This window comes from Microbispora sp. CSR-4 (genome assembly GCF_008033685.1).
Lineage (GTDB): Bacteria > Actinomycetota > Actinomycetes > Streptosporangiales > Streptosporangiaceae > Microbispora.
The window spans coordinates 57,672-144,795 of sequence record NZ_VJVX01000011.1 but is presented as its reverse complement, the minus strand read 5'-3'; the positions used below and the strand labels follow the sequence as shown (position 1 = coordinate 144,795).

Genomic DNA, 87,124 nt, shown 5'->3' with positions numbered 1-87,124 from the left:
GTCGGGGCCATTCGAATGACGAAGGCGCTCAGGATCGATGTCGAACAGATCCATCACACCTCCATCAAGCGATTCGAAAACTTGTATTAATTCTCTCCTGCCTCCGGAGCTTGTGCAAGATCAACTAAGAATCTCTTGGGATCACAGATTGAGGGAATCGCCCAGGTCACGGGATAGTTCGCCGCCGTGCAAGCCCTGCCAGGAGCCGTTGCCGGTCACGCCATGGCAGGAACTGTGGCTCGACAAACCCTGCCAGGGGCAGACAAGGCGTCGCCCAGAGGGCGCGGAGGCACTACCCGGCAAGCGCCGAAAACCCGGGAAACGACGAGACTCGGGGCATGACCGGCATTCCTGGCCACCTCAGCGCAGGGCGTCCCGTTCCTCGGGTTGAGGACGAGACGGAGCGGCGCGTCGTGATGATGTGCGGCATCGCCGGTTCGGGCAAGACGACGTACGCGCAGGAGCTGGAGCGACGCGGCTACGTCCGGCTGTCCATCGACGAGGCCGTCTGGGCACGGCTCGGGCGCGACGGCGGCGAGCTCGACCCGGAGGAGTACGCGGACCATCAGGCCCGTGCCGAGGATGACTTGTGGCAGGAGCTTGTGCGCCTGATGCGGGCAGGCCGGAGCGTGGTCCTCGACTACAGCTTCTGGAGGCGCGCGACGCGCGACCGGTACAAGGCACTGATCGAGAGTCACGGATATCGGTGGGAGCTCCTCTACCTGAAGGCTCGCCCGGAGACCCTGCGCCGGCGGCTCGCGGCGCGCAACACCCTGAGCGGCCCGAACAGTGTCACGGTGTCCGACGAGCTTCTCCGGTCATACGTGGCGGGCTTCGAGGAGCCCGTGGGCGAAGGAGAGCGGGTCATCCCGCAGGAATGAGCCGCCGGTCGCACAGGATCTCGGCGGAGCCATGGAGCCGACGTTCCGGGGGCCGACTCGGGAATGGGCCCCCGGTCGCGCGGAGGATCTCGGCGGAGCCATGGAGCCGACGTTCCGGGGGCCGACTCGGGAATGGGCCCCCGGTCGCGCGGAGGATCTCGGCGGAGCCATGGAGCCGACGTTCCGGGGGCCGACTCGGGAATGAGCCGCCGGTCGCGCGGAGGATGTCGGCGGAGCCATGGAGCCGGCATTCCAGGCCGACTCGGCCGCAGCGACGCCGAGACGCCCACGTACGGCAGGGCGAGCGCTCGCGCCAGGGGACGGAGCTGTGCGACCTGCTGATGGTGCGGTGGGCCGATCAGCGGTGATCAGCGGCCCGATCGGCGGGCGGTCAGTGGGTGATCAGGGCAGTTCGGCGAGGTGGGCGCCGTTGGCCGCGGCGATCACCCGGGTCAGCGCCTGGTGCAGGCTCTGCAGCTCGGTCAGCTCCATCCCCAGCCGCTCGACGATCGCCACCGGGACCTTCTCGGCCTGCCGGCGCAGCGCGCGTCCCTCGTCGGTCAGCACGATCGCCAGGGAACGCTCGTCGTCACTGGCACGGCGGCGCTCGACGTAGCCTGCCGCCTCAAGGCGCTTGAGCAGCGGCGACAGCGTCGCCGGCTCCAGGGCCAGCATCCGGCTGAGGTCCTTCACCGACAACGGCGCGTGCTGCCAGAGGGCCAGCATCACCAGATATTGCGGGTGGGTCAGGCCCATCGGTTCGAGCAGGGGCCGATAGAGACCGATGACCGACCGCGAGGCGACCGCCAGGGCGAAGCAGACCTGGTTCTCCAGGGCCAACGGGTCGACGATGTCGCCAATGTCACTCATGTGCACCTCCATGGCCATGCTAGGCGATTAGTACACTAACTGTTAGTGCACTAAGCAGCGCCGAGAACACAGGAAGTGTCATGGCCCGTAGGAAGAGTCTGGAAGAGCGCATCGCCGACCGCGTCGCCAAGCGGCCGCCCATGAAGGACAGCAAGCACTTCGAGCACGGCCCCGCCAAGTGGATATTCGCCAGCGTCCTGGTGCTCGCGGTGCTCATCCATTTCGTCATCGTCGGCGTCGTCATGCTCCTCGGACACTGATCCTCGGACACTGATCCTCGGGCAGTGATCTTCGGGTAGTGATCTTCGGGCGCTGATGACACTGGCGGAGACCGAGCCCCGGCCCGTACACACAGGAGGGCCCGCGGCGTGGTCGCCGCGGGCCCTGATCGTCAGCGTCCGGCCGAGTGTCCTGCCGTACGTCGGATCACCCGTGGATCACGGGCTGGTGCAGGTGGCCGTCGGGGTCGCCGCGGTCCCGCTGCCGAGGAAGCCGAAGGTCGTGCTCCCGTTGGCCGCGACCGAGCCGTTCCACGACTCGTTGCGCACCGCCACGGTCGAGCCGGAGCCCGAGCGTACGCCTCCCCAGATCTGGGTGATGGTCTGCCCGCCGGGCCAGGTCCAGTTCACGGTCCAGCCGTTGATCGGGGAGTTCCCCGCGCGCACCGTGACCTCGCCCTGCCAGCCGCCGGACCAGGAGTTGACCACCTGGATCGTCGCCGAGCACGCGCCGCTCACTCCGCCGGACGGCGAAGGGCTCGGGCTGGGAGACGGGCTCGGGCTGGTGTTCCCGCTGGGGGACGGGCTGGGGCTGGGCGAGCGGGTCGGGCTGGGACTCGGAGACGGGGACGGGGACGGACTCGGGGACGGGCTCGGGGACGGGTTGGAATCCGACAGGGTCGGGGTCGTCCAGTCCTTCCACTGCGAGAGGTTGCCGGACTTCCTGGAGGAGATCCGGAACACGCCGGGGGCGTTGCCCGTCTTCAGCAGGAACTTCTGGATGTTCTGCTGCAGCGGGGTGCGCCACTCGGACCGGCTGGCGCAGTGCGTGCCGTCCTGGACGTCCGACCAGTAGCTGATGTTGTCACCCGCGCCGAGCGCCTTGTAGATCTCGGCTCCGGCCAGCGCGGCCACGCTGCCCGACTGGGCGCCCAGCCAGTCGACGTGCGGGTTCTCCATGATGAACAGACCACGCGGAGCGATCATGCCCACCATCTCGTGCGTGTCGACCGGGAGCCCGTTCGGGTTGCCGGTGAAGGAGCCGAACGCGTCACCCAGCCACGGCTGCTCGGAGTAGGCGCTGCTCAGCGGCTGCGCACCGCTCTCCTGGGCGATGCCGCGCAGGATGGGAACACCGGCGCTGCCCGACTCGATCGGCATCGTCAGGGCGATGCGCTGGTCGAACACGCCGGCCACGAAGGCGCCCTTGCCGTAGCGCGAGCAGCCGGTGACGCCGGTCGCGTCCGCCTTGAGGATGCTCCCGCCCGACTGCTCGATGACGTCGATGATGCGGCTGACGCCCCACGCCCAGGCGGCGAGCAGGCCGGTGCTGCTGGAGGAGCCGTAGATGCTGTAGAAGGCGCCCTGCTTGTTGTTGCGCGGAGTGCCTTCCCTGCCGACCGAGAACGGGTCGTAGCTGATCACCGCGGCGCCGCTCGCCTTGATGGTGGCGGTGTCCGCGCCGAAGCCGCCGTACACGATGACGGCCGGGAACGGCCCGTTGCCGCTCGGCGCGTCCACCGACGCGGAGAAGCTGGAGCTCCTGCCGTTGGCGGACACGTTCACGGTGATGCTGGTCCGCGAAACCGTGCCCGTGACGCCGGCCGGCTTGCCGGGCTTCTCACCGTAGATGTAGCGCTCGGCCTGCTTCTTGATCTCCTCGCGGCGGCATCGCCAGTCCGACTTGGACGTGATGCGCTGCCCGTTGATCTTCTTGAAGGGATCGGGAAGCCTGGAGTTGGACACCGGCTGTCCCAGGTCGGGCACCGGGCAGTCGGCACCCTCGTCCTCGACGCCGGCGGCGGCATTGGCCGCCTGCGCCGACCAGGGCGCGAGCGCGCCTGCACCGGCGTCGCCACCGGGGATCTCGACCACCGCGAGACCCAGCGAAAGCGCGGCGACGGCGGCCACGACGAGCCCGCGACGCACGCCCGTGCCGCCGGAAAACAGGCCGCGGCGCACGCCGCTCGAAAAGATGTCGCCGATCATCGGCAGCCCCCGCGGGAGGGCCGGCCGGCATCGATGGGGACTGCGGCAGCCTGTGCCACTGCTGCTGCCGAGACCTTGAGGCGTTTCACGACAGTGCGTCCTTCCTTCTGAGGATCCCGGACCTGTCACCGGCCCGGCAAGGACCGCTGACACGAGCGTGAGCTGAATTTTTTCGAAGAAACACCGAAATGTTGCAGCGCTGCAAGGCCCAAATCGGATGGGGCGACAGCCGCTTCGTGGCGGATAAGAACGGTGCTGTTCGCGGCGTGATTACCGTTACTCTCGGGAGGACTTTTCCGAAATAGACACGAAAGTTTCATCACTCCGGGCCCGGAAAGCAACTGCCGACGCCGGGAATCGCCGCATGCGGCGCCGAGGCGCGGGACGCCCTCGCTCTCCGCCCCGCTCCCCCTGTGCGTCGGCCGGCAGTCCGGCCCGCAGGTGGTGGGCCGCCGGACGACCGGACGACGTCCGGACGGCCTGACGACGCCGGCACCCCGCCCTTCGGCCGGCCGCCGTCTCGCCGGCAGCCCGCGCGGCCGGCCTCTCGTCCGATGGCATAGCCTGTGAGCAGGCAAAACGACGACCAGAGGAGAGCCATGGGTTCGCTGAGCCCTGTTCACTGGATGATCGTGTTGGTGGTGCTCGTGCTGCTCTTCGGTGCGAAGAAGCTGCCGGACACCGCCAAGGCCCTCGGGCAGTCGCTGCGGATCTTCAAGAACGAGACCAGCAGGCTCGGCGACGAGGCCGACACCGCCGTCACCCAGGCCCGTACGGCACCCGCCGTCCCGGACGCCGAAGCGCGGCTGCGCGCGCTCGAAGAGGAGAACGCCCGGCTCAGGGCCACCGCGGAAGCCGCGCGGCCGGACGAGCCCGGGGCCCGCTGAGGCGTCGCCCGCACTCCACACCCGCCAGACGGCCGACGGGCGACCGATGAACGGCCGTCGCGGGGCCTGCGCATGGGCGCGTACGGAAATCCGGCCGATCGGACGAACCTTTCCGCCGGATCCGGACTCCAACAGGACATGCAGCACGCCCTCTCGCTCCGCTTTGTCCTCCCCGCCGCCGCGGCGGCGGCCGCGTTGACCTGCGCCGCGGCGCTCCCGGCCGACGCCGCCGCCGTGCCCAAGTCCGCCGCGCCCAAGTCCGCCGCGCCCAAGTCCGCCGCGCCGAAGTTCGCCGCGCCCAAGTCCGCCGCGCCGAAGTTCGCCGCGCCCAAGCCGTACGGCACGTCGTTCCAGACCGACCCGCACCATGACTTCACGAAGCACATCTCGCCCCGGCACGACGGCATCCTGCGGGGCTGGGTCACGTATTACCGGTCCGGGGTGGCGGAGTACGAGCCGATCAGGTGGGTGAAGGACAAGACCGGCCACACGGAGGGGCGGTTCGAGGGCCCGCCCGAGGGTGATGTGACGGCTTACGCCTCTCGTGTGGCCAAGAACGTGGTGTTCTACAGCGCCACCGGGTGCAAGGGCACCACGGTGACGGTGAAGCACGGCGGCCTGGGGTCGAAGAGGTGCTCCCAGAGCGAGCTGATCTCCCGGATGAAGCACGCGCATCGTCCGGCGCTCATCACCGTCTATCGCGGCGTGATCGTCAAGGTGCAGGAGATCTACACCCCCTGACCGCTGGAACGGCCGGGTCAGCCGGCACGGATCCGCGTTGGGCCGGACTTCCTCTTCCCCGGGAGTCCGGCCCTTTTTCACGTACGGGACATTTTTCGCGTACGGGACATCCGGCGATGAGCCGGGAGGCGCTGATGAGAGGTACTCACCATAATGAGGGGATGTCAACGCCGCGGCAGCGCTACCGGGAGCAGGTCCGTTCGGAGATCAAGCAGATCGCTCTCGTGCAGATCGGCGAGGGCGGGACGGCGGCGCTGAGCCTGAACGCGGTGGCGAAAAAGCTCGGCGTGACGGGACCGGCGCTGTACAAGTACTTCCGCAGCCGCGACGAGCTGCTCACCGAGCTGATCCTGATGGGCTTCGACGACGTCGCCGCGGCCGTACGGGCCGCTGTCGGGCAGGGCGCGCCCCGGGAGCGGCTGCACGCGCTGGCCCGGGCCTTCCGCGAATGGGCCGTGGCCAATCCACGCCTGTTCCAGTTGCTGGCGGGGACGCCCTCGCCCGGCCACGAGGCACCCCCGGAAAGCGTGCTGCGGGCCCGGAACGTGCTCGGGCCCTTCCTGCCGGTGTTCGCCGAGGGGCGCTGCCGGCCGGGGGCGGAACCGCTGCGGGAGCAGATGGGGAAATGGATGCAGGGGACCCCGGCGGTCGCCGAGTGGGTGCGCGCGTTCGCCCCCGAGGGGGACGCGGCGACCGCACTCACCGGCACCGTGATGGCCTGGGCCCAGCTCCAGGGCGTGGTGAGCCTGGAGGTCCAGGGGCAGTTCGCCGGCGTGGGGCACGGCGGCGCCGCCCTCCTCGACGCGGTCATGGACGCCCTCGCCGACGGCATGGGCCTTTAACGGGCATCCTTGAACGATGAACACAACCACGATCAGCGCGTCGGACGCGGGGACCTGGCGGCTCGGCGACCTCACGGTCAACCGGATGGGGTTCGGGGCGATGCGCCTGACGGGCAGCGCCGCCTTCGACCTCGGCACGCCGAGCGACCGCGAACGGTCGATCGCGGTGCTGCGGCGCGCCGTCGAGCTCGGTGTGAACCACATCGACACGGCGGCGTTCTACTTCTCGCGGCTGCGCTCGGCCAACGAGCTGATCAACCGGGCGCTCGCGCCGTACCCGGACGACCTGGTCATCGCCACGAAGGTGGGCCCGGGGCGGGACCCGTCCGGCGAGTGGCTGCCGCTCGCCCGGCCCGACCAGCTGCGCGGCCAGGTCGAGGAGAACCTGCGCCAGCTCGGCCGTGACCACCTCGACCTGGTCTATTTGCGCCAGGCGGGGCTCGACTCGATCGCCGAACACTTCGGGGCACTCGCCGAGCTGCGCGAGGCCGGTCTCATCCGGCACCTGGGGATCTCCAACGTCCGGCCCGAGCACCTCGCGCAGGCCCAGGCGATCGCACCGGTGGTGAGCGTGCAGAACCGGTACGGCATCGGCTTCACCCGCAGCCGAGGGCAACTGCGCACCTGCGGCGAGCAGGGCGTCGCCTTCGTGCCGTTCTTCGCGATCGCGGGCGACGGCCGGGAGAAGGGGACGAGCGGCACGGACCTGGAGGAGGTGCTGGCCGTCGCCCGCGCGCACGGCGCGACCCCCGCGCAGGTGCGGCTGGCCTGGACGCTCCAGCAGGGGCCGCACGTGCTGGCCATCCCGGGCACCGGCAACCCCGATCACCTGGCCGAGAACGTCGCCGCCGCCGCGCTGCGTCTCACGGACGAGGAGATGGCCCGCCTGGACGCGCTCGCCGACGCCACCTGACCGAAGGACTCGCGTTTCCGCTCCTCCGCCGCCTCGCGTACGGCGCGGCGCCTCAGGCCGCTTCGCGTACGGTGCTCACGCCACCTCGCGTACGGTGCCTCACCCCGCCTCGCGCACGGTGCCTCACGCCGCTTCGCGTACAAGGTGGACAGGGGTGAGAAGATGCCCGACCAAGCTTCCCCTAGATCATCGGCAATGTGCGCGGTTCCGTCCGGTGACATCGGAAGGGAGACGCAGTGGCTTCGGCAGGTCGCGGCGGCGTACAGGCAGGTCGCCCGGGAGAGAGTCGTCAGGGAGAGACTCGACAGGGAGAGAACCGTCTCGCCCGCGGACTGACCGAGGTGTTCGCGCCCGCGCACATCGTCATAGGACTACCGCTGGTGATGGGTGCGATCAGCGATGGCTGGACCGGTGTCGCCTGGGGCGCGCTGACCGCGGCAGTGTGCCGGAGGGATTCCTCTCGGGGTGCTTCTCCTGGGCGTTCGATCGGGCCGGTTCGGCGACAAGCACGTCAGGGACCGCGCCCAACGCCCGAAGCTGCTCGCGCTGATCGTCGCCCTGGTCGCCGCCTTCCTCTGAGCGCGAGTCACGCACCACCCGGCTGAGTGCGAGTCACGCACCACCCGGCTGAGCGCGAGTCACGCACCACCCGGCGAGTGCGCGTGCTCGCCCCTCACGGCTTCGGGCCCGGCGGCGCGGATCTTCCTGTTCAGGCGGCGGCCGAGGCCCTGGCCCGGGGCCTCCACGAACCGGTACGCCACCTGGCCGAGCACCAGCAGGACGAGGAAGAACACCGGGAGGTTCGGGACGACGCGCAGCAGGAGCGGGTGCAGCAGATAGAGAGAAAAGCTGATCACGCCGAGGTGGGCGAGCCACCGGGGGAACGGCCGGTGCCGCAACCGGAACGCGAGCACGAAGACGGCCGCCGCCAGCAGCACCGCCGCGGCCCAGGCGCGCTCACGCGCCACCAGGACGCCGCTCACGATGACCATCAGCAGGGCGGCGACGGCCCAGAGCGGCCGGAGCGCGCCCTGCTCGGCGCGCCACACGGCGGTCCCGGCGAACATCGTCGCCGCGATGACCAGGCCCTGCCCTGCCCCGATCCGGCTGCCGAGGATCACCAGCGCCAGGCCGAGCAGGCCGCCGATCACCGCGGCCGCCGTCCTGAGGCGGCCGTTCGCGGTCACGGTCACGACGATGACCAGGATCACCGCGACGCCCATGAGCGCGGCGACCAGGTCCGCGCCGCCGTTGATCGTGGCGCGGGGCATGAGCAGGCCGAGCGGCACGGCCGCCACCGCCAGGACCATGGCGATCGGCGCCGACCTGTGCGCCTGCCGTACGGCGAACAGCCCGGCCGTCATCAGGTAGAACGCCATCTCGTAGGAGAGCGTCCACATCACGTTGATCACCGAGGGGACGCCGAGAAGCTCCTGCAGCATCGTGAGGTTCGCCAGCGCGACGAGCGGCGGCGGCCGGCTGTCGAGGCCGGGCGAGGACTCGAACAGCCCGGCGTACGCGAGGAGCAGCGCGAGGGCGAGGGCGGCGAGCAGCAGCGGGACGAGCCGGAACGCCCGCCCGGTCCAGAAGGCCCGCAGGTCGCCCCGCCGTTCCAGCGAGGCAGGGATGATGTAGCCGCTGACCAGGAAGAACACGAAGACGCCCCAGGTGCCGACGTCGACCCGGCGGTCCACCTCCGCCCACACGGCCGGGATGAAGGTCCAGGCCGAGTGGTGCAGCGCCACGGCCGGAGCGGCGATCCCGCGTAAGGCGTCCAGCCACGCCAGCCGAGAGGGGTTTGCTGCCATTCAGGTGACTTTAGGCGAAATACGCCGTCGGCAGCACACCACCTGGCGCACGAACTCCGTCGGGCGCACGTCACCGGGGTTGGGCCCCGCATGGTGCTCACCGGTCCCGGCCTGACCGACCCCGCCACCGCCGACGACCGCGCCGGCCCCAATTACACAACGAACGAGCCGAGCGATCTGGACTGAGGAACGCGCGAGAGCGAAGCGACCAGGCGCGACCAGGGAAGCGTTCATCGCGCGCCTTCGGCACGACCCCGGCGGGAGTGAGCGCCCCGACGGTGAAGTGGGGAACACGACCAGGCGGCGGTGGACTCCTACTACGCGGTCGGCCGATCGCGGAAGGACAGACCGTGCTCCTCCAGGGCCCGGCGGAGCACGGACATCGCCTTCGGTCCCATGCCGTGCAGCGCGAGGAGCTCGGCCTCGGTCGCCCGCGCGAGCTTCTCCAGAGCCGGCCGGGTGATCGGTGTAGCCGGCGTTCGCGAGCGCTCGCGTGGCCGGCGCGCTGATCTTGGGCAGGTCCGTCATCGGGTCCCTTCCTCGAGTGTCCGGTCGCCGTCCGGCCGGGGGCGTACGTCGCAGTCTGGCAAACGCGCGAGCACGGCGGCGAGCTGGCGGGCGTTGGTCTGCGCGTAGTCGCGGTAGCAGTTGTTCATCAGCACGTGGGTCGTGGACGTCTGGCCGCCGAGCTCGCGCAGCCGCAGCGCCCACTGTTCGAGCTCGTCGAGGGAGTAGCGGTAGCCGAAGCGCTCGTGGACGTCATGACTGGTCCACTTGTCGCTGTGCCCGTGGAACCGCACGACCCCCAGGTCGGACGTGGCCGCGACGACCGGCGGGATCGAGTCCGGATAACCCTGCGGCATGTCCACGCACACGTACGGGATGGCGTACGAACGGAGGAAGTCGAGGGTCTCGGCCTGGTTGTCCTCGCTCATCCACGTGTGGTTGCGGAACTCGACCGAGATGCGCAGCGGCTCGCAGCGCCGTTTGCACTCCAGGATGTAGTGCTTGTTGGCCCGGCCGATCGGGAACCACCGGGGAAACTGGAAGAGCACCGCCCCGAGCTTGCCCGCCTCGCGCAGCGGCAGCAGAGCGCTGACGAACCGCTCCCAGACCTGGTCCACCACCTTCGGGTCGAGGTCGCGGGCGTACAGGTTCTTGCCGCCTTCGCTCGGACGCAGGTCCTTCGGCAGCGCGGCCGGCCGGGTCGGATGCCGCGTGAGCAGCGAGAACGCCTTGACGTCGAAGACGAACTCCGGGGGCGTGCGCTCGGCCCACAGCCGTACGGTGGCCTCGGCGGGCGGCGCGTAATAGGTGGAGTCGACCTCCACCAGCGGGAACATGCGCGCGTAGTAGCGCAGGCGCTCCTCCGGCGTCGTGACGTCGGGCGGATACCAGCCCGACTCCAGCAGCGTCTTGTCGGTCCAGGACGCCGTGCCGACCAGGATCTCCCCCATACCTCACCATAAGGAGCGGTGCTCAGGTCCCGGGCGGCAGGGTTCGGGCCTTGGGGCGGCGGAAGAGGACGAAGGCGACGAACAGCAGCAGCAGCCCGGCCGCTCCCGCGCCTCCGCCGATGACCAGATACTCGCTGTCGATGGGCGGGTGGGTCATGGGCGCGTCGGTGGGGCCGTTCCCGAAGTATTTCTTCCCCTTGTACGGCACGGCCTTGATCGCGGACTTCCCCGGAGAGCCGGCCGCCGCGACCACGGCGGCCGCGTCGACCTGGCCGAAGCCCACGAACGTGTCGTACCCGCCCGCCGGATGCCGGGCGGTCCTGGTGAGGATGGAACGGATCTGCCCCGGTGTGAGCTTCGGATTGCGCGACAGCGCCAGCGCGACCACTCCGGCGGTGAGGGCGCAGGCCGGGGAGGTGCCGTCGACCGACTGATAGCCGCCGGTGTTCCTGGCGCTGTAGATGTCGATGCCCGGGGCCGCGACCGTGGTGTAGGTGTGCACCTGGGAGAAGTCCGTCCGGCGGCCGTCGGGCCCCAGCGCCCCCACCCCGATGACCCCGGGATAGGCGGCCGGGTAGGACACCTTGTTGTTGGCGTCCTTCTCCAGCGGGTTGGTCGAGCCGCCGTTGCCGGAGCTGGCCAGGATCGTGACGCCCTTGCTCACCGCGTAGTCCACCGCGGCGGCCGTGTCCTCCTCGTAACCGTTGAAGATGTCCCACTCGTCGGTGCCGAGCGACATCGAGATGACCTTCGCCCCCTTGCCGACGGCATATCTGATGCCGTTGGCCAGGGCATGCGCGGCCTTCTCGCTCTGTGCGTCCCTCGTCATCTTCAGCGCCCGCTTCCGCGCGGGGTCCTCCCAGTCCCACAGGACTCGTACGGACAGGATGCGGGCCTTCGGCGCCACCTTGAGCACGTCGGACGCCATCGCGGTGCCGTGCTCGCCCCAGTAGGACTGGCCCGGCCGGGCGCCGCCCCCGATGAGGTCGGGGCCGGTCGTCACCCGGCCGCCCAGCGCGGGATGCCTGGCCACCACACCGGTGTCGAGCACGGCGACCAGAACGCCGTCCCCCTGGGCCGTACGCTGCGCCTCGGGGAGCCGCAGGGCCGCGACCTCCCAGTCCCTCGGCGCGTCCGCCCGCGCCGGAACCGCCGTACCCGCCACCGCCACGACCGCCGCCACGACCGCCGCGACGACGGCGGGCAGAACGGCGGGCAGGGCGGCGCGGAGCCCGCGCCCGGTCATGCTCCCCCCCTGTTGGTCAGGTCCGCCAGCCGCCAGGCGAGGGACTTGGCCAGCCCTTCGGCCGTCGCGCTCCACGGCTCACGGTCCATGCGCTGGTCGTAGCTCTGCCTGCCCCAGGGCTGCGGGAGCCGGCCCGCCTTCCTGCCGTCCACCGGTCCCGCAGAGGCGACCACCGCGCACGGCGTGTAGATGTCCAGCACGTTGTAGCCCCCACTGCCCGCCCGTACGGCGTCGTTCCAGGTGATCCCCGGGGCGGCGAGGGCGTGCACGGCATGGTCGGGCCGGTCGGCGTCCGCCTTGTCGTGCACGAGATCGCCCAGATCGAGGGCGACCTTCGGGTCGCCGAACATGACGATGGCGATGGTCGCGGCGGTGCCGCCCGTGTCGTCCACGTACGTGGCGCGCAGGGCCGCGACGCAGCCGCGCTGGGCGGCCTCCTTCGCCACGGCCCCGGACAGCGCCTTCGCGCAGGAGGTGTCCGGGGAGATCGCGACCCTGGTCCAGCCGCGCTCGATCTTCGGGTCGTTCTCTTTCTTCTTCGGATCCTGCCGGCCGAGCGCCGCGGGGAACAGCGTCTCGGCGGGCTCGTTGCGCCACAGGTTGTGCGCGTATTCCTTGTTGCGGATCTCCTGGTGGCTGTTCGACACGGCCTGCGCCACGACGGCGCCCCCGCCGAGCAGGAGCATCAGGCCGAACCCCCCGGCCACGCCCCCGCCGAAGACCCGCCCGGCTCGCCGCCGCGGCCTGCCGTCGTCTTCCGGCTCGTACGGCCCGCCCTGCTCGTACGGACCACCGGGTGCGGGCCATTGACCCGGCTGGGCCGGTTGCTGGGCCGGCTGCTGGGGGGATTGCTGCGGGGATTGCTGCGGCCACGGCTGCCCGGCGGGCTGGGGGTACGCGCCCGGTGGCCACCCTTGCGGTGATTGACCGGGCGACGGTTGGTTCGGCTGCGGCTGGTTGAAGGGCGGTTGGTTCTGCAGCGGTGGGTGCTGCGGCGGCGGGTTCTGCGGCGGATAGCCCGGCCACGGCTGGTGCGGCCCTGCGGGCGGCTGCCCCGGGCCTTGCTGCCCCGGACCATACGGCCCCAGACCATGCTGCCCCGGACCTTGCTGCCCCGGACCATACGGCCCGGCGCCGTAGGGATCGACGGGAGACCGGCCCGGATATGGACCGGAAGGTGGGGGGTGTGCCATTGCTCTCCCGTTGTGCGTGCCGTACGCGGACACGCTCCCGGCGGCCCGCCGTACGGCAGGGGAGCACGGCGGGCGCATTCGCCGGCCACGCTCCCCTCCCCGATCACGACATTTGGCACTATAGCCATCTCTCCGGCCGCGCCCGGGGTGCTTTCTCGGCCAGAAGAGCTGTGACCTGGGTGACTCATGAAGCGTTCGCGGGACTATGATGTTGGAAAATAAAGTGTCCCCGGCGTATGGCGGTCACTGAAAAAAGCAGCACGTGCGGAGCACACCGGAGGTGGCGATGCTGTCGACCTGGGCTGTGGAGACGTTCGGCCCGCGCGCCGAGCAGATCCGCCAGGGGGTGACCGAGGCGCTGGCGATCGCGCTGGAGAACGCCCAGGACGCCCAGAAGACGGCGCGGACCGAGCTCCTCCACCCGTTCGGCTTCACGCTCATGTCCCGCAAGTTCGAGGCCCTGGCCGACGCGTTCGCGGACATGCCCGGCGTCGTCACCGTCAAGCCGCCGGGCTCCCAGCACGAGCTCGTCGTGCTCGGCGGCAACCTGCTGTTCCCCTTCCGCTACGCCAAGGACCGTTCGGTCAGCGTGGTCAACGCCAGGATCGGCGACGGCAGGCCGTCCGGGCTGGTGCAGGCGCTGTTCACCCGGTTCGGCCCGCGGCCCTGGGCCGAGCAGCTCACGCTCGGCGGCGTCGAGGCCGCCCTGCCGGAGCCCGTGACTCCGGCAGCCCGCGCGCTCACCCGGCTGCCCGAGGGCACCCGCCTCGTGCTCATCGCGTACGCCTGCAACGCCAGGGCCGGTCTGCTCGATGTGTGGTGGGGCGAGGCCGAGCTGCTCGACCGCACCGGCAACCTGCGCTGGCACTACTGCGAGCCGATTCCGCTCCCCGGCCAGGCGCCCGCGGCCGAGCTGCCCGGGGCGGCCTCCGTCGGCGAGGCGTCCGCGTTCGCCCGGGGCGCGATGCCGGCTCCGGCCCTGAACCCGCGCCCGCTCCGCGAGCGCGCGACCGCCGTGCCTCCGATGAGCGAGGCGCCGTACGCACCGGACGCCGCCGCCGATGAAGGACGATGACCGGCTGCGCCTGGTCGAGGACACCGCTCCCCCCGCTGCGCCCAGCCCGCAGGCCGTGGCGGACGCCTTCGACGGCACCCGCCTCACCCAGGCGCGACGCCTGGCGGCGCTGACGAAGAAGGAGGTGGCCGAGCGCATCGGGGTGTCCCCCGCCGCGGTCGGCCAGTATGAGGCAGGGGTCACCCGGCCGCGTCCCGATCTGGTCCCGCTCCTCGCCGAGGTGCTCGCCGTGCCCGCGGCCTTCTTCCTGCCGGGCCGCCCGCACGGCAAGCTGGACGGCTCGATGGCGCACTTCCGCAGCCTGCGTTCCACCCGGGCCTACCAGCGTGCGAAGGCCGTGGCCTTCGTCGAACAGGTCTGGGAGCTGACGTACGCGCTGGAGAAACGGGTGCGGCTCCCCTACGTCGACCTGCCGGGCTTCGCCGGGGGCGAGGTGCATTCGGGCAGCGCCCTGCCTCGCGATCCCATGGGCGCGGCCCGCGCGCTGCGGGCCCACTGGGGGCTCGGCACCGGGCCGATCAGCCACCTGGTGCGGCACATGGAGTCACGGGGGATCGTCGTCGTCTTTCCCCAGGCCGACGAGGACGCGGTCACGGTGGACGCCTTCTCCACCTCCAGCCTGCCCCGGCCCATCGTCGTCCTGACGCCCAACCGCTTCGACGACGTCTATCGGCACCGCTTCACCGCCGCGCACGAGCTGGGGCACCTGGTGCTGCACGGGGACGCGGCGGCCGGGGACAGCCAGCAGGAGCGCGAGGCCGACTCCTTCGCCGCGGAGTTCCTCACGCCGCGCGACAGCATCCTGCCCAGCCTGCCCGCCCGCGCCGACCTGCGGCGGCTGGCGGAGCTGCGCCGCGTCTGGGGCGTGTCGGTCGACTCTCTGCTGTATCGGTGCCGGGAGGTCGGCCTGCTGTCCGACTCCGCGGCCGGACGCGCCTACCAGCGGCTCGCGGCGCTGCGCGACCAGCCGGGCTTCGCCACCGAGCCGGTGTCGGGCTACCCCGGCGAGCAGCCGGTCCTGCTCAGCAGGGCGTTCGAGATGGCGGCGGCCGAGACCAGGCTGACCGTGCCCGCGCTGGCCCGGGAGCTCGCCTGGCCCGTGGCACGCGTACGCGAACTGATCGGCATGCCCGCCAATCGCCCCCAGCTCAGACTCGTCCCCTGACACGACGCGCCCGCGGCTCGGCTCAGACGAGCGGCGTGGGGTCGGCGGGGGTGAGCAGGCGGCGGGTGGTCTCCAGCCCCCACTCGTCCAGGCCGCGCAGCCGGTCGCTGGAGGCCCGCAGGCCGCCGTACCGCTCGACGGTGCGCGCCCAGTCCTCCCGCCGTTCGACCTCGGGCCGGAGCATGAGGCAGTCGGGGTCGTTGATCCAGAACCTGCCGTGCTGCCACGCCCGGGCGACGGTGTTCCTGGTGGCGTTGGCCTGGCTGGGCTCGGAGGGGTGTGCGCTCGGGTTCTGCCAGTACGCCGCGATGTCCGGGCCCACCCGCATCGCGTCCACCATGCCGACCGAGGGGAGGATCGGCGCGCCGCACCCCAGCAGGTACGCCTCGGGACCGATGGCCTCGCGGATGAGCCGCAGGCCGTGGCGGTAGGCCGCCACGCCGGTCACGTCCTCGTGACGGCGGCCCTCCAGCGCCCCCGCGTACACGAAGTCGATTTTGAAGTAGTCGACGCCCCAGCCGCGCATGGTGCGCAGCACGTCCGCCAGGTATTCGGCCGCGCCGGGGTGGGTGAGGTCGAGCGCGACGCAGGAGTCCCCGAGGACGTCACCGGCGAACACCGGGTCGCCGCCGGCGGGATCGGTCACGAGCCACTCCGGGTGCGCGGCGAAGAGGGTGCTCTTGCACGCCACGATCATGGGGGCGATCCAGATCCCGGCCCGCCGCCCGTGCTCGCGGATGCGCCGGATCAGCCCGGGCAGGTCGTCGAAGCGGCCGGAGGACGTGAGCCAGTCGCCCGGCGCGGCCTGATATCCGTCGTCGATCTGCACGACGTCGACGGGAAGCGCCAGCTCGTCCATGGCCGTGAGGTTCTCGGCGACGTCCTCCTGGGTGACCTGGGAGAAGTACTGGTACCAGGAGCACCAGACCGTGGGCGACGGACGCAGGCGTACGCCGGCCTGCTCGGCGAAGCCGGTGCCCCAGTGGGCCAGCGCCGCCTCCAGCCCGCCCTGATGCTCCGTGTGCTCCACGGGGGCATCCGACGCGATCACGACCCGGCCGCCGTACGGCCGTGCCTCGATGACCGGCACACGGGAGGCGGCCGTCTCGGCACTCGCGGCGCCGAAGACGTGGACGGAGCCGCCGTCCCCGGGATCGACGGCCAGCAGCCCCTCGCCCCGGAACACGCCCTCGTCCGGGGCCGAGCCGTAGTGGCAGTCGATGACCAGCGAGTTGGGGAGGGTCACCCGATAGGGGGTCTCGGCCAGGGGAAGGGCACCGGTGACGCTCCACGACTGCCAGCCCTCCGCGTAGATCCGGGCACTTGCCGGGTCCACGTCCAGGGCGGCGACGTCCTCGAATCGCGGTTCCATCACGGCCCAGTTCACCCATGAACCGGTTAAGCGTCAAGGGCCGTCTCACCCGGCGGACGGCCTTCGGGCCTGTTCAGGCCGCGACGGCGCTCTGCACGACCTGCTCCTTCAGCGGTGCGAGGGCCCCGGCGATCGAGCCGATCGTCTCGGCGTCCACACCGCACGACTCCAGCGCTCCGGCCAGGTGGACGACCACCTGGTCGAACTCCTCGGCCGTGATGGCGAGCCCGGCGTGTGCCTCGTCCATGGACTTGCCCCGGTATTCCTGCGGGCCGCCGAGCGCGGCGGCGACGAAGCTGCGCTGGTGCGCCTTGAGCTTGGCCATGTCGACGTCCGCGAAGTAGCCCTGCAGCATCGGGTCGGCGACGACCCGCGTGTAGAACTCCTCGACCACGGCCGCGACCGCGTCCGAACCGCCGATCCGATCGAAGATGGACGCCATAGCGCTCTCCTCCCGCGTTGACCTCGTCACCCACGACGATCGCCACGCTTCGTTACGGCACGATGACCGGACGGGAATACGTACGTGGCCGGGCGCTCACGCGGTCGACACGCCAGAAAAGATCACAGTCAGGGCGCGGGTTGCTGCTCCAAGCAGTCGGTCGTCCCCACTGGCGACGTGCGGCGGGGCAGAGATACGGTCCACTCGGGAGGATGTTTTTCGCCTTCACGACGGGAAAGCGTCAGCGAATTCACTCTCGATATACACGGCTATTTCGGGGTTGCCGACGCTTGAGGGCGATGTCTACCTTTGACATCAAATGCGGTTCAGGGGCGAGCAGCGGGCGGCAACAGGGGGCTGACGTGGCGGAAGAGATGGTGCCCAACCCTCGCCACGCACAATTGGTGGAACTCCTCAAACAGGTACACAACCGATCTCAGGAGGTCGGGCAGGCCTACCAGCGCGTCTACGCGTCGATGCAGTCGGGCAAGGTCTGGACAGGACCCACCGCCGCGAAATGGACGACCGAGGTCGCCGACCGACATCACCGCCTGGCGCAGCTCGTACGGCAGATGACCAACGCGATCGAGGAGGAACTGCACCGGCATCCGGCGATGGTCACCCGTTCCCAGGCCGAGCTCATCCGGCGCCAGCTGACCGGACGCCCCTGACTCCCGGTAGCCATGACGACCTTAGGCGGCGACTTCTGCGGCATCGACCCGGCGGCGATGAACGCCATGGCGGCCGACCTGCGCCAGGCGGCCGACCGGCTCACCTCCTTCGCCACCGACTTCGAGGGGCTCTTCCGTGCGAACGGCGTGAGCACCATGCCACTCGCGCAGATCGCCGCCATCGCCGACTGGGGCAGGAAGCAGGCCCCCACGCTCTCGGAGCGAGCCACGTTGATCACGGCGCTGAACGGCACCGGCGACCACACCTTCGCCCGGCTGCCCGATGCGCTGGACAGTTTCGCGACCGGCCGCGACCTGGGGCTCATGTACGGCACCGGCATCCTCACCAATGCCGCCACCGATGTAGAGACCAAGGGCGAACTCGCCCACGAGCACATCAAGGAAATCGCGGCGCTGGCCAAGGATCCCGCCGCCGCCGCGGCGTTCTTCGCCACGCTGCCGGCGAAAGTGCGCGACACGCTGCCCAACCTGCTCATGAACACCGGCAGCCCGACTGCCAAACAGGACCTCGCCGCCTTCGGCGCCGCCTTGGGCGCCGCGCTGCGTGCCCCCGGCATCCCGGCGATGGAGAAGGTGAAGGCCGAGCTGGTGAGCAAACCGGCGGACCGCGGTGTGGCGTGGAACCGGCTGGCGCTGCTGGCCGGGGCGAAAGCCCCCACGGACGTCCGTGTGGCAGCCGCCCGCACCCTCGCACTGGACGACTTCCTGAAGAACCCGCGGCAGGAGTGGCGTGGCGGCAGCCCGAACCTGTCCCAGACGTACGGCTACTCCTCCGACACGGTCGCACTCGCGCTGGAGGTCCTGGCCGGGGACGGCAAGGCCGCCCGCGCCGCCTTCGCCCAGATGGGCGGCGACGAGGTCAAGCTCACCCAGGTCGAGAAGATGAAGCGGTTCCTTGACTACGCCAATTCTTATGCGACAGGTGCCGAGGTCGCCGACGCGTTCGGCCGGGTCATGGAGACGGGCAGCGAGGCCACGACAGAGAAGCCGGGCAAGCACTCGGCGGAGGCCGCCGCGTTCGCTCTGGACGCCATGCTCGCGACCGGTTCCTTCGGCAAGGACCTGCCGGACACCGCCAGAGACTCCATGGCCTCAATCGCCAAGTCGTACATCCACGAACTCGCCTCCGGCGCCCGATTCGACAAAGCCGTCTACCGCACCTCGGGCATGACACTGCCCGACAAGTGGGTCCCGATTCCTGGCGTCACGCCCGCCTTCTACCTGAGCCCCGGCGACACCTACCGTTTCCTCCAGACATTCGCCGGCGAAGAACGACTCACCGACGACTTCGACAAGACCGCCGCCCTCTTCCGCTATGACATCCTGACTCATGCCGCCCGTCTTGATGCCGCAGGAGATGACGCCCTATTTCAATCAGCTTCGAAAATGTTCGGCGATCTCGCCGGACTCGAATTCAAGGCCGCACTAGAGGTTCGCGGCGAGAAGGACGCCACAGACAGCCTGATTCGGGATATTGTCAAAAACACGATGGCCCTGGGAATCGATAAGGTTCCCGTTCCGTTTGCGGAGACCGCTTGGACCTTGGCCAAGACCTATGTTGTGAGCAGATGGCTGGATGGCTGGGCCGCTAGCTTCGAAACCCGTGTGCAGGAACTCACCGGGGCCCGAGCGGACTTCGCTCTGCGCCAGAAGTACGACATGGCGTACCTTCTGCATCATGCGGGATACCCCGCCAGCAAGCCACCGGCCGAGTTGATCAGCGCGAAAACAGGACACCTCAAGACCTTCGATGAGTTAGTGGCCGAGGCCAAGCAGGAGGGGGTCCGGACGGGGAACAGCTGGGAGAGCGTCCTGCGGGTGAAACTGACTCCCTACGAACAATGGATGGACAAAAGCACGGCACTCGACCAGAAGGCCGAGGATGCCGCAGACCGAATCACGAGCGAACAGGCTAAGGAAGCCATTCGGATCTGGAGATGAGGATCCTATGAGGGAGGTAGGCAATCAGTTTTCGCCACCAGCCGGAAGGTAGGCGATTCCGGCACCACGACGACCTTTATAGTGATTCCAGGGCCGTCTTTCCGGCCCTCGACCAGCCGAGCATCCTTCCAGTCCGCCTGGCTCAGATCGAAGGCGATCGTATAATGGAGAGCCTGGGACAGTACGTTTTCCATCAATGACTGTGCGAGATCGAGCTGGCGGTCGGCATCCGAAATCTCCGGCCCATATTCAGCAGTCGCACGAAAGACACGCTCGAACTTGCCCTTGTCGCAGGGCAGATCCCTGTCCGGACGCTCAACGATCCTCAACTTGGTCAACGGGTTCTTGAAAAATCCGTCGCTTTGCAGGCGGTGCAGGTCTTTCTGTAGCTCGGCGGTTGCGGCCTGGAGTGTCGGACCGTTGCCGCAGCTCGAAACGAATCCGCCGACCAGCAAGAACGTCACCGCCACCCGCGCAACGCGCACGCCCCTACCTCCACCCGTCGGTATACAGACGGATCAATATTGACTCAACGCCTCGCCTTCCGTCACCCCGTCAAATAATCCGGTTACTCCGTCCGCCCCGGACTTCATGAGGTTTGGGACGGCACCGAGGCGTGCGCCTCGGACATCGGGCCGGCCCGTAGCGTGCCTGCCGTCACAGCAGTTTCCGACCGACTCATGCGCTTTCGGCGGATTCGGCCGGTTTTCCTCGCGCAGCGCTGTCCTGCCGAGAGACGCTGAACTGCGGGCAAGGGACGCTCCCGGGACGCCCACAGGCGCCCGGCATCGCTGCGCATGATCCTTAACCCATCGCACCCTGGAGCAGGGACGACGGCTCTGTGGTGTGTCACAGGTCAGGACCGACCCGGACCTGTACGAGCGCATCACGAAGGCCATCGAACGTCCGCAGCGCGTGGACGCCCCCACGATCGAGTGGCTCGAACGCTGCCTGAGCGAGCATCGCCGCGTCGAGGACACCTTGGGGAGCGGCCCGCTGCTACCGGTCGTACGCGCCCAGCTCGACGCGATCACCGTGCTCGCGCAGGGGGCTCCGGGGCCGCTCGCCGACCGCGTGGTCTCGATGCTCGGGCAGTACGCCCAGTTCATCGCCTGGATGTGCCAGGACTCCGGCGACCATGCCGCCGCGCTCGCCTGGTATGACCGCTCGCACGGCTGGGCGTTGGAGGCGGGGGACGCGGCTCTGGCCGCCACCACGCTCAGCATGCGCGCCCACCTCGCGTGGAGCATCGGCGACCAACTCCGGTGCGTACGGCTGGCGGAGGCCGCGCGCTGGGACGACGGGCGCACGACCCTCGGCGTGCAGGGCATGGCGGCCCAGATGGCGGCCCGAGGTCATGCCGAGATGGGCGAGGCGGGTCCCGCGCGGCGGCTGCTCGGAGAGGCCGAGGAACTGATCCGGGCGGCGGGCGAACACCCGGAGAACGAGCCGCCCTGGATGTACTTCTACGACGACGGCTGGTTCGACATGCAACGGGGAATGGCCGAGCTGGCTCTAGGCGACGGCACGCGCGCGGTGCGGTTCCTCGACCGCGGGCTGGCGACCCTGCCCGAGGCCTACCGGCGTGACCGTGCGTGGTTCGGGACCTGCCTGGCCCGCGCCCATGCCCTCGCGGGTGACGTGGAGGCCGCCGAGCGAGTCGCGCTCGACGCGGTGCCCGATGCCCTGGCCGTCAACCGTCACGCCGTCAAGGACCTGCGTGAACTGTCCGCCGGCCTGCTCCCCATCCACTCGCGGAGCGGGAGGCGCATCGAGGAGGCGTTGAGGGCGGAAGGGCGATGACACCGCACGATGCCGAGCGGACGTGGCCGCCGAAGAACGGTTCCGAAGGACCGGTCGCGGCACGCGGCAGTGACCGGTCGCTCGGGGCGGCGGGTTTTGTCGTACGCGGGAAGCATCATGGGCGGCGTGAAGGACTGGATGATCGACTTCGCGGAGCTCGCGCGTGAGGAGTTGCCGCCAGGGAGCGCGGAGCGGCTGATCGGACTGTTACGGCCCGCCATCCGGCTCTCCGCCGCCGAGGACGGGGAGACCATGGTCGGGCGGCTCGGAGGGCTCCCGAGGTTGCCGGACGACATGGCATGGCCGTCCGTCTCCGACGGCGACCGGCCGCTGTCGTTCCTCGCCGAGCTCGACTGCGGGGCGCTGGCACGTTACGAGGTGGACATCGCCCTGCCCGATGCCGGCACGCTGCTGTTCTTCGCCACGACCGACGCGGACGAGCACCAGGTGATCTACGTGCCGGACGGAACGACCGTCGCCGAGCGGCCCGCGCCCGACGACCGCGTCGAGGTGTACCCCGAGCTGCCGCTCACCGGGGCCACCGAGCCGACCTGGCCCTCACGTGATCACCCCGTCCTCGTAGACGTCTTCGGCAGTCTTCAGGAGGCCGAGGAGAAGGTGTGGGAACACGTGCTGGACGAGGACACCTGTGAGCTCTTCGAATATCAGCTCCAGCTGTTCGAGGACGGAGGAAGGGACGGGCCGCCGCACCAGGTGGGCGGATACTCCGACGCGCTTCAAGGCCCGATCGAGGTCGTCGCGGCACACGCCGCCGGCACCGGCTCCTACGGCGATCCGGCCTTCCAGGAGGAGGCGCGCCAGTGGGTCACGCTGCTGCAACTGGCCGAGGACAGCAGGACCGGGATGCGGTGGGGCGACGGCGCGTGGCTGATCTGGGGCATCCGCAAGGACCATCTGGCCGCCTGCGACTTCTCCAAGGTCCACCTCCACGTCGCAGGGCACTGACCCCGCGTCGGGCTTCTTCACGAGAGGAGGGCCGGGGGTGGCCCGGCCCTCGTGGTGTCATGGTTCGAGGCTCTCCGGGATGGAGTCGGAGTGCCCCCTCGGGCGTTCGGTGCGGCCGTCGGCGTCGTAGATCTTCACCCAGCGGATGCCGGGAAGCCGCTTGAGCGTGGGCGTGATCTCGTCGGCCACGGTGAACGTCGACCCGCCGCCGCGGAGCGAGCCGGTGAGCCGCACGTGGGCGACCCGGTCGCGGATGACGACCGAACGGACGCCGGTGGCTCCCGAGGCGACGAACCGCAGCCCCTTGGCGTACTCCGCCTGCGTCGGCCCGGCGAACAGCCGTTGGAGGGCGCCGCGCGCGGTGGACGGCGGCACCACCGGCCGCGACACCGCCGCCGTGTACGTCCGCCGCCCCGCCGCGTACGCCCGGGAGTCGAGGAAGTAGGTGCGCACCGGCACCGTCCGGTAGGGCGTCTTGATGTCCACGACCACGCGGTTCGGACGCGTGAGGGTGTAGACGCGGTAGGACGACTTCCGCGACAGGCCGATGCCGAACGTGAGCTCCGCCTCGAAGTCGCCCGCGTTGACGACCTGGATCACGGCGGGCAGCGCGAAGGTCTCACGCGAGGGCCCGTAGGTGGAGTGTCCATGGGTGTCGTGGCCGGTCGCGCCGCCGAAGTGCAGCTCCAGGATCGCGTCGCCGGCCACCGGGACCGTACGGCCCGAGCCGTCGGCGATCAGCCGCGGCACGTAGCGTGCGCTCCGCCGTGCCGGGAGCGGTCCGCGGAACTCGAAGACGACCCGGTCGAGCCCTGGCTGGTGCGCGGCGCGCACGTCGACCAGGGTCGCCAGGCGCGGGGCCGCATAAGCGGCCGCGGGAACGGCCGCGGGAACGGCCGCGGGAACGGCCGCGTGCACGGCCTCTTGAACGGCAGCGGTCTGCGGTACGGCTGTCGCGGCGGCGGGGGCCGCCGACAGGCTCACCAGCGGCACGGCCAACACCGCGAGCGAGCGCTTGGGGGGCAGAAACATGAGGGCTCCTCTGCCGGGTTCCTTTCGCGAGTTGGGGGACCCGCGGGAGGGCGCCAGGACCGGCTACGGACCGGCGTCCACTTGAAGTATCCCCAGGTAGGCCCTGCTCGGGGACGGCACAGACCTGTCACCTTCCGTCCGGCTTTTCCGACCCATTGACTGCATCGTGGGGTCTATGTAACATCTGGGCAACCAAATGTAAGAAATTTGCAACTCTGAATCGAGACTTTGCGGTCCTCCGCAAGTTCCGGCAGGAAGCACTGCGTCCGTGCGCCCCGCCACCGTCACCTTTCGCGCGAAAGGACACGAGGTGATGTCGGCCACGGCAGTGGGCAACCGGTCGCCGCCGCGACCATAGCGAGCCCCGACTTCCAAATCCCCCCACGACCGCGCGGATCGGACAGCCCGCCGGTCGGTTCCTGCCCGGACAGAGGAACGCAAATGTCGAAAACGCATGTCCCGTTATTGCGCTTGATCGCTGTGGTGGCAGCGGCCTGCCTGCTCGCCGTGGCCGCGCCCCTCTCCCCCGCCTCCGCCGCCGGCGGCCCCAACCTCGCCGCCGGTCGCACCGTGACCGCGAGCAGCAGCAACAGCCCGTACGTCCCGGGCAACGTCAACGACGGCGACCAGGGCACCTACTGGGAAAGCTCCAACAACGCCTTCCCCCAATGGGCGCAGGTCGACCTCGGCAGCGCGACGAGCGTCGACCAGGTCGTGCTCAAGCTGCCCGCGTCGTGGGAGGCCCGCACCCAGACGCTGTCGGTGCAGGGCAGCACCGACGGCACGAACTTCTCCACCCTCTCCGCCTCCGCGGGCCGCGCGTTCAGCCCGGCGAGCGGCAACGCGGTGACGATCGGCTTCACCGCGACCTCGACCCGGTATGTCCGGATCAACGTCACCGCCAACACCGGCTGGCCCGCGGCGCAGCTCTCCGAGATCGAGGTGTACGGCGCGGCCACCGCCTCCGGCAACCTCGCCCTCGGCAAGACCATGAAGGAGAGCGCGCACGCCGACGTGTACGGCGCGGGCAACGCCAACGACGGCAACCAGGCCACCTACTGGGAGAGCGCAAACAACGCCTTCCCTCAATGGCTGCAGGTGGACCTCGGCGCCTCGGCCGCGGTCAACCGGGTGGTGCTGAGGCTCCCGTCCACGTGGGAGGCCCGCACCCAGACGCTCGCCGTGCAGGGCGGCACCGACGGGACGAACTTCTCCACCCTCTCCGCCTCCGCGGGCCGCGCCTTCGATCCCGCGAGCGGCAACACGGTCGCCATCACCTTCTCCACGGCCAGCGTCCGCTACGTCCGGATCAACGTCACCGCCAACACCGCCTGGCCGGCCGCGCAGATCTCGGAGTTCGAGGTGTACGGCCCGGCGCCCACCGGTGACACCCAGGCCCCGACCGCGCCCTCGAACCTCGCCTACACCGAGCCGGCGACCGGCCAGATCCGGCTCACCTGGTCGGCCTCGACCGACAACGTCGGCGTCACCGGCTACGACATTTACGCCAACGGCGTGCTGCGCACCAGCGTCGCCGGAAACGTCACGACCTACACCGACACCCAGCCGGCCGACGTCACCGTGTCCTACTACGTGCGCGCCAGGGACGCCGCGGGCAACGAGTCGGCCGACAGCAACACCGTCACCCGCACGGGCGCGACCGGCGACACCCAGGCGCCCACCGCTCCCGGCGACCTCGCCTTCACCGAGACCACCCCGGGGCAGGTCAAGCTCACCTGGACCGCCTCCACCGACAACGTCGGCGTCACCGGCTACGACATTTACGCGAACAACGTGCTGCGCGGCAGCGTCGCCGGAAATGTCACGACCTACACCGACACCCAGCCCACCACCGCCACGGTGACCTACTACGTGCGGGCCAAGGACGCCGCGGGCAACGAGTCGATCGACAGCAACACCGTCACCCGCAACGGCTCGGGCGGCGGCGGCTCCAACATGGCCGTCGGCAAGCCGATCACCGCCTCCTCCTACACGTTCACGTACGTCGCGGCGAACGCGAACGACAACGACCTGACGACCTACTGGGAGGGCGCGGGCGGCTCCTACCCGCAGACGCTGACCGTGCAGCTCGGGGCCAACGCGGTCGTGAGCTCGGTCGTGCTGAAGCTCAACCCCGACGCCGCCTGGTCCACCCGTACGCAGACCATCCAGGTGCTGGGCCGCGAGCAGAGCGCGTCGGGATTCACCAACCTGACCGGCGCCGCGACCTACACCTTCAACCCGGCCACGGGCAACACGGTCACGATCCCGGTCTCCGGCACGGTCGCCGACGTGCAGCTCAGGTTCACCGCCAACTCCGGGGCCCCGGCCGGGCAGATGGCCGAGTTCCAGGTGATCGGCACCCCGGCGCCCAACCCCGACCTGACCATCACCTCCCTGTCCGCCTCCCCCGCGTCCCCGGTCGAGACCGACGCCGTCACGCTGTCGGCGACGGTGCGCAACGCGGGCACCCTCGGCTCCGGCGCCACGAACGTGAACTTCTACCTGGGCGGCGCCAAGGTGGGCACCGCCTCGGTCGGCGCGCTCGCGGCCGGCGCCTCGGCCACCGTGACGGCGAACATCGGCCAGCGTGACGCGGGCAGCTACCCGCTGAGCGCCAAGGTCGACGAGTCGAACGCGGTGATCGAGCAGAACGAGACCAACAACTCCTTCTCCGCCTCCGCCCCGCTGGTCGTGAAGCCGGTGGACAGCTCCGACCTGGTGGCCTCGCCGGTGAGCTGGACGCCGGGCAATCCGGCGGGCGGCAGCACGGTGACGTTCACCGTGGCGATCAAGAACCAGGGCACGGTCGCCTCGGCGGGCGGCGCCCACGGCATCACGCTCACGATCGCCAACGACTCGGGCACCGTGGTCAAGACGCTGACCGGCTCCTACAGCGGCGCGATCGCGGCCGGTGCCACGACGAGCCCGGTGAACCTGGGCACGTGGACCGCCGCCAACGGCAAGTACACGGTGAAGACCGTGCTCGCCGCCGACGCCAACGAGCTGCCGGTCAAGCAGGCCAACAACACCTCCAGCCTGCCGTTCTTCGTCGGCCGCGGCGCGAACATGCCGTACGACATGTACGAGGCCGAGGACGGCGTGACCGGCGGCGGGGCGACGGTCGTCGGCCCGAACCGGACCATCGGCGACCTGGCCGGCGAGGCGTCCGGGCGCAAGGCCGTGCGGCTCACCACCACCGGCAGCTACGTGGAGTGGACGACGAGGGCCGACACGAACACCCTGGTCACCCGCTTCTCGATCCCCGACGCGGCGGGCGGCGGCGGCACCGACGCCACGCTGAACGTCTACGTCAACGGCAGCTTCCTCAAGGCGATCAACCTGACCTCGAAGTACGCCTGGCTGTACGGTCCCGAGGCGAGCCCGGGCAACTCGCCGGGCGCGGGCGGCCCCCGGCACATCTACGACGAGGCCAACATCCTGCTCGGGACGACGGTCCCGAAGGGCAGCAAGATCCGGCTGCAGAAGGACGCCGCCAACACCTCCTCGTACGCGATCGACTTCGTGAACCTGGAGCAGGTCTCGGCGATCCCCAACCCCGATCCCGCGACGTACGCCGTGCCGGCCGGGTTCACCCACCAGGACGTGCAGAACGCGCTCGACAGGGTGCGGATGGACACCACGGGCACGCTCGTGGGCGTCTACCTGCCGGCCGGTGACTACCAGACGTCGGGCAAGTTCCAGGTGTACGGCAAGCCGATCAAGGTGGTCGGCGCCGGGCCGTGGTTCACCCGGTTCTACGCGCCGTCCACGCAGGAGAACACCGACGTCGGCTTCCGGGCGGAGGCGTCGGCCAACGGCTCGACGTTCTCCGGGTTCGCCTACTTCGGCAACTACACCAGCCGCATCGACGGGCCGGGCAAGGTGTTCGACTGGTCGAACGTCGCCAACATGACGATCGACAACATCTGGGTCGAGCACCAGGTCTGCATGTACTGGGGCGCGAACACCGACAACATCACGATCAGGAACTCGCGGATCCGGGACACGTTCGCCGACGGCGTCAACATGACCAACGGCAGCACCGACAACCTGGTCTCGAACAACGAGGCGAGGTCGACCGGCGACGACAGCTTCGCGCTGTTCTCGGCCATCGACGCGGGAGGCGCCGACGAGAAGAACAACGTCTACGAGAACCTGACCGCGATCCTGCCGTGGCGTGCGGCCGCCGTCGCGGTGTACGGCGGGTACGCGAACACGTTCAGGAACATCTACATCGCGGACACGCTGACCTACTCCGGCATCACGATCAGCTCGCTCGACTTCGGCTATCCGATGAACGGCTTCGGCGCGAGCCCGCCCACGGTGTTCGACAACATCTCGATCGTCCGTGCGGGCGGCCACTTCTGGGGCCAGCAGACCTTCCCGGCGATCTGGCTGTTCTCCGCCTCGAAGGTGTTCCAGGGCATCCGGGTCAGCAATGTGGACATCGTGGACCCGACCTACTCGGGGATCATGTTCCAGACCCAGTACGTCGGCGGCCGGCCGGTCAACCCGATCAAGGACACCGTCTTCACCAACATCTCGATCTCCGGAGCGCACAGGAGCGGTGACGAGTTCGACGCCAAGTCGGGCTTCGGCCTGTGGGCGAACGAGCTGCCCGAGCCCGACCAGGGCCCGGCGGTCGGGTCGGTGACCTTCGACAACCTCAGGCTCAGCGACAACTACCAGGACATCAAGAACACGACCTCCACCTTCACGATCAACGTCAACCCCTGACGTGACGGCGCCGCCGGAGAGGCTTCTCTCCGGCGGCGCCTGCTTTTCAGGGACGTGCTTTTCGACGACGCGTCACGAGCAGCGGGTGCCGTTCAACGTGAAGTTCGTCGGGTTGCCGTTCGAGCCGTTCCAGGTGCCCTGGAAGCCGAACGAGGTGGTCCCGCCCGGCGGGATCGACCCGTTGTACGACAGGTTCCTCGCGGTCACCGACGACCCGCTCTGGGAGATGTCGGCGTTCCAGTAGCCGGTGATCTGCTGGTTGTTCGGGAAGGAGAAGCCGAGGTTCCAGCCGTTCACCGCGCTGGAGGAGGTGTTGGTGACGGTCACTTCGGCGGTGAAGCCGCCCTGCCACTCGTTCTTGCTGTAGCTGACCCGGCAGGCGCCGCCGCCGCCGTTGTTGCCGCCCTGCGTCGGGCTGGGCGAGGGGCTCTGGACCACGCCGCCGATGCTGTAGGAGAAGTTGTTCACCGCGAGGCCGGCGCCGCCCACCCAGGGCTCGAATCCGGCCTGGACGCTGGTCAGATACCACGACCGCTGGGCGTATCCCCTGTTCACCATGTCGTTGTAGAAGTCCCGCACGGCGAAGCTGATGGAGTTGGTCGGGGAGGTGCGGACGTAGGAGACGACGTTCCAGCCGGTGTTGCCGAACCAGACGTCCCAGGTGCCGCCCGCGATGTTGACCGTCCCGACCCTGGAGCCGACGGGCTGGACCGAGCCGGTGTGGTTCAGCCAGACCATCAGCTCGGCGCCGGTGTTCTGACCGTCCGTACGCGGCGTCGGGTCGAACCAGATGTCGTACGCGGCGTCGTAGACCCCGGAGCCCGGGTAGCTCATGCTGACGCTGGTCTGCACCGAGTTGAACTGGCTGTTGCTCACCGACAGGGGCAGGCCGCTGCCGCTGGAGCAGTTGGCGTAGTGGCAGCCCGCGTACACCGCGGGGTAGGCCGCCGGCGCGCCGTTCTGCGCCTTGTTGTGCCCCGCCTGCGTCACCGTGAAGCCGTTGTTCGTCACGTTGATGCACTGCTGGGCGTCGCTGCCCCAGACGTTGTTGATGACGACGTACTTGCCGCCCTGGATGGTGGTCGCACCATACTTCTCGCAGATCGTGGTGTCCGCGTGCGCCGCCTGACCGACGACGAGCGACGCGGCGACGGAGCCGAGCAAGGCGAGGCCCGCCGTGATCATTCGCATCTTCATGCCCCGGACCATAGGCACCGGGCCGAGGCGGGCGACATGGGCCGATTTGGTCGACAATCTGGACGAAATCCCGACCAGCGACAACGCCCTTACGGAAAGTGAAACTTTCAGTCACATGAACTGTCCGGCCCGCGGAACACCGGCGTGCGCCGCCCCTCTCCGGGGAGTATGGCGGCAGGAGTCGCAGGAGGAGGTGGGAGCGGTGTCCGTCACGGTCCGCCGCGTGTACGAGGACCCCGCGCCCGGGGACGGCACCCGGGTGCTGGTCGACCGGGTGTGGCCGCGCGGCCTCACCAAGGAGGCCGCTCATCTGGACGAATGGATCAAGGACGTGGCGCCGTCCGGCACCCTGCGCACCTGGTACGGCCACGTCCCCGAGAGGTTCGGCGAGTTCCGCAGCCGCTACCTCGCCGAGCTGGACGCTCCCGAGCGCCAGGCCGCCCTCGACCGGCTGCGCCGGCTCATGGAGAACGGCCCGCTGACCCTGCTCACCGCGACCAGGGACGTCGAGCACAGCCAGGCCGCCGTCCTCGCCGAGGTCCTGTCCGAGCCCCGCCGCTGAATCGGGAACGGCTCGTAGTCGGCAGGGGAAGGCCGCACTACGGGAGACCGGACATGGTCGGCGTCGACGCCACGCGTCGAAGTCTGCGCAACAGGGAGAGCCACCACAATGAGAAGCCACCACGCAGCAGACACCGCAGGCGAAGTTTCACCCACCAGCGAGAAGAAAGCACAGAAGATTGCCAGCGCCAGACGCAAGCGGGTGATTCCGGCGAAGAGTCGGTTGGAAGTACGTATCACCCCAGATGACAAAGACCTCATCGAGCAGGCCGCGTTCATCTCGCGGGAGACGACCACCGCTTTCGTTCTTCAAGCCGCTCGATCCGCGGCGGAGGAGGTCCTACGCCGGGAGCGACTCACCGTGGTTCCACCGGATTTCTACGACGAGATCCTCGCGTCGCTCGATGCTCCACCGGCGCGGAATCGTGCGTTGACCGAGGCGGCACGGAAGAACCGCGACATCATGGATCGGTAGGTAAGTAAGTCGTGTACATCACGCAGCCTCTCGGCCAGGAACACAGCCTGGAAGACTTCGATTGCGGAAAGGATGAGCTCAGCGCCTGGCTGAAGCAGTTCGCCTCGCACGCGCAGGCGATGAAGACCGCTCGAACGTTCGCCTGGACTCGCGAACACGACACGAACGTTCTGGCCTATTACTCCATCGCCGGGCACGCGATCGAAAGGGCGCAGGTGCCACCCAAAATCGGGCGCGACAGCCCCGAGCAGGTGCCTGCGGTGATCCTGGCACGACTGGCGCTCGACCGGCGACTGCAAGGGCAGGGACTCGGCAGCAGGCTGCTTGTCGACGCCCTTGACCGGATGGTCCGGGCCTCCAAGGAGGTGGCGTTCCGTCTGGTCGTCGTCGACGCTGTCGACGACGAGGCTGCGCACTTCTACGAGAAGTACGGATTCAGACGGTTTCCGGGCGAGACGAAGTTATTCCGAAAGCTGAGCGACATCGAGCGCGACCTGACCGATCTCTAGATCGGCCTGGGAGCGGCTGACGCAGCGAGGCGCCGTCTGGGCCACGCGCAGCAGAGCCATCCGGCTCCGGCTCCGGCGGGCGTACGAACAGGGCTCGGTCTCGATCAGTGGACCGCGCTTCAGTGGACCGCGCTTCAGTGGACCGCGCGGGTCCGGCGGCCGCCGGTCAGGTTGAGCCGGACCATGGCCGGGAGACGGCGCAGGCCGAGCGTGGTGCGCAGGTCGGGGACGGCCTCGTCGTGCAACCGGGTGACCAGTGCCCCGAGGTCGGCCGGTTCCTCGGCGGAGACGCCGATGTCGAGGTGCGGGTCGTCGGACGGGCCGCGCAGCACGGCGTGCGCCCGGCGGACCTCCGGATAAGTGCTGACCTGCTCGGCCAGGGCCTCGCTCGCGGGATGCGCGTCGACCTCGGTGACGCCGGTCGTGCCCGACTCCAGGCGCAGCCGCCGCGGCCGGTCGACCCGCAGCAGCGCCAGCAGCCAGGCCAGCCCGATGAGCCCGATCACGAATGCGACGGCGGCCACGACGGGCCAGAACCACGGCGTGGTCGCCGCGAAGCTCCTGGCCCCGGCGTCCACCACCGGCTCCCGCGCCGCGGCGTCGCCGAAAGCGCCCAGCGCCCGCGCGATCGCGAGGCCGCCCACCGCCAGCAGGACCAGGCCGAACACCGCCAGGCCGGTCCGGTTGCCCTTGCCCGATCTCGTCTTCACGTCCTGTCTCCTTCGCCTACGACTTCGCCTACGACGGGCCGCGGACGCGCACGTTCAGGGATATGTGATGGGCTGGGGCGAGCCGGGCGAGCTCGTCCTCGACGGCCGCGCGCACGCGCTCCGCGAGCGCCTTCGTGTCGCGCAGGTCGGTCCTGACCGACACGTCCGCGTGCCAGCCGCGCATCCTGGTGCCGGCCGCGCGCACGCCGTCCACCTTTCCGGCCCTGGCACCGAGCGCCCGCGCCAGCGCGCGGCGCGGCAGGCCGACCACCAGGTCGGGGTCTCCGGTGCGCAGCGCGATCATCCGCCCCCGGCCGGGGACCACCGCGATCAGGATCAGCACCAGGCCGATCAGGGCGAGCGCGGATGCCACCGCGAGGGTGCGGCCGTCGTTCCAGGCCGTCGTGCTCGCCCAGCGGGCCCACTGTTCGTACGGCACGAGCCTGACGGGCCGCCCCAGCAGCGCGGAGACCACATGGACTGTGGTGAGACCCCCGATCGCCAGCAGCGCCAGCGCGGCGACCGCGGCAGGCAGCCCGCGACTGGGCCGGAAGGCCCCGCCGGCTCCCCCGGCCCCGAACCCCCGCATCGGGACGAAGCGCGGCACCTTCTCAGGCGCCTGTCGGCCTTCGGTCATCGCCATCCTCCCGCTCGGCCCTTCACGCGAGCCTGTGTCCCCGCCTCTGCTCGGGCACGAGCTCCACGACCTCGATGTCCACGTTCTCCACGGCGACGCCGGTCAGCTCGCGCAGCCGCCGCCGTACGTGCTCGCGGATCTTCGCGGCCAGCCGCGGCACCGGCGCCGGATATCGCAGGGCCAGGTCGCAGTGCACCGCCGCGACCGCCCCGCACACCGACGCCGTCACGTGGGGCGGGCCGGCGACGTGCTCGTCCTCGCTCGCCAGTTTCTCGGCGATCCGCGTGAAGGCACGGTCGGAGATCGTCGTCGTCCCGTGCTCCGTGGGCACGCTCATTGCCGTCTCGGGTGCATCTGCGGCAGGTGTACGCCGCCTTCGAGCACCAGGCCGACGACGAACCCGACGACGCCGAGGACCAGCACGATGATGAACGCGGCGAGGCCGCCGAAGGCCCCGACCACCCCGAGCACCGTGCCGAACAGCAGCCCCACGAGGCCCCAGACCGGATAGCCTTGCATGATCATCCCTTCTTTCCGCCGTCGTCTGTGACCACGTCGGCGATCGTCACGTCCACCCTCCGGCCGCCCGCCAGGTCGCCGATGGCGTCACGCACCAGGTCGGCGACCTCCGGCAGCGGCCTGCCGTACCGGGCGACGATGTCGACCTCGATCGCGTCGTCGCGTACGGCGACGCCCGGGACGAGACCTCCCGGCAGGTACGTCGCGACCACGCCGAACGGCCCCCGGGACAGGCCGGCCACGTCGGGACACGACAGCACGCGGTCCGCGATCCGGCGCGCTGAGACCTCTCGTTCCGGGGCCTCTCGTTCCGGGGCCGGGCGTTCCGGCGTTTCCGCTCCTGCGTCCCGCTGCCGGGGCGGGCCCTGCGGAGCGCCGGGCCCGGCCCGCTCGGGCGTCGTGACCCGCCCGGGCTCCGCTCCCGCGTTCTCCGGCACGGCGTTCATTGGACCCGTGGCTCCCCGTCGCCGGGCGTCTGCGGCTCCTGCTGCCGCGGCAGGTGGACGTCGTCGACCGCGATGTTGACCTCGGTGACCTCCAGCCCGCACATGCGTTCCACGGCGCGGATCACGTGGCTCCGCACCGCCTGTGCGAGGTCGGGGATCGCGACGCCGTACTCGACGATGAGGTGGATGTCCACGGCGGCCTGCCGCTCGCCGACCTCCACCGACATTCCTCGGGTGACACCATCCTCGCCGCCGAGCGCGCCCCTGATCGCGCCGAACGCGCGGGCCGTGCCGGTGCCGAAGTCGTGGACGCCGTCGATCTCACGGGCCGCGAGGCCGGCGATCTTGGCGACCACCTCGTCGGAGATCGTGGTGCGGCCCCGCTCCGTCACCAGACTGGAGCCGCCCATGGTCCCGAGGGACCGCCCGGGTGCCGGCTCGACGGTCGCGGTCGACGTTCTGGTCTCGGTCATGTGACTCACCCGCTTCACGCGCGCAGTAGATACCGCTTACCGCCGATACACGCCCGTAATACCCGGTTTGCGCACAGTAATCGTCCGAGGTGGGGCGAGTTTGGGTCACCGGAATCCCTCTAACACACCAAGACCGGCGAATCCGGCGACGACCGTAACGGACAGCACTAAGCCAGAGATCAAGTCCGCCGAAAACTGCCCGGTATGTACCGGATCGAGTTTTTGTGTGCCTGTCTAGGGCATTCATACCGTTCAGTCGGATCGCAGCGCCGTACGGCGTGACGGGCGGACGGCCGGAACGGCGCATCGGGCGGCCAGTAGGAGGCGCGATCATGAAAGACGGACTGAAGGTGGCCCTGGCTGTGATCGCGGGCTACTACCTCGGCCGGCACCACAAGCTGCGCCTGGCGATGGTGCTCGCGCTGGCCATCCTCGCCGCCCGTCTCAAGGGAGAGGGGGCCGCGGGAGCCCTCCTCGAACAGGTCCCCAAGATCCTCGGCGGCGCCGCCCCCGACCTCGGCAAGATCACCGAGCGCGTACGCGGCGACCTGCTGGACATCGGCAAGGCGGCGGCCATGCGCGCCACCAGCCGCCAGATCGACAACCTGAGCGACAGGCTGCACGAACGCGCCGAGGCCCTCCGGCAGCCCAAGGGCCGGGGCCGGGCCGCGGTGCTGGAGGAAGAGGAAGAAGAAGAGGAGAGGGAGCGTCCGGAGGAGGCCCGCCGCCGGGCGCCCCGCCGCCGCCCGCCCCAGCGCAAGCCCGAGCCCGAGCCCGAAGAGGCCTATGAGGAGGAAGAGGAGTACGACGAGGAGCCGTACGAGGAGGAGGCAGCGGAGCCCGAACCCGAGGAGCGGCGCCGGCCCCGGGTCCGTCCCACCCGTCCCGTGGTGCGGAGGAGGTGAGACCGATGGCCGGACAGACCCGAGAACGCAGCCAGACGCAACGATCGCGAGCCCCACATGCGCCGGACACGGGAGCGCTGCCCACGCAACGGCTCGGCGAGGAGTTCCAGAACCTCGCCACCGCAGTGGCCGAGCGCGCGTTGTCGCGGGTCGCCGAGAAGATCGATGGTCTGGCCGGCCGTCTCACCGACTATGTGGAGCACGGCGGCTCCGGGCTGTTCAGCGCGCTCACCGGCAAGGAGAGCGGCGGGCGGCAGGCGCTCGGCGGGCTGCTCGGCGGCCTCACCCACGGACAGGGCGCCCGGGGCCTGCTCAAAACGGCGGCCGACCGGCTCGGCGCGACGGGCGGAGGCGGCCTGTTCGGCACCGTCGCCAGCGCTCTCACCGAAGACGGCGGAGGCGGCCACCCCGTGCGCGCGGCCCTCATGGCGTACGGCAAGGAGAAGATCAAGGGGCTGTTCGGCGGGGGCGGCGGAGGCAAGGGCCGCAAGGGCAAGAAGCTCAAGGTCACCAACATCGTCGAGGCGCTCGACATCGGCGCGCCGCTCCGCCTGGTCTACAACCAGTGGACGCAGTTCGAGGAGTTCCCGAGCTTCATGAAGAAGGTCGAGACCGTCGAGCAGAAGTCCGAGGAGAAGCTCGGGTGGAAGGCGCAGGTCTTCTGGTCCCACCGCACGTGGGAGTCGACCATCGTCGAGCAGGTCCCCGACAGCAGGATCATCTGGCGGTCGCAGGGCCCGAAGGGCTTCCCGGACGGCTCGGTGACCTTCCACGAGATCGCTCCCGAGCTGACCCGGGTGCTGCTCGTCATCGAATATCACCCGCAGGGTTTCTTCGAGCACGTGGGCAACCTGTGGCGGGCCCAGGGCCGCCGCGTCCGGCTCGAGTTCAAGCACTTCAGACGGCACGTCATGACCAACGCCCTGCTGCGTCCCGACGAGATCGAGGGCTGGCGGGGCGAGATCCGCGACAGTCAGGTCGTCAAGGACCACGAGACGGCGCTGCGCGAGGAGCGCGAACGCGAGGAAGGCCGGGAAGGCGAGGAAGGCCGGGAAGGCGAGGAAGGCCGGGAAGGCGAGGAGCCCGAGGCCGAGCAGCCCGAGGAAGCCGGGGAAGGCGAGGAGGCCGGGGAGGCCGAAGAGTTCGAAGAGGAGCCGTACGAGGAGGAGGAAGAGGAAGAGGAGGAGCCGGAGCGGGCGCGCAGGCCGGCGTACGCGGGCGCCCGGGCGGGCGGACGCGAAGGACCCACCCGTGGGCCCGCGGACGGGCCCGAGGAGCCCGGCGCGAGGCCATCGGCCAGGCGGCGCGGGCCGGAGGCCGAGCGAGGTGCCGCCGAACGGCCCCCGAGGCGCGAGCAGGCCCGCGGGGGCGAGCAGGCCCGCGCGGACGAGCCCGAAGAGACGGGCGAGGCCGAGGAGCAGCCGGCGCGCCGCCGTCCCCTGATCCGGCGCCGCCGTTCCCCGGAATAGGAGGCGACCACGCCTGACGGCCGCTCGTACGCCGGGCGGAGCGAGTGATCGGAAACACGACAGAGAACCGAGGAGGGGAAGCGCATGACGGTAGCCGTTCCACCGGCTGGTGGCGGCGGATTGCCGGGCCGATCATCGGGATCGGGCCTGGCGGACGTCATCGACACGATCCTGGACAAGGGCCTCGTGATCGACGCCTACGTGCGGGTCTCACTGGTCGGCATCGAGATCCTGACCATCGACGTACGCGTCGTCGTCGCGAGCGTCGACACCTATCTCCGCTTCGCCGAGGCGGTGAACCGCCTCGACCTGGCGTCCCAGAAGCAAGGGCTGCCCGACCTCCTGTCGAGCGCGCCGCAGAGCGTCGCCCGCGGCAAGACCAAGGGCATGGTCCAGGGCGTGCTGGAGGCGGCCGGAGAGAAGCTGCAGGACATGAGGGAGAGCTACGTGGACGAACCCGCGCCGCGTGCCCGCCGGCGCCGACGGGAGGAGGACTGAGATGACGGGCTCCACCAGGCAGTCCGGGGCGGGCGACCAGGCCGAGGCTCCCCCGCGCAACACCGCGTGCTACGTCTACGGCATCCTCCCCGAGGACGTCGAGATCAGCGAGGACGCCGTCGGGGTGGGTGATCCTCCCCGCCCGGTCACGATCGTCAGGCATGGTGAGATCGCCGCTCTGGTCAGCGACGTCGATGTGGACCGTCCCCTCGGCCGCGCCCAGGACCTGGTGGCCCACGAGCAGCTGCTCGACGAGGCCGCGGCGGAGGTCCCCGTGCTCCCCCTGCGGTTCGGCGCCGTGATGACCACGCCGGAAGCGGTCGTGGAGGAGCTGCTGGCCCCACATCACGACTCGTTCGCGGCCGCCCTGAAGCAGATCGAGGGCCGGGCCCAGTTCGTCCTCAAGGCGAGGTACGCCGAGCAGCCGGTGCTGGTCGAGGTGCTGACGGAGAACGCCGAGGCCAGGCAGCTACGCGAACGGATCAGGCAGTTGCCCGAAGAGGTGACGCGCAACGAACGGATCCGGCTCGGCGAGCTGATCACCCAGCTCATCGCCGCGAAGCGCGAGGCCGACACCCAGGCGGTCGTCGACCGCTTCGAGCCCTTCACCGCAGGCGCGGTGGTCCGCGACCCCAGCCACGAACGGGACGCCGCGCACGTCGCGTTCCTCGTGGAGAACGACCGCCAGGCCGACTTCGAACGCGTCGTCGGAGAGCTGCGCTCCGAGTGGGGCGACCGGGTCGAGGTCCGGGTGCTCGGGCCGATGGCGCCGTACGACTTCGTCACCACCTGACTCACGAGAGGAGGCCGCCGTGGGACTGATCGGTTTGCTGTTCACCTGGCCGCTCGCCCCGGTCCACGGCGTCATCAAGCTGGGCGAGCTGATCCAGCAGCAGGTCGAGCACGAGCTGCGGGATCCGGCCGCGGTCCGGCGGCGGCTGGAGGCCATCGAGGAGGCCAGACGCTCGGGTCAGATCTCCGAAGAGGAGGAGGCCCAGGCCGTGGAGGAGATCCTCAAGCTCATGAGCGGCCCGCCAAGGAGGTGACCGCCTGATGCCTCCCCGGCGAAGAGCCCGTTATGACGAGGATCCCGCCTCCTTTCGGCGGCGGGCCTCGTCCGGCGTGCCCGTCGAGGAGGACGGGCCGTACGACGAGGTCGAGGACGACAACGAGGACGAGTTCGATGACAGGGACGATGACAGGGACGAGCCGCGCCGGCGCCGGGCCACGCTGAACGCGGTGTCCGCCGGACGGCTCGGCCAGCGCTACATCGCGGATCTGACGTCCAAGGAGACCGAGGGGGTCACGTCGGTCGAACCCGTCGAGGACGGCTGGCTGGTGGACGTCGAGGTCGTCGAAGACCGCAGGATCCCGTCGACCGGCGACATGCTGTCGCTCTACGAGTGCCGGCTGGACGACGAGGGCGACCTGATGTCCTACCGGCGCACCCGGACCTATCGGCGCGGCACGGGCGCCTGTGGGGGTGGGCCATGACCGATCCCCGCTCGCGTCCCGTCCTGCGCGAGTCGTCGTACGGGCCGCCGCCCGTCATGGGGCGGGAGTCGACCAACCTCGGCGACATCCTGGAACGCGTGCTCGACCGCGGCATCGTGATCGCCGGCGACATCAAGGTGAACCTGCTGGAGATCGAGCTGCTGACCATCAAGCTGCGGCTCGTCATCGCCTCGGTCGACACCGCGCGGGAGATCGGCATCGACTGGTGGGAGCGCGACCCGTGGCTCAGCGGCAGGGACCAGGAGCTGGTCGATGAGAACCGCCGGCTGCGCGAGCGCCTGAGCGCGGTCGAGGAGCGCCTGCTCGCCTGGGAGGAGCGTACGGAACTCGAACCGGGCGAGCCCGCGCAGGAGCGAACGGGAGATCGCACTGCTGAGCGGCGGGGCGACCGCCGGCCCGAAGCGCGCGAGCGCCAGGCCGAGGCCCGCGACCGGCGGTTCGGCCGCCCCCGCGGAACGGAGCCCGGCGATGCGTGACGACCACCCCGCCACGAGCGAGCACGCCCCTCCCGGCGGGCCCGGGCAGGGGGTCTACCTGTACGCGGTGACGCTCGCCGGGAAGCCCGGGGAGATCGGGACGCCCGGGGACAGCGGGATGCCCTCGCACAGCGCGGAGAACGGCGGGCGCGCGGAAAACGGGATGCACACCGAAAGCGCGGAGCGCGCAGAGGGCGTGGACAGGGCGGGCGGCGCGGCGCACGCGGGCAGCGCGGGCGGTGGGGAGAGCGCAGAGCGCGCGGACAGCGCGGAGCGCGCGGACAGCGCGGAGCGCGCGGACAGCGCGGAGCGCGCGGACAGCGCAGAGCGCGCGGACAGCGCGGAGCGCGCGGACAGCGCGGCGCACACGGGCGGCGCGGGCGGTGAGGCGCACGCGGAAAGCCGCGAGCGCCCGGCCGGCCTGCGCGGGGTCATGGGGGGCGTGGTGCGGCCCGTGCCTCGCGGCGGGCTCGTGGCCCACGTCAGCGATGTGCCTCTCGACCGGTTCGGCGAGGAACCGCTGCGCCGCTCGCTGGAGGACCTCGACTGGGTGGAGGGAGTCGCCCGGGCCCACCACCGGGTCGTCGAGGCCCTGGCTGCGGCCGGGCCGACCGCCCCGGTGCGCCTCGTGACCGTCTACACCGGCGAAGATCAGGTCCGCGACCTTCTCGACCTGCGGCACGACGACTTCATGGAGATCCTGTCGCATGTCGCGGGACGGCGGGAGTGGGGCGTCAAGGCCTACCTGCGCCGGGACGCGCCGCCCCCTTCCCCGGTGCCCCGTTCCCCGGCGCCCGCGACCGCCGCCGCGCCCGGTGGCGACAGCCCCGGCATGGCCTACCTGCGCCGGAAGAAGGAGAGCCTGCGCGGCAGGGAGGACCTGTGGCGCGCGGCGGCCGAGCGAGCCGAGCTCCTGCACGCCGAGCTGGGACGGATCGCCGTGGCGAGCCGCCGCCACCGCCCGCAGGACCCCCAGTTGTCCGGGCGGAGCGAGTCGATGGTGCTCAACGGCGCCTACCTGGTGGATCCGGCCCGCGAGGAGGAGTTCGCCGCGGTGCTCGACAGCTATCGCGACCGGTTCCTCGATATCGAGCTGACCGGCCCGTGGGCGCCCTATTCCTTCACCTCGATCGACCTCGGGGCCGGCCGGGCCGGAGGCGTGCGATGACGCCCGAAGGGACCCCGTCGTACCTGCCGGAACGGTCGCGGGGCACCGCCCTCGCGGCCGAGGGCCGCCTGCCGCCCGAGCGCGTGGCGCTGGTCGATCTGCTCGACCGGCTGCTCGCCGGCGGCGTGGTGATCGCCGGCGACATCGTGCTGTCGATCGCCGACATCGACCTCGTCCGCATCTCCCTGCGGGCGTTGCTCGGCTCCGTACGCGGCAGCGAGCCGTTCGACCCGCTCGGTGAGCCGTACGGCGCGAGGGGCGGGCGGGCGACGGGCGATCGCGGCGGCAGAGAGGTGAGTGAGGATGACCGGTGGTGAGGCCAGGGGCTCCCCGTGGAACACGGCGGCGGGGCCGTGGCGGCTGGGCGTCGAGACCGAGACCAATACCGGCGGTGCGGACCAGTGGGAACCGGATCAGTGGGAGCCGGCCCGGTGGGAGCGGGATCAGCCTGAGCCCGACAAGTCCGAGCCCGACAAGTCCGAGCCCGACAAGCCGGATCAACGGGAACCGGGCCACTGGGAGCGGGGCGCGGAGCCTGGGCGGGGCGGCCCGTGGCGGCTGAACACCGACCCGGACGCGGTGCGGCGCGACCTGAGCCGTCTCGTGCTCACGCTGGTCGAGCTCGTACGCCAGCTCGTGGAGCGGCAGGCCATCCGGCGGATGGACCAGGGTGACCTGTCCGACGAGCAGGTCGAGACGCTCGGCCTGACGCTCATGCGCCTGGAGGAGGCCATGAACGAGCTGTGCGAGCGGTTCGACATCTCGCCGTCCGACCTCAACCTCGACCTGGGCCCCCTCGGCACGCTGCTACCCACCGACTCGCCGTGAACCCGGGTGTGTACGACCAGGTGACGGGGGTAGTCGGAGCAGACCGGCCGGGGGGAGATGTCATGGCCGCCCGCGACTGGGGGGCGTGACAAACCGGTCGCAGACCCCGCGGTACCGGGGCATTCGGTACTGGGGCATTGGGGGAACGTATGGGGGGATTCGACGCGTCCGCGTACGGGCGGGCGATCGCCGACGTCTACGACGAGATGGTGGAGCACCTGCCCACCGGTCCGGCGGTCGAGCGCGTCGTCCGGCTGGCCGAGGGAGGGCCCGTCCTGGAGTTCGGGATCGGCACCGGCAGGCTGGCGCTTCCCCTCGCCGCCCGCGGCCTGGCCGTGTCGGGCATCGACGCGTCGCCCGACATGGTGGCGGTCCTCCGCGGCAAGCCCGGCGGCGACCGCATCCCTGTGACCATCGGCGACTTCTCGGAGGTGCGGGCCGAGGGGCGGTTCGCGCTCGTGCTGCTGGCCTTCAACACCGTCTTCGCGCTGCCCTCCCAGGACGCCCAGGTGCGGTGCTTCCACAACGCGGCGGCCCATCTGCGGCCCGGCGGGCGCTTCGTGATCGAGGCGTGGGTGCCGGACCCCACGGCCTTCCATGACCGGACGTCGCTGCGGCTGCTGTCACTCAGCGATGACGAGGTCGTCGTGGAGGCCGCCCGGCTGAGCCCGGCCGAGCAGTTCATGCACACCACGAGACTGCGGATGACCCCGGACGGCCTGCGGTTGCTGCCGGCCAACCACCGCTATGCCTGGCCGTGCGAGCTGGACCTCATGGCCCGGCTCGCCGGGATGCGGCGGGAGCACCGCTGGGCCGACTGGTCCGGCGCTCCGTTCACCGACGACAGCCGTGCCCACGTGTCCGTCTACCGTCTACTGGAGAGCTGATGCAGTTACCCGTGCCCAGAGGGCCGCTCACCGACCGGCTCTTCGCGGAGCTGGCCCGCCCGCCACACGTCTTCCGAACGCCGCCCACCGGCCCGTACGACGACCGGTGCTTCGGCGAGGAGGACGCCCATCTCGCGCTGTTCGTCTGTTACGAGCTGCACTACCAGGGCTTCGACGGCGTGGACGACCGCTGGGAGTGGAACCCGTCGGTGCTCGCCCTGCGGGAGCGCCTGGAGGCATGGTTCGAGGGGTGGCTGGCCCGGCGCGTGCCCCGCCCGCCCGCTCCGCCGCCCCGGCAGGTGCCCCGAGCACTGGCCGCGCTGGTGGCGGCCGACAACGGCCCGTCCCTGTCGGCGTACCTGCGCACGAGAGGCGACACCGCGCAGTTCCGCGAGTTCGTGGTCCACCGGTCGATCTACCAGCTCAAGGAGGCCGATCCCCACACGTGGGGCATTCCGCGCCTGCTCGGACGGCCGAAGGCCGCGCTGGTGGAGATCCAGTCCGACGAGTACGGCGGGGGCAGGCCGGAGCGCATGCACGCCGAGCTGTTCCGCGCGACCATGCGCGGGCTGGGCCTCGACGACTCCTATGGCGCCTATCTGGACCACGTCCCCGGGGTGACGCTCGCGATCAGCAACGTCATGTCGCTGTTCGGGCTGCACCGCCACTCTCGGGGCGCGCTCCTCGGGCATCTCGCGGCGTTCGAGATGACCTCGTCGCTTCCCAACCGCCGCTACAGCCAGGGCCTGCGGCGGCTGGGCGGCGACGCCGGCGCGCGCCGCTACTACGACGAGCACGTGCAGGCCGACGCCGTACACGAGCAGATCGCCGCGCACGACCTGTGCGGCGCGTTCGCGGCGGAACACCCCGGCCTGACCGGCGACATCATGTACGGCGCCGCCTGCGCGCTGGCTCTCGACCGGCTCTTCGCGGAGCACCTGCTGGACCGCTGGCACGAGGGACGCACCTCCCTGCGGGAGGCGGACGCCGAGGCGGCGGTGCGATGACCACGCCCGGCCGCCGCCCCCGTCGACCAGGCCGCGCCGAGATCGACTACGTGCTGCCGCTGCGCTGGCAGGACGACGCCGGGCTGGCGGAGCTGACCGGTTACCTGCGTTTCCTGTCCAGATATGCCCGGATCGTAGTGATCGACGGTTCACCGTCGCCGCTGTTCGAACGGCACGCGCACCTGTGGCGCGGCATCGCCGAGCATGTGCGGCCCGACGATGACCTGACGATCGCGAACGGCAAGGTCGCGGGCGTCCTCACCGGCATGCGCCGCGCCCGCGCCGAGCACGTCGTCATCGCCGACGACGACGTGCGCTACGACGTGGACGCGCTCGCCCGGGTGGACGCCCTGCTCGACGACGCCGACCTCGTCCGTCCGCAGAACCATTTCCACCCGCTCCCCTGGCACGCCCGCTGGGACACCGCCCGCACCCTGCTCAACCGCGCCCTCGGGGCGGACTATCCGGGCACCTTCGGCGTACGCCGTTCGACGTTCGAGAAGATGGGCGGCTACGACGGCGACGTGCTGTTCGAGAACCTGGAGCTCATCCGTACGGTCCGGGCCCACGGCGGCCGGGAGGCCCGGCCGCTCGACCTCTACGTGCGGCGCCTGCCGCCCGACGCCCGCAGGTTCTGGTCACAGCGGATCCGGCAGGCGTACGACGACCTGGCGCAGCCCGCGCGGATGGCGGTCTTCCTCGCCGTCCTCCCCTGCCTGGGCGCGGCTCTGTGGCGGTGTCGGATGGTGCCGGTCGCGACGGGAACGGTAGCGGCGGGAACGGTAGCGGCGGCCGGCCTGGCGGAGATCGGACGCCGCCGCGCCGGAGGCCGCCGGGTCTTCCCCGCCACGGTGAGCCTGTTCGCGCCGGTCTGGGTGCTCGAACGCGCCGTCTGCAGCTGGGCGGCCCTCGCCGCGAGGTTCGCGCTCGGTGGCGTGCCATACGCGGGGCGGCGGCTGCGGGTCGCCGCGCACTCGACGCGCCGGCTCCGCCGCCGGGCGCTCCAGGAGCCCGCGCCATCCGGATGGGGTCTTGCCGGCCGGCGGCCGGTGCGTCGTCAGGCGGGCGGGTCGGGCTCGCTCGTCGCGCGGAACCCGGCCGCCTTGTGAGAGCCGTCGCAGAACGGCTTGGTCGCGGACCGGCCGCAGCGGCACAGCGCCACCATGGCCCTGCCCGGATCGATACGCCGTCCGTCCTGTGTCATCAACGTGAACGGCCCGCGCACCAGCAGCGGGCCGTCCTCGCACGGTGTCACCGTAACCGCCGTCACCGGGACCGCCATCACCGTGTCCGGGTCCTCCGCCATGTGCTCCATGCGGAGCAACCTGCCCGGAACGGTGACGGCATAACACCTGGTCAGCGGCGCATGGTCAGTCCCATCTCGCGCAGTGGGCGGAGGGGCTGAAGGCCCAGCATCCGGCCCGGCCCACGTCCGTTCCGTCCGCCGCGAGCGCGAACCCGGCGTACGGCACGCCGAACGCGCTTGGGACGCCCGACGGGCTGGGCCCGCCCGGCTTCACGCTCGGCGGGGCGAAGGCCCATCGCGGCGTCGCCGTGCCGCTCGCCTGCCCGCCACCCGAGAGCGGCGCGGAGTGGCCGGACGTACGGCTCCGCCAGGGCGCCAGGCTCCAGCAGCCGGCCGTGCCGTCGTCCCCGCACCGCTCGTGCGTATGGGCGACCAGCGGCGGCAGCGGCAGATATCCCGGGATCGCGATCGGTGCGGTCGGCGGCTGTCCACCGGCTGGGGGCACCACCGACGACCGGCCGGTGAGCGGCGCGGGGATCTCCCACACCGGGCTGCCCGGCGACGTCGGCACGGCCGTGGGAGCGGACGTGGGCGTCACGGCCGGAAGGGCCGCCCCCGTCGGCGTCGCCGCACCGCCCGCCTGTGGGACGGCGGGTGGCGAGGCGGCGGGAAGCCCGGTAGAGGTGACGGTCACGCTCGGCCTGGGTGCCGGGGGCTGCTGGGTCGGAGGTTGCTGGGTCGGGGGCTGCTGGGTCGGCTTGGCCGTCGATGTGCCGCCCGGTGCCTGCGTGTCCGTGGGTTTTGGACTGGATGTGGCGTTGCCCGTCGGCTTCTCGGACGGTTTGCTGGTCGGTTCGTTCGTGGGCGTGCTCGTGGGCTTCGCAGTCGGTTCGCCTGTGGGCGAGGCGCTCGGTTGCGTGCCCGGTTGCGTGCTCGCCGTCGTGCCCGGGTTGGGCGAGACGCTCACCTGGACGGGCGCCTGCGGGCTGGCCTGCGGCGTCGCGGGCGGGGTCGTAGGCGGGGTCGTGGGCGGGGCCGCGGGCGGGGTCGTGGGCGGGGTCGTGGGCGCGGCGTGCTCGTCGCCCGCCTTGGGCGCGTTCGCACCGCTCGCGGCGGGTGCGGGCGTGGCAGGTGCGGGCGTGGCGGGACCGGCGCCCTGAGCCGCGGCACCCTGCCCCGCAGCACCCTGCGCACCCGCGCTCTTCGCCGCAGCACCCTGCCCCACAGCACCCGGCCCCACAGCACCCTGCCCCACAGCACCCTGCCCCGCGGCACCCTGCGCCGCCGACGCGGTGGGGCCGCCGCTCGCGGTCGGTGCAGGCGCTCCCTGGCCGTTCTGGCCCGGCTGGCCCGGCTGGCCCGTCTGTCCGGGCTGTCCGGGCTGTCCCGGAGCCGCGGTGGCACCGCCACTCGCCGTCGGAGCCGCGCCACCCGGCCTGTACGGCGACGGAGTGGCCGGAGGCCGCGGGGCGGAGTTCCCGGCGTGGCTGCCACCGATGTTCCGTGAGGTGCCGGAAGGACGGTCGGTGCCGGCCTGCCGTGAGGTCCCGGAAGGCCAGTCGGTGCTGGTCCGGCCGGAGCCCTGCCGGTTGTCGGCACGGGTGTCGCGAGCCGTACGGTCACCGGAGGCACGGCTCGGGACTCGGCGGTCCTGATCACGCGATTGGTGGGCCGTCCGGTCGCGGGTGGAGGTGCCGGTGGGCTCGTCGCCGGTGCGGCGCGGCGCGATCGTGGTGCTGTCGGGTGCGTTCGCGGTGTGGCCGGGTGCCTTCGCGGTGGTCCGGGCGGAGTCGTCGCGGGCAGAGCCGGACGCATCACTCGAACGGCCGGACGAACCACCCGGAGCGCGGGACGAACCACCCTGACCGCTGAACGAATCACGCGCGCCGGACGAGTCCTGCTCCGCGCCCGGCACGTCATCGGAACCGCCCGAGGAGCGGCGGGAGGCGTCGGAGAAGCCGCGGGCCGCATCGGACGAGTCGCCGGACGTGCCTGCGGAGGAACCGGGGCCGGCCCTGACCTCCGTACGTGTGCCGGACGAGGCGTCGTCCGAGGCGGTCGCGACGTCGTCATGCACGCCGGCACGCGCACCACCGGAGCCGCCCGACGAGGAGCCGGGCGCCGAATCCGACACCGGATCCGATGACGACGAGTCGAGCGAAGAGGACGAATCCGACGAGAACGACGAAGCGCGGCCGGGCTCGTCGGACGTCGGCGCGGCCAGGGGGGCGGCACCGTCTATCGGCGGGGGGGCATCGCGGCCGGGGTCGGCCACGGCCGCCCAGGGCTGCGCGACGACGGCGCCACCGGTCGCGGACACCGCTGCGAGGAGCAGGCCGGAGACCAGGGTGGCGCGCCGGGAGGACATTCGGGGGGTCATTGAGGCTCTTCCTCGATCTAGGGAGTGGGCCGGGGACCGATGAGGGACTTCCAGCCCGCCGCGGCGAACTCGGGTGTCCCTGGGAGAGCGGCTGCGGGCACGGACGGAGGCGTCGGGTCGGGGATGTTCACCCAGTCGCCCTTGTCGGCACCGCGCATATCGGGTTTCCACGCCATCAGCAGGCTCATGGCGTAGGGGCTGGAGTAGACGGGGCCGGTGGCACCGGCGCCCGTGGTCGCCGTCACCTGCACCAGGACGGAGACCTGCACCTGGTCCTCGGAGCGGACCTTCCACTGGACGCCGATCGTCTGCGTCCGCAGGGCCGCCCCGGCGGGCAGTTCGCCTTCGGGGGGAAGGCCGAGGGTCTCCCGCCAGCCGCGTACGGCGTCGCGAGCACCCTCGCGTGCCGCCTCACGCTGGTCCGGCGGGGCGTACAGCGCGGCCGCCTGTTCCGCCTGGCCGAGGTCGAGCGTCCAGGCGGCCTCCAGGGCGGCGGCCGCAGCGGACGCCGCCCCGATCTCGGTGTGCGGGAAGCCGACGGGATAGCCCCCGTCGCCCTCGTGACCGGTGGGCACCGCCAGCGCGACGGTCGGCGCGACGACGTGCGCGGGCTTGGGCGGCGCGTCGGCGTGCCGGGTCTGCAGGACGATCACCGCGACGGCGATGACGGTGACGACACCCGCGATGGCGACGACCAGGTGCCGGGGATCCCACCGTCGCGGCGGTCCCAGGTCCCAGTCGAGCGCCGGATCGGGAATGACCGGTCCCACTACTTGCTCCGGTCCGTCCGCTGCGAGAACGCCTGCCCGGCGGCGGCGGCGAGGCGCAGGTACGCGCCGCGAGTGGTGGGCCGCAGCCGGGCCAGATCGACCTCCGCGCCCTCCTTGAGGTGCGGGTCGAACGGCACCCGCACCACCGTGCGGCAGCGTCCGGCGAAGTGGCGTTCGAGCAGGTCGACGTCAACGTGCGACTTCGGCTCGACCGCGTTCAGCACGACGATGGCGTTCCTCACGAGGTGGCCGTGGCCGTGGGCGGTGAGCCAGTCGAGGGTGGCGGCGGCCGAGCTCGCGCCGTCCACCGCGACCATGGTGACCAGCACGATCTGGTCGGCGAGCTCCAGCGTGGCGCCCATGGCGCCGTGCAGGAGCCCGGTGCCGCAGTCGGTGATGCAGATCGAGTAGTAGCGCTCGATCAGGTTGGCGACCGTACGGTAGTCCTCGGCGTTGAACGCCTCGCTGACGGCCGGGTCGGTGTCGGAGGCGAGCACCTCCAGCCGGGCGGACGACTGCGACGTGAACGCGCGGGCGTCGGCGTACCGCACGATGTGCGGCGCCTCGGCCAGCAGGGTCCTTATCGTGGCCGCGGTCTCCGACTTGACCTTGATGCCGAGCGTCCCCCTGTCGGGGTTGGCGTCGATGGCGATCACCCGGTCGCCGCGCAACGAGGCCAGCGTGTTGCCCAGCGCCGCCGTCGTCGTGGTCTTCCCCACCCCGCCCTTGAGGCTCATGACCGCGATCCTGTGGTGACCGCTGGCGACGGGCGTCTGGGCCTGGGCGATCAGCGTGCGCCGTTCCAGCTCCGCCGCCGACTCCGAGGGGATGATCCGGCCGCCGGAGAGCTGGTAGACGAGCCGCCGCCATCCGCTGGTGGGCTCGATGCGGCGGTTGGTCAGCAGATGTTCGGCCGTGAGAGGCACGCTCTCCGGGAACTGCTCGGCAGGAGTGGGCACCGAAGTGTGGATCTCGGTCATGGGCGGGTCCTTTCACCGAGGACGGGAGGAAACAGAGGCGGTCAGCAGGTGCTCCATCGCACGGTGGCGGTGCCTTTCTTGCCCTTCGGGCCGTGCAGTTCGAGCGGCGCCGTCACGGGCGAGGGGACCCCGCACCAGTAGCGGACGCGCAACGCGCGCACGGTGAGCACGTCGGTGTGCCCGGGCTTGAGCGTTCCACTGGACGGCTCGACCACCAGGCCAGGAGCCGTTATCCGCCATTTCACGGGTTTTCCGGAGGTCGTCGAGAGAGTGAGGGTTCCTCTCCCGAACGCGTCGAGTGCGACGACGGACGGCGCCTGCACACCCCAGGCACCCATCAGGAAGACGCCCGGACGTGTGGGAGTGTCCGGAGCGGCGCCCTGTCCGCCGGGTTGCGCGGCGCCCCCGCCTGTGGCGCCCCCTGCCGCCGTGCTCTGTTCGCCGCTCTGTCCCCCGCTCTGTTCGCCGCTCTGTCCCCCGCTCTGTTCGCCGCTCTGTCCCCCGCTTTGTCCCCCGCTCTGTGCTGTGCCCCCGCCTGTGGCACCCCCGTTCGCCGTACTCTTTTCCCCGCTCTTTCCGTCGCTCTTTCCGTCGCTCTGATCCCCGCTCTGTGCGGCGTCCCCGTCCGTCGTGTCCTGTCCGCCGGGCTGCGCGGCGCCCCCGGCCGTGGTGTCCCCCGCGGCCGTCGCGGTCACCGTGACCCGGGGCGCGCCCGTGCTGGTGGTGCCCTCGGCACCCGCCGCACCGTCCGCCGTACCACCCGCCGCGCCGTTAGCCGCGCCGTTAGCCGCGCCGTTCGCCGTGCCGTCCGCTGCGGGGTTCGCCGCGGGGTTGCCCGCCCCCGTTCCCGCCGGATCGGCGGACGTCTGCGCGACGTTCGCCTCCAGCGCCCCCTTCTGGGACTGGGGAGCGGGAGCGAAGAGGTTGATCCCCGTCACGGTCCCCGCCGCCCCCGCGACGACGACGATGACGATGCGTAAGGCGGTCGCCCGAAGCAGTGAGCCGACCCGGGCCAGGACCGCGACGATCCTGATCTGCGCACCGGCGGGCGGCCTGTGGGCGGAGCCTGCCTCCCCGGCCGTACCGGTGGTGTCGTGGACAGAGGCCGTTGCAGGGACGGTGCCGACAGCGGGGGCAGGGACCGCCTCGGCGGCATGCGCCAGCGCCTCCCTGGCCCTGATCTGCGAGAGCAGGGCGTTGTAGAGAGGCGTGTCCTGCCCCGGCTGCAGCGCGGCGCTCTCTCCGGAGGCCGGGTGCGCCCTGCTCGCCACCCCGGGGAACGGGTTGGGCCGTTGCGTGGCGCGTGACCTCAACGTTCCTGACGGCCACGGCAGGCTCGGCTGGGTGTCCTCCTGGGAGATGGGCCGCACCGGGCGCTCCGGCCGCTCGGCCCCTGGAGTCCCCGCGGCCGACGGTTCCGCCTTGGGAGCCCCCGCGCTCGGCAGTGCGCCCCCAGGAGCCGGCGTGAGCGGCAGCGCGGCCCCGGCAGTCGCCGCAGCCTGCGGCATGGCCCCGGGAGCCAGCGTGGTCGGCAGTTCGACCCCGGCGGTCGCGGCAGTGTCGGCAGGACGCGGCGCTTCCGGCAGCGAGGGCAGGAGGCCGGGCCTCGTGTCGTCCCGGTCCTCCCCGTCCTTCCGGGACGGGGGGCGGGACTCTTCCCGGGACCCCACCGGCGACAGACCGGAGCCGGGCGGCACCGACGGCGGGCCCGGCGGCGTCGCCCCTGGGACCGCAGGAGCCGCCGGCGTGCCTGGCGGCGACGCGGAGACCGCCGACGCGGGCGGCGGCGATATGGGGGATGCCGACGCAGGCGCGGCGGGAGCGGGTGTGGACGCCGCCGCAGGCGCAGGCGCGGGCGCGGTGCCCACGGGAGCGGACAGCGGCATGCCGAACGACGATGGGGGCCGCTGCCCCGTCCGCTCCGCCGGAGCAGATGGCGGTGCAAACGCCGGGTCAGGCGCGGGAGCAGACGGCGCAGAGGACGGCGGTGCCGAGGATTGCGGTGCGAACGCCGGATGGGACGCCGAAGGACGCTCCGAAACGGATGGCGACGAAGACGCCCGGGCGGACGCTGGTACGGACGGCGAAGAGGACTGCGGCGCGAACGCTGGATGGGACACCGAAGGGCCCGCCGGATGGGACGGCGGAGGAGACGCCGGGGCCGATGGTGGCGGGAACGGCGGAAGGGACGGCGGAGTGAACACCGGCGCGGTCGGCAGAGCGGACGCCGAAGGGGGCGCCGGGACGGGCGGCGGGGCGGGCCTGGCTCTGTGGCTGGCCCTGCTCAGGGCGTCCAGAAGTCGCTGCCTGGTCTCGGGCGTGAGGTCGGCGACCGGAGGGCGGGACAGGATCTGCGGAACGGTGTATCGGATGTTGATGGGCCGTTTGCACACCACGCACGTCACGATGTGCCGGAGCAGCGCCGTACGGGCGGTGCCGAAGTCGGCCGCCTCGCCGTGCTCGTCCGGGAAGACGGCGGCGGCCAGCGGAGCGAGGTCCGGGCAGATCGGACGGCCCCGGGCGAGGCCGTCCAGCCCGCTCACGAGGATCTCCACCACGTCCTGGGTGCGTGCGATCAGCCTGCCTGCCTCCTTCAGCGGCAGCGCGAGCACGTACACGAGATCCCGAAGCGGGAGTTCGTGACGGTAGAGGAGGAGCAGCGTCTCCGCGCCCAGCGGGTCGGCCAGGCGCCACGCGCGCCGCACCGCGAGGTGGTCGGGTCCGCCGGACCCGGGCCCGGGCACGAATCCCCGCCCCGGGCCGGTGGCGACCTCACGGCGCAGCGCGGACAGCAGCCAGGCCCGGTCTGAAACGTTCCCGGGCCGTTCGCGGGCCGCGCACGACTCCAGAGCGGCGGTCACCGCCGCGAGCATGGGGCCGGACGCGAGATGGCCGGAGGCATAGTCGACGAGGTGGGCGCCGTGTTCGTCCACCCACGTCATCCCCTGGCCGGGGTCGAGCGTCACATCCCCGACTGGCGGGCTCATGCGCACCGGATCGGGGTGAGGACGACGACGGCGTCATGTTCGGCCAGAGCATCCCTGCGACTTAGGCATGGCACTTGCCTAACAGGAAATCTTGATGCATACCGATACATAGAACGAGATCTTAGACTGACCGCGATGTGTTGGGAAGGAAAAGAACCAGAGAAATCCTGAGTTGAGGATAAGCCGCAAATAACACCGATATGGTCATCCGAAAGGGATCTGGTAGCGGCTCCGTATCGTCTCCCGACTTGTCTGGAGAACTTGCGGACCATGATTGCTTTCGCCACCCCGACAGCCCGGATGACCTGCCCCTTCATTCCGCTTTCCGGCACGAGCGACATTCGGCGGCGGGCGGGTTTCGGTGCCGGCCTTTCACCCGTCATCCGATCGCCACATCCGATATGAATAGCCTTCATATTTCTGGGGAATAACCAGCGTTCCATGCTTTTTCAGCATTACAGCATGCGCACGCGCGGTCTCTGCGTGAAGCAGCCTCCGCCCACCTCGGATCACCCTCGAACGGCCGCCGCGAGGTCGCGAAAACGTGATCTCCAACGATCTTCGACGACCTTCCACGATCTTCAACACTCTCCGGCGATCTCCGCGATTTCCCGCGCCGGAGGCCGTCCGGCACGTGTCGAATCGGACTGACACTCAGGCGGCGTCTGCCTTCGTTGACGTGACGCCCGCAACCACCGGTGCCGGGGACCACGAAGAGACGTGCGTGGAGGCCGTCGTCGTCCTGTTCAACCGGGACCTGCGAGTTCACGATCATCCGGCGCTGTCCGAAGCGTGCGCCGCGGCCCGGCACGTCGTTCCGCTGTTCGTTTTCGACCCCGCCATCGGGGCCCGGCACCGCCGCGACTTCCTCCTCGCGTCCCTCCACGACCTGCGGTCGTCCCTGCGCGCGCTCGGCGGAGACCTCGTCGTACGGCACGGCGACCCGGTCGCCCATGCCGTACGGACCGCCGGGGAGACGGGCGCGGCGGCGATCTGGGCGAGCGAGGACGTCAGCCCGCTGGCGCGGCGACGCGAACGGCGATTGGCGGAGGAGTGCCAGGCCCACCGGCTGGAGTTCCGTCTCTTCCCCGGCGTGACCGTGGTGCCCCCCGGCGCGCTGCGACCCGGCGGCGGGAGCCACTACCGCGTCTTCTCCCCCTACTGGCGGGCCTGGTCGGCCACCGCGAGACGGCCGGACCTCGGCGCGCCCCACCGCCTGTCCCTGCCACGTGGTGTCGATCCCGGCGTCCTGCCCGGGGCGTCCCCCACGCCGTACGGGATCGTGCGGGGCGGGGAGGACGAGGCGCGGCGGCGGCTGGAACGGTGGGTGAACGACGGCCTGGCCTCCTACGCCGAGACGCGCGACCTGATGGCGGGGCGCACCTCGATGCTGAGCGCCTACCTTCACTTCGGCTGCCTGTCGCCGTCCGAGGTCGTGGCCCGCGCCTGCGAACGGCCCCGCAGCGAGGAGTACGTCAGGCAACTGTGCTGGCGCGACTTCCACTACCAGGTCGTCGACGCGTTCCCCGACATGGGCCGGCGCGACTACCGGCCGAGGGACGTGGACTGGCGGCGCGACGAGGAGGCGGAGGCCGCCTGGCGAGAGGGCGCGACCGGGGTTCCGATCGTGGACGCGGGCATGCGCCAGCTACGCGCCGAGGGCTGGATGCACAACCGGGTGCGCCTCGTCACCGGCTCCTACCTGACCAAGCGGCTCGGGATCGACTGGCGGGCCGGGCTGGAGCACTTCGCCGAGTGGCTGCTCGACGGCGACATGCCGAACAACTCCGGCAACTGGCAGTGGGTCGCGGGCACGGGCAACGACACCCGGCCCTACCGCACGCTCAACCCCCTGCGCCAGGCGAAGAGATTCGACCCCGACGGGGAGTACGTGCGGCGTTACGTCCCCGAACTCGCCGCGCTGCCCGGCCACCTGGTGCACGAGCCGTGGAAGGTGCGCGGCGGGGTGCCGGGCTACCCCTCCACTCCTCTCGGCGGCGAGCTCAGTGCGTGACGGCCGCCGAGCCCGTCCCGCCGTCCGGTCAGAGTTCGGCGTCGGGAGTCGACCCCGCCCGGACCATGATCATGCCCGTCCCCGGCGCTTCCGTACGGCCATGGGCGGAGCACGTCATGGCTGTCTCCTCGTCATCCTGTCGAGCTGGCCGACGACCCATTCGCGATAGTCCTTCGACAGCGGATCGGCGCCGACGATCCCCTCGACCATCCGGGGCAGCGCAATAGGCGCGAAGGCCAGCGCGTAGGCGACCAGCAGGACGAACTCGGCGTCCAGCTCGCCGGTGATCTCGCCCTCCTCCTGACGGCGGCGGGTCCGCTCCACGGCCTGGTGCAGCCGGTCTCGCTGCGCCGTCGCCCATTCGTCGTCGCTCTCGGGGGACGAGCCGTCGCCCAGCGCCTGCCAGATCACCAGCCGGGACCAGTCCGGGTTGTCCAGTGTCGCGTCGAGGTGGGCCGCCACGCTCTCGGCGTACGTCGCGCCGGGCGGCGTCACGTTCTCCTGCGAGCGTGCCCACCTGCGCCGCAGTTCCTCGACGAGCCCCTGTTTTCCGCCGAAGTAGTACGAGATGAGCTGCTGGTTGACGCCCGCTCGCGCCGCGATGGCGGCCGTCCGGGCTCCGGCGTACCCCTTCGCACCGAACTCCTCGACCGCCGCCGCCAGGATCCGCTCGCGGGTCCGTTCCGCCGCCTTCCCACGCTCTTGTGGTGCGCGCCGCCCTGATGAAGCCATGCGTCGCACCCTAGCCAATCATGTGGTTGAGTGACAAAAATCAATCAATCACTTGAAGAGGATGGGGCGCATGATCTTCACAGAGCGCGAAATCGAATACCTCTCCAGTCAGCGGATCGGGCGCCTGGCCACGCTCCAGCCGAACGGGACGCTCCAGGTGAGCCCTGTCGGATTCCGCTACAACCCCGAGCTCCAGACGATCGACATCGCCGGGCACAACATGGCGGCCAGTCGCAAGTTCCGCAACGTGCTGGCCAACGGCAAGGTGGCGTTCGTCGTGGACGACATCCCGTCCGTCGATCCCTGGCAGGTGCGCTGCCTGGAGATACGCGGGCGCGGCGAGGCGCTCACCGAGGCCGCCGACTCGAACGCCCCGCTGCCCGGCCCGATCATCCGCGTCCGTCCACGGCGGATCATCAGCTTCGGCATCGACCCCGGCAACCCCGCCGCCGGCAAGCGCGACTTCCCGGAAGCGTGAACGGCGCGCAGGCGGTGCGCGTCCGGGAGGCGTGCACGGCCCGGAGGCCGTGAGTGGTCCGGGGAGGCGTGAACGACGCTGATGCCTGAACCGCGCGGAGGCGGTGAACGGCGCTTAGGCGTGAGCGGCGCGGGGGCGTGAGCGGCGCGGGGGCGTGAGCGGCCTTTTACTCGGATCGGCCGGTGGCACGGCAGCGGCGGTGGACCTCGTCCACCCGTTCAGTGAGGCCCTTGCGGTCGAGGTGTTCCAGCAGCGGCACCGCGACCCTGCGGCTGGTGCCGAGCACGCTCCTGGCCTGGCTGACCGTGAACGGCTGCGGCAGCCGGGCCAGCAGCGCCGCCGCGCCCGCGTCCGCGCCCGGCGCGAGCACGATGCCCTCGGCCACGCGCAGCAGCGCCCCGGCGCGTACGGCGGCGGCGAGCTCGCGTGGTCCGAGTCCCAGCTCCGCCAGCCGCCCGGCGTCCGGCGCCTGGAACGGAGCCGTGGCCAGGTCGTCCAGCAGGGCCCGCACCGCCCGGGCCACGGGGGCGGGCAGCCCGGCCGTCCCGGTCACGACGCGGCCCGCCGTGGTGATCCGCCCGTCGGCCACCGTCAGCGGCGGGCGTACGAGCGCCGTCACGAGCCGCCGGTCGGGCAGGCCCAGCTCGTGGCGGGCGGCCTCCACCGGCATCCCCGGCTCCAGAGGATGATCGGCGGCGTACCGCCGTACGACCTCGGGGAGACGAGCCGACAGCTCCGCCCAGTGATCGGGGTCGGCGTGCCAGCCGGCGGCCACCGGCCGTCCCGTGGGCGGGCAGCCCATCGCGAGCAGCTCGCCGTCGCGCAGCAGCAGGTGCGTACGCAGGAGCGACGCGGCGTCCGCCGACGCGTCCGCCAGCGCCTTCGCCCGTTCCCTGGCCGCGCCCCGGCGGCGCAGCTCCGGAGGGCGTACGTCGAGCACGGTCGCCCGCGCGAGCACCCGCAGCTCGCCCTGTCCCCGGCCCGGGTCGCGCAGCAGCAGCGCGTCGCCCACGTGCAGGGGAAGCGGCCGGGCCAGGCGTAGCCGGGCCGCCACACTTTCGGCACTTTCGGCACTTTCGGCCTCCGCGCCGAGCGGGCGCACCTCGCACGGCACCGCCGCCGAGCCGATGTGGGCGGTGAGCCGCGCGGGAAGCGGCCCGCGTGCGCCTTCCGCCATCGTCACGCGTACGTCGGCCAGGCTCGTCGCCGTCCAGGCGCCGGGCGTGACGAGGGCGTGGCCGCGTTGCGGCGCGATCCGCCCGCGCAGGTTGAGCGCCACCCGCGCGACCCCGGTGACCGACTCGACGTGCTCCTTGAGCGACTCCAGGGCGCGTACCCGCACCGGCTCGCCGTCCAGCTCCAGTTCGTCGCCCGTCGCGACGCGGCCGGCGGGCAGCGTGCCGGTCACGACGGTGCCGCTGCCGCGCACGCTGAACGCCCGGTCGATCCACAGCCGTACGGGGGCCTGCGGATCGGGCGCGGGCAGCGCCGCCACCAGCCGGTCGAGGGCCGCCCGCAGCCCGTCGAGGCCCTCACCGGTGCGCCCGCTCACCGCCAATGCCTCCACCTCGCCCAGCCCGGCCTCCGCCAGCCGGGCGCGCGCGTCCTCCAGGGCGGGCGCGGGGTCGGCGAGGTCCGCGCGGGTGACGGCGAGCAGGCCATGCCGTACGCCGAGGGTGCGCAGCGCGACCAGATGCTCCTGCGACTGGGGCATCCACCCCTCGTCGGCGGCGACGACGAACATCACGGCGGGCACCGGGCCGACACCGGCGAGCATCGTGCCGAGGAAGCGTTCGTGCCCGGGGACGTCGACGAACGCCACCCGTTCCCCCGAGGGCAGCGTCGTCCAGGCGTAGCCCAGCTCGATCGTGAGCCCACGGCGCCGCTCCTCCGCCAGCCGGTCGGGCTCCATCCCGGTCAGCGCCCGCACCAGCGTCGACTTGCCGTGGTCGACGTGCCCGGCCGTGGCCACGACATGCGTTCCCGGGGCCATCAGGAGGCCGCCCTGAGGACGGCCGCGAGGACCTCGCCGTCCAGGTCCGGCGGCACGGCGCGCAGGTCGAGCAGCAGGCGTCCCCCCTCGACCCGGCCGACGACCGGCGGCTCGCCGCGCCGCAGCGGTCCAGCCAGCCGTTCCGGCAGGCTCACCGCCGTGCTCGGCAGGCGCACTCCGGGGGCTCCGCCCCCGCCCACGGTCGCCTCCGTGGTCACGGCCGCCGCGTCCACACCCGCCTGGCACAGCGCCTTGGCCAGCGCCTCGGCCCGCTCCCCGAGGATGATCGGATCGGCGTGGAGAGCCTGCCGTACGGGCGGCTCCGGGCCCCGCAGCGTCGCCTCCAGGGCGGCCAGCGTCAGCTTGTCCACGCGCAGCGCACGGGCGAGCGGGTGCCGCCTGAGCCGTTCGACCAGGTCGCTGCGGCCGAGCAGCAAACCGGCCTGCGGACCGCCGAGCAGCTTGTCGCCGCTCGCGGTGACGAGGTCGGCGCCGACCCGCAGCACGCTCGCGGCGTCGGGCTCCTCCGGCAGGAGCGGATCACGGTCGAGCAGCCCCGAACCGATGTCGACGACCACCGGCACGCCCAGCCCGGTCAGCTCGGCCACCTCGACCGAGCCGGTGAAGCCCTCGACCCGGAAGTTCGACGGGTGGACCTTGAGCACGAACCCCGTCTGCGGCCCGATCGCGTCCCGATAGTCGGCCAGGGCGGTGCGGTTGGTCGTGCCCACTTCGCGTAGCCGCGCGCCGGTGGACACGAGCAGGTCGGGGATGCGGAATCCGTCGCCGATCTCGACCAGCTCGCCCCTGCTGATCACGATCTCCCGTCCGGCGGCGAGCGCGGTGGCGGCCAGCACGAGGGCGGCGGCGTTGTTGTTGACCACGTGGACGCCCTCGGCGTCGGGCACGGCCCGGGCGAGCGCCTCGATCGCGCCGCGTCCCCGGCGGGCACGCGCTCCCGACTCCAGGTCGAACTCCACGTCGGTCGCCCCAGCCGCCACCGTCACCGCCTCGACGGCGGCCGGCGACAGCGGCGCGCGGCCCAGGTTCGTGTGGAGCAGCACGCCGGTCATGTTGACGACGGGCCGCAGGCTCGTGGCGTGGCGCGGCAGCGCCGCCAGCGCGACGTCGGCGACGTCCTCCGGTTCGATCTCGCCCTGCCGCACCCGCTGCTGCGCGTGCACGACCGCGTCCTTGACCGCCGTACGGCCGAGCCGCTCGACGGCGGCGACCAGCCGCGGATCGGCCAGCACGGCGTCGGTGCGCGGCACCCGCCTCCGTGGATCCACACTTCAAACTACAGCGGCGGTGCCCGGCCGCCCGATGAGCCAGGCCGGGCACGCCGGTTCTTCACCAGCGGCTTGGCGCCGCCGAGGCACAGCCCATAAGCCGGGCCGGGCACGACGGTTCTTCATCAGCGTCTCCTCGGCCACCAGGACACGCTGTATGCCGACTCCCGCAGCCTCGACACCTTCGCCCGGCAGCACTACCGCGCGTGCCACATCAAGGGGGACGTCGCTCGTCTTCGGCCGCGCGACCGCCGTCTTCGAGCGGTGCGAGCTGAGCCCGGGCGCAGCGATGCCCGTGCCCGAGAACCGGCGGAACTCACACCGCGACAGGCCGCCGGGCGCACCCTCGGGAGCTACCTAGGCGACTGGCGCTCCGGCCCTGCTCTGCTCCCCCGTCCCTCGGGCAGGTGACACCTTTCTCCCTGCCATGGCGGTAACGGCGGAGTGCTCGTCCGCGAGTTCCTTGTGACCGCCTCGGGAGGGAAGCCCCATGGACGTGCGGGACCACGCCGCTGCCGGACCGCACCGGAAGCCGGCGATTCGAGCCGGTACGGCGAACGGGCGCGGCGTGCTCGAAGGGGCGTTCCACCTGCTCGACGTGCTGGCGGCGGCCGAGGAGGGAGCCGGTCTGTCCGAGCTCGCCCGCGACGCCGGCATGCCGAAGGCGACCACCTATCGCCTGCTGCGGCAGCTCGCCGACCTCGGCGCGGTGCACCAGCACGGGCAGCGCTACTTCGTGGGGCGGCGGCTCGCCCTCCTGGGCGACGCCTGGCAGCCCGACCCGCGGCTGCGGGCCGCCGCCCGCGAACCCGTACGCCTGCTGTCGGCGCTGACCACGACCGTCGTGTTCCTCACCGCGCTGGAAGGAGACCGGGTCAAGGTGATCACGGTGGCGCGGGGAGAGATCAAGGAGGTGCCGCCGATCCTGCCGGGCTCCGAGCTTGCCGAGGCGACCGCCGCGGGCCGGGTGTTGCTGACGCAGAGACCGGACGGCGACGCCGCGCCGCCGGGGTTCACGCTCACCGAATGGCGGCGGGCCCAGGCGGCCCTCCGCCGGTCGGGTTCGGTCGCCGTAGATCACCATGAGGTGATGCCCGGGGTCTGCTGCGTGGCCGCACCGGTCCGGCGCCCGGAAGGCGAGATCGTCGCGTCCATCAGCGCGCTGGCGGTGCGACCGGCGGTGCCGGCCGGGCTCACCGAACTCGTACTGCGCGCGTCGCGGGAGATCACCCGCAACCTCGGCCGCACCTGACGGTCCACGGCCCGCTGCCCCAGGTCGTCCCGCCGGCACCACATCGAGGCCGTACGTGCGCCGCCTCGTGTGGACTCGCGTCACGGCCCGCCGGGGCGGCTGGTCGTAGCGGCTAGGACTCCTCGGCGAACAGGTCGGCAGCCGAGGTCGCCGTGGCGGCACGCCGCACCCATTCGTCAAGCAGGCCCACATCCGTGCAGGCACTGATGAACGCGCGGTCGGAATCCGAGACGGCAATGCCACGCGCCTCCAGAACGGTCAGCACCGCCCTCGCCTCACCCTCTGCCCGGCCCCTTCTCCGGCCTTCCTCGCGGCCCTCTTCACGGCCTTCCGCACGGCCTTCCGCACGGCCGACTTCGAGACCCTTCCCGTAGTGCTGACGAGCGAAGGAACTGTAGACCGGCCAAGTGGTGGTTTCCATGACTCTCTCCATGACGTATCTGGCGGCCTTCGTAGCGAGTCGGTATGCGTATTCATAGTATTGCGGAGCGTGTTCATCGGGTAGGTGTCGCAGCGCGGCCACGAACGCCTCTATCACCGGCGGATGTTCGCCGTGAGCCATCACCGACAACGCGGCCAGTTCCGGGTGGGCCGCCGCTTCCGCGGGATCGGTGACAGCCGGGATCTGATCCGGGCCGATCACCTGACAGGCCAGCGTGTAGCCGGGCAGGCTGGTACGGATCGGGGCGGACGCCCACTTGGCCGTACGGGCCTTCGGGCAGATCATCAGGACGGTGATCGGGCAGGCCAACTGCAGCCACAGTGCGGCGGCATATCGAGGCAGCGCGTGCAACTTGTCCGGCTCCTCCTTCTGCTGGATCTCCACGACGATCGCGTGAAGGGGAGAGTGCCGGGGGCCGACCGTGATCACGACGTCAGGGCGCAGATCGATGGACGGGCGGTCGTTCAGGTCGTTGCTCGCGACCTGGACCGGGAGCCCGTCAGGCACATCGACGCCGAGGTGGTCGCGCAGCATCTCGACGGCGAACTGCGGCCTGTGCCGGAACAGCAGGTTGAGCGTGTCATGCAGGGGGGACGGCATGACACGGAATGTCATCAACAAATTACTATGAGTAGTCGCCGCCTTGGCTCGGCTGCCGCAGGGCCGAGGCCAGGCCACAGGCTTGGCAGAGGAAGGCGAACGGTGAGCGGAGGTGGACGGGAATCGAACCCGCCAGGCCGAGGACCTCGGCCTCGTCGGTTTTGAAGACCGCGGGGGCCACCAGGCGCCCACACACCTCCAGGAAGAAACCTAACCGGTACGGGGTAGGGACCCTGGGCGACGCCCCGCGGCAGGCGGCGTGACGGACGGACGACGCGAGGACGGGTGCGACATGACCGAGACGGCGGACCGGGCCGGGATCCGGCTGACCCAGCAGGCACACGGAGGCGGCTGCGCCTGCAAGATTCCCCCGGGTGAGCTGGAGAGCATCGTGGCCGGGCTCATGGCCCCCGACCCCTCGGCGTACGCGAACGAACTGGTCATCGGGCTGGACGACGGCGACGACGCGGCCGTGGTCAGGATCGAGGGCGGCCGGGCGGTCGTCGCCACCGCCGACTTCTTCACGCCCGTCGTGGACGACCCGTACGACTGGGGGCGCATCGCGGCGACCAACGCGCTGTCCGACGTGTACGCGGTGGGCGGCGAGCCGGTCGTGGCGGTGAACCTGCTGGGCTGGCCCAGGGAGAGGCTGGCCATGGACCTCGCCAGGGAGGTGCTGCGCGGGGGCCTGGACGTGGCGCGGGCGGCGGGCTGCCACGTCGCGGGCGGGCACAGCGTTGACGACCCCGAGCCCAAGTACGGCATGGCGGTCACCGGCCTGGCCGACCCCGACCGGCTGCTGCGCATCGACGCGGGACGGGCGGGGACGCCGATCTCCCTCACCAAACCGCTCGGCGTGGGCGTGCTCAACACGCGGCACAAGGCGACCGGAGAGGTGTTCCCGCAGGCGGTCGAGGTCATGACGACGCTCAACCGGGACGCCTCGCGGGCGGCGCTGGAGGTGGGGGCGAGGTGCGCGACCGACGTGACCGGGTTCGGTCTGCTCGGCCATCTCTACAAGCTGGCCAGGGCGAGCGGCGTCACGGCGGTGGTCGACGTGGCGGCCGTGCCCTACCTGGAGGGTGCACGGCAGGCGGTGCACGACGGCTACGTCAGCGGCGGCACCCGCCGCAATCTGGAGTGGGTCCGCGCCCATCTCGATCCTGGCCGCTTCGGGGAGGAGGACCTGCTCCTGCTGGCCGACGCCCAGACCTCGGGCGGCCTGCTGGTCGCCGGCGAGATCCCCGGCGCGCCGGTCGTCGGCGTACTCGTCCCGGCCGGGGACGCCGCGATCCGGCTCGCCTGACATCCCTGGCCCGCCCGGAACGGCGGTGAAGTGGTAGACCCGGTGACATGCGACCTGAGCCCGGCGAGGTGCTGCATTTTTCCGAGGACCCCGAGATCACCCGATTCGTCCCGCACGTGGCCGCCACCGCACGGCAGCCGGAGGCGTACGTCTGGGCGGTGACGGCCGAGCGCTGCCCCGACTACTGGTTCCCCCGCCAGTGTCCGCGGGCCATGGCCTGGACGACCCCGGCGACCACCGGCGACGACCGCGACCGGATCATCGGGCCGGGCTGCGGCGAGCGGGTCCACGCCATCGAGTACGGCTGGCTGGAGGCGTTCCTGAGCGTCCGCCTGTACGCCTACCGCTTCCCGGCGGAGAAGTTCGTCCCGTTCGGGGAGCCGGTGCCGAGCGCGGTGGTCGCCACCGAGCCCGTCACACCCCTCGGGCCGCCCGAACCCGTCGGCGACCTGCTGCGGCTGCACGAGGAGGCCGGCATCCAGCTCAGGGTGCTGGACAACCTCTGGCCGTTCTGGGACGCGGTGACCACCAGTTCCCTGGGCTGGAGCGGCATCCGCCTCCGCAACGCCCGCCCCCACCCGGCTTAGCCGAGCGCGTCAGGCGTTGTTCAGGTAGGTGAGGACGGCGAGCACGCGGCGGTTGTTGTTGCCGTCGTCGGTGATGCCGAGCTTGCCGAAGATCGACGTCGTGTGCTTGCTGATGGCGCTCTCGCTGAGGAAGAGCCGCTGGCCGATGGCCTGGTTCGACAGCCCCTCCGCCATGAGGCCGAGCACGTCGTGTTCGCGTTCGGTGAGCCGTTCGAGCCGCCGGTTGGACGTCCCGCTGGACAGCAGCTTGGCGATGACGGCCGGGTCCATGGCGGTCCCGCCGCCTGCCACCCGCTCCAGGGCGTCCACGAACTGATCGGCGTCGAACACGCTCTCCTTGAGGAAATAGCCGATGCCGCCCGTGCCGTCGGCGAGGAGTTCACGGGCGTAGAGCTGTTCGACGTGCTGGGAAAGGATCAGGATCGGCAGCCCCGGCACCTGGCGACGGGCTTCGAGAGCCGCCCGCAGGCCCTCGTCCGACTGGGTCGGCGGCATGCGGACGTCGACGACCGCGACGTCCGGCCGCTGGGTCAGCAGCATGTCGAGCGTCTCGGGCCCGGTGGTCGCCGTCGCCACCACCTGGTGTCCGTACGCCTCCAGGAGGCGGACCATCCCGTCGCGCAGGAGGTAGAGGTCTTCGGCTACAACGATTCGCATGGCACGACCATTCTGACGTGGGTCGGACCGCCCGCCGGGCTGGTGATCTCCAGGGTGCCGTCGAAGGTCGCGAGGCGGCGGCGGAGCCCGTCGAGCCCGCCCCCCGCCCGTGCCCCGGCACCGCCCCTGCCGTCGTCCGCCACGTCGACGACGATGCCCTCGTCGGTGCGGGCGATCGAGATCCCGGCGTGGGTCGCGCGGGCGTGCTTGGCCGCGTTGGTGAGCAGTTCGGCGACGCCGAAATAGAGGGCGGACTCGATCGGCGGGTCCAGGCGCAGGCCGAGATCGACGCTGACGGTGGTTTCGAGAGGGCTGTCCAGGGCGAGAGCGCGTACGGCGTCGACCAGCCCGCGCTCGGTCAGCAGCGGCGGGCTGATGCCCCTGACCAGGTCGCGGAGCTCGGCCAGGGACGCGGTGGCCCCCGCTCGCGCCTCCCGCAGCAGCGCCTTGGCCCGGTCGGGGTCGGTCTCCATCAGCTTCTCCACGGTCGCCAGGGACATCCCGAGCGCGACCATGCGCGCCTGCGCCCCGTCGTGCAGGTCGCGCTCGATGCGCCGGATCTCGGCGGCCTGCGCGACCGTCGTGTCCGCGCGCTGGGCCGTCAGCTCGTCCACCCGGTCGGCCAGCGCCATCGCCGGCGACGGCCGCAGGAACCGGACGGCCACCGGGCGGACCGGCCGCCAGGCGTACGGCGCGGCGCAGGCCGCCACGACCACGCCGAGCACCCCGATGAGGCGCATGGAGGGCGCCGGGTGAGCGAACCCGACGACCGCCACCACGACTCCGGCCGGTGGGACGGCCGCGACCAGCCCCATGGTGAACGGGGCGATCAGTGCGAAGCGCAGGTCACGCCAGGTGGCGGGATCGCTCCGCCAGAGCCGCATCCGCTGGTCCCGGCGCGCGTCCCGGCTGGTGCGCTCGTAGGAGAATCCGTTCCACCAGTATCCGGTCGACATGCGCACCACCGGCCCGGCCTGCCGATATCCGGGCGGAATGACGGTGCCCGTCCACTTCGCCACGAGGGAACGGGTCATCCGGCAGACCGGGCGCGCCAGGGCGAGCGTGCCGACGGACGCCCACAGGACCGGCGCTATCGCCGGCCACGGGTTGCCGCCCCACCACCACATCCACAGCCCTGCGGCGGCGGCCCACACGGCCGGGACCAGCATGCTCACGACCAGCACGACGCACGATCGCACGAATCCCACGGCGGCGCTCGCCGCCCACGACAGCGGCTGTCGCATCCTTGTTCCTTCGTGCTCCATGACCCCGGTCCCCGATGTGTCCCGAAATGCGCCGATCCGGCGTGGTGTCTCCACTGTGCACCGCGCGGAGCCTGGTCACCATCGGCTCGGCCCGGGAGTGGGTCTGGCCCCACCCCTCCGTACGTCCAGACGCATACCGCGCCGCCCATGCCCTCCCTAGCGTCGAGATCACGACAACAAGGAGGAAAAGACATGACCACCATCGACAACACCCACGCCCACAAGGCCTTCGACCTGGCGAGGAAGTGCGTCACGCTCTCCGGCGTGATCTGCGCCGTCACACTCGCGACGGTCGTCGTGATGTCGATCGCCGATCACCCGGGCACCCCGTTCATGTGGGCCAGGGCCGCCATCTTGCTCGCCATCGCCCCGATGCTCCACCGGATGATCGCGCGTGCTTCGCAGGGCTCGCGGCGCAGCTTCGAGCGTATGCGCGTCATCACCGTCACGATGCCGATCGCGATCATCGGCGTCGACCTGATCCCCGGCATCTGCCCGATGTGGTACGCCGTGCTGCAGGCCGTGAGCGTCCTGCCCCTGGTCGCGGTCGCGTTCATCCTCAACGGCTCCGGCCCCCGCGCCGCCTTCCCCAAGACCCGCTGACCGGCCCGGCCGTCCGTGCCTCCTACACGCGGGCCCGCACGGCGGGGTCACCCGGCGGGTACGCGACAGGCCGTCCGGACAACGGGAAGACCGCACGTAGCCTCGCGCCCGGGCTGTGCGGAACCACCTGGAGGGTCCCCCCGTGAGCCCGCGCGATATCCCTGGCGATCGGCAGCCCCAGCCCTGAGCCTCCCGTGTCCCGGGTGCGGGCGTGGTCCAGGCGGGTGAATCGGTCGAAGACGGTGGTGTGGTGTTCCGGAGGGATGCCGGGGCCGTCGTCCACGACGTCGAGGACCGCGTGGTCGCCCGACGACGTGAGGGTGACGTGGACCGACGTGGAGGCGTGGCGGACCGCGTTGTCGACGAGGTTCGCCACAAGACGGCGGAGTTGATCGGCGGAGCCGTCGAGGAGCAGGTCAGGGGTGAGGTCAAGGTGCACGTGGACGTCCGGACGAGGGCGTTTGCGGACGGCCTCCTCGGCGACCACCTGGGCCAGGTCGAGTTCCTCGGCCCGCGACAGGGGTTCGCCCGCGTCGAGCCGGGCCAGCAGGAGGAGGTCGGCGGCAAGGGACTGGAGGCGTGCGACATCGTCCAGTGCCGCGGTCGCCAGCGCCTTTTCGGCGGGCCGGGCCAGCTCCAGCCGGGTTCGCAGGATCGCCAGTGGGCTGCGCAGTTCGTGTGCGGCGTCGGCGACGAACTGCCGCTGCGCGTCGACGGAGGTCTGCAGCCGGTCGAGGGTCGCGTTGACGGTGCGGGCCAGTGCCGCGATCTCGTCCCGGGTGTCCGGCTCCGGCACGCGTTCGTGCAGGCCGTTCGCGGTGATGTCGGCGACCTTCGACCTGATCGCCGAGACCGGGCGGAGCACTCGGCCGACCGCCATCCAGGTGAACAGCGCGACCACCGCGAGGAGCGCCGGCACCCCCCAGATCAGCAGGTTCCTGAGCGTGGTCATCGCCGCCAGGGCGGGTGCCCTGGAGGCTCTTCCGGTGACGGTGACCGGGCCTTCCTCGGTCTCGAACGTCCGTCTGACCACGAGCACGGCCTCGTCGGGCGGGCCGTCGTCTTCGCCGGTGGCGGCCGAGCCCGGCATCGGTCCCTTCTCTCCCGGCGGCACCACTCCTTTTCCGAGCGGTGGCGCCGTTCCCTTTTCGAACGGTGGCACCGTTCCCTTTTCGTCCACCACGCCACCCGGCCCCGACTCCGCCTTCAGTATTTGCATCTGTTTCTTGGCGTCGTTCGCCGCCAGCTCCTTGGTGGAGGCCGTCAGGCTCGAGTCCAGCGCGGTGAAAAGCGCGATCGAGGCCAGGCAGAGCGCCGCCGCCACCGCCGCGGTGGCCGTCAGCGTCGTGCTCAGACGCACTCCCATGTCAGCCCTCCAGCCGGTAGCCCACGCCCCGCACGGTCTTCAGCGTCGTCCGTCCGAACGGTTTGTCGATCTTGCGGCGCAGCGCGCTGATGTAGACCTCGACGACGTTCGAATCGCCGTCGTACGCGAAGTCCCATGCCTGGGCGAGCAGCTCGGCCTTGGTCACCACCTCGCCCGCGTGCCGCGCCAGGCAGTGCAGGATCGCGAACTCCTTGGGCGTCAACGCGATCTGCACGTCCCCGCGACTGCACTTCAGCCCCGCCGGATCGACCCGGAGGTCCCCGACGGTCAGCGTCGTCGGCCGCTCCCGCACCTTGCGCCGGGCCAGTGCTCTCAGCCGCGCCAGCAATACGACGTACGAAAACGGCTTGGTCAGATAATCGTCCGCGCCGATGTCCAGCGCCTCCGCCTCGTCGTACTCCCCGTCCTTCGCGGTCAGCATGAGGATCGGCGTCCAGTTTCCGGCCTCCCGCAGCTTCGCGCAGACTCCGTAGCCGTGCAGCAGCGGCAGCATCACATCCAGCACGATCACGTCGTACGAATGCTCGGTCGCCATCCACAGGCCCTCGCGCCCGTCGTGAGCGAGATCGACCGCGAAGCCCTCTTTGGTCAGGCCGTCTTTGAGCAGCTCGGTCAGCCTGCGTTCGTCTTCCACCAGAAGTAGGCGCACCTCAACAGGGTGAAGGTGCGCACCTAAGAGAAACATGAAGATCGTCTTTGCCTCTTCAGGGTCGCTTCAGGTAGGGGAGCCCAAACTCCTGAGCGTTCCGTCAACCGATCACGGCCGGCCCCACGGGCAGGCCGATCCAGGGAGTGACCAGAGAATGAGGAAGAGGAGCATGATCCTCGCGGGGGTCATCATGACGGTGGGCCTCGGCATCGGCGGCAGCACGGCCGCGTCCGCGACCTCCACCGGTGCCCCGAAGCCGGGGGTCGTCTGCGCCGTGAAGGGTGGGCCGACGGCCGCGGAGAAGGGCAAGACCACCGTCAAAGTCGACAAGGACGGCAGGGTCTTCGTGAACGGCAAGGAGGTCTCGAAGAGTGAGCTGAAGACCCTCTGCGAGAAGCTCCCGCTGCCCGGCAAGGGCGTCGTCTGCATGGTGCACAAGAAGGGCGGCACGTTCAGAGGGGACACGATCAGAAGGGTCAAGACCAGGATCGGCAGGGTCTTCGTGGACGGCAAGGAGATCCCGAAGAACAAGCAGAGCGCTCGCTGCCAGAAGCTCCCGCTGCCCGGCAAGGGCGTCATCTGCATCGTGCACAAGAAGGGCGAGGGCGGCGGGTTCGGCACGAGCGACGAGAAGACCTACGTCGACGGCAAGCCGGTGCACGCCACGTGCCCCCTGCCCAAGAAGCCCGGTAAGGGCATGGACGACGTGCGCGCCGGGGACGACACCCCGGTGATCATCACGCCGAACTGACACACGACTCGCCGCAGGCGGTGACCATCCCATCCGAACGTCCCGCCGGCCCACCTCGCCGACGGGACGTTTCCGGCACCTCATCGGCCTGGCCGCCCGCGGCGTGATGGAGGGTCCAGCAGCCGCTCCCGCCTGAGCCGTGACAGGGCGGTGCCCGGGGTCGCGGCGCCCGGATTCCCGGACGCCGCGACCGTACGTCAGGCCGGTCGGCGAAGGTGCCGGGCGAAGAAGCGGACCGCGCTGTCGGCCTCGAACCTGGGCAGTTCCTTGTGCCTGCCCGCGTTGCCGTGCAGCGTCTTCTCCTTCGAGGCGAAGGCGTCGAACAGGGCGAGAGCGGCCTCGCGCGGGATGTGCTCGTCGTCCCACTGCATGTCGAACTCGATCGGTACGGTGATCTGCTTCGCCTTCTCGATCAGGACGTCGGGCCAGTGCTGGCCGAAGACCGCGGCCGTGATCCTGGGTTCGACCGCCACCAGCGGTACGCCGATCGCGGTGCCCATGTTGATGCCGAAGTAGCCGACCGGCCCGTCGGAGCCGATCTCCGGAAGCTCCTGGAGCGCGTCCAGTGCCGCCCGCCATTCGGGCACGGCGAGCTCCGCCAAATGGGCGTTGTAGCGGACGACGATCGGTCCTTCCGGCTCGCCCGCCGCCCTGGCCCGGAACAGCTCGGCGATCTCCTGCTCGTCGTGCGCCGTACGCGGCCGGTCGCCGTGCCCGGGCGCGTCGATGACGGCGACGTGGAAGCCGCAGACGGTCACGAGGAGGCGGGCGCGGCCGGCCATCGCCGGATGCTTCTTGTGGTTGCCGCCGCCGTGGCCCATCAGGACCAGGGGCGCGCGGCCGGTGCCGGGAGCCGGCGACCAGAGGACTCCGGGGACGTCGCCCACGGTGAAATCACGTTCGATCACGCCGTCCGAGGACGACTCGGCGGTGAACCGCAGAGAGTGCACAGGTGTTGCCTTTCGGGAGAGTCTTGGCGCTCCCGGCGACACCTACGTCGATCGCCCGGCCGTGACGGGAAGGGGGAGCACCCACGTCGTTCCTGCGTTCATGGGTCTCACCTCCTCGGCCGGTCACGGTCACCGGCACGCTACCAGGCTCGCCGATCGTCTCTCCAACCATTTTCAGCGGCCGGGGACAGAGGCGGGGCGGCCCGCGTCGAGGCGGTCACGCTGTGGCACGACGGTGTACTTGGGGTCCCTGGCCGAGGCCCGGCCCGCCGCCAGCACGCCGAACCGGGTGCACAGCGCTCCGGCCGTGATCGCCACTGCGGACAGCGCGGTGAGGGCCCGGCTCCGCCCGGCGACCGTGGCGAGCAGGCCGCCGCCGAGGGTGAGCACGCGGGAGGCCCGCATGAGCCTGCCCGCCCTGCCCGTCCGGTACGGCTCGCCGACCAGGCCGAGGCGGTGCTCCAGCAGCCCGCCGGCGACGATCTCGGCCATGGCGCCCGCCGCCGCGGCGGTGCGGGCGGGCCCCGCCAGCGCCCGGGGCGTGGTCAGCATGACGGCCGCGCCCGCCGAGGCGAGCGCGCTCCCGGCGAACAGGAACGGCAGCTCGCGCATGCCCTCGTGCCAGGCGGGGACGGCGGTGTCGGCCAGCAGGACGGCCGTGTAGGTGGCCATCGCCACGCCGCTCAGGCCGCTCGCGACCGACGCGGCGTCGCCCGCGAGGGGCAGCAGGCCGGTCACCGCGGAGCCCGCCGCGACTCCGGCCAGCCCGCTGTGGGCGGCCAGCGTCCACGAGCCGACGCTCATCGGCGAGGTGAGCTTGAACACCCGCAGCATGTTGAGGAAGCGCATCGGCCTGCCCAGCTCGGCCACGAGGAAGACGGTTCCGGCGCCCGCCCCGGCGAAGGCGGCCATGCGGGCGGCCAGCCCCAGCCGATCCCGCCCGGTGAGGCGGGCGGCCGCCGCCATCACGCCCGCCGCGCCGGACAGCCCGCCCAGATAGAGGTACGCCGGCATGTGGGGCTCGTGCCAGAGGGGCTGCTTGATGACCGGCTGGCCGTAGTAGGACCGGAACTCGGCGTCCGGCACCATCTCGTCGCGCCGCCTCGGCATCAGGTCCTCCCCACAGAAACGATCACGTCCTGCTCCGCGCCGCGTGTCACGGCCTGCTCCACACGAAGCGTCTTGTCCTGCTCCGCATGAAGCGTCTTGTCCTGCTCCCCACGAAGCCTCATGTCCTGCTCCGCAGGCGGTGTCACGGCTTTCTCCGTACGAACGAGACGGCCACTCCGGCGGCCACGGCGAGCGCGGCGCCGCCGGCCCAGCGCCACATCGCGGGCAGGTCACGGGTGGTCACCACGGGATCGGGCGGCAGGCCGTACGTCTCGGGCTCGTCCAACAAGAGGAAGAAGGCACCCGTGCCGCCCACCCCGTTGTCCGGGTCCGCGCCGTACAGCCGGGCCTCGGTCGCGCCCTCGGCGTGCAGCCGTTCGACCCGTTCCTCGGCCCGCTGCCGCAGCTCGTCGAGCGGCCCGAACTGGATGGACTTCGTCGGGCACGCCTTGGCGCAGGCGGGCTCCATGCCGCCGCGCAGGCGGTCGTAGCAGAGCGTGCACTTCCAGGCCCGGCCGTCGTCCTGCCTGCGGTCGATCACGCCGTACGGGCAGGCGGGCACGCAGTAGCCGCAGCCGTTGCAGACGTCGGGCTGGACGACGACGGTGTCGAACTCGGTGCGGAACAACGCGCCGGTGGGGCAGACGTCGAGGCAGGCGGCGTGGGTGCAGTGCTTGCACACGTCGGACGACATCAGCCACCGGCCGTCCTGCTCGATGAACGCGACATGCCGCCAGGTGCTCGCGCCGAGCGCGCCGGTGTTGTCGTAGGAGGTGGCCCGGAACACGAACCCGTCGTCGGGCACGTCGTTCCACTCCTTGCAGGCCACCTCGCAGGCCTTGCATCCGATGCAGATGGACGTGTCGGTGAAGAACCCCACCCGCTCAGCCATGGCGATACCTCTCGATCAGGTCGAGCAGCGCCGGGCCGCGCGGGCGGCGTCCGGGCAGGACGTCGCAGGTGCCGGCCTTGCTCTCCTGGATGTAGACGTTCGGGTCGAGCACGATCGACGGCAGGTCGTTGACGACGTCCCCGGTGATCACCCCGCCGCTGCTGTATCCCCAGTGGTACGGCATGACGATCTGGTGGACGACCTTCCCGTTGAGCCGCAGGGGCCGTACGCGGCCGGTGACGAGCACGCGCAGCTCGATCGCGGTGCGCGCGGTGACGATCGTCGCCCAGTCGCCGTTGTCCAGGCCGAGCTCCTCGGCCATCTCCCGCGACATCTCGCAGAACGCCTCCGGCTGGAGCTCCGCCAGGTACGGCAGGGGCCTGCTCATGGCGCCCGTCGTGTGGTGCTCGGTGAGCCTGCTCGTCGTGTAGACGTACGGGAACCGGGGCGACAGCGCCGGGTTGTACGGGTTCTCCGGGTGGTCGATGGTGCGGCGGGCCGGGGTGGCCTGCTGACCGTAGAGCGCGTTGCGCACGGGCGACTCGTGCGGCTCGTAGTGGGCGGGCAGCGGCCCGTCGGACAGGCCGGACGGGACGTACAGCCAGCCCCTGCCGTCCGACTGCATGATGAACGGGTCGGTGCCGGCCAGCGCGTGCTCGGCCTTGGCCCCCTCGGGCGGCACGTAGTCGGGCGCCTTGTCCTCCTCGAAATCGGGCACGTCCGGCCCGGTCCACTTGGCGCCGTCCCAGTAGACGTACTTCTTGCGTTCGCTCCACGGGCGGCCCTGGGGGTCGGCCGAGGCGCGGTTGTAGAGGACGCGCCGGTTGGCCGGCCAGGCCCAGCCCCATTCGAGCGCGACCGGGCCCTGCTCGGTGTGGGGGGTGCGCCGGGCCGCCATGTTGACCCCGTCGGCGTACACCCCGCAGTAGATCCAGCAGCCGCAGCTCGTCGAGCCGTCGGGCTTCAGCTCACGCAGCGACGCCAGCAGGCGGCCGTCGGCGGCCCGGCCGTTGATCTCGCGCAGCACGGCCGCGGCGTCGGGGTCGCGCTGCGCGCCGACCTCCGGGTAGTCCCAGGTCAGCTCCTTGACCGGCCGGTCGATGTCGTCGTCGCCGAGCCGCTGCCTGATCCGCTTGCCGAGGTGGTAGTAGAACCACAGGTCGCTGCGGCAGTCGCCGGGCGGGTCGAGGGCCTTCTCTCGCCACTGCAGCAGCCGCTGGGTGTTGGTGAACGTGCCCTCCTTCTCCACGTGGCTCGCGGCGGGCATGAAGAAGACCTCGGTGCCGATCTCCTCGGTGCGCAGCTCGCCCGTCTCGATCTCGGGCGCGTCCTTCCAGAACGTCGCGGTCTCGACCAGCACGAGGTCGCGGACCACCAGCCATTCGAGGTTGGCCAGGCCCAGCCGCTGCGCTCTGCCGTTGGCCGAGCCGACCGCCGGGTTCTCGCCCACGACGAAGTAGCCCTTGACCGTGCCGTCGATCTGGCCCATCACGGTCGCGTAGTGGCCGTGGTCGCCGGTGAGGCGCGGCAGGTAGTCGAAGCAGTAGTCGTTGGCCTCCGTCGCCGCGTCGCCCCACCACGCCTTGAGCAGGCTGACGACGTACGCCCGCCGGTTGCCCCACCAGCCGGTGTCGGCGCCCTCGCGTTCCAGGTAGTGGTCGAAGCCCTCGTGCCGGTGGGCGTGCGGCATCGCGATGTAGCCCGGCAGCAGGTTGAACAGGGTCGGGATGTCGGTGGAGCCCTGGATGCTCGCGTGGCCGCGCAGCGCCATGATGCCGCCGCCCGGCCGGCCCATGTTGCCCAGCAGGAGCTGCAGGATCGCGGCGGCCCTGATGTACTGCACGCCGACCGAGTGCTGCGTCCAGCCCACCGAGTAGACCCACGCCGTGGTCCGCTCGCGGCCCGAGTTGGCCGTGATCGCCTCGGCCAGCTCGTGGAACAGCTCGGGCGGGATGCCGCACAGCTCCTCGACCATCTCCGGCGTGTAGCGGGAGTAGTGCCGCTTGACGATCTGGTAGACGCACCGCGGGTCGGTCAGCGTCGGGTCCTGGGGCGGCGTCGCGCTCGCGCCCGCGCCGCGCGCGCCGTACGAGTCGGACCCCGCCGCCTCCGCGTGGCGCTCGTCGCCCTCGACCGGCTCCTCCTGCTCGGGCACGTCGCCCTCGTACGCCCAGCTCGACGGGTCATACCTGCCGGTCTCCTCGTCGAAGCCGGAGAACAGGCCGTCGAGGTCCTCGGTGTCGCGGAAGTCCCGGTTCACCAGCGTCGCGGCGTTCGTGTACGCGAGGACGTACTCGCGGAAGTCGAGCCCGTTCGACAGCACATAGTTGATCAGCGCGCCGAGCAGGACGATGTCAGTACCGGCCCGGATCGGCAGATACCTGTCCACGGTCGCACTCGTACGGCTGAAGCGCGGGTCGATGTGGAAGACCTTCGCGCCGCGCGCCCGCGCCTCCATCACCCACTGGTAGCCCACCGGATGGCACTCGGCCATGTTGGAGCCCTGGATGACGATGCAGTCGGCGTTGGCCAGGTCCTGCTGAGGCTGGGTCGCGCCGCCACGCCCGAAGCTGGTCCCCAGACCGGGGACGGTGGAGGAGTGTCATATGCGCGCCTGGTTCTCGACCTGGATCGCGCCGAGGGCGGTGTAGAGCTTCTTCATCAGGTAGTTCTCTTCGTTGTCGAGCGTCGCCCCGCCCAGGCTGGCGATGCCCAGAGTCCTCCTGACCTCCCGCCCCTCGTGCGTCTGCTGCCAGGTCTCGCGCCGGGTCCGCACGACCCGGTCGGCGATCATGTCCATCGCGGTTTCGAGGTCGAGCGGCTCCCACTCGGTGCCGTACGGCCTGCGGTAGAGCACCGTCGTCTGACGGCCGGGGTGGGTGACGAGCTGCTTGCTGGCCGATCCCTTCGGGCACAGCCGCCCCCGCGAGATCGGCGAGGCGGGGGCGCCCTCGATCTGGGGGACCCTGCCGTCCTTGACGTAGACGAGCTGGCCGCAGCCCACCGCGCAGTAGGGGCAGACGGACCGCGCGACCGTCTCGGCGTCCTCGACGCGGGGCCGCAGGGCGTCCGTACGCGCCGAGCGCGCCGCCCGCCCTCTGCCGTCCTCTCCCTTGAGCTGCCGGATCACCGGCCAGCGGGAGAGCCATCCACCACCCACGACGCCTCTGATGCCCCGCTCATGCCGGTCTAATCACGAGATATCGCCGCGTCGCCCACCACCCGCCGGGACGTGACCGCGTGGAGGTAGCCGCGGGCGAGCGCGCGCCGCCCGGACGAACGGTGCAGCTCGCCGAGCAGCCGCCGCGTGGCCGCCTCCCCGCTCCGGTCGCCGAGCTGCCGGAAGATCGCCAGCGAGCTTTCCAGCCGGGCCGAGCCGTTCCGCCAGTCGCCCCTGGCCGCCTGGAGCCCGCCCAGGCCCTGCATCGCGTACGCCGCGCAGTGCCGGTCGCCATAGCCCTCGAAGATCGTCAGCGCCCGGCCCTGGGCGCGCATCGCCCGCCCGGTCTCGCCCGCGAGGTCGTGCAGGCGGCCGATCTGGAGCGACACGCAGCCCTCCCGGTGGGCGTCCCCGAGCTCGCGCGCCATGCGCAGCGCGCCGCCGAGCCAGTCGGCGGCGCCGTTCAGGTCGCCCGCGCTCAGGCAGCCGCGCCCGAGCGCCTGCCGCGCGTACGCCTCACCGGAGCGGTCGTCGAGCGACACGAACATCGCGAGGGCCCGGCGGAAGTGTCGGGCCGCGGCGACGTGGTCGCCCCTGAACTGGCCGACCGCGCCCAGCCCGCAGACCGACACGGCCTCGCCCCTGACGTCCCCGAGCATGCGGAAGAGCAGCCGGGAGCGGCGGAACATGCCGGCCGCCTGGGCGTACCTGTCCCGATAGAGGGCCACCTGGCCGAGCCCGCGCAGCATGGCGGCCTCCCCCGCCCGGTCTCCTGCGGCGCGGGCGGCCTCCAGGGCGACGCGGTGGGTCTCCTCCCACGCGCCGAGGTGACAGCGTAGGTCGAAGTACGGCACGAGCGCCGCCGCCAGGCCCCAGGCGGCGCCGGTCAGCCCCGCCTCCGCGGCCAGCCGTACGGCCTCGACCAGGGTCTCGTGCTCGGCGCCGAACCAGGAGACCGGATGGGCGCCGACCCGGCGCAGGGCGTCGTCGGGCAGCCGCCAGCGCCGGGCGGCGGGCGAGGTCAGGCGGAAGACCGTGGTGGGCAGGCGGGCCGTGGCGTGTTCCGCGGCGGCCGTCCAGCCCGCGACCACGCGCGCCAGCGCCGGCATGTCCAGCTCGCTCGCCTTGTCCCTGGCGTCGACGCGCAGCAGGTCGGGCAGCCGATATCGGGGCTGGCCGAGGGGATCGGTGCCCACCGGGCGCAGCAGGTTCGCGTCGACCAGCACGTCGGTCACGGCGTCGCTGCGGTGCCGGTCGAGCACCGCGTCGACCACCCAGCCGGGCAGCGGCCGGGTGCCGAGCAGTCCGAGCGCCCGGAACGTGCGCGCGGCGTCGTCGGGCAGCAGGCGATAGCTGCGGTCGAAGGACTCCCGCACCACCAGATCGCCGGCGCGCAGCTCGGCCAGCCTGACCGTCTCGTCGTCGAGCCGCCGCCGCAGCACGGCCGGGGACCAGCCGGGACGGGCGGCCAGCCGCGCCCCGGCCACCCGGATCGCGAGCGGCAGCCGGCCACAGGCCCGCACGATGGCGGCGGCCTCCTCCGGCTCCCGCTCCAGCCGCTCCGCGCCGACGATCGCCGTCAGCAGCTCCAGCGCCTCCGCCTGGGGCAGGACGTCCAGGTCGATACGGGCGGCGCCGGGCAGCTCGGTGATGCGGCGCCTGCCGGTGACGACGACGGCGCTGCCGCCGCCCGGCAGCAGCGGCCCCACCTGCGCGGCGCCCGCCGCGTCGTCGAGCACGACCAGCATCGGCCGTACGGCGAGCAGCGTGCGGTAGAGCGCGGCGCGCTCGTGAACGGTGGGCGGCAGCGGCTCCGCCGCGTCCAGCGCACGCAGTGCCTCGGCCAGCAGCTCTCCCGGCTCCGCCGGTGATCCCGCCGCGCCGTCCCGCGGGTCGGTGCCGCCGAGCGACAGGAAGAGCTGGCCGTGCGGGTACGCCTCGCGGACGGCGTGGGCGCAGCGCACCGCGAGCGCGGTCTTGCCGACGCCCGGCGGCCCGGTGACGACGGCGACCCCGCCCGGGGCGAGCGCCCGGGTCAGCGCCGCGACCTCGGCGGCCCGCCCGGTGAAGTCCACCAGGTCCGGCGGCAGCTGACGCGGCACGACGGGGTGAGCGCCGCCGCCGGAACGGGTGGCGGGCTTGATGGGCTTGACGATGAGGCCGTGCTTGGCGGGTGGTCGTGGGGGCGGCTCCCCGGCGAGCACTGCAGCGTGCGCCCGGCGCAGCTCGGGCCCCGGCCCGACGCCGAGCTCGCTCACGAGGTGTTCGCGGATCGTGCCGAAGGCGCGCAGCGCCTCACCCTGCCGTCCCGACCAGTGCAGGGCCAGCATGAGCCTGCCCCACAGGTCCTCGCGGAAAGGATGGTCGGCGAGCAGGGCGCGCAGCTCCCCGGCCGCCTCGCCGTACTCTCCGGCCGCCATCAGCAGCTCGACCAGGTCTTCCGCGGCGCGCAGCCGCGCCTGCGCGAGCCGTCCGAGCCTGCGGTCCCACAGCGGGCTGCCGGGCAGATCGGACAGCGGGACGCCCTGCCACAGCGCCAGCGCCCGTGCCAGCAGGCCGGCCGCCTCGTCCGGCCGGCCCCGCGCCCGGCGCTCCCGCGCGGCGGTCACCCGCTCCTCGAACAGCAGCAGGTCGAGCTCATGTGGCGGCAGCTCGATCGCGCACCCCGACCCGATGGCCCGGATGCGGGCCGGGGCGGGCCCGAGCTCCGCGCGCAGCGCGCTCGCGTACGTGCGGAGGTTGGCCGCGGCCGAGCGCGGCCGGTGGTCCGGCCACAGCACCTCGGCGAGCTCGTCGCCGCCGACGGTGTGGTTGGCGTGGAGGAGAAGGGTGGCCAGGAGCATGCGGGGCTTCGGCCCGCCGAGCCGTGGCGCCGTGCCCGGCAGGCGGACCTCCAGGGGACCGAGCACGCTGAACATAGGCCGATCGACTGTCATGACCGTGTTGCTCCTCGAAGGACCGGTTCGCCATGACTCGCGCAGTCTTTGTACCCAACTCTTGATGTTTTTTGTGCGGCAGATTCCGACTCTTTTGGTCATGAGACTCAAATCGCTTGTCACGGCGGGTTTCGCGCTGGTCCTGGGCCTCGCGTTCGGCACCGCCACCGCCCCGGCGGCCTCCGCAGCGGGTGCGCGCCCGAACTTCCAGATGCCGTTCCCCTGTGGCCAGACCTGGACGGGCAACTCCAGCGCGAGCAGCGCCCACCAGTCGTACGAGATCGACTTCAACCGGGGCAGCACGGCCGACGCCGACTACGGCGACACGGTCGTGGCCGCGGCGGCCGGCACCGTCGTCATCTCGGCCCACCAGGGCTCGACGAACGGCTTCGGCAACCTCATCAAGATCGACCACGGTGGCGGCTGGTTCACCTACTACGCCCACCTGAGCGTGCGCTCGGTGGGCGAGGGTGCCCACGTGAACCAGGGTCAGAAGATCGGCGAGGTCGGCAACACCAGCAAGCCGGGCAACAACATCTCCCCGCACCTGCACTACGAGGTGCGCACGAGCGACACGACCTACCCCGCCAACATCCAGAAGGCGGTGTTCAACGGGGTCACCTTCGGCTACCCCGCGCAGACCGTGACCTCGCAGAACTGCGGCGGCGGATCGACCAACCCATACACCCCGCAGGAGGTCTGCGGCAGCGGCTACTCGGTGATCGACTCGGCCGGCCTCGGCTCGGCGGGCACCGTCTATCTGCTCTACAACTCCGGCAACGGCTACAACTGCGTCGTCACGATGAAGAAGACCTCGCTGGGCACGCCCACCGCGACCACCGCCTACCTGGAGGTCAAGGGCAAGAGCCGGGTGACCGACTCGGGCAACTTCGGCTACTACGCCGGACCGGTGCGCGCCTCGGCCGCCGGCACCTGCGTCAAGTGGGGCGGCAAGGCGGGCTCGAACACCTACGACAGCCCCTTCGAGCACTGCGGCTGATCCCCATGACCGCATCCCCGATCGTCCGCGCGCCCCGATGTGCGGCCCTGACCGCCGCGGGCGTCGTGACGCTCCTGCTGTGCCTGGCCGGGCTCGTCCCGGCCGGGCCTGCCTCAGCCGGACCCGCCTCAGCCGGACCCGCCTCGGCCGGGCCTGCCTCGGCCGCCGAGGGCCCGCTCGCCACCGCCTTCACGCAGGCGGCGGCGGCCCACGGCGTCCCCCGCGACCTGCTCGTCGCGCTCGCCTACGCCGAGACCCACCTCGACGGCCACGGCGGCAGGCCGAGCGCGAGCGGCGGCTACGGCGTGGCGCACCTGGTCAGCAACCCCACGCTGCACACCCTGGAGGAGGCGGCAAAGCTCACCGGAGCGCCGGTCGCCTCGCTCAAGGCCGACGACACGGCCAACGTGGCGGGCGCGGCGGCCGTCCTGCGGGCCAGGGCCGACGCCCTGGGCCTGGACGCCGCCGCCCGCGCCGACTCCGACCGCTGGTACACCGCCGTCGCGCGCTACGGCGGGGCGAGCACGCCCGAGGTCGCCCGGCTGTACGCCGACGCCGTCTACGACCTGCTGTCGGCCGGGTTCACCGCGCGGACGCCGGCGGGCGAGACGATCACGGTGGCCGCCCGTCCGGCGCATCCCGACCGGGGAGCCCTCGCGAACGCCCGCGACCTCGGCCTGCCGGAGAACAACCGCACGCTCGCCGCGGCGGCCGTCGACTACCCCGGCGCGACGTGGGTGGCCGCCAGCAGCGCCAACTACGCCGTGTCCGACCGGCCGGCGAGCGACTCCATCGACCGCATCGTCATCCACGTCACCCAGGGCTCGTACGCCGGGACGATCTCCTGGTTCCAGAACCCCGCCGCCCAGGTGTCCGCGCACTACGTCGTACGGTCGTCCGACGGCGCGATCACCCAGATGGTGCGGGAGAAGGACCGGGCCTGGCACGCGGGCAACTCCGACTACAACCACCACTCCGTCGGCATCGAGCACGAGGGATACGTCGACAACGCGTCGTGGTTCACCGACGCGATGTACCGCTCCTCGGCCGCCCTCGTGCGCTCCATCGCCGCGCGGTACGGCATCCCCACCGACCGGTCGCACATCGTGGGGCACTCCCAGGTCCCCGGCACCGACCACACCGATCCCGGGCCCAACTGGAACTGGACCACGTACATGCAGTACGTCACGGGCGGCGGCGGCACCGGGAACCCGTACACGCCGGAGCAGGTGTGCGGCGACGGTTACTCGGTGATCGACTCGGCCGGCCTCGGCACGGCGGGCTCCGTCTATCTGCTCTACAACTCCGGCAACGGCTACAACTGCGTCGTCACGTTGAAGAAGACCTCGCTGGGCACGCCCACCGCGACCACCGCGTACCTGGAGGTCCAGGGCAAGAGCCGGGTGACCGACTCGGGCAACTTCGGCTACTACGCCGGGCCGGTACGGGCGGCAGCGGCGGACAAGTGCGTTAAATGGGGTGGCAAGGCGGGCTCGAACACCTACGACAGCCCCTTCGAGCACTGCGGCTGACCTTTTCCGGCATCGGTTCGTGATCCGGGGCCTCCGCGCGCCGCACTGCGCGGGGGCCCTCCGGTGCTGGTGCGGAGATCTGCGAAAGCATGGGCTGTGGGGTGTAGAGGCCGCAGGGAGGGCATTAAGGCCCTGATGCAGCCCGCTCCGCGGGCGATCCGTGCCCGCGGAACCACCCTCACGCAGAGGACGTCGATGAACGACCAGCCGCCCGAGTGGGCGAGAAATCTTGAGAAGGCGGCGATCGAGGCGGCCAGGGCCGTCGAACGCGCCGGCCGGGCACTCGGCAAGGCGGTGGAGCAGGCGGGGCGCACCGCCAAGGCCCAGGCCGCGATGGCGGCGGCCTACCAGGCCGACCTGGAAACGCTGGAAAAGGTGCTGCGGGGCCTCCCCGCGGAGCAGGTCAGGGACATCTCGGCCGCCGCGGCGGTGGTCACGGCGACCGCCGACCGGGTGCTGTCCCAGACGCCGAAGGACGACCTCTGAACCTGGCTCCGGCCCCGACGCGGCGGGACACGGACGTTCGCGAACCGGCAGTGGGTCCGCGGCCTTTGCGGCTCGGGTCAGATGGTCGGCCTGGTGGCCGGGCGTTCACCATCCTTCCCAGTGCAGGACCTGGTCACGTGGGATGCGGCGCGCGGGTTTGAAGTCGGTGCCGATCGTGTAGGCGAGCGGGATGAACGCGGCGAGCATGACCTCGTCGTAGGGGACGCCCAGGGTGGCGGCGAGCTCGCGTTCGAGGGGTCCCTGGGCGGTGGTCCATGTGGTGCCGAGGCCGCGGGCGCGGGCGGCGAGCATGAAGCTCCAGGTCGCGGGCAGGATGGATCCCCATGTGCCGGATTGGACTGCCGCCGAGGCGTGATCGGTGCGTCCTTCGATGGCGGGGATGACGAACGCCGGGACGCGGTGGATGTTGTCGGTCAGGTGCCGTAGCCCCTCGAACACGCCCTGGGTGGAGCGCGGAGCGTGGTTCATGCGGCGGAGGTCATGTTCGTTCAGTGGTTGGCCCTCCGCGACGGCGAGCGCGCGGCGGAAGATGTCGCCCACCTTGCGGCGCAGGCACGGCTCGGTGACCACGATGAAGTGCCAGCGTTGCCGGTTGCGTCCGGTGGGTGCTTGGGTGGCCAGGTCGATGCATTCCTCGATGAGCTCGCGCGGGACGGGCCGGTCGAAGTCGAGCCGCTTGCGGACGGCCCGGGTGGTGGACAGCAGTTCGTCGGGGGTCAGGTTGAGGGTCATCGTCATGCTCCTCATGCGCGTGTGGAGGTCGGTGCGGTGGTCGCCGGTTCGCCGGCCGCGGGTTCGACGCCGGCTCGCAGGCCGAGGCAGGCGATGAGCACGCCGAGCAGCGAGCAGGATCCGGCGGTCAGGAACGCCGCTGCGCACAGCAGGATCAGGGCCGCCGCCGCCCGGCGGTCGGAACGCATCACCAGAGCCCTCCGTCTTTGAGCAGATGATCTACAGCAAGACGAAACCGTATTCTCACAAACAATCTGCTGTCAAACAATCGCCTGACAGATGGCCCTGGTAGCCTCGGACGGGTCGACAATGCAGGAGACCCATGCCTTCCAAGCCCGCCCGGCCGGCGTACTTCCCGACGCTGGCGGCCGAACGCCCGGACATCGCGATGTGCCGCGCCTCGGCGTACCTGGCCCGCGCCGCCGACGCCCACGCCACCCGGCACGGCCTCGGCGTCGGCCAGCACCTGGTGCTGAAGATGCTCGACGCCGTCGGCCCTTGCTCCCAGCAGGCGCTCAGCGAGGAACTGCGGATCGACCGCAGCGTCATGGTGAACGTGTGCGACGACCTGGAGCAGTCCGGATTCGTCCGCCGCGAACGCAACCCCGACGATCGCCGCTCTTACGCCGTCACCATCACCGACAAGGGCCGCGAACGCCTCGCCGAGGCCGAGAGCACCGTCTCCTCCTACCTGGAAGAAGCATTCGCCCCTCTCACCACCGGCGAACGCGCCCAGCTCACTGCCCTGGTCTGCAAGCTCATGCAGCTCTGATCTCGGGGCAGGCGCGAACGATGCGTTGGTCGTCTCCGATCGTTCCCCGGCCCGTGAACGATGCGGCGGAGGGTGGAGCGGCCGACGCCGTACTGCATGGCGAGGTGATGCTCATCATCTTCCGGCGCATTCCGGCCGCCTCCCTGGAGGACCGGCGGCCGAGCGGCACGCCGATATCCACAGCCTGTGGATGACCGTCCGGAGCTGCGGTTTTCGGCACCCCTGATGTGAGGCGCACCGTAGGAAGCCCGGCGGCGCCCCTCATGGTGACCGCACCACCCGGCTTCTAGCGTCAATCCGCATGAACAGCACCGAAATCGGAGGAATCGCCGGGTGGGCGATGGAGCATCGACGAGCCGGCCAGGACCCGCGCCGGCATCGTGAGCGCGGTCGGCCAGGAGCGGCGCAGGATCGAACGCGACCTGCACGACGGCGTGCAGCAGCGGCTGGTCGCCCTCGCCGTGCTGATCGGGCGGGCCCGGCGCGGGCGGAGTCCCCAGCTCCTCGACGACCTGCTTCATCAGGCCCACGAGGAGGCACAGGAGGCCCTGCGCGAGCTGCGCGAGGTCGCCTGGCGGGTCTACCCGGCCGAGCTCGACACGCTCGGGCTGCGCGAGTCCCTGTCCGCCGTCGCCGAGCGGGCCGGGATGCCCGTCACGGTCGCGTACGGCCTCGCCGCCCGCCCGCCCGGCGAGGTGGAGACGGCGGTCTACTTCGTCGTGCGGGAGGCCATGACGAACGCCGCCAAGCATGCGGCGGCGGGGCAGGTGCGGGTGGAGATCGTGGAGGACGGCGACACGATCGTCGTGCGGGTGCGCGACGACGGGCGGGGCGGCGCCGACCCCGGCGGTGGCGGCCTGTCCGGGCTGGCCCGCAGGGTCGCCGCGCTGGACGGCCGGTTCCAGGTGGACAGCCCGCCGGGCGGCCCGACCATCGTGAGCGCGGAACTCCCCCGCGAATGACCCCGGCCCGGCCGCCCCCTCCCAATGGGCTCGTCCAGCCCCTCCCGACCAGCTCCCCCACCACCCACCCCGCAGGGACAGCGATCAGCTGTCGCCGGCGTACGGGCGTCGCGTGGCCGTCTCGTTCAGACCGGTGGCTGTTCGCCGTGCGGCGTTATCGTCGGCGACATGACCGATCGATCGCTCGCTTGGGACAACGCGGCCCTTCTAAGGAACCTCTAAAGGTGGCTGAAACCACGCCAGAGGCCGCGATGTTTGCGTTGTCGCCAGGACGCCGGTAATCGTCCGGCGCGCTTCGTGGACGAAAGGCATCACGATGGTGAAACGCACACGACTGGTCGTGGCCGCGATCACGCTCACCACGCTGGCCGCGAGCGGTACGGCCGCGGCGGCCGGTCCGGCCCCGACACCCGGCGCGGTGAAATCCGACGACGCGACGATCAAGCCAGGCGCGAGGGCCGGGGCGGATGCGGACGCCGATCTGGCCGCGATCGCGGCGAAGGTCGGGGTGACGACCGAGCGGCTCGACGCCGCGCTGGTCGCGGCCAAGACGACGCCGGCCGGCTCGGCCGACCTCACGCCGGATGCCTTCGTCGCGGCGGTCGCGGCCGGCCTGGAACTGCCGGTCTCGCAGGTTCGGGATGCTCTGGGACCGATCGTCGCCAAGCCCGCGTCCGGTGGCGACAATCAGGGCAAGCCTGACAGCGCGGGCCCAAAGGCCCAAGATGGTTCGCAGGACTCGCCGTTCACCACCGACGCCGCGGCGGCGTCTTTGGCCGCGGCGCTCGGTGTCGATCAAGCCAAGGCCAAGGCCGCTCTGGCCGCTCTGGTGGCGTCGGACAGAGTCCGCCCGACGTCCAGGGATTTCGGTGACATCGCCGCCTCGCTCGGGGTGGGCTCCGACCGGCTCGAAGCCGCGTTACGCGACCTGAAGCGGTCACTGAGCCAGGGCTGACAGCCACCGCGTCTCACACAACTGCGGCATCGAGGGTGAGGATGGGCGACCATGCGGATACTCGTGGTGGACGACGACCCGGCTGTGCGGCGGTCCCTGGAGCATGCGTTGCGCCGGGACGGCTATGACGTGTCATCCGCCGCCGATGGGGCGTCCGCCCTCGCCGAGCACGGCGTGTTCCGCCCGGACGCGGTGGTGCTCGACGTCCTCATGCCCGAACCGAACGGGCTGGAGGTGTGCCGGGCGCTGCGCACGGGCGGGCACGACACGCCGATCCTGATGCTCACAGCCCGCGACCTGGTCGTCGACCGGGTCGCGGCCCGGGCGGCGCACCGGGCCCCGCGGATCGGATTCGAGCTGACCTGCGCGCCCACTCTCGTCCACGGAGACCCCGACGCCCTGGAACGCGCCGTCGCGAACCTCGTCGACAACGCCGTGAAGTGGAGCCCGCCCGACGGCCGGATCAGGATCAGCGTCAAGGCGGGCACCCTCGAGGTCGCGGACACCGGCCCGGGGATTCCCGACAGCGATCTCGAATTCGTCTTCGACCGCTTCTACCGATCACCCGCGGCCCGCGCGCACCCTGGCTCCGGGCTGGGCCTGGCCATCGTCCGGCAGGTCGCCGAGGCTCACGGCGGTACGGCCGAAGCCGTGCCGTGTGAAAGGGGCGCGTTACTGCGGCTGACCCTGCCGACGTGTGCCGAGCAGGCGGAGCCCTAGGCACCCCCGGGGGGATGCCCAGGGAGTGCCCGGGGCTCCTTGCAGTCGGCGGAGATCGTGGGCACCCGCAGCCTCGGGCCTGCCTGAAGGTCCGAACGCCGTACAGGCGCTAACCGAGGTGCCGCGCGAAGAACCGCAGCGAGCTGCCGGTCTCGAACTCGGGGATCTCCCCATGGCCGCCGGGATTGGCGTGCAGCGTCTTGTCGGCCGGCCCCAGAGCGTCGAACAGCGCCAGGGCCCGGTCTCGCGGCACCCTGTCGTCGTCCCACTGGAGCAGGAACCGGACCGGAACGGTGACCCGGGCGGCGTCCTCGGCCAGCCCGTCCACGCCCAGCAGGCCCAGCACCGCCGCGCGGACCCGGGGCTCCGCTGCGACGAAGGGCACGCCGAGCCCGCAGCCCATCGACATGCCGAAGTAGCCCACAGGGCCGGTGCCGACGACGTCGAGCTTCTGCGCCACGGTCACGACCGCCTGCCATTCCGGCACGGCGTGACCGGCCAGGAACGTGTGCATGGTGGCGAGATGCGGGGCGACGTCCTCACCCGCGGCCATGCCGGCCCGCAATCCGGCCGCGACCCGGGCGAACTCCTCTGTTTTCGGCCGGTCGCCATGGTTGGGCGCGTCGACCGCGACCACCGCGAAGCCGCCCTCGGCGACGAAGCGGCGGGCGCGCTCCACGACGCCGGGGGCCTTCTTGTGCTGCCCGCCGCCGTGGCCCATCAGGATCAGGGGACGAGCCCCGGCGGCGCCTTCCGGTGTCCACAGCACACCGGGGATCTCGCCGAGGAAGAACTGCTGTTCGGTGACGCCGTCCGACGACGTCCGAGAAATGAAACGCAACGCGTTACACGCCTTTCGGGATGCCTTCTGCGGGCGCTCCCTAGACCATGCGACGGAGGGAGCCCCGACCTGACACAGCGTTGATCGGTCTCACCTCCTCGGGTCGCGGCAATGCACGGCGACGCAGAACGTATCACCAGACCGCGCAGAGCTCCCAGTGGTTTACACCGGGAGCTCTGCGCGGTCTCCGCGTCGGCGGGGCCGACGCGTGGCCAGGGTCAGCGCGTGGCCGGAGTCAGTGCCGGACTTTCAGCGCCGGACTGGTCAGCACGGGGCGGGTCAGCGTCGGGCCGGTCAGCACGGGGCAGGTCAGCGCGGAACTGGTCTGCGCCGGTCCGCCTCGGAGTGGTCAGCGTCGTGCGGCGTCACCCGTGAGGTCCGCGCGCTTGACGGCGGCGACCACCGAGACCCAGGCCATCGCGACGAGCACGCCGACGCACAGGGTGAGGGAACCGGCCCGCCCGCCGGACATGGCCCACCCGTTGCCCAGCAGGAGAGCCAGGCCGGCGAGCCGGGAGGCCACCGCATGCCGGGCCCGCCCGGCGCGGGTGAAGTGCCGGCCGAGCACGAAGCAGGCCGCGATGAGCGAGGTGAAGGCCACCGAGCCGGCCGCCATGTGCAGCATCGCGTGCCAGCTCATCCCGGCCGGGGCACCCAGCGGGGTGCCCGCGGGGAAGCCGTCGCCCGGGTCCATGCTGAAGACCCCGGCCGCCGCGAGTCCGGCGCCCTCGACGAGCAGCAGCCTGGGCGCCCACGTCCCTCCGGGCGTGCCGCGCATGACCCGGCGCAGTCCGATCGCCCCGGCGGCCGTCAGGACGGCGGTGATCCAGAAGTTGGCGATCTGCAGCCACCCGAGGTCGCCGGTGCTGAGCATGCTCAGCGGGTGACGGAGCAGGTCGAACCCCTCGCGGGTGAACGCCTGCGTCAGCGAGACGATCCCGAAGACGGGCGTGGTGAGCGCGGCGCAGGTGAGCAGCGCACGCGTCGATCCCGTGGAGCCCGCCGGGCTCGTGGCACCCGTCGCCCCCGCCGCGCCCGACGAGCCCGGGGTGCCCGATGCGGAGCGCCGTGCGGCCTGCCGCCCGATGAGCCGAGACGTCGGCCGAGAGGTGAGCTGAGAGGTGAGCTGGGTCGTGGGCTGGGCGGTGTCCTGCGTGGCGGTCATGGCCGTTCCCTTCTTCGGTGTCCCGGCCGGGGGTTGGCTCGTCCGGCCTTCGGTGTCCTGGCCGGGGTGGTGTCCGGCCTCGCTCACGCGTCGAACGGCGGCGGCGCGATTCGACCAACCGCGCCCGCTTCCGCCGCCCGGCCGCCCTTCAACCCCGCCCACCTGCGATAACGGTCGCGAATGCGCATTCCCTGTCACATGCGCATTCCCTGTCACATCGAGGCGTCGGCCCAGGTCACGGCGTGCCAGGATCGGAGCCTGTCGATTCCGGCCCGGCCCGTACGACGTGGAGGTGACGGCAGGGACCGGCGAACGGCCCGGCCGGCCACAGGACCAGAGAAAGAAGGAGAACGACGATGCGGTTTCTGATGACCACCAAGGGCGGCTCCCGCACCCCGGACGCGGCGATGATGGCCGAGATGGGCGCCTTCATCGAGGAGATGACCCGGGCCGGCGTGCTGCTCGCCACGGGTGGGCTGGAGCCGGGCGGGGTGCGGATGGTCTCCTCCGGGGGCGAGATCACCGTGACGGACGGCCCCTTCACGGAGGCGAAGGAGGCGATCGTCAGCTTCGCCCTGGTCGAGGCGCGCTCCCGTGAGGAGGCCGTGGAGCTGGCCCGCCGCTTCTGGAAGATCGTCGGTGACGGCGAGGGCTTGATCCAGCAGGTGTTCGGCCCCGAAGACGCCCCCGGAGACGCCCCCGGAGACGCCCCCGAGGACGGCCCCCGCTGACACCCGGAGAGCGCCGGCGAGGCCGTGACCAGGCAGGCGTCCGGCCTCCGGCGGCGTACGCGCCGGGTTGCGCGGCGGACGGGCCGATGCTGTCATCGGTCGGGTGACCTCCCTGGACGCCCATCGCGTCGTGGACGCCGTCTGGAAGATGGAGTCCGCGAGGATCGTCGCCGGTCTCGTACGGATGATCGGCGACGTCGGCCTGGCGGAGGAGCTGGCGCAGGACGCCGTTCTCACGGCGCTGGAGCAGTGGCCCGAGGCGGGCGTCCCGGACAACCCGGGCGCCTGGCTCATGGCCGTCGCCAAGCGCCGGGCCGTCGACCACCTGCGCCGGGAGGAGCGGCGCGACCGCGGGCAGGAGTTGCTCGCCCACGATCTGACCACCCGCCCCGACGAGGGTGAACGCGACGTGGACGAGGTGGTGGACGCTCTCGACGGGGAGATCGGCGACGACGTCCTCCGGCTGATGTTCGTCTCCTGTCACCCGGTGCTGTCCACCGAGGCCCGGGTCGCGCTCACGCTGCGGCTGATCGGCGGCCTGCGGACCGACGAGATCGCGCGGGCCTTCCTCGTCTCCGAGAGCGCCGTCGCGCAGCGGATCGTGCGGGCCAAGCGGGCGCTCGCCGACGCGCACGTCCCCTTCGAGGTGCCATCGGGGCCCGAGCGGGCGGCCCGGCTGTCGTCGGTGCTCGAAGTGATCTATCTCGTGTTCAACGAGGGATATTCGGCGACGGCGGGCGACGACCTGATGCGCCCGTCCCTGTGCCTGGAGGCGCTGCGCCTGGGCCGCCTCCTGGCCGATCTGGCCCCGGACGAGGCCGAAGTGCACGGCCTGGTCGCGCTGATGGAACTGCAGCAGTCGCGCTCCGCCGCGCGCACCGGCCCGTCGGGGGAGCCTGTCGTGCTGCACGAGCAGAACCGGGGGCGCTGGGACCCGCTGCTCATCCGGCGTGGCTTCGCGGCGCTGCTGCGGGCGCGGCAGGCGGGCGGCCCCCTCGGCCCGTACGTGCTGCAGGCGGCCATCGCGGCCTGCCACGCGCGGGCCGCCACCCCGGAGGAGACCGACTGGCCGCAGATCGCGGCGCTCTACGAGGCCCTCGTCAGGGTGCTGCCCACGCCGGTGGTCCAGCTCAACCGCGCGGTCGCGCTGGCCATGGCCCATGGTCCGCGCGCCGGTCTCACGCTGGTGGACACGCTGACCGGAGAACCGGCGCTCAAGGGCTATCACCTGCTGCCCG

At 71.5% G+C, this 87,124-nt stretch carries 88 protein-coding genes and 1 tRNA gene (1 of these 89 running past the window's edge); 48 read left to right on the top strand and 41 right to left on the bottom strand.

Features of this window, described 5'->3' with window-relative positions:
• The first annotated feature begins 338 nt into the window (after positions 1 to 338).
• Complete coding sequence (locus tag FLV34_RS11930) at positions 339 to 881, top strand: ATP-binding protein (RefSeq protein WP_147943086.1); 543 nt, start codon at positions 339 to 341, stop codon at positions 879 to 881.
• Between the two features lie 402 nt (positions 882 to 1,283).
• Here FLV34_RS11930 and FLV34_RS11925 read toward each other — a convergent pair whose 3' ends face one another.
• Positions 1,284 to 1,751 (bottom strand): MarR family winged helix-turn-helix transcriptional regulator, encoded by a 468-nt coding sequence (locus FLV34_RS11925; protein WP_142652190.1) that lies wholly within the window; start codon positions 1,749 to 1,751, stop codon positions 1,284 to 1,286.
• An 80-nt stretch (positions 1,752 to 1,831) separates the two neighbouring features.
• On the opposite strand from FLV34_RS11925, the gene FLV34_RS11920 reads away from it, so the two are divergent.
• Entirely contained in the window at positions 1,832 to 2,011 is a 180-nt protein-coding gene (locus tag FLV34_RS11920; protein WP_142652188.1) for a hypothetical protein, read from the top strand.
• 177 nt (positions 2,012 to 2,188) lie between these two features.
• Here the strand turns inward: FLV34_RS11920 and FLV34_RS42330 are convergent, their stop codons facing one another.
• A complete protein-coding gene (locus FLV34_RS42330; protein ID WP_147943085.1) occupies positions 2,189 to 3,958 on the bottom strand; it encodes a cellulose binding domain-containing protein in 1,770 nt (589 codons plus the stop codon).
• A gap of 599 nt (positions 3,959 to 4,557) precedes the next feature.
• On the opposite strand from FLV34_RS42330, the gene tatA reads away from it, so the two are divergent.
• The 4 genes from tatA to FLV34_RS11895 all read left to right on the top strand — a co-directional run bounded on the left by tatA (position 4,558) and on the right by FLV34_RS11895 (position 7,341).
• On the top strand, positions 4,558 to 4,845 hold the full coding sequence (tatA, locus tag FLV34_RS11910) for a Sec-independent protein translocase subunit TatA (protein ID WP_147943084.1): 288 nt from the start codon (positions 4,558 to 4,560) through the stop codon (positions 4,843 to 4,845).
• A gap of 138 nt (positions 4,846 to 4,983) precedes the next feature.
• Entirely contained in the window at positions 4,984 to 5,586 is a 603-nt protein-coding gene (locus tag FLV34_RS40375; protein WP_187280611.1) for a hypothetical protein, read from the top strand.
• Between the two features lie 161 nt (positions 5,587 to 5,747).
• A complete protein-coding gene (locus FLV34_RS11900) occupies positions 5,748 to 6,428 on the top strand; it encodes a TetR/AcrR family transcriptional regulator (protein ID WP_142652180.1) in 681 nt (226 codons plus the stop codon).
• Between the two features lie 16 nt (positions 6,429 to 6,444).
• Complete coding sequence (locus tag FLV34_RS11895) at positions 6,445 to 7,341, top strand: oxidoreductase (RefSeq protein WP_142652178.1); 897 nt, start codon at positions 6,445 to 6,447, stop codon at positions 7,339 to 7,341.
• A 638-nt stretch (positions 7,342 to 7,979) separates the two neighbouring features.
• Here the strand turns inward: FLV34_RS11895 and FLV34_RS11890 are convergent.
• The 4 genes from FLV34_RS11890 to FLV34_RS11870 all read right to left on the bottom strand — a co-directional run bounded on the left by FLV34_RS11890 (position 7,980) and on the right by FLV34_RS11870 (position 12,499).
• Complete coding sequence (locus tag FLV34_RS11890) at positions 7,980 to 9,149, bottom strand: acyltransferase (RefSeq protein WP_147943083.1); 1,170 nt, start codon at positions 9,147 to 9,149, stop codon at positions 7,980 to 7,982.
• A gap of 524 nt (positions 9,150 to 9,673) precedes the next feature.
• Complete coding sequence (locus tag FLV34_RS11880; protein WP_142652172.1) at positions 9,674 to 10,606, bottom strand: DUF72 domain-containing protein; 933 nt, start codon at positions 10,604 to 10,606, stop codon at positions 9,674 to 9,676.
• A 22-nt stretch (positions 10,607 to 10,628) separates the two neighbouring features.
• Positions 10,629 to 11,852 carry a S8 family serine peptidase gene (locus FLV34_RS11875; protein WP_142652170.1) on the bottom strand — a complete coding sequence of 408 codons (1,224 nt, stop codon included), beginning with the start codon at positions 11,850 to 11,852 and terminating at the stop codon, positions 10,629 to 10,631.
• A complete protein-coding gene (locus FLV34_RS11870; protein ID WP_147943082.1) occupies positions 11,849 to 12,499 on the bottom strand; it encodes a hypothetical protein in 651 nt (216 codons plus the stop codon). The genes FLV34_RS11875 and FLV34_RS11870 overlap by 4 nt, the downstream gene beginning before the upstream one ends.
• On the opposite strand from FLV34_RS11870, the gene FLV34_RS11865 reads away from it, so the two are divergent.
• The 3 genes from FLV34_RS11865 to FLV34_RS11855 all read left to right on the top strand — a co-directional run bounded on the left by FLV34_RS11865 (position 12,485) and on the right by FLV34_RS11855 (position 15,285).
• Positions 12,485 to 12,775: a hypothetical protein gene (locus FLV34_RS11865; RefSeq protein ID WP_147943081.1), complete on the top strand. Its 291-nt coding sequence runs from the start codon at positions 12,485 to 12,487 to the stop codon at positions 12,773 to 12,775. The genes FLV34_RS11870 and FLV34_RS11865 overlap by 15 nt on opposite strands.
• A gap of 532 nt (positions 12,776 to 13,307) precedes the next feature.
• Positions 13,308 to 14,120 (top strand): hypothetical protein, encoded by an 813-nt coding sequence (locus FLV34_RS11860; RefSeq protein WP_147943080.1) that lies wholly within the window; start codon positions 13,308 to 13,310, stop codon positions 14,118 to 14,120.
• Positions 14,107 to 15,285 (top strand): ImmA/IrrE family metallo-endopeptidase, encoded by a 1,179-nt coding sequence (locus FLV34_RS11855; protein WP_185949107.1) that lies wholly within the window; start codon positions 14,107 to 14,109, stop codon positions 15,283 to 15,285. The genes FLV34_RS11860 and FLV34_RS11855 overlap by 14 nt, the downstream gene beginning before the upstream one ends.
• A 22-nt stretch (positions 15,286 to 15,307) precedes the next feature.
• Here FLV34_RS11855 and FLV34_RS11850 read toward each other — a convergent pair whose 3' ends face one another.
• Both FLV34_RS11850 and FLV34_RS11845 read right to left on the bottom strand, forming a co-directional pair.
• On the bottom strand, positions 15,308 to 16,657 hold the full coding sequence (locus tag FLV34_RS11850; RefSeq protein ID WP_147943079.1) for a glycoside hydrolase family 36 protein: 1,350 nt from the start codon (positions 16,655 to 16,657) through the stop codon (positions 15,308 to 15,310).
• A gap of 73 nt (positions 16,658 to 16,730) precedes the next feature.
• Positions 16,731 to 17,099, bottom strand: coding sequence for a group 1 truncated hemoglobin (locus FLV34_RS11845; protein ID WP_147943078.1), 369 nt, complete (start codon positions 17,097 to 17,099; stop codon positions 16,731 to 16,733).
• A gap of 362 nt (positions 17,100 to 17,461) precedes the next feature.
• Between FLV34_RS11845 and FLV34_RS11840 the strand changes: the two genes are divergently transcribed.
• Both FLV34_RS11840 and FLV34_RS11835 read left to right on the top strand, forming a co-directional pair.
• The gene (locus FLV34_RS11840; RefSeq protein ID WP_142652162.1) at positions 17,462 to 17,770 is read left to right on the top strand and encodes a hypothetical protein; all 309 of its coding nucleotides are present in this window, start codon (positions 17,462 to 17,464) and stop codon (positions 17,768 to 17,770) included.
• A gap of 12 nt (positions 17,771 to 17,782) precedes the next feature.
• On the top strand, positions 17,783 to 19,732 hold the full coding sequence (locus FLV34_RS11835) for a hypothetical protein (RefSeq protein ID WP_147943077.1): 1,950 nt from the start codon (positions 17,783 to 17,785) through the stop codon (positions 19,730 to 19,732).
• A gap of 5 nt (positions 19,733 to 19,737) precedes the next feature.
• Here the strand turns inward: FLV34_RS11835 and FLV34_RS11830 are convergent, their stop codons facing one another.
• The gene (locus FLV34_RS11830) at positions 19,738 to 20,217 is read right to left on the bottom strand and encodes a hypothetical protein (RefSeq protein ID WP_147943076.1); all 480 of its coding nucleotides are present in this window, start codon (positions 20,215 to 20,217) and stop codon (positions 19,738 to 19,740) included.
• 361 nt (positions 20,218 to 20,578) lie between these two features.
• Between FLV34_RS11830 and FLV34_RS11825 the strand changes: the two genes are divergently transcribed.
• Both FLV34_RS11825 and FLV34_RS11820 read left to right on the top strand, forming a co-directional pair.
• Entirely contained in the window at positions 20,579 to 21,535 is a 957-nt protein-coding gene (locus FLV34_RS11825) for an XRE family transcriptional regulator (protein WP_147943075.1), read from the top strand.
• 126 nt (positions 21,536 to 21,661) lie between these two features.
• A complete protein-coding gene (locus FLV34_RS11820; protein WP_168066178.1) occupies positions 21,662 to 22,501 on the top strand; it encodes a YwqG family protein in 840 nt (279 codons plus the stop codon).
• A gap of 57 nt (positions 22,502 to 22,558) precedes the next feature.
• Here the strand turns inward: FLV34_RS11820 and FLV34_RS11815 are convergent, their stop codons facing one another.
• A complete protein-coding gene (locus FLV34_RS11815) occupies positions 22,559 to 23,533 on the bottom strand; it encodes a GerMN domain-containing protein (protein ID WP_147943074.1) in 975 nt (324 codons plus the stop codon).
• A gap of 480 nt (positions 23,534 to 24,013) precedes the next feature.
• Here FLV34_RS11815 and FLV34_RS11810 point away from each other — a divergent pair, with 480 nt between their 5' ends.
• Complete coding sequence (locus FLV34_RS11810) at positions 24,014 to 28,273, top strand: discoidin domain-containing protein (RefSeq protein ID WP_261985745.1); 4,260 nt, start codon at positions 24,014 to 24,016, stop codon at positions 28,271 to 28,273.
• A gap of 72 nt (positions 28,274 to 28,345) precedes the next feature.
• Here the strand turns inward: FLV34_RS11810 and FLV34_RS11805 are convergent, their stop codons facing one another.
• Entirely contained in the window at positions 28,346 to 29,470 is a 1,125-nt protein-coding gene (locus FLV34_RS11805) for a cellulose binding domain-containing protein (protein WP_205830589.1), read from the bottom strand.
• 202 nt (positions 29,471 to 29,672) lie between these two features.
• On the opposite strand from FLV34_RS11805, the gene FLV34_RS11800 reads away from it, so the two are divergent.
• The 3 genes from FLV34_RS11800 (at position 29,673) to FLV34_RS11790 (ending at position 31,015) form a co-directional block, all read left to right on the top strand.
• The gene (locus FLV34_RS11800; RefSeq protein WP_260617372.1) at positions 29,673 to 30,032 is read left to right on the top strand and encodes a DUF488 domain-containing protein; all 360 of its coding nucleotides are present in this window, start codon (positions 29,673 to 29,675) and stop codon (positions 30,030 to 30,032) included.
• A gap of 108 nt (positions 30,033 to 30,140) precedes the next feature.
• Complete coding sequence (locus FLV34_RS11795) at positions 30,141 to 30,506, top strand: DUF1778 domain-containing protein (RefSeq protein WP_147943072.1); 366 nt, start codon at positions 30,141 to 30,143, stop codon at positions 30,504 to 30,506.
• Between the two features lie 11 nt (positions 30,507 to 30,517).
• Positions 30,518 to 31,015, top strand: a complete 498-nt coding sequence (locus FLV34_RS11790) for a GNAT family N-acetyltransferase (RefSeq protein ID WP_147943071.1) — start codon at positions 30,518 to 30,520, stop codon at positions 31,013 to 31,015.
• 134 nt (positions 31,016 to 31,149) lie between these two features.
• Here the strand turns inward: FLV34_RS11790 and amaP are convergent, their stop codons facing one another.
• Genes amaP through FLV34_RS11760 form a run of 6 tightly spaced genes read right to left on the bottom strand, consistent with a single transcriptional unit; the run spans position 31,150 to position 33,737 of the window.
• A complete protein-coding gene (amaP, locus tag FLV34_RS11785) occupies positions 31,150 to 31,725 on the bottom strand; it encodes an alkaline shock response membrane anchor protein AmaP (protein WP_147943070.1) in 576 nt (191 codons plus the stop codon).
• 28 nt (positions 31,726 to 31,753) lie between these two features.
• Complete coding sequence (locus tag FLV34_RS11780) at positions 31,754 to 32,362, bottom strand: DUF6286 domain-containing protein (protein WP_142649364.1); 609 nt, start codon at positions 32,360 to 32,362, stop codon at positions 31,754 to 31,756.
• 22 nt (positions 32,363 to 32,384) lie between these two features.
• Positions 32,385 to 32,699 (bottom strand): Asp23/Gls24 family envelope stress response protein, encoded by a 315-nt coding sequence (locus tag FLV34_RS11775; RefSeq protein WP_142649365.1) that lies wholly within the window; start codon positions 32,697 to 32,699, stop codon positions 32,385 to 32,387.
• The gene (locus FLV34_RS11770; protein ID WP_142649366.1) at positions 32,696 to 32,881 is read right to left on the bottom strand and encodes a hypothetical protein; all 186 of its coding nucleotides are present in this window, start codon (positions 32,879 to 32,881) and stop codon (positions 32,696 to 32,698) included. The genes FLV34_RS11775 and FLV34_RS11770 overlap by 4 nt, the downstream gene beginning before the upstream one ends.
• Positions 32,882 to 32,883: 2 nt before the next feature.
• Positions 32,884 to 33,327 (bottom strand): hypothetical protein, encoded by a 444-nt coding sequence (locus FLV34_RS43245; protein ID WP_312845760.1) that lies wholly within the window; start codon positions 33,325 to 33,327, stop codon positions 32,884 to 32,886.
• Positions 33,324 to 33,737, bottom strand: coding sequence for an Asp23/Gls24 family envelope stress response protein (locus FLV34_RS11760; protein WP_240971709.1), 414 nt, complete (start codon positions 33,735 to 33,737; stop codon positions 33,324 to 33,326). Before FLV34_RS11760 ends, FLV34_RS43245 begins: the two co-directional genes overlap by 4 nt.
• 395 nt (positions 33,738 to 34,132) lie before the next feature.
• Here FLV34_RS11760 and FLV34_RS11755 point away from each other — a divergent pair, with 395 nt between their 5' ends.
• The 13 genes from FLV34_RS11755 (at position 34,133) to FLV34_RS11695 (ending at position 43,662) form a co-directional block, all read left to right on the top strand.
• Positions 34,133 to 34,705 (top strand): hypothetical protein, encoded by a 573-nt coding sequence (locus FLV34_RS11755; protein WP_142649368.1) that lies wholly within the window; start codon positions 34,133 to 34,135, stop codon positions 34,703 to 34,705.
• A gap of 5 nt (positions 34,706 to 34,710) precedes the next feature.
• Positions 34,711 to 36,174 carry an SRPBCC family protein gene (locus FLV34_RS11750; protein ID WP_147943069.1) on the top strand — a complete coding sequence of 488 codons (1,464 nt, stop codon included), beginning with the start codon at positions 34,711 to 34,713 and terminating at the stop codon, positions 36,172 to 36,174.
• A gap of 84 nt (positions 36,175 to 36,258) precedes the next feature.
• On the top strand, positions 36,259 to 36,672 hold the full coding sequence (gvpJ, locus tag FLV34_RS11745) for a gas vesicle protein GvpJ (protein ID WP_142649370.1): 414 nt from the start codon (positions 36,259 to 36,261) through the stop codon (positions 36,670 to 36,672).
• A gap of 1 nt (position 36,673) precedes the next feature.
• Complete coding sequence (locus FLV34_RS11740) at positions 36,674 to 37,465, top strand: GvpL/GvpF family gas vesicle protein (protein WP_142649371.1); 792 nt, start codon at positions 36,674 to 36,676, stop codon at positions 37,463 to 37,465.
• 19 nt (positions 37,466 to 37,484) lie between these two features.
• Entirely contained in the window at positions 37,485 to 37,718 is a 234-nt protein-coding gene (locus FLV34_RS11735) for a gas vesicle protein GvpG (protein WP_142649372.1), read from the top strand.
• 7 nt (positions 37,719 to 37,725) lie between these two features.
• The gene (gvpO, locus tag FLV34_RS11730; RefSeq protein ID WP_147943068.1) at positions 37,726 to 38,166 is read left to right on the top strand and encodes a gas vesicle protein GvpO; all 441 of its coding nucleotides are present in this window, start codon (positions 37,726 to 37,728) and stop codon (positions 38,164 to 38,166) included.
• A complete protein-coding gene (locus tag FLV34_RS11725; protein WP_142649374.1) occupies positions 38,163 to 38,663 on the top strand; it encodes a gas vesicle protein in 501 nt (166 codons plus the stop codon). Before gvpO ends, FLV34_RS11725 begins: the two co-directional genes overlap by 4 nt.
• Positions 38,656 to 39,831 carry a GvpL/GvpF family gas vesicle protein gene (locus FLV34_RS11720; protein WP_261985743.1) on the top strand — a complete coding sequence of 392 codons (1,176 nt, stop codon included), beginning with the start codon at positions 38,656 to 38,658 and terminating at the stop codon, positions 39,829 to 39,831. Before FLV34_RS11725 ends, FLV34_RS11720 begins: the two co-directional genes overlap by 8 nt.
• Complete coding sequence (locus FLV34_RS11715) at positions 39,828 to 40,148, top strand: gas vesicle protein (RefSeq protein ID WP_142649375.1); 321 nt, start codon at positions 39,828 to 39,830, stop codon at positions 40,146 to 40,148. Before FLV34_RS11720 ends, FLV34_RS11715 begins: the two co-directional genes overlap by 4 nt.
• On the top strand, positions 40,135 to 40,659 hold the full coding sequence (locus tag FLV34_RS42325; RefSeq protein ID WP_261985742.1) for a gas vesicle protein K: 525 nt from the start codon (positions 40,135 to 40,137) through the stop codon (positions 40,657 to 40,659). Before FLV34_RS11715 ends, FLV34_RS42325 begins: the two co-directional genes overlap by 14 nt.
• A gap of 149 nt (positions 40,660 to 40,808) precedes the next feature.
• Positions 40,809 to 41,546, top strand: coding sequence for a class I SAM-dependent methyltransferase (locus FLV34_RS11705; RefSeq protein WP_142649376.1), 738 nt, complete (start codon positions 40,809 to 40,811; stop codon positions 41,544 to 41,546).
• Positions 41,546 to 42,553 carry an iron-containing redox enzyme family protein gene (locus FLV34_RS11700; RefSeq protein WP_147943067.1) on the top strand — a complete coding sequence of 336 codons (1,008 nt, stop codon included), beginning with the start codon at positions 41,546 to 41,548 and terminating at the stop codon, positions 42,551 to 42,553. Before FLV34_RS11705 ends, FLV34_RS11700 begins: the two co-directional genes overlap by 1 nt.
• Positions 42,550 to 43,662 (top strand): glycosyltransferase family 2 protein, encoded by a 1,113-nt coding sequence (locus FLV34_RS11695; protein ID WP_142649378.1) that lies wholly within the window; start codon positions 42,550 to 42,552, stop codon positions 43,660 to 43,662. Before FLV34_RS11700 ends, FLV34_RS11695 begins: the two co-directional genes overlap by 4 nt.
• On the opposite strand, the gene FLV34_RS11690 is transcribed toward FLV34_RS11695, so the two are convergent.
• A complete protein-coding gene (locus FLV34_RS11690; RefSeq protein ID WP_261985741.1) occupies positions 43,611 to 43,868 on the bottom strand; it encodes a CDGSH iron-sulfur domain-containing protein in 258 nt (85 codons plus the stop codon). The two genes, FLV34_RS11695 and FLV34_RS11690, sit on opposite strands and share 52 nt — an antisense overlap.
• A gap of 55 nt (positions 43,869 to 43,923) precedes the next feature.
• The gene (locus FLV34_RS11685) at positions 43,924 to 44,493 is read right to left on the bottom strand and encodes a hypothetical protein (protein ID WP_147943066.1); all 570 of its coding nucleotides are present in this window, start codon (positions 44,491 to 44,493) and stop codon (positions 43,924 to 43,926) included.
• 118 nt (positions 44,494 to 44,611) lie between these two features.
• Between FLV34_RS11685 and FLV34_RS11680 the strand changes: the two genes are divergently transcribed.
• Positions 44,612 to 44,959, top strand: coding sequence for a hypothetical protein (locus FLV34_RS11680; RefSeq protein WP_147943065.1), 348 nt, complete (start codon positions 44,612 to 44,614; stop codon positions 44,957 to 44,959).
• Between the two features lie 537 nt (positions 44,960 to 45,496).
• Complete coding sequence (locus FLV34_RS40370; RefSeq protein WP_168066184.1) at positions 45,497 to 45,664, top strand: hypothetical protein; 168 nt, start codon at positions 45,497 to 45,499, stop codon at positions 45,662 to 45,664.
• Positions 45,665 to 46,196: 532 nt separating this feature from the next.
• On the opposite strand, the gene FLV34_RS11675 is transcribed toward FLV34_RS40370, so the two are convergent.
• From FLV34_RS11675 to FLV34_RS40365, 3 genes are read right to left on the bottom strand one after another with little or no spacing between them, the layout of a single operon-like run.
• Entirely contained in the window at positions 46,197 to 46,949 is a 753-nt protein-coding gene (locus FLV34_RS11675) for a hypothetical protein (RefSeq protein ID WP_142649380.1), read from the bottom strand.
• Positions 46,949 to 47,929 (bottom strand): MinD/ParA family protein, encoded by a 981-nt coding sequence (locus FLV34_RS11670; RefSeq protein WP_142649381.1) that lies wholly within the window; start codon positions 47,927 to 47,929, stop codon positions 46,949 to 46,951. The genes FLV34_RS11675 and FLV34_RS11670 overlap by 1 nt, the downstream gene beginning before the upstream one ends.
• A 41-nt stretch (positions 47,930 to 47,970) precedes the next feature.
• Entirely contained in the window at positions 47,971 to 50,916 is a 2,946-nt protein-coding gene (locus tag FLV34_RS40365) for a hypothetical protein (protein WP_187280610.1), read from the bottom strand.
• A gap of 679 nt (positions 50,917 to 51,595) precedes the next feature.
• Here FLV34_RS40365 and FLV34_RS11645 point away from each other — a divergent pair.
• A complete protein-coding gene (locus FLV34_RS11645; RefSeq protein WP_261985740.1) occupies positions 51,596 to 52,930 on the top strand; it encodes a deoxyribodipyrimidine photo-lyase in 1,335 nt (444 codons plus the stop codon).
• A 114-nt stretch (positions 52,931 to 53,044) separates the two neighbouring features.
• Here FLV34_RS11645 and FLV34_RS11640 read toward each other — a convergent pair whose 3' ends face one another.
• Complete coding sequence (locus FLV34_RS11640; RefSeq protein WP_147943060.1) at positions 53,045 to 53,662, bottom strand: TetR/AcrR family transcriptional regulator; 618 nt, start codon at positions 53,660 to 53,662, stop codon at positions 53,045 to 53,047.
• A 70-nt stretch (positions 53,663 to 53,732) separates the two neighbouring features.
• On the opposite strand from FLV34_RS11640, the gene FLV34_RS11635 reads away from it, so the two are divergent.
• Positions 53,733 to 54,140: a PPOX class F420-dependent oxidoreductase gene (locus tag FLV34_RS11635; RefSeq protein WP_142649384.1), complete on the top strand. Its 408-nt coding sequence runs from the start codon at positions 53,733 to 53,735 to the stop codon at positions 54,138 to 54,140.
• 166 nt (positions 54,141 to 54,306) lie between these two features.
• On the opposite strand, the gene selB is transcribed toward FLV34_RS11635, so the two are convergent.
• Positions 54,307 to 56,133 carry a selenocysteine-specific translation elongation factor gene (selB, locus tag FLV34_RS11630; protein ID WP_147943059.1) on the bottom strand — a complete coding sequence of 609 codons (1,827 nt, stop codon included), beginning with the start codon at positions 56,131 to 56,133 and terminating at the stop codon, positions 54,307 to 54,309.
• A complete protein-coding gene (selA, locus tag FLV34_RS11625) occupies positions 56,133 to 57,422 on the bottom strand; it encodes an L-seryl-tRNA(Sec) selenium transferase (RefSeq protein WP_142649386.1) in 1,290 nt (429 codons plus the stop codon). The genes selB and selA overlap by 1 nt, the downstream gene beginning before the upstream one ends.
• Before the next feature lie 490 nt (positions 57,423 to 57,912).
• On the opposite strand from selA, the gene FLV34_RS11615 reads away from it, so the two are divergent.
• Positions 57,913 to 58,674, top strand: coding sequence for an IclR family transcriptional regulator (locus FLV34_RS11615; protein ID WP_142649387.1), 762 nt, complete (start codon positions 57,913 to 57,915; stop codon positions 58,672 to 58,674).
• Between the two features lie 112 nt (positions 58,675 to 58,786).
• Here the strand turns inward: FLV34_RS11615 and FLV34_RS11610 are convergent, their stop codons facing one another.
• Both FLV34_RS11610 and FLV34_RS11605 read right to left on the bottom strand, forming a co-directional pair.
• Positions 58,787 to 59,716: a hypothetical protein gene (locus tag FLV34_RS11610; RefSeq protein ID WP_261985739.1), complete on the bottom strand. Its 930-nt coding sequence runs from the start codon at positions 59,714 to 59,716 to the stop codon at positions 58,787 to 58,789.
• A gap of 106 nt (positions 59,717 to 59,822) precedes the next feature.
• Positions 59,823 to 59,916: transfer RNA gene (locus FLV34_RS11605), tRNA-Sec, on the bottom strand.
• 92 nt (positions 59,917 to 60,008) lie between these two features.
• Between FLV34_RS11605 and selD the strand changes: the two genes are divergently transcribed.
• Both selD and FLV34_RS11595 read left to right on the top strand, forming a co-directional pair.
• A complete protein-coding gene (gene selD / locus FLV34_RS11600) occupies positions 60,009 to 61,022 on the top strand; it encodes a selenide, water dikinase SelD (RefSeq protein WP_147943058.1) in 1,014 nt (337 codons plus the stop codon).
• A gap of 47 nt (positions 61,023 to 61,069) precedes the next feature.
• Positions 61,070 to 61,609, top strand: coding sequence for a DUF6886 family protein (locus FLV34_RS11595; protein ID WP_142649389.1), 540 nt, complete (start codon positions 61,070 to 61,072; stop codon positions 61,607 to 61,609).
• A gap of 9 nt (positions 61,610 to 61,618) precedes the next feature.
• On the opposite strand, the gene FLV34_RS11590 is transcribed toward FLV34_RS11595, so the two are convergent.
• Together FLV34_RS11590 and FLV34_RS11585 are read right to left on the bottom strand one after the other, a co-directional pair.
• Positions 61,619 to 62,266: a response regulator transcription factor gene (locus tag FLV34_RS11590; protein ID WP_142649390.1), complete on the bottom strand. Its 648-nt coding sequence runs from the start codon at positions 62,264 to 62,266 to the stop codon at positions 61,619 to 61,621.
• Positions 62,251 to 63,510 (bottom strand): sensor histidine kinase, encoded by a 1,260-nt coding sequence (locus tag FLV34_RS11585; RefSeq protein ID WP_142649391.1) that lies wholly within the window; start codon positions 63,508 to 63,510, stop codon positions 62,251 to 62,253. Before FLV34_RS11585 ends, FLV34_RS11590 begins: the two co-directional genes overlap by 16 nt.
• A 213-nt stretch (positions 63,511 to 63,723) precedes the next feature.
• Here FLV34_RS11585 and FLV34_RS11580 point away from each other — a divergent pair, with 213 nt between their 5' ends.
• A complete protein-coding gene (locus FLV34_RS11580; RefSeq protein ID WP_142649392.1) occupies positions 63,724 to 64,134 on the top strand; it encodes a hypothetical protein in 411 nt (136 codons plus the stop codon).
• A gap of 22 nt (positions 64,135 to 64,156) precedes the next feature.
• Here FLV34_RS11580 and FLV34_RS11575 read toward each other — a convergent pair whose 3' ends face one another.
• Complete coding sequence (locus FLV34_RS11575) at positions 64,157 to 65,500, bottom strand: cell wall metabolism sensor histidine kinase WalK (protein ID WP_147943057.1); 1,344 nt, start codon at positions 65,498 to 65,500, stop codon at positions 64,157 to 64,159.
• 1 nt (position 65,501) lies between these two features.
• Complete coding sequence (locus FLV34_RS11570) at positions 65,502 to 66,170, bottom strand: response regulator transcription factor (protein WP_142649394.1); 669 nt, start codon at positions 66,168 to 66,170, stop codon at positions 65,502 to 65,504.
• Between the two features lie 154 nt (positions 66,171 to 66,324).
• Between FLV34_RS11570 and FLV34_RS11565 the strand changes: the two genes are divergently transcribed.
• Positions 66,325 to 66,921 carry a hypothetical protein gene (locus tag FLV34_RS11565; RefSeq protein WP_147943056.1) on the top strand — a complete coding sequence of 199 codons (597 nt, stop codon included), beginning with the start codon at positions 66,325 to 66,327 and terminating at the stop codon, positions 66,919 to 66,921.
• A 197-nt stretch (positions 66,922 to 67,118) separates the two neighbouring features.
• On the opposite strand, the gene FLV34_RS11560 is transcribed toward FLV34_RS11565, so the two are convergent.
• From FLV34_RS11560 to FLV34_RS11535, 6 genes are all read right to left on the bottom strand, one after another.
• Positions 67,119 to 67,871: an alpha/beta hydrolase gene (locus tag FLV34_RS11560; RefSeq protein ID WP_142649396.1), complete on the bottom strand. Its 753-nt coding sequence runs from the start codon at positions 67,869 to 67,871 to the stop codon at positions 67,119 to 67,121.
• A 174-nt stretch (positions 67,872 to 68,045) separates the two neighbouring features.
• Positions 68,046 to 68,981, bottom strand: coding sequence for an NrfD/PsrC family molybdoenzyme membrane anchor subunit (nrfD, locus tag FLV34_RS11555; protein ID WP_261985738.1), 936 nt, complete (start codon positions 68,979 to 68,981; stop codon positions 68,046 to 68,048).
• Positions 68,981 to 69,103: a hypothetical protein gene (locus FLV34_RS42320; protein WP_261985737.1), complete on the bottom strand. Its 123-nt coding sequence runs from the start codon at positions 69,101 to 69,103 to the stop codon at positions 68,981 to 68,983. The genes nrfD and FLV34_RS42320 overlap by 1 nt, the downstream gene beginning before the upstream one ends.
• A gap of 20 nt (positions 69,104 to 69,123) precedes the next feature.
• Complete coding sequence (locus tag FLV34_RS11550) at positions 69,124 to 69,873, bottom strand: 4Fe-4S dicluster domain-containing protein (RefSeq protein ID WP_142649397.1); 750 nt, start codon at positions 69,871 to 69,873, stop codon at positions 69,124 to 69,126.
• A complete protein-coding gene (gene fdh / locus FLV34_RS11545) occupies positions 69,866 to 73,033 on the bottom strand; it encodes a formate dehydrogenase (RefSeq protein WP_261985736.1) in 3,168 nt (1,055 codons plus the stop codon). Before fdh ends, FLV34_RS11550 begins: the two co-directional genes overlap by 8 nt.
• Positions 73,034 to 73,062: 29 nt before the next feature.
• Positions 73,063 to 75,969, bottom strand: a complete 2,907-nt coding sequence (locus tag FLV34_RS11535) for an AfsR/SARP family transcriptional regulator (RefSeq protein ID WP_147943053.1) — start codon at positions 75,967 to 75,969, stop codon at positions 73,063 to 73,065.
• Positions 75,970 to 76,069: 100 nt separating this feature from the next.
• On the opposite strand from FLV34_RS11535, the gene FLV34_RS11530 reads away from it, so the two are divergent.
• From FLV34_RS11530 to FLV34_RS11520, 3 genes are all read left to right on the top strand, one after another.
• Positions 76,070 to 76,969, top strand: a complete 900-nt coding sequence (locus FLV34_RS11530; RefSeq protein WP_147943052.1) for a M23 family metallopeptidase — start codon at positions 76,070 to 76,072, stop codon at positions 76,967 to 76,969.
• Between the two features lie 5 nt (positions 76,970 to 76,974).
• Positions 76,975 to 78,501, top strand: a complete 1,527-nt coding sequence (locus FLV34_RS11525; RefSeq protein WP_142649401.1) for a peptidoglycan recognition family protein — start codon at positions 76,975 to 76,977, stop codon at positions 78,499 to 78,501.
• A 195-nt stretch (positions 78,502 to 78,696) separates the two neighbouring features.
• Positions 78,697 to 78,987, top strand: coding sequence for a hypothetical protein (locus FLV34_RS11520; RefSeq protein WP_142649402.1), 291 nt, complete (start codon positions 78,697 to 78,699; stop codon positions 78,985 to 78,987).
• 105 nt (positions 78,988 to 79,092) lie between these two features.
• Here FLV34_RS11520 and FLV34_RS11515 read toward each other — a convergent pair whose 3' ends face one another.
• Together FLV34_RS11515 and FLV34_RS11510 are read right to left on the bottom strand one after the other, a co-directional pair.
• Entirely contained in the window at positions 79,093 to 79,740 is a 648-nt protein-coding gene (locus tag FLV34_RS11515) for a nitroreductase family protein (RefSeq protein WP_142649403.1), read from the bottom strand.
• 11 nt (positions 79,741 to 79,751) lie between these two features.
• The gene (locus FLV34_RS11510; RefSeq protein WP_147943051.1) at positions 79,752 to 79,931 is read right to left on the bottom strand and encodes a hypothetical protein; all 180 of its coding nucleotides are present in this window, start codon (positions 79,929 to 79,931) and stop codon (positions 79,752 to 79,754) included.
• Between the two features lie 131 nt (positions 79,932 to 80,062).
• Between FLV34_RS11510 and FLV34_RS11505 the strand changes: the two genes are divergently transcribed.
• From FLV34_RS11505 to FLV34_RS43240, 4 genes are all read left to right on the top strand, one after another.
• Positions 80,063 to 80,512, top strand: coding sequence for a MarR family winged helix-turn-helix transcriptional regulator (locus FLV34_RS11505; RefSeq protein WP_142649405.1), 450 nt, complete (start codon positions 80,063 to 80,065; stop codon positions 80,510 to 80,512).
• 380 nt (positions 80,513 to 80,892) lie between these two features.
• Complete coding sequence (locus FLV34_RS11500) at positions 80,893 to 81,474, top strand: histidine kinase (protein ID WP_315985181.1); 582 nt, start codon at positions 80,893 to 80,895, stop codon at positions 81,472 to 81,474.
• 316 nt (positions 81,475 to 81,790) lie between these two features.
• Positions 81,791 to 82,429, top strand: a complete 639-nt coding sequence (locus FLV34_RS11495; RefSeq protein ID WP_147943049.1) for a hypothetical protein — start codon at positions 81,791 to 81,793, stop codon at positions 82,427 to 82,429.
• 51 nt (positions 82,430 to 82,480) lie between these two features.
• A complete protein-coding gene (locus tag FLV34_RS43240) occupies positions 82,481 to 83,149 on the top strand; it encodes an ATP-binding protein (protein WP_315985180.1) in 669 nt (222 codons plus the stop codon).
• A 109-nt stretch (positions 83,150 to 83,258) separates the two neighbouring features.
• On the opposite strand, the gene FLV34_RS11485 is transcribed toward FLV34_RS43240, so the two are convergent.
• Together FLV34_RS11485 and FLV34_RS11480 are read right to left on the bottom strand one after the other, a co-directional pair.
• Positions 83,259 to 83,990, bottom strand: a complete 732-nt coding sequence (locus FLV34_RS11485; RefSeq protein WP_147943048.1) for a dienelactone hydrolase family protein — start codon at positions 83,988 to 83,990, stop codon at positions 83,259 to 83,261.
• Between the two features lie 349 nt (positions 83,991 to 84,339).
• The gene (locus tag FLV34_RS11480; RefSeq protein ID WP_147943047.1) at positions 84,340 to 85,155 is read right to left on the bottom strand and encodes a DUF998 domain-containing protein; all 816 of its coding nucleotides are present in this window, start codon (positions 85,153 to 85,155) and stop codon (positions 84,340 to 84,342) included.
• 356 nt (positions 85,156 to 85,511) lie between these two features.
• On the opposite strand from FLV34_RS11480, the gene FLV34_RS11475 reads away from it, so the two are divergent.
• Together FLV34_RS11475 and FLV34_RS11470 are read left to right on the top strand one after the other, a co-directional pair.
• Positions 85,512 to 85,886 carry a YciI family protein gene (locus FLV34_RS11475; protein ID WP_142649412.1) on the top strand — a complete coding sequence of 125 codons (375 nt, stop codon included), beginning with the start codon at positions 85,512 to 85,514 and terminating at the stop codon, positions 85,884 to 85,886.
• Between the two features lie 103 nt (positions 85,887 to 85,989).
• Positions 85,990 to 87,124, top strand: the 5' portion of a protein-coding gene (locus tag FLV34_RS11470) for a DUF6596 domain-containing protein (RefSeq protein ID WP_260617375.1). 1,046 nt of this gene lie beyond the right edge of the window; only the first 1,135 of its 2,181 coding nucleotides appear in the window; its start codon is at positions 85,990 to 85,992; the stop codon falls past the right edge of the window.

What these genes read in the sequence shown, in the direction of transcription:
- FLV34_RS11900 (WP_142652180.1), top strand. Translation starts at nt 5,748, where the DNA reads ATGTCAACGCCGCGGCAGCGCTACCGGGAGCAGGTCCGTTCGGAGATC.
- FLV34_RS11920 (WP_142652188.1), top strand. Translation starts at nt 1,832, where the DNA reads ATGGCCCGTAGGAAGAGTCTGGAAGAGCGCATCGCCGACCGCGTCGCC.
- FLV34_RS11520 (WP_142649402.1), top strand. Translation starts at nt 78,697, where the DNA reads ATGAACGACCAGCCGCCCGAGTGGGCGAGAAATCTTGAGAAGGCGGCG.
- FLV34_RS11845 (WP_147943078.1), bottom strand. Translation starts at nt 17,099, where the DNA reads ATGGCGTCCATCTTCGATCGGATCGGCGGTTCGGACGCGGTCGCGGCC.
- FLV34_RS11615 (WP_142649387.1), top strand. Translation starts at nt 57,913, where the DNA reads ATGGACGTGCGGGACCACGCCGCTGCCGGACCGCACCGGAAGCCGGCG.
- FLV34_RS11835 (WP_147943077.1), top strand. Translation starts at nt 17,783, where the DNA reads ATGACGACCTTAGGCGGCGACTTCTGCGGCATCGACCCGGCGGCGATG.
- gvpJ (WP_142649370.1), top strand. Translation starts at nt 36,259, where the DNA reads ATGACGGTAGCCGTTCCACCGGCTGGTGGCGGCGGATTGCCGGGCCGA.
- FLV34_RS11890 (WP_147943083.1), bottom strand. Translation starts at nt 9,149, where the DNA reads ATGGCAGCAAACCCCTCTCGGCTGGCGTGGCTGGACGCCTTACGCGGG.
- FLV34_RS42330 (WP_147943085.1), bottom strand. Translation starts at nt 3,958, where the DNA reads ATGATCGGCGACATCTTTTCGAGCGGCGTGCGCCGCGGCCTGTTTTCC.
- FLV34_RS11725 (WP_142649374.1), top strand. Translation starts at nt 38,163, where the DNA reads ATGACCGATCCCCGCTCGCGTCCCGTCCTGCGCGAGTCGTCGTACGGG.
- FLV34_RS11740 (WP_142649371.1), top strand. Translation starts at nt 36,674, where the DNA reads ATGACGGGCTCCACCAGGCAGTCCGGGGCGGGCGACCAGGCCGAGGCT.
- FLV34_RS11505 (WP_142649405.1), top strand. Translation starts at nt 80,063, where the DNA reads ATGCCTTCCAAGCCCGCCCGGCCGGCGTACTTCCCGACGCTGGCGGCC.
- FLV34_RS11565 (WP_147943056.1), top strand. Translation starts at nt 66,325, where the DNA reads ATGAGGAAGAGGAGCATGATCCTCGCGGGGGTCATCATGACGGTGGGC.
- FLV34_RS43240 (WP_315985180.1), top strand. Translation starts at nt 82,481, where the DNA reads ATGCGGATACTCGTGGTGGACGACGACCCGGCTGTGCGGCGGTCCCTG.
- FLV34_RS11610 (WP_261985739.1), bottom strand. Translation starts at nt 59,716, where the DNA reads ATGCCGTCCCCCCTGCATGACACGCTCAACCTGCTGTTCCGGCACAGG.
- FLV34_RS11705 (WP_142649376.1), top strand. Translation starts at nt 40,809, where the DNA reads ATGGGGGGATTCGACGCGTCCGCGTACGGGCGGGCGATCGCCGACGTC.
- FLV34_RS11590 (WP_142649390.1), bottom strand. Translation starts at nt 62,266, where the DNA reads ATGCGAATCGTTGTAGCCGAAGACCTCTACCTCCTGCGCGACGGGATG.
- FLV34_RS11795 (WP_147943072.1), top strand. Translation starts at nt 30,141, where the DNA reads ATGAGAAGCCACCACGCAGCAGACACCGCAGGCGAAGTTTCACCCACC.
- FLV34_RS11595 (WP_142649389.1), top strand. Translation starts at nt 61,070, where the DNA reads ATGCGACCTGAGCCCGGCGAGGTGCTGCATTTTTCCGAGGACCCCGAG.
- nrfD (WP_261985738.1), bottom strand. Translation starts at nt 68,981, where the DNA reads ATGCCGAGGCGGCGCGACGAGATGGTGCCGGACGCCGAGTTCCGGTCC.
- FLV34_RS11700 (WP_147943067.1), top strand. Translation starts at nt 41,546, where the DNA reads ATGCAGTTACCCGTGCCCAGAGGGCCGCTCACCGACCGGCTCTTCGCG.
- FLV34_RS11805 (WP_205830589.1), bottom strand. Translation starts at nt 29,470, where the DNA reads ATGAAGATGCGAATGATCACGGCGGGCCTCGCCTTGCTCGGCTCCGTC.
- FLV34_RS11930 (WP_147943086.1), top strand. Translation starts at nt 339, where the DNA reads ATGACCGGCATTCCTGGCCACCTCAGCGCAGGGCGTCCCGTTCCTCGG.
- gvpO (WP_147943068.1), top strand. Translation starts at nt 37,726, where the DNA reads ATGCCTCCCCGGCGAAGAGCCCGTTATGACGAGGATCCCGCCTCCTTT.
- FLV34_RS11880 (WP_142652172.1), bottom strand. Translation starts at nt 10,606, where the DNA reads ATGGGGGAGATCCTGGTCGGCACGGCGTCCTGGACCGACAAGACGCTG.
- FLV34_RS11640 (WP_147943060.1), bottom strand. Translation starts at nt 53,662, where the DNA reads ATGGCTTCATCAGGGCGGCGCGCACCACAAGAGCGTGGGAAGGCGGCG.
- selB (WP_147943059.1), bottom strand. Translation starts at nt 56,133, where the DNA reads ATGGCCCCGGGAACGCATGTCGTGGCCACGGCCGGGCACGTCGACCAC.
- FLV34_RS11770 (WP_142649366.1), bottom strand. Translation starts at nt 32,881, where the DNA reads ATGCAAGGCTATCCGGTCTGGGGCCTCGTGGGGCTGCTGTTCGGCACG.
- FLV34_RS11755 (WP_142649368.1), top strand. Translation starts at nt 34,133, where the DNA reads ATGAAAGACGGACTGAAGGTGGCCCTGGCTGTGATCGCGGGCTACTAC.
- tatA (WP_147943084.1), top strand. Translation starts at nt 4,558, where the DNA reads ATGGGTTCGCTGAGCCCTGTTCACTGGATGATCGTGTTGGTGGTGCTC.
- FLV34_RS11480 (WP_147943047.1), bottom strand. Translation starts at nt 85,155, where the DNA reads ATGACCGCCACGCAGGACACCGCCCAGCCCACGACCCAGCTCACCTCT.
- FLV34_RS11690 (WP_261985741.1), bottom strand. Translation starts at nt 43,868, where the DNA reads ATGGAGCACATGGCGGAGGACCCGGACACGGTGATGGCGGTCCCGGTG.
- FLV34_RS11715 (WP_142649375.1), top strand. Translation starts at nt 39,828, where the DNA reads ATGACGCCCGAAGGGACCCCGTCGTACCTGCCGGAACGGTCGCGGGGC.
- FLV34_RS40365 (WP_187280610.1), bottom strand. Translation starts at nt 50,916, where the DNA reads ATGAGCCCGCCAGTCGGGGATGTGACGCTCGACCCCGGCCAGGGGATG.
- FLV34_RS11850 (WP_147943079.1), bottom strand. Translation starts at nt 16,657, where the DNA reads ATGGAACCGCGATTCGAGGACGTCGCCGCCCTGGACGTGGACCCGGCA.
- FLV34_RS43245 (WP_312845760.1), bottom strand. Translation starts at nt 33,327, where the DNA reads ATGAACGCCGTGCCGGAGAACGCGGGAGCGGAGCCCGGGCGGGTCACG.
- FLV34_RS11585 (WP_142649391.1), bottom strand. Translation starts at nt 63,510, where the DNA reads ATGCGACAGCCGCTGTCGTGGGCGGCGAGCGCCGCCGTGGGATTCGTG.
- FLV34_RS11775 (WP_142649365.1), bottom strand. Translation starts at nt 32,699, where the DNA reads ATGAGCGTGCCCACGGAGCACGGGACGACGACGATCTCCGACCGTGCC.
- FLV34_RS11525 (WP_142649401.1), top strand. Translation starts at nt 76,975, where the DNA reads ATGACCGCATCCCCGATCGTCCGCGCGCCCCGATGTGCGGCCCTGACC.
- FLV34_RS11575 (WP_147943057.1), bottom strand. Translation starts at nt 65,500, where the DNA reads ATGGGAGTGCGTCTGAGCACGACGCTGACGGCCACCGCGGCGGTGGCG.
- FLV34_RS11550 (WP_142649397.1), bottom strand. Translation starts at nt 69,873, where the DNA reads ATGGCTGAGCGGGTGGGGTTCTTCACCGACACGTCCATCTGCATCGGA.
- selD (WP_147943058.1), top strand. Translation starts at nt 60,009, where the DNA reads ATGACCGAGACGGCGGACCGGGCCGGGATCCGGCTGACCCAGCAGGCA.
- FLV34_RS11875 (WP_142652170.1), bottom strand. Translation starts at nt 11,852, where the DNA reads ATGACCGGGCGCGGGCTCCGCGCCGCCCTGCCCGCCGTTCTGCCCGCC.
- FLV34_RS11580 (WP_142649392.1), top strand. Translation starts at nt 63,724, where the DNA reads ATGACCACCATCGACAACACCCACGCCCACAAGGCCTTCGACCTGGCG.
- FLV34_RS11475 (WP_142649412.1), top strand. Translation starts at nt 85,512, where the DNA reads ATGCGGTTTCTGATGACCACCAAGGGCGGCTCCCGCACCCCGGACGCG.
- FLV34_RS11855 (WP_185949107.1), top strand. Translation starts at nt 14,107, where the DNA reads ATGAAGGACGATGACCGGCTGCGCCTGGTCGAGGACACCGCTCCCCCC.
- FLV34_RS11760 (WP_240971709.1), bottom strand. Translation starts at nt 33,737, where the DNA reads ATGGGCGGCTCCAGTCTGGTGACGGAGCGGGGCCGCACCACGATCTCC.
- FLV34_RS40375 (WP_187280611.1), top strand. Translation starts at nt 4,984, where the DNA reads ATGCAGCACGCCCTCTCGCTCCGCTTTGTCCTCCCCGCCGCCGCGGCG.
- FLV34_RS11895 (WP_142652178.1), top strand. Translation starts at nt 6,445, where the DNA reads ATGAACACAACCACGATCAGCGCGTCGGACGCGGGGACCTGGCGGCTC.
- FLV34_RS11635 (WP_142649384.1), top strand. Translation starts at nt 53,733, where the DNA reads ATGATCTTCACAGAGCGCGAAATCGAATACCTCTCCAGTCAGCGGATC.
- FLV34_RS11815 (WP_147943074.1), bottom strand. Translation starts at nt 23,533, where the DNA reads ATGTTTCTGCCCCCCAAGCGCTCGCTCGCGGTGTTGGCCGTGCCGCTG.
- FLV34_RS11515 (WP_142649403.1), bottom strand. Translation starts at nt 79,740, where the DNA reads ATGACCCTCAACCTGACCCCCGACGAACTGCTGTCCACCACCCGGGCC.
- FLV34_RS11750 (WP_147943069.1), top strand. Translation starts at nt 34,711, where the DNA reads ATGGCCGGACAGACCCGAGAACGCAGCCAGACGCAACGATCGCGAGCC.
- FLV34_RS11780 (WP_142649364.1), bottom strand. Translation starts at nt 32,362, where the DNA reads ATGACCGAAGGCCGACAGGCGCCTGAGAAGGTGCCGCGCTTCGTCCCG.
- FLV34_RS42325 (WP_261985742.1), top strand. Translation starts at nt 40,135, where the DNA reads ATGACCGGTGGTGAGGCCAGGGGCTCCCCGTGGAACACGGCGGCGGGG.
- FLV34_RS11530 (WP_147943052.1), top strand. Translation starts at nt 76,070, where the DNA reads ATGAGACTCAAATCGCTTGTCACGGCGGGTTTCGCGCTGGTCCTGGGC.
- FLV34_RS11670 (WP_142649381.1), bottom strand. Translation starts at nt 47,929, where the DNA reads ATGACCGAGATCCACACTTCGGTGCCCACTCCTGCCGAGCAGTTCCCG.
- FLV34_RS11695 (WP_142649378.1), top strand. Translation starts at nt 42,550, where the DNA reads ATGACCACGCCCGGCCGCCGCCCCCGTCGACCAGGCCGCGCCGAGATC.
- FLV34_RS42320 (WP_261985737.1), bottom strand. Translation starts at nt 69,103, where the DNA reads ATGAGGCTTCGTGGGGAGCAGGACAAGACGCTTCATGCGGAGCAGGAC.
- FLV34_RS11720 (WP_261985743.1), top strand. Translation starts at nt 38,656, where the DNA reads ATGCGTGACGACCACCCCGCCACGAGCGAGCACGCCCCTCCCGGCGGG.
- FLV34_RS11535 (WP_147943053.1), bottom strand. Translation starts at nt 75,969, where the DNA reads ATGACAGTCGATCGGCCTATGTTCAGCGTGCTCGGTCCCCTGGAGGTC.
- FLV34_RS11925 (WP_142652190.1), bottom strand. Translation starts at nt 1,751, where the DNA reads ATGAGTGACATTGGCGACATCGTCGACCCGTTGGCCCTGGAGAACCAG.
- FLV34_RS11495 (WP_147943049.1), top strand. Translation starts at nt 81,791, where the DNA reads ATGGTGAAACGCACACGACTGGTCGTGGCCGCGATCACGCTCACCACG.